Origin of the sequence: Allomesorhizobium aridi, from assembly GCF_043769475.1 — a bacterium.
Classification (GTDB): domain Bacteria; phylum Pseudomonadota; class Alphaproteobacteria; order Rhizobiales; family Rhizobiaceae; genus Allomesorhizobium.
Window position 1 is genome coordinate 5893006 of sequence record NZ_CP171729.1, and the last position, 115343, is coordinate 6008348.

General features: G+C 60.9%; 92 protein-coding genes, 15 pseudogenes and 1 riboswitch (2 of these 108 only partly in view). Of the genes and pseudogenes, 57 read left to right on the top strand and 50 right to left on the bottom strand.

Annotation, left to right across the window (positions count from 1 at the left end; all coding sequences use genetic code 11):
* Positions 1 to 214: pseudogene (locus ACG873_RS31100) on the bottom strand (IS5 family transposase) (it extends 208 nt beyond the left edge of the window).
* 40 nt (positions 215 to 254) lie between these two features.
* On the opposite strand from ACG873_RS31100, the gene ACG873_RS31105 reads away from it, so the two are divergent.
* The 20 genes and pseudogenes from ACG873_RS31105 to ACG873_RS31200 all read left to right on the top strand — a co-directional run bounded on the left by ACG873_RS31105 (position 255) and on the right by ACG873_RS31200 (position 17094).
* A complete protein-coding gene (locus tag ACG873_RS31105) occupies positions 255 to 704 on the top strand; it encodes a hydrogenase accessory protein (RefSeq protein WP_394889773.1) in 450 nt (149 codons plus the stop codon).
* Positions 701 to 1549, top strand: coding sequence for a hydrogenase expression/formation protein (locus ACG873_RS31110; protein WP_394889774.1), 849 nt, complete (start codon positions 701 to 703; stop codon positions 1547 to 1549). The genes ACG873_RS31105 and ACG873_RS31110 overlap by 4 nt, the downstream gene beginning before the upstream one ends.
* Positions 1546 to 1761, top strand: a complete 216-nt coding sequence (locus ACG873_RS31115) for a rubredoxin (RefSeq protein ID WP_095494259.1) — start codon at positions 1546 to 1548, stop codon at positions 1759 to 1761. Before ACG873_RS31110 ends, ACG873_RS31115 begins: the two co-directional genes overlap by 4 nt.
* Positions 1751 to 2275 carry a [NiFe]-hydrogenase assembly chaperone HybE gene (hybE, locus tag ACG873_RS31120; RefSeq protein WP_394889775.1) on the top strand — a complete coding sequence of 175 codons (525 nt, stop codon included), beginning with the start codon at positions 1751 to 1753 and terminating at the stop codon, positions 2273 to 2275. Before ACG873_RS31115 ends, hybE begins: the two co-directional genes overlap by 11 nt.
* On the top strand, positions 2272 to 3381 hold the full coding sequence (locus ACG873_RS31125) for a nickel-dependent hydrogenase large subunit (RefSeq protein WP_394889776.1): 1110 nt from the start codon (positions 2272 to 2274) through the stop codon (positions 3379 to 3381). The genes hybE and ACG873_RS31125 overlap by 4 nt, the downstream gene beginning before the upstream one ends.
* Positions 3374 to 3715, top strand: coding sequence for a hydrogenase maturation nickel metallochaperone HypA (gene hypA, locus ACG873_RS31130; RefSeq protein ID WP_394889778.1), 342 nt, complete (start codon positions 3374 to 3376; stop codon positions 3713 to 3715). The genes ACG873_RS31125 and hypA overlap by 8 nt, the downstream gene beginning before the upstream one ends.
* The gene (gene hypB / locus ACG873_RS31135; RefSeq protein ID WP_394889780.1) at positions 3715 to 4575 is read left to right on the top strand and encodes a hydrogenase nickel incorporation protein HypB; all 861 of its coding nucleotides are present in this window, start codon (positions 3715 to 3717) and stop codon (positions 4573 to 4575) included. The genes hypA and hypB overlap by 1 nt, the downstream gene beginning before the upstream one ends.
* An 18-nt stretch (positions 4576 to 4593) precedes the next feature.
* Positions 4594 to 6870 (top strand): carbamoyltransferase HypF, encoded by a 2277-nt coding sequence (gene hypF / locus ACG873_RS31140; protein ID WP_394889781.1) that lies wholly within the window; start codon positions 4594 to 4596, stop codon positions 6868 to 6870.
* On the top strand, positions 6861 to 7091 hold the full coding sequence (locus ACG873_RS31145; protein WP_394889782.1) for a HypC/HybG/HupF family hydrogenase formation chaperone: 231 nt from the start codon (positions 6861 to 6863) through the stop codon (positions 7089 to 7091). Before hypF ends, ACG873_RS31145 begins: the two co-directional genes overlap by 10 nt.
* Complete coding sequence (gene hypD, locus ACG873_RS31150) at positions 7088 to 8245, top strand: hydrogenase formation protein HypD (protein ID WP_394889783.1); 1158 nt, start codon at positions 7088 to 7090, stop codon at positions 8243 to 8245. The genes ACG873_RS31145 and hypD overlap by 4 nt, the downstream gene beginning before the upstream one ends.
* Positions 8242 to 9294 (top strand): hydrogenase expression/formation protein HypE, encoded by a 1053-nt coding sequence (hypE, locus tag ACG873_RS31155; protein WP_394889785.1) that lies wholly within the window; start codon positions 8242 to 8244, stop codon positions 9292 to 9294. Before hypD ends, hypE begins: the two co-directional genes overlap by 4 nt.
* A 9-nt stretch (positions 9295 to 9303) precedes the next feature.
* A complete protein-coding gene (locus ACG873_RS31160; protein WP_394889787.1) occupies positions 9304 to 10989 on the top strand; it encodes an enoyl-CoA hydratase-related protein in 1686 nt (561 codons plus the stop codon).
* Between the two features lie 155 nt (positions 10990 to 11144).
* Positions 11145 to 11561, top strand: a pseudogene (locus tag ACG873_RS31165) (ATP-binding cassette domain-containing protein); the annotation flags it as partial.
* 240 nt (positions 11562 to 11801) lie between these two features.
* Positions 11802 to 11994, top strand: a riboswitch (cobalamin riboswitch).
* A gap of 152 nt (positions 11995 to 12146) precedes the next feature.
* Positions 12147 to 13163, top strand: coding sequence for an ABC transporter substrate-binding protein (locus ACG873_RS31170; protein ID WP_394889788.1), 1017 nt, complete (start codon positions 12147 to 12149; stop codon positions 13161 to 13163).
* Positions 13160 to 14212, top strand: coding sequence for a FecCD family ABC transporter permease (locus tag ACG873_RS31175; protein WP_394889790.1), 1053 nt, complete (start codon positions 13160 to 13162; stop codon positions 14210 to 14212). The genes ACG873_RS31170 and ACG873_RS31175 overlap by 4 nt, the downstream gene beginning before the upstream one ends.
* Complete coding sequence (locus ACG873_RS31180) at positions 14209 to 14973, top strand: ABC transporter ATP-binding protein (protein ID WP_394889791.1); 765 nt, start codon at positions 14209 to 14211, stop codon at positions 14971 to 14973. Before ACG873_RS31175 ends, ACG873_RS31180 begins: the two co-directional genes overlap by 4 nt.
* A 10-nt stretch (positions 14974 to 14983) precedes the next feature.
* Positions 14984 to 15418, top strand: coding sequence for a pseudoazurin (locus tag ACG873_RS31185; protein WP_394889792.1), 435 nt, complete (start codon positions 14984 to 14986; stop codon positions 15416 to 15418).
* A complete protein-coding gene (locus ACG873_RS31190; protein ID WP_394889793.1) occupies positions 15415 to 16212 on the top strand; it encodes a class I SAM-dependent methyltransferase in 798 nt (265 codons plus the stop codon). Before ACG873_RS31185 ends, ACG873_RS31190 begins: the two co-directional genes overlap by 4 nt.
* Before the next feature lie 20 nt (positions 16213 to 16232).
* Positions 16233 to 16460, top strand: coding sequence for a hypothetical protein (locus tag ACG873_RS31195; RefSeq protein WP_394889794.1), 228 nt, complete (start codon positions 16233 to 16235; stop codon positions 16458 to 16460).
* Between the two features lie 358 nt (positions 16461 to 16818).
* Positions 16819 to 17094, top strand: a complete 276-nt coding sequence (locus tag ACG873_RS31200; RefSeq protein ID WP_394889796.1) for a hypothetical protein — start codon at positions 16819 to 16821, stop codon at positions 17092 to 17094.
* Between the two features lie 90 nt (positions 17095 to 17184).
* On the opposite strand, the gene ACG873_RS31205 is transcribed toward ACG873_RS31200, so the two are convergent.
* Together ACG873_RS31205 and ACG873_RS31210 are read right to left on the bottom strand one after the other, a co-directional pair.
* Positions 17185 to 17649 carry a hypothetical protein gene (locus ACG873_RS31205; protein WP_394889798.1) on the bottom strand — a complete coding sequence of 155 codons (465 nt, stop codon included), beginning with the start codon at positions 17647 to 17649 and terminating at the stop codon, positions 17185 to 17187.
* 1685 nt (positions 17650 to 19334) lie between these two features.
* Positions 19335 to 21647 carry a Tex family protein gene (locus ACG873_RS31210; protein WP_394889800.1) on the bottom strand — a complete coding sequence of 771 codons (2313 nt, stop codon included), beginning with the start codon at positions 21645 to 21647 and terminating at the stop codon, positions 19335 to 19337.
* 356 nt (positions 21648 to 22003) lie between these two features.
* Here ACG873_RS31210 and ACG873_RS31215 point away from each other — a divergent pair.
* The 3 genes and pseudogenes from ACG873_RS31215 to ACG873_RS31225 form a co-directional block, all read left to right on the top strand.
* A pseudogene (locus ACG873_RS31215) lies at positions 22004 to 22216 on the top strand (hypothetical protein); the annotation flags it as partial.
* Positions 22216 to 22868: pseudogene (locus ACG873_RS31220) on the top strand (RcgA family putative transporter); the annotation flags it as partial. The pseudogenes ACG873_RS31215 and ACG873_RS31220, both read left to right, overlap by 1 nt.
* Positions 22858 to 23865: an RcgR family putative quorum lactone hydrolase gene (locus ACG873_RS31225; protein ID WP_394889802.1), complete on the top strand. Its 1008-nt coding sequence runs from the start codon at positions 22858 to 22860 to the stop codon at positions 23863 to 23865. The pseudogene ACG873_RS31220 and the gene ACG873_RS31225, both read left to right, overlap by 11 nt.
* Positions 23866 to 24042: 177 nt before the next feature.
* On the opposite strand, the pseudogene ACG873_RS31230 reads toward ACG873_RS31225, so the two are convergent.
* The 3 pseudogenes from ACG873_RS31230 to ACG873_RS31240 form a co-directional block, all read right to left on the bottom strand.
* Positions 24043 to 24186: pseudogene (locus ACG873_RS31230) on the bottom strand (IS256 family transposase); the annotation flags it as partial.
* Between the two features lie 41 nt (positions 24187 to 24227).
* Positions 24228 to 24500: pseudogene (locus ACG873_RS31235) on the bottom strand (DDE-type integrase/transposase/recombinase); the annotation flags it as partial.
* A gap of 340 nt (positions 24501 to 24840) precedes the next feature.
* Positions 24841 to 25535: pseudogene (locus ACG873_RS31240) on the bottom strand (IS6 family transposase).
* On the opposite strand from ACG873_RS31240, the gene ACG873_RS31245 reads away from it, so the two are divergent.
* Both ACG873_RS31245 and ACG873_RS31250 read left to right on the top strand, forming a co-directional pair.
* Positions 25482 to 25664, top strand: coding sequence for a hypothetical protein (locus ACG873_RS31245; RefSeq protein ID WP_394893835.1), 183 nt, complete (start codon positions 25482 to 25484; stop codon positions 25662 to 25664). The pseudogene ACG873_RS31240 and the gene ACG873_RS31245 sit on opposite strands and share 54 nt — an antisense overlap.
* An 81-nt stretch (positions 25665 to 25745) precedes the next feature.
* A pseudogene (locus ACG873_RS31250) lies at positions 25746 to 25968 on the top strand (IS66 family transposase); the annotation flags it as partial.
* Positions 25969 to 25999: 31 nt separating this feature from the next.
* Here ACG873_RS31250 and ACG873_RS31255 read toward each other — a convergent pair.
* The 3 genes and pseudogenes from ACG873_RS31255 to ACG873_RS31265 form a co-directional block, all read right to left on the bottom strand.
* Positions 26000 to 29524 carry an indolepyruvate ferredoxin oxidoreductase family protein gene (locus ACG873_RS31255; RefSeq protein ID WP_394889804.1) on the bottom strand — a complete coding sequence of 1175 codons (3525 nt, stop codon included), beginning with the start codon at positions 29522 to 29524 and terminating at the stop codon, positions 26000 to 26002.
* Positions 29525 to 30903: 1379 nt separating this feature from the next.
* Positions 30904 to 31161 (bottom strand): hypothetical protein, encoded by a 258-nt coding sequence (locus ACG873_RS31260; RefSeq protein ID WP_394893836.1) that lies wholly within the window; start codon positions 31159 to 31161, stop codon positions 30904 to 30906.
* 364 nt (positions 31162 to 31525) lie between these two features.
* Positions 31526 to 31894, bottom strand: a pseudogene (locus tag ACG873_RS31265) (transposase); the annotation flags it as partial.
* 10 nt (positions 31895 to 31904) lie between these two features.
* Here ACG873_RS31265 and ACG873_RS31270 point away from each other — a divergent pair.
* Positions 31905 to 32393, top strand: a pseudogene (locus ACG873_RS31270) (IS5 family transposase); the annotation flags it as partial.
* A 99-nt stretch (positions 32394 to 32492) separates the two neighbouring features.
* Here ACG873_RS31270 and ACG873_RS31275 read toward each other — a convergent pair.
* Positions 32493 to 35834, bottom strand: a complete 3342-nt coding sequence (locus tag ACG873_RS31275; protein ID WP_394889806.1) for a Ulp1 family isopeptidase — start codon at positions 35832 to 35834, stop codon at positions 32493 to 32495.
* Complete coding sequence (locus ACG873_RS31280; protein ID WP_394889808.1) at positions 35834 to 37447, bottom strand: hypothetical protein; 1614 nt, start codon at positions 37445 to 37447, stop codon at positions 35834 to 35836. The genes ACG873_RS31275 and ACG873_RS31280 overlap by 1 nt, the downstream gene beginning before the upstream one ends.
* Positions 37448 to 37816: 369 nt before the next feature.
* Here ACG873_RS31280 and ACG873_RS31285 point away from each other — a divergent pair, with 369 nt between their 5' ends.
* Positions 37817 to 39652, top strand: coding sequence for a potassium transporter Kup (locus ACG873_RS31285; protein WP_394893786.1), 1836 nt, complete (start codon positions 37817 to 37819; stop codon positions 39650 to 39652).
* Positions 39653 to 40500: 848 nt separating this feature from the next.
* Here ACG873_RS31285 and ACG873_RS31290 read toward each other — a convergent pair.
* The 3 genes from ACG873_RS31290 to ACG873_RS31300 all read right to left on the bottom strand — a co-directional run bounded on the left by ACG873_RS31290 (position 40501) and on the right by ACG873_RS31300 (position 42397).
* Positions 40501 to 40980 carry a transposase gene (locus tag ACG873_RS31290; protein WP_394889810.1) on the bottom strand — a complete coding sequence of 160 codons (480 nt, stop codon included), beginning with the start codon at positions 40978 to 40980 and terminating at the stop codon, positions 40501 to 40503.
* A 397-nt stretch (positions 40981 to 41377) separates the two neighbouring features.
* Complete coding sequence (locus tag ACG873_RS31295; protein ID WP_394889812.1) at positions 41378 to 41515, bottom strand: hypothetical protein; 138 nt, start codon at positions 41513 to 41515, stop codon at positions 41378 to 41380.
* Between the two features lie 582 nt (positions 41516 to 42097).
* On the bottom strand, positions 42098 to 42397 hold the full coding sequence (locus tag ACG873_RS31300) for a DUF982 domain-containing protein (RefSeq protein WP_394889814.1): 300 nt from the start codon (positions 42395 to 42397) through the stop codon (positions 42098 to 42100).
* A gap of 419 nt (positions 42398 to 42816) precedes the next feature.
* Here ACG873_RS31300 and ACG873_RS31305 point away from each other — a divergent pair, with 419 nt between their 5' ends.
* Positions 42817 to 43680, top strand: a complete 864-nt coding sequence (locus ACG873_RS31305; RefSeq protein ID WP_394889816.1) for a hypothetical protein — start codon at positions 42817 to 42819, stop codon at positions 43678 to 43680.
* Between the two features lie 280 nt (positions 43681 to 43960).
* Here ACG873_RS31305 and ACG873_RS31310 read toward each other — a convergent pair whose 3' ends face one another.
* A complete protein-coding gene (locus ACG873_RS31310; RefSeq protein WP_394889817.1) occupies positions 43961 to 44677 on the bottom strand; it encodes a helix-turn-helix domain-containing protein in 717 nt (238 codons plus the stop codon).
* Between ACG873_RS31310 and ACG873_RS31315 the strand changes: the two genes are divergently transcribed.
* From ACG873_RS31315 to ACG873_RS31325, 3 genes are all read left to right on the top strand, one after another.
* Positions 44661 to 45923 (top strand): trans-sulfuration enzyme family protein, encoded by a 1263-nt coding sequence (locus tag ACG873_RS31315; protein WP_394889819.1) that lies wholly within the window; start codon positions 44661 to 44663, stop codon positions 45921 to 45923. The two genes, ACG873_RS31310 and ACG873_RS31315, sit on opposite strands and share 17 nt — an antisense overlap.
* Positions 45924 to 46092: 169 nt before the next feature.
* Entirely contained in the window at positions 46093 to 46662 is a 570-nt protein-coding gene (locus ACG873_RS31320; protein ID WP_394889821.1) for a histidine phosphatase family protein, read from the top strand.
* Positions 46663 to 46810: 148 nt separating this feature from the next.
* Positions 46811 to 47566 carry a carbonic anhydrase gene (locus ACG873_RS31325; protein ID WP_394889823.1) on the top strand — a complete coding sequence of 252 codons (756 nt, stop codon included), beginning with the start codon at positions 46811 to 46813 and terminating at the stop codon, positions 47564 to 47566.
* A gap of 1478 nt (positions 47567 to 49044) precedes the next feature.
* Here the strand turns inward: ACG873_RS31325 and ACG873_RS31330 are convergent.
* Complete coding sequence (locus ACG873_RS31330) at positions 49045 to 49212, bottom strand: hypothetical protein (protein WP_394889825.1); 168 nt, start codon at positions 49210 to 49212, stop codon at positions 49045 to 49047.
* A 59-nt stretch (positions 49213 to 49271) separates the two neighbouring features.
* On the opposite strand from ACG873_RS31330, the gene ACG873_RS31335 reads away from it, so the two are divergent.
* Entirely contained in the window at positions 49272 to 49466 is a 195-nt protein-coding gene (locus ACG873_RS31335; protein WP_394889827.1) for a hypothetical protein, read from the top strand.
* A 402-nt stretch (positions 49467 to 49868) separates the two neighbouring features.
* On the opposite strand, the gene ACG873_RS31340 is transcribed toward ACG873_RS31335, so the two are convergent.
* The 6 genes and pseudogenes from ACG873_RS31340 to ACG873_RS31365 form a co-directional block, all read right to left on the bottom strand.
* Positions 49869 to 50438, bottom strand: a complete 570-nt coding sequence (locus ACG873_RS31340) for a sugar O-acetyltransferase (RefSeq protein WP_394889829.1) — start codon at positions 50436 to 50438, stop codon at positions 49869 to 49871.
* 785 nt (positions 50439 to 51223) lie between these two features.
* Positions 51224 to 52787, bottom strand: a pseudogene (gene nifA / locus ACG873_RS31345) (nif-specific transcriptional activator NifA).
* Positions 52788 to 53021: 234 nt separating this feature from the next.
* The gene (locus ACG873_RS31350) at positions 53022 to 53174 is read right to left on the bottom strand and encodes a hypothetical protein (protein ID WP_394889831.1); all 153 of its coding nucleotides are present in this window, start codon (positions 53172 to 53174) and stop codon (positions 53022 to 53024) included.
* Between the two features lie 427 nt (positions 53175 to 53601).
* Positions 53602 to 54633, bottom strand: coding sequence for a LacI family DNA-binding transcriptional regulator (locus ACG873_RS31355; RefSeq protein WP_394893787.1), 1032 nt, complete (start codon positions 54631 to 54633; stop codon positions 53602 to 53604).
* 367 nt (positions 54634 to 55000) lie between these two features.
* The gene (locus ACG873_RS31360; RefSeq protein ID WP_394889833.1) at positions 55001 to 55159 is read right to left on the bottom strand and encodes a hypothetical protein; all 159 of its coding nucleotides are present in this window, start codon (positions 55157 to 55159) and stop codon (positions 55001 to 55003) included.
* A 248-nt stretch (positions 55160 to 55407) separates the two neighbouring features.
* On the bottom strand, positions 55408 to 56841 hold the full coding sequence (locus ACG873_RS31365; protein WP_394889835.1) for a dicarboxylate/amino acid:cation symporter: 1434 nt from the start codon (positions 56839 to 56841) through the stop codon (positions 55408 to 55410).
* Positions 56842 to 57092: 251 nt separating this feature from the next.
* Here ACG873_RS31365 and ACG873_RS31370 point away from each other — a divergent pair, with 251 nt between their 5' ends.
* Together ACG873_RS31370 and ACG873_RS31375 are read left to right on the top strand one after the other, a co-directional pair.
* The gene (locus tag ACG873_RS31370; RefSeq protein ID WP_394893788.1) at positions 57093 to 58964 is read left to right on the top strand and encodes a sensor histidine kinase; all 1872 of its coding nucleotides are present in this window, start codon (positions 57093 to 57095) and stop codon (positions 58962 to 58964) included.
* Positions 58961 to 60340 carry a sigma-54-dependent transcriptional regulator gene (locus ACG873_RS31375; RefSeq protein WP_394889837.1) on the top strand — a complete coding sequence of 460 codons (1380 nt, stop codon included), beginning with the start codon at positions 58961 to 58963 and terminating at the stop codon, positions 60338 to 60340. The genes ACG873_RS31370 and ACG873_RS31375 overlap by 4 nt, the downstream gene beginning before the upstream one ends.
* 110 nt (positions 60341 to 60450) lie before the next feature.
* On the opposite strand, the gene ACG873_RS31380 is transcribed toward ACG873_RS31375, so the two are convergent.
* Positions 60451 to 60687, bottom strand: coding sequence for a hypothetical protein (locus ACG873_RS31380; protein ID WP_394893837.1), 237 nt, complete (start codon positions 60685 to 60687; stop codon positions 60451 to 60453).
* Between the two features lie 74 nt (positions 60688 to 60761).
* Between ACG873_RS31380 and ACG873_RS31385 the strand changes: the two genes are divergently transcribed.
* On the top strand, positions 60762 to 61568 hold the full coding sequence (locus tag ACG873_RS31385) for a TIM barrel protein (RefSeq protein ID WP_394889838.1): 807 nt from the start codon (positions 60762 to 60764) through the stop codon (positions 61566 to 61568).
* Here ACG873_RS31385 and ACG873_RS31390 read toward each other — a convergent pair.
* The gene (locus tag ACG873_RS31390; protein WP_394889840.1) at positions 61531 to 62526 is read right to left on the bottom strand and encodes a LysR family transcriptional regulator; all 996 of its coding nucleotides are present in this window, start codon (positions 62524 to 62526) and stop codon (positions 61531 to 61533) included. The genes ACG873_RS31385 and ACG873_RS31390 overlap by 38 nt on opposite strands.
* A 247-nt stretch (positions 62527 to 62773) precedes the next feature.
* On the opposite strand from ACG873_RS31390, the pseudogene ACG873_RS31395 reads away from it, so the two are divergent.
* Together ACG873_RS31395 and ACG873_RS31400 are read left to right on the top strand one after the other, a co-directional pair.
* Positions 62774 to 62907 (top strand): annotated as a pseudogene (locus tag ACG873_RS31395) (beta-ketoacyl synthase N-terminal-like domain-containing protein); the annotation flags it as partial.
* A 158-nt stretch (positions 62908 to 63065) separates the two neighbouring features.
* On the top strand, positions 63066 to 65390 hold the full coding sequence (locus ACG873_RS31400; RefSeq protein WP_394893790.1) for an NADP-dependent malic enzyme: 2325 nt from the start codon (positions 63066 to 63068) through the stop codon (positions 65388 to 65390).
* A 372-nt stretch (positions 65391 to 65762) separates the two neighbouring features.
* Here ACG873_RS31400 and ACG873_RS31405 read toward each other — a convergent pair whose 3' ends face one another.
* Positions 65763 to 66731 carry a LysR family transcriptional regulator gene (locus tag ACG873_RS31405; protein WP_394889842.1) on the bottom strand — a complete coding sequence of 323 codons (969 nt, stop codon included), beginning with the start codon at positions 66729 to 66731 and terminating at the stop codon, positions 65763 to 65765.
* Between the two features lie 324 nt (positions 66732 to 67055).
* Between ACG873_RS31405 and ACG873_RS31410 the strand changes: the two genes are divergently transcribed.
* From ACG873_RS31410 to ACG873_RS31465, 12 genes and pseudogenes are all read left to right on the top strand, one after another.
* Positions 67056 to 67643: a NodA family N-acyltransferase gene (locus tag ACG873_RS31410; protein WP_394889844.1), complete on the top strand. Its 588-nt coding sequence runs from the start codon at positions 67056 to 67058 to the stop codon at positions 67641 to 67643.
* Positions 67640 to 68299 carry a chitooligosaccharide deacetylase NodB gene (gene nodB, locus ACG873_RS31415; RefSeq protein WP_394889845.1) on the top strand — a complete coding sequence of 220 codons (660 nt, stop codon included), beginning with the start codon at positions 67640 to 67642 and terminating at the stop codon, positions 68297 to 68299. The genes ACG873_RS31410 and nodB overlap by 4 nt, the downstream gene beginning before the upstream one ends.
* A gap of 14 nt (positions 68300 to 68313) precedes the next feature.
* Positions 68314 to 69639 carry a chitooligosaccharide synthase NodC gene (nodC, locus tag ACG873_RS31420; RefSeq protein WP_394889846.1) on the top strand — a complete coding sequence of 442 codons (1326 nt, stop codon included), beginning with the start codon at positions 68314 to 68316 and terminating at the stop codon, positions 69637 to 69639.
* A 255-nt stretch (positions 69640 to 69894) separates the two neighbouring features.
* Complete coding sequence (gene nodI / locus ACG873_RS31425) at positions 69895 to 70809, top strand: nodulation factor ABC transporter ATP-binding protein NodI (protein ID WP_394889847.1); 915 nt, start codon at positions 69895 to 69897, stop codon at positions 70807 to 70809.
* A 3-nt stretch (positions 70810 to 70812) separates the two neighbouring features.
* Complete coding sequence (locus ACG873_RS31430) at positions 70813 to 71601, top strand: ABC transporter permease (protein WP_394889849.1); 789 nt, start codon at positions 70813 to 70815, stop codon at positions 71599 to 71601.
* A gap of 290 nt (positions 71602 to 71891) precedes the next feature.
* Entirely contained in the window at positions 71892 to 72638 is a 747-nt protein-coding gene (locus ACG873_RS31435) for a sulfotransferase (RefSeq protein WP_394889851.1), read from the top strand.
* Positions 72639 to 72914: 276 nt separating this feature from the next.
* Complete coding sequence (locus ACG873_RS31440) at positions 72915 to 73148, top strand: DUF2061 domain-containing protein (protein ID WP_394889853.1); 234 nt, start codon at positions 72915 to 72917, stop codon at positions 73146 to 73148.
* Positions 73149 to 73352: 204 nt separating this feature from the next.
* Positions 73353 to 74259 (top strand): annotated as a pseudogene (cysD, locus tag ACG873_RS31445) (sulfate adenylyltransferase subunit CysD).
* A gap of 2 nt (positions 74260 to 74261) precedes the next feature.
* The gene (cysN, locus tag ACG873_RS31450; RefSeq protein ID WP_394889854.1) at positions 74262 to 76199 is read left to right on the top strand and encodes a sulfate adenylyltransferase subunit CysN; all 1938 of its coding nucleotides are present in this window, start codon (positions 74262 to 74264) and stop codon (positions 76197 to 76199) included.
* Positions 76147 to 77019 carry a 3'(2'),5'-bisphosphate nucleotidase CysQ gene (gene cysQ, locus ACG873_RS31455; protein WP_394889855.1) on the top strand — a complete coding sequence of 291 codons (873 nt, stop codon included), beginning with the start codon at positions 76147 to 76149 and terminating at the stop codon, positions 77017 to 77019. Before cysN ends, cysQ begins: the two co-directional genes overlap by 53 nt.
* A 235-nt stretch (positions 77020 to 77254) precedes the next feature.
* Positions 77255 to 78139 carry an aldose 1-epimerase family protein gene (locus tag ACG873_RS31460; protein ID WP_394889857.1) on the top strand — a complete coding sequence of 295 codons (885 nt, stop codon included), beginning with the start codon at positions 77255 to 77257 and terminating at the stop codon, positions 78137 to 78139.
* A 39-nt stretch (positions 78140 to 78178) separates the two neighbouring features.
* Positions 78179 to 78418: a hypothetical protein gene (locus ACG873_RS31465; RefSeq protein WP_394889858.1), complete on the top strand. Its 240-nt coding sequence runs from the start codon at positions 78179 to 78181 to the stop codon at positions 78416 to 78418.
* A gap of 857 nt (positions 78419 to 79275) precedes the next feature.
* Here ACG873_RS31465 and xopAD read toward each other — a convergent pair.
* Together xopAD and ACG873_RS31475 are read right to left on the bottom strand one after the other, a co-directional pair.
* On the bottom strand, positions 79276 to 86337 hold the full coding sequence (gene xopAD, locus ACG873_RS31470) for a XopAD/skwp family type III secretion system effector (RefSeq protein WP_394889859.1): 7062 nt from the start codon (positions 86335 to 86337) through the stop codon (positions 79276 to 79278).
* Positions 86338 to 88296: 1959 nt separating this feature from the next.
* Complete coding sequence (locus ACG873_RS31475; protein WP_394889860.1) at positions 88297 to 88995, bottom strand: OmpW/AlkL family protein; 699 nt, start codon at positions 88993 to 88995, stop codon at positions 88297 to 88299.
* A gap of 309 nt (positions 88996 to 89304) precedes the next feature.
* Here ACG873_RS31475 and ACG873_RS31480 point away from each other — a divergent pair, with 309 nt between their 5' ends.
* A complete protein-coding gene (locus tag ACG873_RS31480; protein ID WP_394889862.1) occupies positions 89305 to 89559 on the top strand; it encodes an XRE family transcriptional regulator in 255 nt (84 codons plus the stop codon).
* A complete protein-coding gene (locus ACG873_RS31485) occupies positions 89559 to 89768 on the top strand; it encodes a hypothetical protein (protein ID WP_394889864.1) in 210 nt (69 codons plus the stop codon). The genes ACG873_RS31480 and ACG873_RS31485 overlap by 1 nt, the downstream gene beginning before the upstream one ends.
* A 282-nt stretch (positions 89769 to 90050) precedes the next feature.
* On the opposite strand, the gene ACG873_RS31490 is transcribed toward ACG873_RS31485, so the two are convergent.
* The 20 genes and pseudogenes from ACG873_RS31490 to ACG873_RS31585 all read right to left on the bottom strand — a co-directional run bounded on the left by ACG873_RS31490 (position 90051) and on the right by ACG873_RS31585 (position 105634).
* On the bottom strand, positions 90051 to 91964 hold the full coding sequence (locus ACG873_RS31490) for an ABC transporter ATP-binding protein (RefSeq protein ID WP_394889866.1): 1914 nt from the start codon (positions 91962 to 91964) through the stop codon (positions 90051 to 90053).
* The gene (locus ACG873_RS31495; RefSeq protein WP_394893792.1) at positions 91964 to 93832 is read right to left on the bottom strand and encodes an ABC transporter ATP-binding protein; all 1869 of its coding nucleotides are present in this window, start codon (positions 93830 to 93832) and stop codon (positions 91964 to 91966) included. Before ACG873_RS31495 ends, ACG873_RS31490 begins: the two co-directional genes overlap by 1 nt.
* Before the next feature lie 77 nt (positions 93833 to 93909).
* Positions 93910 to 94815, bottom strand: a complete 906-nt coding sequence (locus ACG873_RS31500) for an SIR2 family NAD-dependent protein deacylase (protein WP_394889868.1) — start codon at positions 94813 to 94815, stop codon at positions 93910 to 93912.
* A gap of 40 nt (positions 94816 to 94855) precedes the next feature.
* Positions 94856 to 95068 carry a putative nitrogen fixation protein NifT gene (gene nifT, locus ACG873_RS31505; protein ID WP_394889870.1) on the bottom strand — a complete coding sequence of 71 codons (213 nt, stop codon included), beginning with the start codon at positions 95066 to 95068 and terminating at the stop codon, positions 94856 to 94858.
* Positions 95065 to 95385, bottom strand: coding sequence for a nitrogen fixation protein NifZ (locus ACG873_RS31510; RefSeq protein WP_394889872.1), 321 nt, complete (start codon positions 95383 to 95385; stop codon positions 95065 to 95067). The genes nifT and ACG873_RS31510 overlap by 4 nt, the downstream gene beginning before the upstream one ends.
* 84 nt (positions 95386 to 95469) lie before the next feature.
* The gene (locus tag ACG873_RS31515; protein ID WP_394889873.1) at positions 95470 to 95664 is read right to left on the bottom strand and encodes a 4Fe-4S dicluster domain-containing protein; all 195 of its coding nucleotides are present in this window, start codon (positions 95662 to 95664) and stop codon (positions 95470 to 95472) included.
* Between the two features lie 34 nt (positions 95665 to 95698).
* Entirely contained in the window at positions 95699 to 97174 is a 1476-nt protein-coding gene (nifB, locus tag ACG873_RS31520) for a nitrogenase cofactor biosynthesis protein NifB (RefSeq protein ID WP_394889874.1), read from the bottom strand.
* A 241-nt stretch (positions 97175 to 97415) separates the two neighbouring features.
* The gene (locus ACG873_RS31525; protein ID WP_394893793.1) at positions 97416 to 97526 is read right to left on the bottom strand and encodes a helix-turn-helix domain-containing protein; all 111 of its coding nucleotides are present in this window, start codon (positions 97524 to 97526) and stop codon (positions 97416 to 97418) included.
* A 492-nt stretch (positions 97527 to 98018) separates the two neighbouring features.
* Positions 98019 to 98291, bottom strand: a complete 273-nt coding sequence (locus ACG873_RS31530) for a GAF domain-containing protein (protein WP_394893795.1) — start codon at positions 98289 to 98291, stop codon at positions 98019 to 98021.
* Between the two features lie 330 nt (positions 98292 to 98621).
* Positions 98622 to 98921 (bottom strand): ferredoxin family protein, encoded by a 300-nt coding sequence (locus ACG873_RS31535; protein WP_394889876.1) that lies wholly within the window; start codon positions 98919 to 98921, stop codon positions 98622 to 98624.
* Between the two features lie 10 nt (positions 98922 to 98931).
* The gene (locus ACG873_RS31540) at positions 98932 to 100239 is read right to left on the bottom strand and encodes an FAD-binding protein (protein WP_394889878.1); all 1308 of its coding nucleotides are present in this window, start codon (positions 100237 to 100239) and stop codon (positions 98932 to 98934) included.
* A gap of 11 nt (positions 100240 to 100250) precedes the next feature.
* Positions 100251 to 101360, bottom strand: coding sequence for an electron transfer flavoprotein subunit alpha/FixB family protein (locus tag ACG873_RS31545; RefSeq protein WP_394889880.1), 1110 nt, complete (start codon positions 101358 to 101360; stop codon positions 100251 to 100253).
* A 15-nt stretch (positions 101361 to 101375) separates the two neighbouring features.
* Positions 101376 to 102227: an electron transfer flavoprotein subunit beta/FixA family protein gene (locus ACG873_RS31550; protein WP_394889881.1), complete on the bottom strand. Its 852-nt coding sequence runs from the start codon at positions 102225 to 102227 to the stop codon at positions 101376 to 101378.
* Between the two features lie 185 nt (positions 102228 to 102412).
* The gene (gene nifW / locus ACG873_RS31555) at positions 102413 to 102793 is read right to left on the bottom strand and encodes a nitrogenase stabilizing/protective protein NifW (RefSeq protein ID WP_394889883.1); all 381 of its coding nucleotides are present in this window, start codon (positions 102791 to 102793) and stop codon (positions 102413 to 102415) included.
* Between the two features lie 236 nt (positions 102794 to 103029).
* Positions 103030 to 104202, bottom strand: a complete 1173-nt coding sequence (gene nifS / locus ACG873_RS31560; RefSeq protein ID WP_394889885.1) for a cysteine desulfurase NifS — start codon at positions 104200 to 104202, stop codon at positions 103030 to 103032.
* A gap of 11 nt (positions 104203 to 104213) precedes the next feature.
* Positions 104214 to 104435 carry a NifU family protein gene (locus tag ACG873_RS31565; RefSeq protein ID WP_394893796.1) on the bottom strand — a complete coding sequence of 74 codons (222 nt, stop codon included), beginning with the start codon at positions 104433 to 104435 and terminating at the stop codon, positions 104214 to 104216.
* Between the two features lie 226 nt (positions 104436 to 104661).
* Entirely contained in the window at positions 104662 to 104877 is a 216-nt protein-coding gene (locus ACG873_RS31570) for a (2Fe-2S)-binding protein (RefSeq protein WP_394893797.1), read from the bottom strand.
* A gap of 98 nt (positions 104878 to 104975) precedes the next feature.
* Positions 104976 to 105149, bottom strand: a pseudogene (locus ACG873_RS31575) (iron-sulfur cluster assembly scaffold protein); the annotation flags it as partial.
* Positions 105146 to 105289 carry a hypothetical protein gene (locus ACG873_RS31580; RefSeq protein WP_394889887.1) on the bottom strand — a complete coding sequence of 48 codons (144 nt, stop codon included), beginning with the start codon at positions 105287 to 105289 and terminating at the stop codon, positions 105146 to 105148. The gene ACG873_RS31580 and the pseudogene ACG873_RS31575, both read right to left, overlap by 4 nt.
* Positions 105290 to 105313: 24 nt before the next feature.
* A complete protein-coding gene (locus ACG873_RS31585) occupies positions 105314 to 105634 on the bottom strand; it encodes a HesB/IscA family protein (RefSeq protein ID WP_394889889.1) in 321 nt (106 codons plus the stop codon).
* 509 nt (positions 105635 to 106143) lie between these two features.
* Here ACG873_RS31585 and hemP point away from each other — a divergent pair.
* From hemP to ACG873_RS31610, 5 genes are all read left to right on the top strand, one after another.
* Entirely contained in the window at positions 106144 to 106317 is a 174-nt protein-coding gene (gene hemP, locus ACG873_RS31590; RefSeq protein ID WP_394889891.1) for a hemin uptake protein HemP, read from the top strand.
* Positions 106318 to 106349: 32 nt separating this feature from the next.
* Positions 106350 to 107426: a hemin-degrading factor gene (locus tag ACG873_RS31595; protein WP_394889893.1), complete on the top strand. Its 1077-nt coding sequence runs from the start codon at positions 106350 to 106352 to the stop codon at positions 107424 to 107426.
* On the top strand, positions 107423 to 108028 hold the full coding sequence (locus ACG873_RS31600; RefSeq protein ID WP_394889894.1) for an ABC transporter substrate-binding protein: 606 nt from the start codon (positions 107423 to 107425) through the stop codon (positions 108026 to 108028). Before ACG873_RS31595 ends, ACG873_RS31600 begins: the two co-directional genes overlap by 4 nt.
* A 441-nt stretch (positions 108029 to 108469) precedes the next feature.
* Positions 108470 to 108784, top strand: a complete 315-nt coding sequence (fdxB, locus tag ACG873_RS31605) for a ferredoxin III, nif-specific (protein ID WP_394889895.1) — start codon at positions 108470 to 108472, stop codon at positions 108782 to 108784.
* 77 nt (positions 108785 to 108861) lie between these two features.
* The gene (locus ACG873_RS31610; protein ID WP_394889896.1) at positions 108862 to 109434 is read left to right on the top strand and encodes a nitrogen fixation protein NifQ; all 573 of its coding nucleotides are present in this window, start codon (positions 108862 to 108864) and stop codon (positions 109432 to 109434) included.
* 214 nt (positions 109435 to 109648) lie between these two features.
* On the opposite strand, the gene ACG873_RS31615 is transcribed toward ACG873_RS31610, so the two are convergent.
* The 3 genes and pseudogenes from ACG873_RS31615 to ACG873_RS31625 form a co-directional block, all read right to left on the bottom strand.
* Positions 109649 to 110863 carry an MFS transporter gene (locus ACG873_RS31615; protein WP_394889898.1) on the bottom strand — a complete coding sequence of 405 codons (1215 nt, stop codon included), beginning with the start codon at positions 110861 to 110863 and terminating at the stop codon, positions 109649 to 109651.
* A 47-nt stretch (positions 110864 to 110910) separates the two neighbouring features.
* A pseudogene (rpoN, locus tag ACG873_RS31620) lies at positions 110911 to 112357 on the bottom strand (RNA polymerase factor sigma-54).
* Positions 112358 to 112484: 127 nt separating this feature from the next.
* Entirely contained in the window at positions 112485 to 113018 is a 534-nt protein-coding gene (locus ACG873_RS31625) for a peroxiredoxin (RefSeq protein WP_394889900.1), read from the bottom strand.
* Between the two features lie 1280 nt (positions 113019 to 114298).
* On the opposite strand from ACG873_RS31625, the gene ACG873_RS31630 reads away from it, so the two are divergent.
* Positions 114299 to 115343, top strand: the 5' portion of a protein-coding gene (locus ACG873_RS31630) for a cytochrome P450 (RefSeq protein ID WP_394889902.1). 173 nt of this gene lie beyond the right edge of the window; only the first 1045 of its 1218 coding nucleotides appear in the window; the start codon lies at positions 114299 to 114301; the stop codon falls past the right edge of the window.

A 115343-nucleotide genomic window follows, 5' to 3' on the forward strand; every position in this document is an offset into this window, starting at 1 on the left:
TCAGCGATCTTTTTTCGTGCAGGTGGTCGGCGTCATAGCCCTTGTCGGCGATCGTGGCACCAGCCTCGAAGCCATCGACGAGATCATGGGCAAAGGCGATATCGTTGCGCTGTCCGGGGCTGGCGATCAGGCGAACCGGTAGCCCGAGCGCATCGCCGGCTGCGTGAATCTTGGTGCTCACTTTCCCAAGTCTGGCACGCCGCTTGCTTATCATTTCCTTTGAATGTTTTGCATCGTGATTTGTGGAGGAGACTATGCCATCTGTTCTGGTCCGCGCCCTGAGCGAGCGGGCGCACCTGCCCCTCATCGACGAGACGAACATCGATGCCTTCCTCGCTCCGGCGGCGGGTGAACCCGACAATGCCGTGCTGTTCTTCACCGGCGATCCGTCGCAGCGGCCGGAAGCCGATGACGTCGCCGTCGTCCTCCCGCATATCCTCCAGGCCTTCCAAGGCCGCCTGCGCGGCGCCGTGGTCCTCCGCACGGCCGCAGATAAGCTAAAGACCCGCTTTAACGTCGTTGTGATGCCGAGCCTCGCCGTGACTCGTCGAGACCAACCGGTCGGCGTGCTGGGCAAGATCCGCGACTGGTCCGAATATGTCGAGAAGATCAGCGCCTGGCTTGCGCCCGACGCGCCGGTCATGGTGCCCTCGGGCGGACCGAAGGTCGAGATCACCCATGCCGGCAAGGAGATCGTGCGATGAAGGTCGGATTCTGGGTCGCCCCCGTGGGCGAGGATGCGGCGATGACGGTGATGCCGATCGGCGCCGAGCCGCCGCTGCGTGCCCGCAAGCTCAATTTCCTCGCCACCAGCAGCGCCGAGGAAATGATCCGCCGATGTCGGCGGACGGCGATGCTCCTGCCGGAACTCGCTGACGCGCTCGCCGTTCAGAAGGCCGACCGGCCGGGCCGGCTATTCGACATCACCGATTTCCCCGACGACGACAAGGAACTGATCGCCCAGACTCTCGGCGAGGGCGAGGTCGCCGGCGTCGCGGCATTGGCGAACGGCATCACGGCCCAGATGCAGGAGGCGGTGATGGCTGGCGTCTGGCGCGTCCGTTTCACCGATGGTGAGGGCCGGCTCATTGCCGACTATGTCGAGGTCGCGAGCATTCCCGCCGCTGTCAAACAGGCGTGCTCGGCGCTGCCGGAGTCGATCAGCCACGGGCCGGCGCCGACCGGCGCCATGAACGTCATGCCCGTGCTGACCGAGATCGGTGATCGCATCGCCCGTTACAGCGACGGTGATCCGGGCCATATCATCACCTTTTCGCTCTTCCCGATGAGCCCGGAAGACATGGCCTTCCTGCAGGAAACGCTGGGTGCCGGGCCGGTGCAGCTCACCTCGCGCGGCTATGGCACCTGCCGCATCGTGGTGACCGGCGCGCGCAATGTCTGGTCGGTTCAGTTCTACAACGCCATGGACACGATCATCCTCGATACGTTGGAGATCTGCGACATTCCCTCGGTCGCGATCGCCGCCGAGGATGATTTCCGCGACTCCGAGGCGAGGCTGCGTGAGATCGAGGATGCCTATTTCAAATGAGCGCCTTCGAGAATTTCGGCAAGCGCGAGACCGTGTCGGACGACGACCAGATGGAATGCGGTATCTGCTGGCATGTCTATGATCCCGCTGAGGGTGACCCGGTCTGGCAGATTGCTCCGGGGACGTCGTTTGCAGACCTGCCGGAAGACTGGCGCTGCCCAAATTGCGATGCGCTGCAATCGAAGTTCATGAGGCTAGGTGATGGACGCTGACGTCGCAGAGAGGGCCGAGATCGATCCCGCGCAGGCGCTCGGCCGGCGGCTCGAGGCCTGCTACCGGCACATTTACGCGACCGCCATGGCCGATGTGCCGATCTGCAATCCCGCGCTTGGCATTGCCTCGACCGGTTTTCGGACTTACGGCGGTCGTGCGTTCGGCATCGTGACTACACCATGGTTCATGAATCTCGTGGCAGCGGATCTGCCGCAGGGCCCTTCCTCCGCCCCAGCTGCCACCGGTACGACCCTCCGTGTCGGCCTGCCGGCGGGTGAGGTCGGGTTCATTGCCGGTGAACTCGATGCGATTGACCGTGTCGATTCCTGCTCGCTGTTTTCGCCGGTCTTCGAGTTCGCGACGATGGAGGCTGCCCTCGAAACAGCGGACGAAGCGGCCCGGGCCTTCTTTGATCCTGCCACGCTCGAACCGCCGCCCGCCCCGCCCGCGGCGGTCAACCGGCGTGACCTGTTGGGCGGGCATTTCCGCAGGCGCGAGGAGGCGTCGGAATGACATTCCTTCTCGGGGCAGGCACGATAAGGATCGACGTAACCGTGTCGCGCGCGCTTGCCTGTTCCGTCGCGGTGAAGGCGAACCGCCCACAGGGGCTGACGCGCATGTTCGTCGGCCGCAGGCCCGAAGAGGCGTCCCCTCTTGCCGGTCAAGTCTTTTCGCTCTGCGGTTTTGCGCAATCCGTAGCGGCGCGGCTCGCCGTCCTGAATGCAGCGGATATGGCGATGAAGGTGGACGAACGGATCTGCTCCGGCGCCGGATTGCTCGCCGAGCGGATTTTCGAAACCTTGCGGGCGCTCATCCTCCATTGGCCATGCCCCCTGCCGGCGTCGCTCGGCGCAACCGCCGGTAGACATCTCCGCGAAGCGCTGGCAGCTTCGCAAGCAATCATCGCCGCGGCCAAGGCCGAGCAAATCGACAGGGCGCATTTGGCGGCCGCCGCTGCGCGGCTGTCTGCGGCGGCAAGCAAGCTCGGCATCCCGAGCCAGGGCGACACACCTTTGCCGGAATCAGCCTGCGCCGCGATGTTGCAGGATATAGGCGACGATCGGGTCTTCAATGGCCGGCGGCCCGATCCACTTACCATTAATGACGATCCGGAAGTCATCGCCCGGCTTTGCGCTGACCCTGGCTATGCAAGCCTGCCGCATCTCCAAGGCCGCGTCGCGGAGACGGGCGCTTATGCCCGGCTCGCCGCCGATGACGTGGAGGCTTCCCATCTGGTCCAACGACTGCTAGCCCGCATCAACGACGTGCGCCTCTGCCTCAAACAACTGACGGCTCTCGCAGCAACCGGCAAGCACGACGGAGCATCACTCGCCTGCGGCGGGACCACGCCCGGCGCCGGGGGCTACGGTGCTGTGGAATGCGCGCGCGGCCGGCTCTATCATCAGGCCGAGATCGGCGGCGACGGCAGGCTTTCGTCCTATCGCATCCTCGCCCCGACCGAATGGAATTTTCATCCCGCCGGCCCCTTCGTCGAGACACTGCTGTCGTCACCCGTCGGGACCGATGAGGCCGCCGTGAGATCGGTGTCGCGGCTCGCGGTCCTGTTCGATCCCTGCGTGGCCTTTGAGGTTAATGTTCGCGAGGCCGCACATGCATGAAATGTCGCTGATGGAGAGTGTGATCGAGATCGTCTGCGACACGGCGCGGCAGAACGGCGCGACACGCGTCAAGTCGGTCCGGCTCGACGTCGGCGTGCTCAGCCACGTCGAGCCGGCCGCGCTGATGTTCTGTTATGAGGCCGTGCGACACGGCACGATTGCGGACGAGGCGACGCTCGAGATCAACCGCATTGCCGGCGAGGGCTGGTGCATCGACTGCGGCAAGACGCTCGCCTTGGAGGAGCGGTTCGGCGCCTGCCCGGACTGCGGACGGCATCGGGTCCAGATGACGGCAGGCGACGAATTGAAGATCAGGGATATGGAGGTGAGCTGATGTGCACGGTATGCGGTTGCGGGACTTCTTCCGTCGAGGGTCACAAGCACGAGGAGGGCGGGCACCGTCACAGCCATGACCATCATCACGACCACGACCACCACCATGGCGATGGCGGGCATGATCATCACCATGCCGCGGACTGCAGCGTCCATTATGGCAAGGGGATCGCCGGCGTCAATGTGCCAGGCATGAGCCAGGAGCGGATCATCCAGGTGGAGAGAGACATCCTCTCCAAGAACGACGCCTATGCGGAAGAGAACCGGCGATATTTTGAGCGCCAGGGCATCTTTGCGCTCAACTTCGTCTCCAGCCCCGGCTCGGGCAAGACCAGCCTGCTGGTCCGCACGATAGATGGCCTAAAGGACCGCCTCACGATCTCGGTTATCGAAGGTGACCAGCAGACCTCGAACGACGCGGCCCGGATCCGCGAGACCGGCGCCCGCGCCATCCAGATCAACACGGGCAAGGGCTGCCACCTCGACGCCCACATGGTGGGCCATGCGGCTGAAGATCTCGCGCTCGAACCAGGCTCTGCGCTCTTCATAGAGAATGTCGGCAACCTCGTCTGTCCCGCCGCCTTCGATCTCGGCGAGGCCCACAAGGTTGTGGTGCTGTCAGTCACCGAAGGCGAGGACAAGCCGCTCAAATATCCCAACATGTTCGCCGCCGCCGAACTGATGATCCTCAACAAGGCCGACCTGCTGCCGCATCTCGATTTCAATGTCGGCCTCTGCATCGCCAACGCTCTGCGCGTCAATCCGCGCCTTCAGACGCTGACGGTCTCCGCCCGCACGGGAGAGGGCATGGAAGCCTTCTATGCCTGGCTCGAGGCATCCGCCGCCCACCGGGCCGCGTGACCGAAGGTGGGATGAACCATGGCGAGGGCGCTCGCACGACCGATCGAAAACCCGATCCGGCGGCTCAGGCTCCGGGTGCGCGGCGCCGTGCAGGGCGTCGGGTTCCGGCCCTTCGCCTACAGGCTCGCGCGGACTATGCGGCTTTCTGGCTTCGTGCTGAACGACAGTGCCGGCGTGCTGATAGAGATCGAGGGTCCGGATGCGGGCCGCTTTCCCGACGCGATCCGGACCCAGGCGCCGCCGCTCGCCCGCATCGACTCGATCCACGTGCTCGAACTCTCGCCAGCCGGTGGCGAGCGGTTCGAGATACTCGAGAGCCTTGGCGGCAAGAGCGCGACCCGGATCGGCGCGGATGCCGCGACCTGCGCCGAATGCCGGTGTGAGCTGACCGATCCCGCGAGCCGCTTCTTCGGTTATCCCTTCGTCAACTGCACCCATTGCGGCCCGCGCTTCACCATCACTCGCGCGCTGCCCTATGACCGGACGCAGACCTCGATGGCATCGTTTCCGATGTGCCGTGCCTGTGCCTCGGACTATATCGATCCGGAGAACCGGCGCTTCCATGCCGAGCCGGTCGCCTGCCCCGATTGCGGCCCGAGTCTCAGCCATTCGATCGCGGAGATTGCGGCGCGGCTCGAAGGCGGCGCCATCGTCGCGCTCAAGGGCATCGGCGGTTTCCACCTGCTCTGCGACGCCCGCAACGATGCAGCGATCGATCTCCTCCGGCTGCGCAAGGCTCGTGACCAAAAGCCGTTTGCCGTCATGGTCGCCGCCATCGAGGCGGCGCGGCAGTTCGCACGACTGAGCGAAGCCGAAGAAGCCTTGCTGGCCTCGCCCGCGAGCCCGATCGTGTTGGTCGAGGCACATGCCGGTGCGCTCTCCAACCTCATCGCGCCCGGCCTCGCGCGGATTGGGCTGATGCTCGCCTATGCTCCACTGCATCATATGCTGCTCGACGAACTCGCCTGCCATTCGCCGCACCGACCTGCAGCGCTGGTCGCGACCAGCGCCAATCCCGGTGGTGAGCCCCTTGTGGCCGACAACGCCGACGCCGAGCGCCGCCTTGCCGCGATTGCGGATCTGATCGTCACCCATGATCGCGACATCACCGTCCGCGCCGACGACTCCGTCATGCAGGTCATCGATGGCGCCCCCGCGTTCATCCGTCGCGCCCGCGGCTTCGTGCCCGAGCCCGTCGATCTCGGCGAGGATGGACCTGCAGTGATCGCCACCGGCGCCGACCTCAAGAACACTATCTGCGTCACACGTGGGCGCGAGGCCTTTCTCTCGCAGCATATAGGCGGCCTCAACAATGCCGAGGTGATCCGTTTCCAGCGCGAGGCGATCACCCATCTCTGTTCGATCCTGGACGTGAAGCCGGAATTCGCGGCCTCGGACCTGCATCCGGATTTCCGTTCGGTGCGGATGGCAGAGAGCCTGGGCCTGCCGGTCGTGGCAGTCCAGCATCATGTCGCCCATGTCGCGGCCGTGGTGGCGGAGCATCGGCTTTCCGGCCCGGTTCTCGGGCTTGCGCTCGATGGCCACGGTTTCGGCGCCGATGGCACGAGTTGGGGGGGCGAAATGCTCATCGCCGATGGGGGTCATTGGCGCCGAGCGGGCTCGCTTACATCGCTGCCGCTGCCCGGTGGCGACCGCGCGGCGCGTGAGCCTTGGCGCATGGGGGTGGCAGCCCTGCAGGAGGCCGGATGCCTTGATTTCGCGTCGCAGCTCTGGCCAGATCATCCGGGTGTTGCGCAGCTCACGGCGATGTTCGAACGCGGTATGCAGCCGTCCCGGACAACCAGCCTCGGCAGGCTCTTCGATGCCGCCGCGGCGATAGCAGCCATTCGTCTCGTCCAGAGCTACGAAGGGCAGGCGGCGATGGAGCTCGAGGCCCTAGTCCGGGCGCCGCGCTGTCTCTCCGACGGCTATGCAATTCGGGACGGGGTGCTCGATTTCCGGCCGCTCATCCTGCATCTTGCGCGGGAAGGACTGAGCGGCGCTGACGCGGCCGATCTCTTTCACGGTACGCTGATCGCGGGACTTGCGGAATGGGCCGCGAGGGAAGCGGCACCCCTCGGCATCCCGGAGGTCGCGCTCGGCGGCGGATGCTTGATGAATCGGGTCCTTGCGGCCGGACTTGCGCAAGCGCTTCGGGACCGCGGTCTCAGAGCTTATTTGCCACGTCTCGCGCCGGCCAATGACGGCGGCATCGCGCTCGGCCAGGCCGCCCATACGCGGCAGGTCATCATGAACGAGAATGCATCAGCGGAGGAGAGCCGGACATGTGCCTAGCGATACCGGTCCAGGTCAAGGAAGTACTGCACGACAACATGGCGAAGGTCACCCTCGACGGCGTATCGAAGATCGTTTCGACCGCGCTGATCGACGATGTCCGGCCGGGCGACTATCTCGTCCTTCATGTCGGCTATGCGCTCGCGAAGATCGATCCGGAGGAGGCGGAAAGGACGCTCGCCCTCATGCGCGAAGCTGCTGCCATGGGAGATGCGGCATGAAATATATAGACGAATATCGCGACGGCAGGCTCGCCAAGGATATCGCCCGGCAGATCGCCGCTCTCGCCGATCCGGGGCGTTCCTATCACTTCATGGAGTTCTGCGGCGGCCATACGCATGCTATTTCCCGCTATGGTCTCGAGGACCTGCTGCCGGCCAATGTGCGGATGATCCACGGACCGGGCTGTCCCGTCTGCGTGCTGCCGATCGGCCGTATCGATGCGGCGATCGCGCTCGCCATGCGGCCGGAGATCACGCTCTGCACCTATGGCGACCTGATGCGCGTGCCGGGCTCGAACGGATCGAGCCTCTTGAAGGCCAAGGCGGCCGGCGCCGATATCCGCATGGTTTATTCGACGCTCGATGCGCTCAGGATCGCCGAGGCCGAGCTCGAACGCGAAGTGGTGTTCTTTGCCATCGGCTTCGAGACCACGACGCCACCGACCGCGCTCGCGCTCAAGGCGGCGATAGCCAAGGGGCTCGGCAATTTCTCGATCTTCTGCAATCACGTGCTGACGCCGGCGGCGATCCAGAACATCCTGGAAAGCCCTGACGTTCGCAAGCTCGGCACGATCAAGATCGACGGTTTCGTCGGTCCTGCGCACGTCTCGACCGTCATCGGCACCGAACCTTACGAATTCTTCGCCGGGGAATTCCAGAAGCCGGTGGTGGTGGCGGGCTTCGAGCCGCTCGACGTCATCCAGGCGATCCTGATGCTGGTGCGCCAGGTCAATGACGGCAGGCACGAGGTCGAGAACCAGTATATCCGCGCGGTGACCGCGCTCGGCAACGAAAAGGCCCAGGCCGAGGTGGCGAATTTCTTCGAGCTGCGCGAGAGCTTCGAATGGCGTGGTCTCGGCGAAGTGCCCTATGGCGCGCTGCGGCTTCGGCCGCAATATGTGGCCTACGACGCCGAGAAGCGCTTTTCGATGGTGACGCCCGCCGCGAAGGACAACCCGGCCTGCGCATGCGGCGCGATCCTGCGCGGCGTCAAGAGGCCGGCCGATTGCAAGCTGTTCGGCACGGTCTGCACGCCCGATACGCCGATGGGCTCCTGCATGGTGTCGTCGGAGGGCGCCTGCGCCGCGCACTGGACCTATGGCCGCTTCCGCGAGAAGGCGCGGCAGGTGGATGTCGGGAGGGCGGTCGCATGAACATGATGATCAAGGCCTACAGGCGCAAGCTCGATGTCGCGAACGGCCGTGTCGACCTTTCGCACGGGGCCGGCGGGCGCGCCATGGGCCAGTTGATCGAGGGCATTTTCCACAAGGCTTTCGACAATGACTGGCTGAGGGCCGGCAACGACCAGTCGGCCTTTTCGGTGCCTGGCGGGCGGATGGTGATGACCACGGACGGCTACGTCGTTTCGCCGCTTTTCTTCCCCGGCGGCAATATCGGCACCCTCGCCGTGCACGGCACGATCAACGACATCGCCATGGCGGGCGCGGTACCGCTCTATCTGTCGGCAAGCTTCATCATCGAGGAGGGTTTTCCGTTCGCCGATCTCGAGCGCATCGCCCAGAGCATGGGCGCCGCCTCGCGCGAGGCCGGCGTGCCGATCATCACCGGCGACACCAAGGTCGTCGAGCGCGGCAAGGCCGACGGTGTCTTCATCTCGACCGCCGGCGTCGGCATGGTTCCGGACGGGCTCGATCTCCGGTCGGACGCCGCCTGGCCCGGTGATGCCGTGATCATTTCCGGCTCGATCGGAGACCATGGCGTCGCCGTGATGTCGAAACAAGAGAACCTGGAATTCGACACCGACATCGCATCCGACAGCGCGGCCTTGCACGGGCTGGTAGCAGACATGGTCGCGGCTGGCGGGGCGCATATCCGGCTAATGCGCGATCCGACGCGTGGCGGCATCGCCGCGACGCTGAACGAGATCGCCAGCCAGTCGCGGGTCGGCTTCCGCATCGACGAAGACAAGATCCCGCTCAAACCGGAAGTGGCTGCAGCCTGCGAGTTCCTCGGCCTCGATCCGCTCAATGTCGCCAATGAAGGGAAACTGGTAGCAGTCGTGGCGCCGGAGGGCGCTAACGCCGTGCTCGCGACGATGCGCGCGCATCCGCTTGGCAGCGAGGCGGCGCTGGTCGGCCACGTCGTGGCCGACGACAACTGCTTTGTCCAGATGACGACCTCGTTTGGCGGCGGCCGGATTGTCGACTGGCTGTCGGGCGAACAACTGCCCCGGATCTGCTAAGAGAGGGTGATGCGCATCCTGCTTCTCTGCCACAATTTCAACTCGCTCTCCCAGCGCCTGCATGTCGACCTGAGACGGGCTGGTCACGAAGTGACGGTCGAGCTCGACATCCATGACGACTTCACTCGCGAGGCGGTCGTTCTCTTTTCGCCGGACCTCGTGATCGCGCCCTTCCTCAAGCGGCCGATCCCGGCCGATGTCTGGCGCGGAACGCTCTGCCTGATCGTCCATCCGGGCATCCGTGGCGATCGCGGCCCGAGCGCCCTCGACTGGGCGATCCTCGACGGCGAAGTGACCTGGGGCGTCACACTGATCGAGGCTCGGAAGGAGATGGATGCGGGGCCCGTCTGGGCTTGGGCGGAATTTCCGATGCGCCCCGCTCGGAAGTCGAGCCTCTACCGACATGAAGTGACCCAGGCTGCCGTAGCCTGCGTCTTCGAAGCGATCGGCCGCATCGAGCGCAGGGAAGGGGCGGCGCTGCCGGCGAACTGGGGCAGAGGGTGCGAGCGACCCGCCTGCCGGAGGTCCGACCGTATCCTCGACCCGACCCGACACTCGGCCGAGGAAGCGCTACGCATCATCCGGGCGTCGGACGGAGATCCCGGGGCTACGATGACGATCGCCGGACAGACTTTCCTGGTGTTTGACGCCGAGCGTGCGGAAGGAGTTCCGGGGCCTGCCGGCGCGCTCATCGGCCGTTCGCGGCACGCTCTCGCCATGGCCTTCCGTGAGGGGGCGCTGTGGATCGGCCATCTCCGGCGACCGGATTCCCGCTCGCTGAAACTGCCGGCGCTCCGGCTGCTCGGTGCCGAAGCAAGCGATCTGCCCATCATCGAAGGACCCGAACCCTGCCGTTACCGGGAGGAGAACGGCGTCGGACTTCTGGAATTCCGCTTCCACAACGGCGCGATGTCGTCGGAAGATTGCGATACCTTGCGCAAGGCGATCACGAGGGCCAAGGCACGCTCGCTTCCGGTTCTTGTGCTGCGGGGCGACGCGGATCGCTGGTCGAACGGCATCCATCTCGGCATCATCGAGGGCGCCGACAGCGCCGCCGACGAATCCTGGCGCAATATAAACGCGATGAACGACTTGGTGCGCGAGATCATCGAGACCGATGACCGACTGGTTATTTCCGCGGTGCTCGGCAATGCCGGGGCTGGCGGCGTCTTCCTGTCGCTTGCCGCCGACGAAGTCTGGATGCGCGAGGGCGTCATCCTCAATCCGCACTACAAGGACATGGGCAATCTCTACGGCTCGGAATACTGGACCTATCTGCTGCCGGCTCGGGTCGGCGAGGACCGAGCCCGCCGCGTGACCCAGGCAAGGCTGCCGATGGGGGTCGACGAGGCGCTTGAACTGGGGCTCGCCACCCGGCGCCTGCCGGGAAATGTAGAATCCGCCGATTGGGAACTGCTCCGCGCTGCCACCGAATTCGCGGCCTCTCCCGATCTTGCCCGGCGGATTGCTGCCAAACGGGCGCGCCGCGCTGGCGACGAGGCCGAGAAACCGCTTGCCGCCTATCGGGAAGAGGAACTGCGGCGGATGCGGCGCAATTTCTACGGCTTGGACCCGAGCTATCACGTGGCGCGCTACAATTTTATCCACAAGACGCCCAAGTCCCGTACGCCCGTCACGCTCGCTGTCCACCGCGCGAACGCCGACCACTCGGACCGTAGGAGCACCATGCGATGACGAACCCGCTCGCAACCGTTCTTGTGGTGGGCAACGAGGTGTGCTCAATCGAGGCTATCCAGCGGGTTCTATCCGAGAGGCGAAGCGTTCATACCGTCGCTCTATCCTCCAAAAAGCTGACCGCTAGTTAACGTGACATCGCCGTTGGCCGGTGGAACATACGCTACCACAAGACCGATGCCAGCTGGGAAGAGGTGGTCCGCGCGGCACAGGACGTTGGCGCGCATGACTTCATCGAACACTTGCCTGATGGCTACGACACCGAACTCGAGCAGCGCGGCGGCAATCTCTCGCTCGGCCAGCAGCGCCAGCTGATCAGCTTCGCGCGGGCACTGGTCGCCGACGCCAAGATCCTTGTGCTCGACGAAGCCACGGCCAGCATCGATTCCTGCACCGAGATGCTGATCCAGAAGGCGCTGATAAAACTGCTGGAAGGCCGGACCGGGCTCGTCATCGCCCACCGACTGGCCACGATCCGCGGCGCCGACCGCATCATCGTCCTGCAGAATGGCGAGATTGTCGAAAGCGGCAACCACGAACAACTGATGGAAAGAAAGGGCCTCTACGCCCGCCGTCACGGTCGGTGCGGCGTGGTCGGAAACGTACAGACGCCATGCCTCTTTCTCGTCGGCGGAGGCTTCGCTGATTCCCGCGAGCAGCGCGAGCGTCGCTGCGGTGTTCGTCCATAGTGGTTGCATTTGCTGCTGTCCTTGGTTAAGCAGCTCTGATCTGTTACATAATAACATAACAGCCTCGAAGAGGCACAAATATATGGGGCTCGGAAAGGCACCGCTTGATGCGAGCCAGAGGATTGGTTAGGAACGGGTGTCGGTTTCCGTAAGGAAATAACAGGGAATTCGCCGCGGCTTGCCGCGAAACGAAACTGCCCCCGCAACTGTAGGCGGTAAGTTCATCTCGATCATGCCACTGGGATTAGCCCCCGGGAAGGCCGAGAGGGACGATGACCCGTCAGTCAGGAGACCTACCGACACCCGTAACTTAACGCGCCGGGCGGGGTGTCCGGGGAGGTTGTCGATGACGCTAGCCACACGTGAAGTGCAGCCGCATCTCGTCCGTTGCGACGCGATGACGATCATTGCCGTCCTGACCCGAGATCCTTCGATCCCTGCCAGCAACCGATCGGAGATGTTCGCGTCATGACTGTTTCACGCCTTGCGCTTGCCGCTGCTAGCTTCGCCTTCCTCACGGCGGCCGCAGCGGCCGAGCCGACCAAGTATCCGCTGACCCTCGAGAATTGCGGGGAGACGCTGACCTTCCAGAAGGCGCCTGCGTCGACCGTTACGGTCGGCCAGGCGGCGACCGAAGTGCTTTACTCACTCGGCCTAGGCGACAAGGTGACCGGCACCTCGGTCTGGTTCAACGAGGTGCTGCCTGAGTTCAAAGAGGTCAATGACAAGGTCGAACGCCTGGCCGACAACGATCCGAGCTTCGAAAGCGTGGTCGCGAAGAGGCCGGAACTGGTGACCGCTCAGTTCATCTGGCATGTCGGTCCTGACGGAATCGTCGCGACCCGCACCCAGTTCCATGACGTCGACATACCGACCTATGTGCTGCCGGCCGACTGCGTCGCCAAGGACAATACGGTCGGCGTCGATGGCACGCGCAGCGAGCTCTTTTCCACCGCCACTATCCATCAGGGCATCCGCGAACTGGCGCAGATCTTCGACATCCAGGGCAAGGGTGCGGAACTCGTCGCCAGCCTGGCGGAGCGCGAGAATGCCGCCGTCGAACGCGCCAAGGCGCTCGACCTCAAGGACGTCTCGGCGGTCTTCTGGTTCTCCAGCGCCGAGATGGACATCGACCCCTATGTCACGGGCCGCAAGGGCGCACCGGCCTACATGATGGACAAGCTCGGCATCAAGAACATCATCGAGTCCGACGAGGAGTGGCCAGTTGTCGGTTGGGAGACCATCGCCAAGGCCAACCCGAAGCTGATCGTCATCGCCAGGATGGACCGCCGCCGTTTCCCCGCTGACGACTACGAGAAGAAGCTGGAGTTCCTAGAATCCGATCCAGTCGCGAGCCAGATGGACGCGGTCAAGAACAACCGCATCGTCGTCATGGACGCACATGCGATGGATGCGACCATCCGCACGATTGCCGGCATCGAGGTGCTGTCGAAATCGCTCAAGGATTTCGGACTGGCACAGTGAGTCGGACCGCCTCGCAAGAGATCTACCTCTCCCGGCTCGGCCGGGGGACGCTCGGTTTCGCCGCGCTCGTTGTGGCGGTGCTCGCCGGAACCTGCATCGGCGAGACGCCGATCCCTGTCTCGATCGTCCTGCAGACTCTGGCCAACAAGATCTTTGGTTCGGCCTACGTGCTCGACCCGATCGACATTGGAATCATCTGGAACTACCGCCTGCCGCGTGCGATCATTGCGGCCTGTTGCGGATCGGGCCTGGCAATCTCCGGCATGGTGCTGCAGTCGCTGCTGCGAAACGCGCTGGCGGACCCGTATCTTCTCGGCATTTCCGCCGGTGCCTCGACCGGCGCGGTGGCGGTGACGGTCGCCGGCTTTGGCGCCGGCGCGATTTCGATGTCGCTTGGAGCCTTCGTCGGCGCCGTCGCAGCCTTTGCCCTGGTGGCGATACTGGCGCGCGCGGCTGGCGGTGGCGTTACGTCGCGCGGCGCCGGACAGATCGTGCTCGCAGGCATAGCCGGGTCGCAGCTCTTCAACGCGCTGACCTCCTTCATCATCACCAAGTCGGCCAATGCCGAGCAAGCGCGCGGTATCATGTTCTGGCTGCTGGGCAATTTAAGCGGCGCACGGTGGCCCGACGTATGGCTGGCGGTCCCGATAGCCCTGGTCGGGTTAGCCGCGTGCGTCTGGTATGCGCGCGCTCTCGACGCTTTCGCCTTCGGCGCCGAGTCGGCGTCGTCGCTGGGAGTGCCAGTTCGCAGAGTGCAGGTGGTTCTCATCGGCTTCACGGCGCTGGTGACGGCGGTGATGGTGAGCATCGTCGGTTCGATCGGCTTCGTCGGGCTTGTTATCCCGCATGCGGCGCGGTTTCTCGTCGGGGTGCGCCACGGGAGGCTAGGACCGGCGACGGCGCTTATCGGCGCGGTGTTCCTGATCACCGCGGATGTGCTCTCACGCACCATTATTCCCGGACAGGTCCTGCCGATCGGCGTCATTACGGCACTCGTTGGAGCGCCGGCCTTCGCGGTGATCCTGATCCGCGGGCGGGGCGCGCCATGATCCTGGAAGCACACAATCTCAGCTGGTCAGTGCGAGGGAAACCGATCGTCACTGGGGTCGATCTCGTGGTGAACGAGGATGAAACGCTCGGTCTCGTCGGGCCGAACGGCTCCGGCAAGTCGACACTGATGAAACTGCTGGCAGGCATCCGACAACCGACGTCAGGCGACGTTCGCGTCAAGGGTGAGGCGCTTCGCGCGATGCCGCGCCGCGCCGTCGCCCAACTGATCGCCTTTCTCGAACAACAGGCAGAGACCACTGAGGCCATCACCGTGAAAGATGCGGTCGACCTTGGCCGCACGCCGTGGCTGACGCCGCTGCAGCCATGGTCGCCGGAAGACGACCTCATCGTGGCGCAAGCGCTTGCCGACACCGACATGGAAGGGTTCGAGCGCCGTTCCTGGGCAACCCTATCCGGTGGGGAGCGCCAGCGGATCCACCTGGCGAGGGCGCTCGCGCAGCAGCCTCAGATACTGCTTCTCGACGAGCCCACGAACCACCTCGATGTCCAGCACCAGCTCTCGATCCTCGACCTGGTCGCGAAATTGCCAGTCACATCGGTTGTCGCGCTGCACGATCTGAACCAGGCGCTCTCCTGCGATCGCGTCGGCGTGCTGTCCGGCGGCCGGCTCGTCGCACTAGGCCCTCCGCACGAGGTGCTGACTGTCGAGCGGATCGGCGCGGTGTTCGGCGTTCGCGCAAGCATTCTCACCGACCCGGCAGACGGCACGCACATGTTCCGCTTCCATCCAGCTTCCTGAAAGGAAACCCATGCGCTTGCAAATTCTGACCTTGTTCCTGTCGCAGGCAATGTCGTCCGCCTGTGCCGAGACGCACGACATCAAGATGCTCAACCGCAACGAGACGGGCCCGATGGTCTACGAGCCTGATTTCGCCCAGATCGCGCCGGGCGACACCGTAAAGTTCATCGCGGCCGCTAGCGGCCACAATGCCGCAACGATCGACGGCATGGTCCCGGACGGTCACCCCGGCTTCAAAGGTAAGATCAACGAGGAGATCGAGGTCACACTCGGCCAGGAAGGCTTTTATGGCATCAAATGCTCGCCGCATCTCGGCATGGGCATGGTGATGGTTATCCGCGTCGGCGACGCCGCGCTGGAAGCTTCGTTCTTGAACGTCGACGTGCCGCCGCGGGCGCACAAACGCTTCGATGAAATCCTCGCGCGAAACGGTTTCGGCAAATGAACTCTGACGAGCAGGCAGTGACCGGAGCGAACTTCGACCTCAGGGACGAGATCCATGAGTACTGGTCGCGCCGCGCAGAAACTTTCGATCTGGCTTTTGGCCACTATATAGCGCCTGGGCACGAGGCCGAAGCCTGGGCTGCTCCAATCCGCGACCAGCTCGGCTCGTCGCCCCGCAAGGTCCTGGAGCTTGCCTGCGGCACCGGTGAGGTGACTCGCCTGCTGCATGACCTCGGTCATGAGGTCACCGCGCTGGATTTTTCCGATGCCATGCTTGCGAAAGCGCGAGCGAAACATGTCGGAAAACCCCGCCTGCGGTTCCTCCATGCCGATGCCGGCCACACCATGGAGCCTGATGAATCCTATGACGCAATCGTCTGCCGGCATCTGGTCTGGACGCTGACAGAGCCGGCCAGGGCCTTCGCGGATTGGCTGCGCATCCTTCACCCGGGCGGGCGGCTGCTGATCTATGACGGCGATTGGACGAAACCCAAGCCCTCCGTGCTGTGGGCGGCAAGATTGCTCTCGCTCTTGGAGCAGGTTTCGCCGGATCCCTACTACGACGGAGCTATGAGCGAGAAACACGGCGAGATCATGCGGCGGCTTCCTTTCAGCGAAGGGCTCACCTTCGACAGTCTGGCGCCCCAATTGGCAGCGGCGGGCTTTGTCTCCATCCGCGAGCTACCGCACGAGCCTATCGCCCGAGCACAACGCAGAGGCCATGGGTTGCGCAATCGTCTGCGCACCCTTGTCTATCGCCGCTTCATCCTGATCGCCGAAAAGCCCGGCGGCTAAATCCCCATCCAAGGAGTCTCATGAACATTCGGCCCACGCTTGCCGGTCTTGCTCTGTCCATTCTGATGCTCCCGGCTGCAATCGCGCAGCCGACCAACTATCCGCTGACTGTGGAGAATTGCGGACGGATACTCACGTTCGAAGCGGCGCCACAAAAGGTGGTGTCGCTCGGGCAGGCCATACATGAGATCTACGCTCTCAACCTCGGACCGCGCATAACCGGGACTGCCGTTTGTCTGTCCTTGTGAACGGCGACGCAACGCAGATTTCGATGCAGCCACGTAAAGCCGCTTCATAAAGCTGGCGCGAATTGAAGCGTGAGAATTAGACAAGGGCTCGTCGAAGAGGAAGATGCCCGGAGACTGCACCATGGCGCGGCCCATCGCAACGCGTTAGTGCACGAGCATCCTGACGCCAGAAGCCTATAGCGCGCGCGGCCTTTCATTCGGCCGCAATCCGTTTCGGAGTCACGGCATCTGACCGGGCGGCTCCACGAGTTGACGCTTCTTCGTCATGCCCTCCCGAATCTCTTCGTGATTTCGCTGCGTCAAACAGCCGACACGTGCCGGTGATACGTATCGCTCGAGTTTTCACGGAGGTCCGAAGATGTTGTTGCACGTCGACCCTAAAATGCCGGCGACGGTTCTCACACTTTCCCCTGATCACGGCAACAAAACTGTGACGACGCGCGTCCGCGGCACGAGCCTCAAGAATGCCGTCCGGTTCGTCATGGAACGCCTGCCAAACGTGGAAAGATCACAGTCTCTTATTCGGACAGCGACGCATTCACTCTATTTTGCTGAGATCGAAGCGCTCAACAGGCGACCGGAATTTCTCGATGAAGACACCGACCCGACATCGGCGACGATGGGATCGAATTGACCGGTACTCCGGTGAGGGTTCAACTCGGTCGCATTGCTCGGGATCGCATAGTTGTGAACAACCCAAGTTTATGAGGATGTCTCTCGGCACCTAAATTTCTACGATCTGTCCTGCGCTGACATTTAGAACCTCGCTTAGCGGCATAGATTTCGCGACCTCTTCCGGTCGTGCGACATGCAATTCAGCGAGATACCAACCGGTCTCCTCCGCGCCGGTGGCATCGATCCCCAGCCGGCGGAGATTGTCGAGCACATGCTGCCGTTCCTCGGCGGAAGCAAAGCGCCGCTGCCGGAATAGTCCCTCCAGCTTTTCAGTGACGTAGCCGTGCCGGCCCAACATCTCTTTCGGCCCCCCGAAATCGAACATGCGCAGCACGAAATGCGCCAGCCACGGACGACTGTCGAGGCTCGTTTCCAGGAGCCGTTCCAGCGAAGTCTCAGTAACGTAGCCGACGCAGCCGGTCGAAATGAAGAGGTCGGCATTTTCGATCGCCGCCGTGTCTTCCGGCGTTGGATCGCTTTTCTCGAGATCGGTCGCAACGCCTGCGTCGAGCATGCCCGCATCGACCGCATAGGATATCGCGCGATCTGCCGGGTCGACCCCGACAATTTCGAGCGCGGCATCCCCCGGTTCGGCATAGAGATCACGGTCCCGCTGAAGAAGCGCCTCGAGATCGTCGGCCTCCGCTCCGTAGAGTCGGTAGAGTTAATCCACCGAACGTCCATATTTGAGAAGGGCACCGTTGACCCCATAGGAGCAACCAAGATCGATCACCTTGGCCGGTTCGGATTCGGTGGCGCTATGCCGTGCATCGATCAGTCGTTCAAATTTAGGCTTTGCCTCCTGAGGAATCCGATAGTCGAGGCGAGATACAGTTCAAAAGTAAGCTGTCGGCTCGGATTGTTATAAATAATATCTAAGTTTATCTTGCCAGTCATGTCGGGTCTAATATTTTCCAATATATCAACTCCGTTTTTAATATCAAAAAAATCTACATCTCCGCACGAATGTGCGCGAGGGCGTTATTTTCCTGATGAGATAGACTATTTTAACCCATACCCTTCGAGAATTGAACCCCGTACGCGAGAAAAATTCCCCGTCGCCGCATGAAAGTAGTGGCATTGCTGGCAAGCGGCGCAGCTGCAGCATCGGATGATCCCTACCCATAAGCTCAGCAGCGGGCGATTGACGTTCCGGTTTTGGAGCATTTCGAACCGGAAAATTGTGAAATGGCTGAATCCGTGAATTCCCAGCTAGGCCGGCTCAAACTGCTGCACACCGAAACCGGTCACCTGATCAGCAGGGTTCAAGACGAGATGGAACGGCTCGGTTCGGGCCGCTGACCTTTCGGCGGCACGCCTCTACCTTCAGGCAATATTGTCGATCAGACGTCATGCGAGCCGATCTGGTCATCATCGAAACCGCGCCTTATCGCGGCCGCACCCGACACTCCTGGTGCGGCAAGAAGGTCGTGCCGGACAGGATCAGGAGCCGCCCGGTCGGGCAGCGATTCCAGCGGTCAGAAACAACCGCATCGTCCAGATGAAGTCGCCGCTTATCCTGCAGTCAGGCTGGCTACTTTTGCGGACTGTCTCGACGCGATTGCCGCGGCTCTTCGGCCTCTTGGTCCGGCGGCATCGTCTCGACCCGTACGCAATTCCACGATGCCGGCATCCCGACCTATTTGCTCGTCGACTGCACCCATCCATCAAGGCGTGCGTGACCTGGCGCAGATCTTCGACATCCAGGACAAAGGCGAGGAACTCGTCGCAGCCTGACCGTATGCGAGGACAAGGCCATGGCGGAAGCGAAGGCGCTCAACCTCGAGGACGTCTCGGCTGTGTTCTGGTTCTCCAGCGCCAGTGCTAATGATGCTCCTCGATGCCGAGAGCGACGAGTGCACGATTGTAGGCAGACAGTACAGTTAGCTGATCGAGCAAACCGACCTGGATCTCCCGAGCCTCTGGGCTGACGACGGCGATTCGGCTGACGTCGTTCGCCAGAGCTCGTGAATTCGCAAGGCTAGAGCACGACAACTCTCCGTGGATGCCTGACTCCGGTATCGGTAGCGAGCCCCAACAACCGCTTGGGTCTGACGACCGGCCAAAGCGCAGACGGCAGCTTTGGAGAAGCGCCGGGAAGGTCAGTTCCCGGCGCGATCCCATCATACATGAACGGGCGAGATTGACGCGATTACGACGGTGCAGACACCCGGACATGAGCCGTGGCTTTGGCCGCACCTATCTACGCTTGAATGCTTCCGCGAGCGCCGCGCCGAATGCGCCTTGAGGCGGCTCCTTCCCCCGTCCAGACCGTTTCGGAAGTTCGGAAGCGGCCACGCGCGGCGGCGTTCCGTCTGCCCGTTGTTCCGGCCTGCTGGTGCGATCATCGTGTTTGCGCATGGTTAGGCCGATGCGCTTGCGCTTGATGTCGACGTCGACGACTCGCACCCTGACCACATCTCCGGCCTTCACCACCTCATGCGCATCCTTTACGAAACGGTCAGCCAGCTGCGAAAGGTGGACGAGGCCATCCTGATGCACGCCGATATCGACGAATGCACCGAAGGCAGCGACATTGGTGACGGTTCCTTCAAGCAGCATTCCGGGCTTCAGGTCCTTGATATCGTCGACCCCGTCGGCGAAGGTTGCGGTCCTGAATTCCGGCCTCGGATCACGGCCTGGCTTTTCCAGCTCCGCAATGATGTCGCGGACGGTCGGCAGGCCGAAACGCTCGTCGACGAAGGCGCGGGGATCGAGCGCCTTGAGAGCGGCGCTGTCGGTCATCAATGAGCGCAGATCACGGCCGCAGGACGCGACGATTTTCTTGGCGACGCCGTAGGCTTCCGGGTGGACGGCGGAAGCATCAAGTGGCTCGGCGCCGTTGGGAATGCGCAGGAAACCGGCGCATTGCTCGAAGGTGCGCTGGCCAAGCCGGCTCACCTTCATTAAATCCTTGCGGCTCGCGAAAGGCCCTGTCGCGTCTCGATGCGCGATGATCGCCTCGGCCAACGATGGACCTAGGCCCGAGACGCGTGCCAGCAAAGCCGCCGAGGCGGTGTTGAGGTCTACGCCCACCGCGTTCACGGCGTCCTCGACCACTGCCTCCAGCGAACGGCCAAGCCGATACTGGTCGACATCGTGCTGATACTGCCCGACGCCGATTGATTTCGGCTCGATCTTCACCAGTTCGGCCAATGGGTCCTGAAGACGGCGCGCGATCGAGACCGCGCCGCGCAGCGACACGTCGAGATCGGGGAACTCCGCCGCCGCCATTTCGGAAGCGGAATAGACCGACGCGCCGGCCTCGCTGACGATCACCTTCAGCGGCTTCGGTGACGGCATGTCCGACAGCATGTCGGCAACCAAACGCTCGGTTTCACGACTGCCCGTGCCGTTGCCGATCGCAACCAGCTCGACCTTGTATTTGACAATCAGCCTCGCCAGTTCCGCCTGCGTGCCGCGTACGTCGTTGCGTGGCGGGAATGGATAGACGGTGGTTGTGTCGAGGACCCTTCCGGTCTGATCGATGATGGCGACCTTCACGCCGGTGCGGATACCGGGATCGAGCCCCATTGTCGCACGGGAGCCGGCAGGCGCTGCAAGCAGCAGATCCTTCAGGTTGCGCGCGAAAACCCGGATCGCCTCCTCCTCGGACTTCTCGCGAAGCTCGCGCATAAGATCGAGCGAAAGTGAAAGCGTGAGCTTCACCCGCCATGTCCATCCGACCACCTCCATCAGCCACAGATCGGCCGCACCTTGCCGGCCAATGCCATAGGCCTCCGCTATCATCCGCTCGACCGGCTTGAAGGGAGAGGCGTCGTCGGAATCGACGTCTATGTCGAGCGACAGAACATCCTCGTTGCGTGCGCGCAGCATGGCGAGCGCACGGTGGCTCGGGACATTGGCCCAGCGCTCGACATGGCTGAAATAATCCGAATATTTTGCGCCGGCCTCCTGCTTACCATCGACGACTTTCGCGCGCAGGAATGCCTTTTCTTTCATGTAGCTCCGTAGACGACCGACCAACTCTGCATTTTCGGCAAACGTTTCGGAAAGTATATCGCGGGCGCCTTCAAGCGCCGATTTCACGTCTAGCACGTCGTCGCTCAGATAAGATTGCGCCAGTTCAGCGGGAACGGCGGAACGATTGGCCAGAATGGCATCCGCCAGCGGACCGAGACCACGCTCGCGGGCGATTTCGGCGCGTGTGCGCCGCCTGGGCTTGTAGGGCAGGTAGATGTCTTCCAGTTCCGCCTTCGTGGTGATTGCGGCAATCTTGGCCGCGAGGTCTTCGGTCAGCTTGTCCTGGCTGCGTATTGATTCAACGATCGTAGCGCGGCGCGCATCGAGTTCTCGGACGTAAATCAGCCGTTCGGCCAAAAGGCGAAGCTGAGTGTCGTCGAGCCCGCCGGTTGCCTCCTTGCGATAGCGGGCAATGAAAGGCACGGTCGAGCCTTCGTCCAGAAGCCCAATCGCTGCGGCGGCTTGTTCCGGTTTCGCGCCGATTTCGGCGGCGATGATTGCGGCAATGCGTTTGATGTCTGCGGCCATGTTATTCTCACAGTCGGCGATCGGGCGGCGACCATAGGTCCAATTGTTCAAAGATGCCAAGCGTCGGGATCCGCCGACTGTCTGTTCCACAGCAAAGGCAGTGCTGTCTCCTCAGAATCTCTGTGGCCAGTGCTTCTCACCCTTTCCGGCGCATTGGGAGCCTTCGGGTTTGCGCTTTTGGCGGGATCGCTGAGTGGTATTTTGCAGGCGATTGTCCCGCAGGCGCAGCGCATGGGATTCGCCCTCGGCTCTCCCTCTTTAATCAGGCTCGGCCTTCGGTTGCAGTCTCAAATCTTTCCACCTTCATAATCTGGCCTCTCGAGGCGATACTTACGGCAATGGAAAACGATCCTGTAGAGAGCCGCGATATCGGCAGCTTCACCGTAGAGATAGCGCCTGCGGCGGTTTCGTCAGACGAGGCGATGCATGAGCTGGTCAGGGATAGTTTGACGAGCGCGTTCGGCGATCGACGCGCTGTCACGCACCAGGCCGACGGCGGGCTGTCTGTTCAAGGAGCGGTCGTTCTCAGAAGCGGGCAGGGCGAGCGGCTGACTGGCGATGACAAGGCCCTGAGGTCATATCGGTGCCAGAAGCGGTCGTATTCATGGGGCTCGCTTACCTATACATGTGCCTGTGCTTTTATCTGTTCTTCGTAGGTCTCATTTGCTCTATACGGTGATCCATGATCTTTGGAGGATTGGAGAAGCAGCGAATAATCGGCCGGAAGTGGATTATCAACACGAGCACAACGAAGCCAGCCTCAGAGTGATGCGTAGAATTTTTCGGTGTACTGTTTTGGGGGTTCTGATCGTCATAGTCATGAAGGTCCAGAGTGCTTACCTGACATCGCGTGGAGAGAATATTGTGGCTTGGTTGGTCGGCGATATGTCTTCCGCCTTCCATGGGCGCAATGATGTGAGCGCCGGGATCAGCTATCGTAGGCCGACCCATTACAGTAGCCTTCTTATCGCTATTTCGACCTGTGTTGTTTTTCTCTATGGTTCCATCCGATTAGGTGTCGGAGGTCGATTTCATGCGCCTTTATGGAAGATGTCGGCGGTCGTGGCGTTACTCGTGGCTCGCTACTTGCTGATCGATGCATTTGCTGGCTTTTCGATCCTTCTGGGCATTGGAGTGCTGCTCGCGATATACAGCCTGCTTGATCCAGGGTTTGGTCGATGGCGAGCAAGTGAGTTAGGAAACGATCAGAGTGTATCATAGTTGGCTTGATCGTTGGGATGAGCGACGGGCGCGACGCGGTGAGGAAGGGAAGAAACCAACGGATTTCGTCCTTGCCGCGGAACGCGCCTTTCCAGGTGCGAAGAAGATAACAAGTATCAAGGAATTCTGTGGCCTTGCGGACCAGGCTGTGGCTGATCCAGCCTTTTTCGATGAGCCGAGCGGGGGCGATCAGGGTTTTGAAAGGCAAGACGGATGGCTCAAATTTCCATCGGACATTTCTACTGATATCGAACAGAACAATGTCGTCTTGGCGAAAATCACAGAAAGCGGGTCGTTCGATCAGGCGATGGTGATTTTTCACCATTGGAATGCAAGCGCCTGGAATCGTCAGATTGCCAACTTTTTCTCGCAGCGTGGTATCACGGTTGTCGAGATTGCTATGCCGTATCACTTCGAACGCAGCCGTCCCGGCTCCGTGCACGCCGACTATATGCTTAGCCCTAATCTCGGTCGAACGATCCAATCTGTAAGGCAGGCAGTGTTGGATGGGCGAAAACTCATACGTTGGTTGAAAAGCGAAGGCTATCGAGAGATTTCGGTTCTCGGAATGAGCTTAGGTTCCTGGGTTGCGGCCATAGTCGCGGCACACGACTTGGCTGTGTCAAAAGCCTCGTTGTTTCTGACGGCGGGGAGTCTAGCGGATATGGTTTGGACGGGCCGGGCGACACGATCGATACGCGATAGCCTTGAGCCTGAGATTGAGCTGACCGATCTCAGAAGGGCCTGGGGTCCACTTAACTTGGAGAATTACGCGCATAGTTTGGCACGGCCGGATCTCGATCTACACGTCGTGCTGGCTAAGAGAGACAAAGTGGTGTTGCCAGAGCTATCGGAGAGGTTCATGCGGAGGCTGAAGGACGCCGGGGCTAGGCCAAATATTTTGGAATTAAACTGTGGTCACTATTCGCTCGCCATGCCGCCTTACATTTTGTTGGCCGGTTTGAGCTTGAAGCGGTTACTAAGGCGCGGCCGTTGAGCGGTTTCTGTCGTATGCTGACAAGTCGGCCCGGCGAGCATGAGTTTGGCGTTGGCCGGTCAGTTCACCAGCAAATTCTCTGGTAGGCGTCACGAGACGAAAGTGATGATTCTGGGGTCGCCCCCTAACCGCTTGTGCACGGGACTGTCAGGAATGTTGTGCGCGAGGCCGGTTTCGTCACTGGCTGACGAACCTTTCGCCGAAGACGACGGCGAACTGGATCTTGGCCCCGAACCACTCGCGCGGCGGTCGCTTCCACTCCTCGGCCGCATGGTTCAGGACCAGATATAACAGCTTCATAGCGGCATCGTCATTGGGAAAGGATTTCGCCATAGGCTGGGTCCATGAAACGATCGCCTTCCCTGGCCACAGTCGATGACGAGGCGATCCGGTCGGCCCTGAAGAAGCGTTTGGCCGGCGGCAGGTCGCGCTGCTGGCTGAAATAGAATTCGACTGTGTCTCCGACGCTGTCGATGGCGCGATAGATTACCTCCAGCGATGGACGGTCGTGTGATCGACCGTAATACCCCGCTCGACCATCATCTCCTCAAGATCACGCAGGCTCAAATTGTAGGCCTGGTACCAGCGCGCGCAAAGCAGGATCACAGATGGCTCGAACTGCGGCCTTTGAACATCACAATCCTCTGAAATGGTTGAAGCATCCGCCTTGCCTCTCGCGAGTAACGAAAACGTTGCAACACATCCCGATCAGCAGCTCACGCCAGCTCGGCACACTCTCCGCACGCCAATGGAAACCGATCAGTTCCTTCTTGCCTGTCGTGCCGACAGTACCAGCACGCGTGCTGCGCCTTCTCGCGAGGGAAGTCCTCGCCGGCGATGGCGGGATCATCATCCGCCACGGCATCTCCTCCCACCCACCCGTCCGGGTGGTAAGGCGCTCGGCGCCACCGATAGTTCGTGACGGCGATGTCACGTTGTCTGGCTATGAACGCGCTGAGAGCTGCGGCGCTGTTGTCAGCTGACCACGGTTACGGCTTTCCAATCCGCCATGGCCTGCAGGCGGTGAATATGTGTGGCGAGAGCGGAGCGTTTTGAGCGAGGTGGAACGAAGAGGTTGCGCAGAGCCGAGAAGATCGAGACGAAACGCTGCAGGCCTCCTGGCGACCGGAAGCCCTGCATCACCCGCTCTCGTTTTCGCAGCGGCACATGGGAATTCTCGGCGCGGTTGTTCAATCCTTTGGGTGACCGGTGCTCGACGTCCGGCATCACCTGACGCTTGGCCGCTCCATACGAGCGCAGCTTGTCAGTGATCATGCGCTGCGGTGCGACGCCCCGTTTCTTCAATAGGCGCGTCAGCAATCGCTTGGCCGCCTTGGTGTTGCGGCGGTTCTGGACGATCTCGTCGAGGACATAGCCGTCCTGATCGACGGCGCGCCATAGCCAGTGTTTTCGGCCAGCAATGGTGATGACGACTTCGTCCAGGTGCCAGATGTCATCGCGGCTCGGCTGCTTGCGGCGCAAGCGGCGAGCATAATCGGGCCCGAACTTCTTGCCCCAGCGGCGGATCGTTTCGTGGGAGACCACGATGGCGCGCTCCAGCAGCATTTCCTCGACCAGACGCAGGCTCAAGGGGAACCGGTAGTAGAGCCAGACGCATGGGCGATGATCTGCGGCGGGAAACGATGGCGCTTGTAGCTGATGGCAGGCATTGTCATGCCGCCGTCCCTATGCCGCAAATGCTGACGCAGGTTTACGTGACAACACCAAAACAAGTGCTCAAGAGAAAACCCGCCGCGCTGGCGGCGCGACGGATTGATCGGGCGTTGCAGTCGTCATGAAACGCTGGGCCCACCCCTTTGCCGACCGATGTTCCAGGAGATACCCTCGCGCTGAACCACGCCAGAAACCTTATGTCCGCGTTCGGCGGTGTCGATCCGCCCGCCGGGCTGTTTCATCATTCGCGACCGGCGTGGCGAACATCCACGGGCGCATCTTGGCACCTGGTCCGGGATCCTGCAGGCCGACGCCTATGGCGGCTATGGCGAACGCTACGATCGCCGGGGCCGGTACTCGAAGCAGGTTCCGCATGCGCGCCGCAAATTGTTCGAGCTCGCCGGGAGCCAAGCTTTGCCACAATCGCCTAAAAGAGGATCATGCGCGTACCGGGGCAATCTTACGTTAAGGTCGGATTGTAGAGGGTTATACTTGCCACAGAAAGCGGCTTGTTCCGCCTTTCCGGCTCCGGTTTCGCCTCTGCGCTTTCAAGGCGCGCCAGAAGCCGGGCCCGCTCGCCCGCAGCCTTTTCCACGCTGGCCTGCTTGACGTGGCCGTAGCCGCGAATGAGAGCCGGGACTGACGCCAAGGCAGCCGCTGCCCCGATCTTCGCCGGCGTCAGGATGCGGGCGATGCGATCGACATCGGCCTCGTAGCGCGCCAGCAGATCGCGCTCCATCCGCCGCTCGGCGGAATAGCCGAACACATCGAGCGCCGATCCGCGCAGACCCTTCAGCGATGCGAGCAGGCGGAACGCCTTCATCATCCACGGCCCGAAACTTGATTTCTTCGGCTTTCCATCCGCGCCGCGCCGGCCCATGATCGGCGGCGCGAGGTGGAATTCCAGCCGGTCGTATTCCTGGAATTGCGCGGCCAGCTGGCGTTGGAACGAGCCGTCGGTGTAGAGGCGGGCGACTTCGTACTCGTCCTTGATCGCCATCAGCTTGAAAAGGTTTCTCGCCACGGCTTCGGTAACCGCGGTGGAGCCGGGTACTGCGGCCCGTTCGGCCCTGCGAACCGCGTCGATCTGATCGGCGTAACGCCTGGCATAGGCGGCGTTCTGATAGGCGGTGAGGAACTCCACGCGCCGCGCGACGATGTCGTCCAGCGATGGCGCGATGGCGACAGCGCCCTGTTCCGATTGGCCGAGCATTCCTTTGACAAAGTCAGGCTGATGCGCCGCCCGCCGTCCCCAGCGAAACGCCGCGAGGTTCATGGCGACCGCCTCGCCGTTGAGTTCGATGGCGCGCTCGATTGCCTCGGCCGACAGCGGCAGCCCGCCATGCTGGTAGGCAAAGCCCAGCATGAACATGTTGGCGCCGAGCGAACTGCCGAACAGGGCCGAGGCGGTGCGCGTGGCATCGAAGAAATGCGCCTTGGCGTCACCGGCGGCCTCGCGGATGGCCTTCTTCAGCCGCTCGACGGGCAGCGAAAAATCGGCCAAGCGTGCGAAATCGCCCGGCATGATCTCGGCGGTGTTGGCGACGAAGATCGTGTGGCCTTCGCGCACGGCGGCAAGCACCTTCTTGTTTCCCGACACGACGAGATCGCAGCCGAGCACCAGGTCGGCCTTGCCCGCCGAGACGCGGATGGCGTGGATATCCTCCGGGGTCCTTGCAATGCGGACATGCGAAAACACTGCCCCGCCCTTCTGCGCGAGGCCCGCCATGTCGATCATGCCGCAGCCCTTGCCTTCCAGATGCGCGGCCATGCCGAGAATGGCGCCGATCGTGACCACGCCAGTGCCGCCGACGCCGTCGATGATGGACGACCAGCCGTCACGGTCGAGCGCAAACTGTTGCGGTTCAGGCACGCCTTCCAGCGGATCGGATTTTCCGGCCATGCCTTCGGCCTTGCGGACTTTTGCGCCGTGCACGGTGACGAACGACGGACAGAAGCCGTTGACACAGGAAAAATCCTTGTTGCAGCTCGACTGGTCGATGCGGCGCTTGCGACCGAACTCGGTTTCCACCGGCTGGATCGACACGCAGTTCGACTGCACGCCGCAGTCGCCGCAGCCTTCGCAGACGAGTTCGTTGATGATGACGCGCTTGTCGGGATCCGGAAAGGTTCCGCGCTTGCGCCGGCGGCGCTTTTCGGCCGCGCAGGTCTGGTCGTAGAGCAGCACGGAGACGCCCTTCACCTCGCGCAACTGCCGCTGCACCAGGTCGAGATCGTCGCGGTGGTGAATGGTGGCGCCGGCCGGGAAAATTACACCGGCAGCGGCATACTTTCCCGGCTCGTCGGTTACGATGGCGATGCGCTCGACGCCCTCGGCGCGCACCTGGCTCGCGATCATGCCGACGGTCAGATTGCCTTCGTGCGGCTGTCCGCCGGTCATGGCGACGGCATCGTTGTAGAGGATCTTGTAGGTGATGTTCGCGCCCGAGGCGAGGGCGAAGCGAAGCGCCAGCGAGCCCGAATGGTTATAGGTGCCGTCGCCGAGATTCTGGAAAATGTGCTCGCGCGTCGAGAACGGCGCCTGGCCGATCCATTGTGCGCCCTCCCCGCCCATGGCGGTGAATCCCACCGTAGAGCGGTCCATCCACAGCGCCATGAAATGGCAGCCGATGCCGGCGGCGGCTATCGAGCCTTCCGGCACCTTGGTCGAGGAATTGTGCGGGCAGCCCGAGCAGAAGAACGGCGTACGTGCGCCGATATCTTTGGTGTCGGCGAGCATCGCCTGGAACTGCCTTAGCCGTGCGACCCGGGCCGAAATCTCCTCCGACGGGCCGATCGTCTTGACGATGCGCTCGCCGAGCGCGATCGCGATGTCATTCGGGTCGAGCGAGCCCTTGGCCGGAAACAGCCAGTCGCCGCGTTCATCCTTCTTGCCAATCACCACCGGCTGCATGGCGGTGTTGTAGAGGCTTTCGCGCAGCTGCACTTCGATCAGCGAGCGCTTCTCCTCGACGACGATCACCATCTCCAGGCCGCGCACAAAATCCGCAATGTGCTCGAAATCGAGCGGCCACGGGCAGCCGACCTTGAACAGCCGCACTCCGAGCTGCTTCGCGCGGGCTTCGTCGACGCCGATATCGTCGAGTGCCTGGCGTACATCGAGATAGCTCTTGCCGATCGTGATGATGCCGATCTTCGGATTGCGGCCGCCCGAATAGACGATCCGGTTCAAATCGTTGGCCTTGATGAAGGCCGCCGCCGCGGCGCGCTTGTGTTCGTGCAGTCGCGCTTCCTGGCCGAGCTGGTCGAGCTCGTGGCGGATGTTCAAGCCGCCGGGCGGCATGTCGAACTCCGGGATGACGATATTCAGCCGGTCGAGCGAGGCATCCACCGAAGCCGTCGATTCGATGTTGTCCTTGACGCATTTGATCGCCGCCCACGTGCCGGCGAAGCGCGACATGGCGTAGCCGTAGAGGCCGTATTCGATCAGTTCCTGCACGCCCGCCGGATTGAGGATAGGGATCATCGTATCGACGAACAGGAACTCGGTGGCGTGCGCGTTGCTGGACGATTCTGCCATGTGGTCGTCGCCCATCAGGGCGAGCACGCCGCCATGCTTCGATGACCCGGCGAGATTGGCGTGGCGGAAGACGTCGCCGGAGCGGTCGACGCCCGGCCCTTTGCCGTACCAGACCGAAAACACGCCGTCATATTTGCCTTCGCCCAGCAGTTCGGTCTGCTGCGTGCCCCAGCAGGCGGTGGCTGCAAGTTCCTCGTTCAGCCCCGGCTGGAAAACGATATTGGCGTTGGCAAGCTGCCGCTTGGCCTTCCAGAGCTGGAGGTCGAGACCGCCGAGCGGCGAGCCGCGATAGCCCGAGACGAAGCCGGCGGTGTTCAGCCCCGCGCGCCGGTCGCGCTCGCGCTGCATGAGAAGCATGCGCACGACCGCCTGCGCGCCCGACAGGAAGATGCGCTCCTTGGAAAGGTCGAACTTGTCGTCAAGCGCAACGTCGTGAAGCGTCATCTGCAATTCCTTCGACGCGACAGCTCAAATCGGGCGTCCGCGCCAGGCAAGTTTTGGCCGGAGTGTTGCGCGCACCAGCGCCGCTCGCCCTCTTCACGTGGCGCAGCAGTCAGGGTTCGATGTGCGCCAACGGAGTGGCCGGAAAGACCCGTCGCCCAAGGCATCGTCGGCACCGCGCGCTATGCGGGCGGAGGACGTCTCTCTATCTTGAGCCCCAGAGCGGATCCGCTCGACAACGGATCCGAACGATTGACTGCCTTCCCCCAGGAGCAACACTGGATTGCGAGCACGAACTGCTCGCTTCCCACGTGCTGTCGGCTCCTGCATCCCCATGCGCGATCTGCCGGGTCGACCAATGCCAGTCATATTCCATCTCCGATATAGGCAAGAATGCGCCCATTGTGTTGGGGCTGATGTCGCTCAGCCGTAGTGGATCAGGGCCCTGACCTGCGGGAGCTTGGTCCGCCTGTGTCACTGCTCTCTGTCCTGAGCAGAGACAGAGTGGAGGCTTGTTTGCTGCCTTTCACCGACACGGTTGTTCGCCCACTTACGCCGAAGATGAGCTGCCGCTGGAGCCTGCTCCGGCTAATGCATTAGGCAAACATGTCCGCAAACCTTTGGCTTCTGCGTCTGATCGCAGGGCGGTTACCAAGGTCAGCTTAGTCAATGCGGGGTAGTGCACATCGGACGAGCCACCAATTGACCATACATGACGATACGCACTCCTATGTTTCGCATTGAGTTCAGGCTGGCTTGGCGTGGCAGGTCTAGACCGCCTGGCTGACGATTAGCTGACGAAGGGCTTCTCGGGACGCAAAAATCCGACCTGGCTCAAGCGTTAGCGATTGGGCTATCTGAGTTGGACGTGAAGGGAGCGCAGACGGAAATGTCAGGCGAGGGCTCGGGTCATAACTTTTCATTCCGCGATAGCGTGGACGCGATGGAGCGCTTTGAGCCGACTGGCGAACAGATTACGAAAGGTTGAGAGATCGAAGAAGCGCTGCAGGTTTTCCAGCGATGCTCGTGCGCTTTCGCAGCGGCTCGTGAGAATTCTCGGCCCGCTGTTAGGGCCTCTGTGCGCGCGCTCGACATCTGGGATGACCTGCCGTTTCGCCGCTGTGTAGGAGCGCAGCTGTCGGTACTGATGCGCCTTGGTGCCAGACCTGTTTCTTCAGCAGACTGGTGAGCAGGCGCCTAGCGGCCTCGGTACTGCGGCGATCCTGGACGTTCCCGTCGAGAACGTATCAGTCCTGCTCGACAGCCCGCCACAACCAATGTTTCTTACGCCAAACATCATTGGAGCTTGGCCGCTCTCTGCGGCCGAACGTACTCGGTGCCGTACTTTCTGCCCCAACGACGGGTCCTCTAGATGCCGTTGTCTAATCGCGCGTGCTCATCAAGTCCTTTTTGACATTGTTCAATCGACGGCCGGTGATCGTTCGACCGGACGACGCATTGAGACACAGGATATTGTGCGAAGCGCGCTGTTTCGTGTTGCGCCGCTGATTGACGTTTGCCGAGAGCACGGTTGTCTGCGCGGTCGATACTTGATCGCCGCATGATGGGTTTTCGCGGGAGGGATCTTCCTGTGTAATGGACGCAGTGTTGACGTGGCACACGTTCACCTGCAACAGCATCAGCGGAATGATCCGATCTACGTCCCGACATATGTGGACGGCTCCCTCCTTGCAAGATGTCGAGCGTTATTTTGATCGTATCGCTTGCGTGCATATGTCCGGCCTCACATGATGATTCTTCCGTCAACGGTTTTCTTATTTGTGATCCGAGGTGAGCTCTCTTCCTGCAGGGCCTGCCTGCTAACCTCACATCCGGCGGGATGATACCCAACCACTGTCCCGCATTCGGGACGGGAGAGCTCCAAAGGAACGGCACCACTCTGTGAAGACGGCACTGGAGCACCACGCCGGACAACGGCGACGTTCCCTCGGTCACCGGGCGGCTTTGCAGTCGCAGAGCTGCCCTATCTCGGAATTTATATACGGCGGGCTTCATGGTCGCTCCCTCGGGTACGACTCCATCGACGGCAAAGCGCCACAGAGCGATCAGCAACTTGCGAGCGAGGGCGACCACCATGACCTTGCGGACGCGGCGGCCAGTAGAGCCGGTGCGTTCCCGGAACCAGGCGGCCTGAGCAGCACCAGGCTGGTAGCGTTGCCAGAGCCAGGCCAGCTCCACCATCACCGTTCGAAGCCGCCGGTTCCCGGCCTTTCCGATCCCTTGCTCGCGTTCCACCCCACCACTGTTGTAAGGCGTCGCAGTAAGACCTGCATAAGATCCGAGCGCTTTGGCATTAGCGAAGCGACGGACGAAGGCCTCGCGGACCAATATTGTGGCACTTTGCACCCCCAATACCGCGCAGACTGCAGGCGTCATCGACAGCCAGTCAGTCAAGACCACGGAAAGCGGCGGAATTCGTGGGTTTGACGCCGGTAAGAAAGTGATGGGCCGCAAGCGCCATATCGTTGTCGACACACTCGGCCTGCTGGTGGGCCTCGTCATCCATGCCGCCGATATCCAGGACCGGGACGGCGCGCCGGTCGTCCTGAAATCGATCCTCAAACGCTGGCCGTGGCTGCGCCATATTTTCGCCGATGGCGGCTATGCCGGACCGAAGCTGAAAGGGGCATTGCAGAAGGTCGGCAAGTTCACGCTCGAAATCATCAAGCGCACGGACGCCATCAAGGGCTTCGAGGTGCTACCCCGCAGATGGGTGGTGGAGAGAACATTCGCTTGGCTCGGCAGATGCCGCAGACTGGCCAAGGACTTCGAACGAACCATCGCGTCCGCCGAAGTTTGGGTCTTCATCGCCCACATCCGCCTGCTCACGCGTCGCCTCGCAAGACCTTGAAATTGCACCAGTCGTTTTGATTCAGACACTCACCCGGTCTTCCGGGTGCAAAGGCGCCGACGCAACCGATAGTTGCGTCACTGCTCCTCCACCGCAAAGTCAACTTTTGCGTTCAGGGAGCCACGGCGCCTGGATTGGCTGATGGACACGGTCCGTTCGCGCATGCGGGGTCGAAATACCTCTTGGCGAAGAGGAGGCAGGCTCGTCATCCAGCAGTCGCCGGAGTTCCTCTGGGTCGAAGGCCATCATTGGTGGGGAGGCGGGTTCAGCATCCAACAGCTGCCGGGGCTCTTGCTCGTGCGGCAAGCGCCCTCTCAGCCGGTCTTGCAGCGCCGGCCGGTCGGCGACGAGCTTGTCGAGGGGCAGCGGCCCGTGGTCCGGCCGCTCCCCGTCGACCAATCGTCCAACCAGCGCCCACGTGCCGTCCACCACAAAGACGCCGCAATCATAATGGTTCGGCTGTCGGGCCATGCGGGCTGGCGCCAAGGTGGCGTTCAGCAGTCCTGCGAGCTGTCTTGCAGGCGCGTCGTTGTATCCCTCTCGCTGCAGGGAGTCGTAGTGATAGGCGAACCGCCTTTCCGGGTCGCGGCGATCAACGAGCAGCAGCGACCAATGGGTGCCGGGGCTGGTAGGAGTGCCATTGTTCACTGGCAAGAACAGGAAGTCGGCTGGGGCGTTGCTTTGATTATAGATGGACTGCAATGTGCCGCGCGCGTCTTGCGGCGCCATGTGACGCAGTAGATGGGATACCGACGGATCCACCAGCCGTGTCCGGGCGGCGAGCGTCGGATCGATCCCCTGCAGTTGCCCCTCCAGCAACTGGTAATCCCTCTGGATATGGGCGTCGCTCAGCCACTCGGTGGCGCCGAGCACCGACCCGTTGGCGACCTTGGACGCGGCTGTCGGATCGAACGCCCCGATCTGAGCATCGGAGGAACTGGTCGTTAGCGTCGTCACATCAACCACTGGAAGGCCGCGGTAGGTGTCTGGCAGCCCGGCGGTTGCTGGCGAGGCGGGTTGGCGAGCCCTTGCCGGTGGCGCTGGCGCAGCTTCACTCATCGGCGAAAGTCGACCGCGATGGATGAGCCGAACGTCATCGGGCCCTCCCGCCCCCGGGACGGCGGCGGACCCTGTCGCTTGCATCATCGGCTGCCACTCCGTCTCGCCGAGCATCTGCCGCTGCTCCAACTCCTCGCTCAACCACGCCATCGGTTCATCGTCCGAGGAGGTTGGCAGCGGAGAAAGCGCCAGCGGCGAGCCGGGCTGTCGAACGCCCTGGTGATAACCCGGTACTGGCCCGGGCGGATTGGAATTAACCGCTGCCTCAAAATCGCCGTAGGTTTCTGAGCGAGCCCTGACATAGTGCGCTGGCGCTGCTTCCGACGTTGGCCACATACTCCAATCAAAGTTGAGCGGCGTCTGCAGCGACCAGGTTGACGTGGACCTGGCAGGTGCCTGCCGTCCAGCTTGGACCATGTCCTGCGCCTGCTCAGGGGGAGACCCGGACCACGGTGGGCCGTCTACAACCATCAGTTCCTGATCGTAACCTTCCGGGCGGACCAATGGCCAAGTAACAGGTCCCGGCTGCGCAGCGGCGTCCCCGACGGAGGTCGCGACCGCATGCGGCGCCGCGGCGTCTTCGTACCCGCTCCCCTGCATCATTCGCTGCGCCTCCCATGGCGATGCACCCAGTTGATGGGTGGGGGCCGGCGTCAGCAGGCGACCACCTGAATTAGCGATCTCGCTCAGCTGCCGCTCGGCGGCAAGGCCTTGCGGATCGTCTAGGGTCCTCTGCCTTTTCGCTGGCCTCAACTCAGCTGTGTCATGCTCATCGTCGATGAAGGCCTCCTCGCTTGGCAGGCGGTTGCTCCAGGCAGGTGCACCCATCAGCTCGTCCGGGGACCGCTGGTGATTGGACTCTCCAGGATCCGGTGCCTCGTCATGGCGAGCGGCGGGCTCGAGAAATGACGACGGGCCGAGTGCGTCCATCAGCCCCGAACGGACATCCTGATCGTGCGCTTTCGCAGGCAGCTCCTTTGCCCAACTGCCAGCTTCCAGCGACGCGCTGTGCTGCGCAGCGGCGTCGCCGACCCGCCTCGACTCCATCGGTGCCGCATCTTCGGAATTGATGAGCGCCACGTTCTGGGTGGGACGATTCAGCTTAGCGCGGCCTGCGACGCCCGTCGACCGCAAGGTCCGGAGATGACCTATTGCCGTAACGAGTTTTCTGGGATCACCCTTTCCGATGAACTCGAGCACCTCACCGCCATCGGACAGCGACTTGCTGTTGAGCCGAGCAACAATGCTCGCTTTGTTATTTTCGAAAAGCCAGCGGCCAAAATTGCGAAGAATACGTACATTATTCTTGACGGTGAATTCGGCGGCATTATTCTTGATGAGAGCCTTCTCAAGCCCCAAAATGAGGGAAGCGTCCTGGGGATAGAGAGGCTGCTGCTTCCGAGGCCGCTGCTTCCTGCGAAGCCGAGTTGACTGAGCCGGTCGCAGCGCTGAGGACGACGGGCCGGCTTCGTCCATCAGCTCCAAACGCACATCCTGATCGTGGGCGGCCGCAGCAAGCTCCTTTGGCCAACTGCCAGCTTCGGGCGACGCGCTGTGCGGCGCAATCGCCTCGCCGACCCGCCTCGGCTCCATCAGTGCCGCATCTTCGGGATCAGGAACGGGGGGAATATGGCGCTCGCGCTCCATCGCTTTAGCGCCGGCCTGCGATTTTCGGAGATGAGCCAGTGCGGAACCGATGCTCCGATCATCGGCGCTCTCCTTATAGCCCTTCACATCTCCATCCAACGCCTTGCCGGAAAGCCGACCAGCAATGCCCTTCTTGTTGTTTTGACGCAGGTAGTCACTGAAGCTCCTAAGAGCAGTTGCATTCCTCCTGCCGCTATGTGTCGGGGCTTCGTTTTTATACTCTTCGATGAGAGCCGCGTCCTCCGGATGCGGCGTCAACTCAGCGCGGCCTGCGATCGGCACGACGCCCCCCGTCGACTGCGAGGTCCGGAGATGATCTATTGCCGTAAGGAGTGTCTTGGGATTACGCTTTCCGATGAACTCGCGCGCATCCTCGGTCAGGGACCCGTGGTCGAGCCGATCCTTAATGGGATCTTTGTTGTTTGCGAAGAGCCAGTGGCCAAAGCTGAGAAGAGAACCTACATAGGCCTGGACGGTGCGCTTGGAGGCGTTGCCCTTGATGAGGGCATCCTTAAGCCCTGAAATCAGCGGAGCATCCTCGGGATAAAGAGGCTGGTTCCTTGGCCGAGTTGACTGGGCCGGCTGCGGCGCCGAAGATGACGGGCCGGGTTCGTCCATCAGCTCCAAACGCACATCCTGTTCGTGGGCTGCCGCAGGAAGCTCATTTGGCCAACTGCCAGCTTCGGGCGACGCGCTGTGCGGCGCGATCGCCTCGCCGACCGGCCTCGGCTCCATCAGCGCCGCGTCGTCGGGATCAGGAACGGGGGAACACGGCGCTCGAGCTCCATCGCTTTAGCGCCGGCGTGCGAGTTTCGGAGATGAGCCAGTTCGGCACCGATGCTCTCATAACCAGCGGCGTCCTCCTTATAGCCCTTCACATCTCCATCCAACGCCTTGCCGGAAAGCCGACCAGCAATGCCCTTCTTGTTGTTTTGACGCAGGTAGTCACTGAAGCTCCTAAGAGCAGTTGCATTCCTCCTGCCGCTATGTGTCGGGGCTTCGTTTTTGTACTCTTCGATGAGAGCCGCGTCCTCCGGATGCGGCGTCAACTCAGCGCGGCCTGCGATCGGCACGATTCCGCCCGTCGACTGCGAGGTCCGGAGATGATCTATTGCCGTAAGGAGTGTCTTGGGATTACGTTTTCCGATGAACTCGCGCGCATCCTCAGTCAGGGACCCGTGGTCGAGCCGATCCTTAATGGGATCTTTGTTGTTGTTGTTTGCGAAGAGCCAGCGGCCAAAGCTGAGAAGAGAACCTACATAGGCCTTGACGGTGAGCTCGGAGGCGTTGCCCTTAATGAGGGCATCCTTAAGCCCTGAAATCAGCGGAGCATCCTCGGGATAAAGAGGCTGGTTCCTTGGCCGAGTTGACTGGGCCGGCTGCGGCGCCGAAGATGACGGGCCGGGTTCGTCCATCAGCTCCAAACGCACATCCTGTTCGTGGGCTGCCGCAGGAAGCTCATTTGGCCAAATGCCAGCTTCGGGCGACGCGCTGTGCGGCGCAATCGCCTCGCCGACCCGCCTCGGCTCCATCAGCGCCGCGTCGTCGGGATCAGGAACGGAGGGAATATGGCGCTCGAGCTCCATCGCTTTAGCGCCGGCGTACGAGTTTCGGAGATGGGCCAGTGCGGCAACGATGCTCCGATCATCGGCGCTCTCCTTATAGCCCTTGACATCTCCATCCAACGCCTTGCCGGAAAGCCGACCAGCAATGCCCTTCTTGTTGTTTTTACGCAGGTAATCACTGAAGCTCCTAAGAGCAGTTGCATTCCTCCTGCCGCTATGTGTCGGGGCTTCGTTTTTATACTCTTCGATGAGAGCCGCGTCCTCCGGATGCGGCGTCAACTCAGCGCGGCCTGCGATCGGCACGACGCCCCCCGTCGACTGCGAGGTCCGGAGATGATCTATTGCCGTAAGGAGTTTCGCCGAATCGCCCTTTCCGATGAACTCGCGCGCATCCTCCGTCAGGGACCCGTGGTCGAGCCGATCCTTAATGGGATCTTTGTTGTGTGCGAAGAGCCAGTGGCCAAAGCTGAGAAGAGAACCTACATAGGCCTGGACGGTGCGCTTGGAGGCATTGCCCTTGCTGAGGGCGTCCTCAAGCCCCGAAATAAGCGGACCATCCTCGGGATGAAGAGGGCGCTTCTTGAGCGTTTTAAATTGAGTTGACCGAGCCGGCTGCGGCGCCGAGCCGGCCGGCATTGCTCCACCACCTCCACCTGAATTGGCGATCTCGCTCAGTTGCCGCTCAAACGCCGCCGCACCTGCGGGCGGAGCCGCACGTGAGCTCTCTTGCAGGCCGGTCCTGTTCAATTGTCCGCGCACCCGCTTGGTTGAGGTGAAATCCATCCGTTCTCACTTTCAGCAATATAAGCCCGTTTGAAGCTGGGCTTGGATCTGACATAGGGAAGCTGTCGAGAACCTGACGACAACGTGCCCCGCCAAGACAGCATGGTGCACGCGCCTAATTGCCGTAATGGCCGGCCTTCGCGAGCATAACAGTTGGGTGGCTGTCCCTCAGAATGGGCGCACGACGCGAGGGCACCCGCCAGAGGCTGCGTCAACAAAACCATTGCTATTGCGTCCCAGCAGGACTATCGGAGCCCGCCAGTCGGCATGGAGTAATCTTCTTTGGCCAATTACGACGCTGGCAGGCACGCCGCGCCCTCGCAGCTTGCAGCCAAGGAATCGCCGGGCCAGCCCAATCTCAAAATCTTGATGCTTGGTGCACTAGGCGTCGTGTACGGGGATATCGGCACCAGTCCCATCTACGCCCTTCGCGAGGCCCTGCATGCATCGACCGGCGGAAATCAGGCAGGACGAGAGGAGGTCCTTGGCGTCCTGTCGCTGATCGTCTGGGCGCTAACAATTATTGTCACCATTAAATATATCGTTTTCGTGCTTCGAGCCGACAACAGGCGAGAGGGCGGCACGCTATCGCTGATGGCCCTTGCGCGACGTGGTCTTTCGAAACGCTCGTCGTTGGTGATCCTGCTGGTTGGGATGTGCGGGGCGGCGCTGTTCCTTGGCGACGCCGTCATCACACCGGCAATCTCGGTGCTTTCGGCAGTCGAAGGTCTTGAAGTGATAACACCGGCCTTCAAGCCCTACGTCGTGCCGACCACGCTGATTATTCTGGCCCCGCTGTTTGCGGTACAGCGTTTCGGAACCGGCGGCGTTGCATCAATCTTCGGGCCGGTCACCGCGCTGTGGTTTCTCGCGATCGGGTCTTCCGGACTGATGCACATCGCGGACGATCCGAGCGTTCTAGCGGCGATTAACCCGCTCCATATCGCATATTTTCTCAGCCACTCGCCCGGCACTGCCTTTATGACGATAGGTGCCGTTTTTCTTGCGGTAACGGGGGCTGAAGCGCTCTACGCCGATCTCGGTCATTTTGGCCGCAGGCCTATTGTGCTGGCTTGGCTGGTGATCGTATTTCCATGCCTGCTGCTTAACTATTTCGGGCAAGGCGCGTTCGTTCTTTCCCGAGGTGGCACGATCGGACATCCATTCTTCGAGATGAACCACGGCTGGGCGTTGCTTCCGATGGTGGCGCTGGCCACGGCAGCAACGATTATAGCTAGCCAAGCCGTGATTTCCGGCGCTTATTCACTGGTGCGACAGGCCGTCCAGCTCAACATGCTTCCACGCTTCGAAATCCGGCACACCTCCGAAACGCAATCGGGGCAGATCTACCTGCCGCGCGTGAACCTGCTGCTCGCGTTGTCGGTGATGCTGCTGGTCGTCGGCTTCGGTGAGTCCAGCGCCCTCGCGTCAGCTTACGGCATATCGGTCACGGGCGAAATGGTTGTGACGACAATCCTGCTCTACGTCGTGATGAGGCGTATTTGGCGGTGGACGCTCCTCCCGGCGCTTGGCCTTACGCTCGTCTTCGGGGTCGTCGATGTCGGCTTCTTCTCGGCGAATATCATGAAAGTGCTCGACGGCGGCTGGGTCTCAATCCTTGTCGCCGGCGTGGTTCTCGTGGTTATGATGACCTGGGCGCGCGGAACCCGCCTCCTCTTCGAGAAGGCCCGCAAGAGCGAAGTCCCGCTCGATTTCATTGCCGAGCAGATGACTGCCACGCCGCCGCAGCTTGTACCCGGCACCGCCGTGTTCCTGACCAGCGATCGGACAAGCGCTCCGGCGGCGCTGATGCACAGCTTGAAACACTACAAGGTGCTGCACGAGCAAAACGTCATCCTGTCGGTGGTGACGGCGCAGGACCCGACCGTTCCGGACAGTGAGCGGATCAAGATAACGCCAATCAACGACCTCTTTATGCGTGTGACGATGAGGTTTGGCTATATGGAGCAGCCGAACATCCCGAAGGCGATGGCGATCTGCCGCAAGCAGGGCTGGAAATTCGACATCATGTCGACCTCCTTCTTCTTGTCGCGGCGCTCGATCAAAGCGTCGGCCAATTCCGGTATGCCGCTGTGGCAAGACCAGCTGTTCATTGGGCTTGCCGGTACGGCTGCTGACGCCACCCAGTATTTTCAGATTCCAACCGGACGGGTCGTCGAGGTTGGTACCCAAGTCACGGTCTGAACTGCCACTCCAGTGCCCCAGCCTGTTGGGAAGGGCGGAGCAGGACCAAAGCTTCCGAAGGGGAACAGGTACCGTTAGGAATGCCTGCCGGCAGGTCTGTAACGCGGCGAGCAGACCTGGTACCGCATTGCGGCTGCACGCCCGCTGCGTGATCGCAAGGCGCACGTTACCATGGTTCTAAGGGACTCCACTTCTTGTGGATCGTAGTCTTCCTGACATTGACCGGCACCCTCAAATCACAGCCAACTCAAATCCCGGCTGTCGGAACGACAGCCGGGATTGGTGACCTACTTCTGCACGATTCCTTCACATGGGAACTGCCTTCGACGCAATCAGCCGCCTGCCAACCTTCCAATTGCTCGACCACGAGTTCCTCGTCCCCCGACGGCACGCACCAGAGCACCGCGCCCTCGATTTCCATCCCCGGCTGCCAATCGCACGGCGACGGGGTGCTCTCGTCGGCGATTATGGGTCGAAAGGTTCGGCTGTTAGAAAACAGAGCAGCCGAACCACGCTGAGTTTACTGATAAGGATCGCTCACAACTCCGCGACGATCTCGATGCTATCCAGTTAGCCGCTGCATCATCTCAGTCTTCCGCCAGCCGGATTGCGAAGACGTCATTGGGAATAGCGGAACAAGCGTTGCCAAACTGCCTGTCGGAATAAATTAGCGCTGCGGCTTTGCCTGTATGAAGACCGCAGACAGCTTCCACCGCAATCGTGATCGCGGCCTCGCGAGCTGTAGCTGACCACTCGGCGCGAGACGCTGTTAGAGCGCGGCTCCAAAACACAGACAGCACAAGAGCATTCGACCCGATGCGAACGGCTGAGCTTTGGATCTGGCTGACTCAAGTAAGCCCTAGCTTTTTCCTGAGGTCAGCGTTTTCCTTCCGAAGCCGGTCGGCTAGGAGCTTTTTCAGACGGGCATTCTCTTCTTCAAGCTTCACCAGATCCCTGAGCTCATCGCTCGGTTTCGTCTGCCCGGCAGCCTTCTTCCATTGATAGTAGGTCTGTTCCGATATTCCGGCTTTCTGGACCGCCGCCTTGATGCTCTCTCCCCGTCCGATCTGCTTTTCGATCTCGCCGAGCTTTTGGGCCCTCTCTTTGTCAGAGTATGTTTTGCGCGCTGTGCGGGCTGCCGGGGACGCGACTGCTTTGGATGAAGACGCCTGTTGGCCTGACTTGGCGGCGCTGGGTCGTACAGCGCCTTCCTGCTTCCGGGTTGGCTTCCTCGGCTTAGCCGTCTTGTCCTTGATCTTAGGTGTCTGTTCCTTCACGGGCACCTCGGCTGGCGCCTGGTTTGACTCGGTTTCCTTAAGGTCGGCCATGAGACACTCCTAACGGTGTGAACATCTGTTCTCCCGTGCAGCATCAAGAACTTGTTGACTTTGTCAACACCGCCGAAAACCCTGCCGTTCATTGTGATTAACGAAGGCCTCAAGACCAGAGTTGGTCATGGTGTTGCATTCGACGCCATGACCCCTTCCGTTGAGATACCCGCGGCTTTCGAAGTCCGTCAGTTCGCGCGCGCTTCGGCGGCTTCGAACGCTGTGCGCCCCACGGGGTTGAACCCGGATTTCTGGAAGCGACCGCGAGGGTGTGCGGGCTTACCCCGATCGTTTTTGCGAACGCCCTGGGCATTGTTGACATCTCCGAACCCGCTCGAGATTGCTATCCGTTGCAAAGGGCGGTGTATCCTCAAGCTGGCGGGCGTTCGCGCCATAGTTACGAACTCGGCCGGCGTGGCACCGAGAATACGCGAGCGAAGGTGCGCGTGCTCATGGCGATCTTGTGTGCCAGATGATCAACAGTGAGCGGTGCGGTGAGATCGATGAGGACATATTCCTGCGCCTTCTGCATCATCGTCGCTTCGGACATCCGGCCGACAAGATGGGCGCTAAACTGTGACCGGCCCCGAGCAGATAGTGAATCATGATTCCTGAGAATGATATTTGCGAGAACTGCTTTCTACTTTCTACTCTAGGCACTTGTTTCCGGGGTTGCCGGAATTCAACACTATTGGCGAAGAGATGAGCACCGCGCTGCGCGAACGTCTGATTCATCGCTGCGAGATACGGAGTGCGGCAATGGCACTTCAAGAACCGCGCGTGATCATTCTCTGTGACAGCTGAGCCGCGCTCGCCAGGGCTTCGCAACCCCGACCAGTTCAGCCCGGTCAACGCTCACTTCCGGGAGCGCCGACAACAGGACGTCATTGAGGCATTTGCAGCAAACATCCGCCGTCTTGGCGCAGGCCTCCTGCTCCTTCAGCATCACAATGAAGTCTCCGTAAACCACGATGGTTGCATCGGTCCGTCTCGCGTTCGACGGACTCTACCCAAGTCTAGAAGAAGTTCTGGCTCTCAGGTCAATGTCCCTGCCCAGGCGCCGAGTGGCCTGGCATACGCGGACTCTTGGCGGCAAGACGCGGACCGGCGGCTGAGTCTACACCTGCACCTGTCCACCGCCTGTCGAACCAGCGATCCAGGGCATTGCCGCTTCGGGGTCTTCCAGGATTCCGGCTCGCTTGGCGAAGCCGACAAAGGCATCGCGGGCCACGCTCATCGGCTTACGGCCATCGTGTGCTTGGTAGCACGCGCGGAGGGCTGTTTCGTGGATCAGACTGCGGCGGGCCTCCGGCCATTCCTCCAGAAAGTCGATCGCGCCAGCGAGATCGACAATCTCCTGCACCAGGTACGATCCCTGCTTGATGAAGACGGGGCTTCTGAATGCCGTGACGTTCATTCGTTCCTCCAAATTGTCGAACGGCTCGGGTGTCTGAAAGGAGCCGCCGTTGGTATTGTCGGCGACCATTGCAGAATGTGTTGTCAGCCTGATGACGATTCAAGATTCACATGGCTTGAGATGACCCGGGAATTCGGGATAGCCCCCGGGCGCACTACACACTGCCGAGGCGCTGATCGCCGAGGTTACATCGGTTTGTGCATTCGCGGCCCAAGGGGTCGAAACAGCCACTTGGCTTGGGTGCACTCGACGGCGGGTTAATCGGGCCTGGCCAAACGCCATACCGATCATCCACTAGCCGATTGCACGACTGTGCATCTGATAGGGGCAGCCGGGCTAGAAAGTCACCGACTAATACCCAGTCGAGGCGTTCCGGCCGACGTTCGGCTTGTGTCTCCGTCGCCATCGATGGAGACGGAATGAAGACGGAGCTGCTTGAGGGCATGGCGGCGCGGCTGGCCTATGTCAGTCGCGTCAGTTTCCGCTCGGCGGCGCCATCTCCAAGACGCTCTGGCCAATGCTGCGTAGTGGCTACCTCGTCTACGGCCGGATTGCAGGACGCGTTTGCAGCGGCCAAGCAGCTTCTGGACAGGCGTTCTCCGGTGGCGGAGCAGGAGACACTGGCCTTACCCATCGAGAGCGGCGAACGGCGTGTGCACCGCGTGCCGCCGGCTGGATGGCGAGCGCCGAGCGACTCTGCTGAAAACGTTCTTCAACACGCATTGGCAATCCGCATCGTCATTGAAGGCGCCGACGCCGGGCTGCATGTCGTCGTCTGGTCCAAAGACCTCTGTCGGTCACTGGAGGACGTGCTGGTTGAAGACGCGCGACGGTCGGGCGTGGGCATCCATTTCATATCGCCACTGTACGGCCGCGAAAAGGATGAAGGCTGTGCGCCAGATCGAGAACGGTGTCGACTCCTGACGGAAGCGGGAAGCAACTTCCCGGACACTTCGGCTGCGTTCGTCGACGAACTCGCGTTGATCGGACGTTCCGTTTTCGATTCCATGCAGCGGAGCGGACCGATCCGGACGAAACGACTTTGGCAACGGCGAGACCGGCGGACGGTCTATCTGCGCCTGTCCACCCGGCCGCTGGAGCAGCCCACGCGATTTCGCGCGGAGCTGGCCCGCAACATCGTCAACGGTGCCTTGGCTCCGTCGGCTGGGGGGCGAATGCCAGTGGATCGTCGCCTGTCAGGGCGTCGCCTGAAGCGATCGCGCGACGGGCCTTCTCGCCGACCATCGCCGCGACGTCGGCGTACAGGCGATCACTTTGGCTGACTGTCTCAACGCACACTGGCAGGCTGCGTAAGTGCGCGCCAACGCCGAGCAACCGAAGGGACGCTGGGTCCGCTGTCGCCCGATTGCGAACTCGTCACCGTGATGGACGGTCACTCCGCGACACTTGCCCGGATCGGCGGGGTGAACGGCCACCGCGTCAACCCGGGTCGTCCAGCTTTTCGAGCGCGATGTGAACACCATCGTGTTCGCCGCCCAAGCAGTCTAATCCCGGACGCAGCAGTGCTATCTGAGGTCGCTTCCGTCAGCCGCCGTGGGAGGGCTAGTGCGATCGTACATGCGGTTGCGCAAGAGCCGGTGGAGACGCTGTCGAACGAGACGGACGGTTCATGTCTCCTCGTTCGAGCACAGCCATCGCAAACGAAACAGCCTCATCGTCGCAAGCCGCATAGGAATGCGGTTGGTCAGTGACCAATCGCGCGGCTTCGCCGGCATGCAGAACGATGGTCTCGGAGCCGACGGTGACCTTGAGACTTCCGCGTTGGACAGATACGAGTTCGCGCGTGCCGCGGCTGTGGGCCTCCGACCGATGGACGTCGCCTGGCGCGATCGTCCAGGTCCACATTTCGAACATTGTCCGTCCCGAGGTTGATGCTTCCAGTTTCGCAGCGCTGCCCTGAGGGGTTCTCCAAAGCGTTGCAGGCTTGGTCCTTTCGATCGGATTGTCCGTGATCTCTTGCGAAGTCTCTCCCAGCAGGTCGGTAACGGACAGTGAGAAGGCGACGGCCAAGCGGCACAAGACGCCGATGCTCGGGTTGGCCTTACCCTGCTCAATGGCCACGACGGTGCCCTTGGACAGGCCTGCGCGCGTTGCGAGCGCGTCAAGGCTCATGTTCCGCACCCGCCGCAGATGCTGAACCTTGGCCGAGAGCGCGGCTGCCAACTCTTCCTCCGTTGCCAACCCCGCTGCCTCGTCGGTCATTTTATTGACTTTTTTCGCTGCATCTTTTACGGTCACTATAATGACCGACGCAGACATTGCAACCACGCGTTCCACAACCGCAGGGATTGACGAGGATGCGTCACACGGCATCGGACTGCTCCTGGCGTCCTTCCGTCGTCATTCTCAACTCCAGCTACGCAGGTGCTCAATGCAATTCGAAACTAAGGCGGTACATGCGGGTCGGGGCGTCGATTCCGCCACCGGCGCCGTCGCGTTCCCGCTCCATCCTAGTACGACTTTCGAGCGCAGCGCCGACGGCAATTATCCGTCGGGATATCAGTACATCCGGGATGCCAACCCCACACGCAATGCCTTCGAGACGGCGATGGCCGCGCTGGAGGGTGGCCATGCCGCCGTCGCGTTCGCGTCCGGCATGGCCGCGATCACCGCTGTGTTCGAGGCGCATCCCAGCAAGGGCGGCCGCATCGTCGTCCCGGAGGACATGTACTTCGGCATTCGCTCACTGATCGAGGAAACTGACATCGGCCGCCGCTTCGAATTCGTCGCGATCGACATGCGAGACCTGGATGCCCTGCGCACCGCGGTCAACGCCGCGCCTACGGGCCTCGTCTGGATCGAAACCCCCTCGAACCCGCTCATCCGCATCGTCGATATCCGGGCGGCATCCGACATCGCACACGCGGCCGGTGCCTTTGCGGTGGTGGACAACACCTGGACGACGCCGGTCCTTCAGCGCCCGTTCCAACTGGGGGCGGATGCCGTCGTGTATTCCGCGACGAAATATATCGGCGGCCATTCCGATCTCATGGCAGGCATCGTTGTCCTCCCGGATGCTTCTTCGCTTGAACGCCCCTTGCGCATGATCCAGCGCCATAAGGGCAGCGTCGCCGCTCCCTTCGACTGCTGGCTCGCGCTTCGCGGGTTGCAGACCCTACCGGTCCGCATGCGAGCGCATTGTGATGGCGCGCTGAAGGTGGCGGAAGCGCTGAGCGAACACCCGGCAGTCGAGAACGTTCTGTTTCCGGGTTTGCGCGACGATCCGGGCCATGCTTTGGCCCGACGGCAAATGTCCGGATACGGTGGCATGCTTTCCTTTATCGTCCGAGGCGGCGCGGAGGCAGCTATCGCGGTTGCCGGGCGGCTCCAACTCGTGGTGCGGGCCACCAGTCTTGGTGGCACGCATTCGCTGATCGAACATCGGGCGTCTGTCGAAGGGCCAAAGTCGATTGCTCCGGCGGGGCTGCTGCGGATCTCGGTCGGGCTGGAGCATCCACAGGACATCATCGACGACCTCTGCCAAGCCTTGGTCCTGGCCGAGTGACGCGAGACACGGCGCAAACTATCCAACGCTTGCAAGCTCGAATTGATAGTGGCTCTCTTCAACTTGCGGACGGCAGCAGGCGGTGGAGCAAGGGATCCGGCACTGGTGGGCGAGACCCCCGATCTCCAGCCCGGCGAATAGGCCGGAACTGCTTCGAGGGTCAGAGCGAATGCCAATTGGACGCCGACAATTTCTCGCCCTATCGCTCGTGGCGACCGGTTTCGGGAAAGCGCGGGCCGCAGAGCCGTTCTGGGCGGAGGTGCAATCGGGAAAAGCCATCGTCCTGCTGCGCCATGCCGAGGCTCCGGGCTCCGGCGATCCACCCAACTTCAGCCTTGGCGATTGCAGCACCCAGCGCAATCTGTCGGAAGAAGGGCGGGCTCAGTCCCGCGCGATCGGCGATCTGTTCCGCGCGAACGGCATCGCCTCGGCGGCCGTCTATTCGAGCCAGTGGTGCCGCTGCCTCGATACCGCCCGCCTGCTCGGCCTGGGCGAAGTTGTGCCGCTCGACCTGCTCAATTCGTTCTTCGGCGACAGCTCGGCCGAACCGGCACGCTCGGCCGCTCTCCTGGACTGGCTCCGCGAGCAGCGCTTCGAGGGACCTGCCATCTTCGTCACGCATCAGGTCAACATCAGCGGCCTGACCGGTGAAGTGCCCGATCGCGGTGAGATGATCGTTGCGCGGGTTCACGCCGATCGTCCCGTCGAAGTCATCGGCCGGGTGCCGGCGCCATTCTGAATGATGCGTCAATTAGCCAGATTTCCGGCCCGACTGACACCGGCCATGTTCCCGCTCGGGCCCCCTTCCGGCGGGCGACACGCGCGGCGAAGACATTCAACTCATCCTCTGCGGACGCAGAGGCTATTAAAAGGAACGAAAGAACGACATGCAACGGCGCAATTTTATCAAGGGCTTCATAGCATTGGGCGCATGCGCGATCTGCGCGCGTGCAGCTTTTGCCGACGAAGGCGTCCATTGGGCTTATGAAGGGCAAGACGGTCCGGAGCACTGGGGCGCGCTCGACGGCGCGAATGCCGCGTGCTCGGCCGGCTCGCAGCAGTCACCACTGAACCTGACGGGCGCCATCAAGGCGGACATCCCGCAAATCGGCATCGACTGGAAGGTAGGCGGCGGCACGGTCATCAACAACGGCCACACGATCCAGATCAACCTGCCGGAAGGCAGCACGCTCACCAGGGGCGGCAAGACTTACGATTTGCTGCAATTTCATTTCCACTCGCCGAGCGAACATCTGGTGGAAGGCAAGACCTTCCCCTTGGAGGTGCATTTCGTCCATAAGAATCGCGAAAGCGGAGCGCTTGGCGTGCTGGGCGTCTTCCTGACACCGGGTGCGAAGAATGAGACGTTTGCTAGTCTGGCCGCGGTTTTCCCGGCACAGACGGGCGGCAAGGCTTCGGTCAAGGACGTTGAGCCCAACGGCCTGCTGCCGGCCTCGCTGAGCTATTGGAGCTACGAGGGCTCTTTGACCACGCCACCATGCTCGGAGATCGTCGACTGGATGGTGGTGCGTGAGCCGCTGCAGGTCGATGCATCTGACATCGACAAGTTCACCGCGCTTTACCCGATGAATGCGCGGCCGGTGCTGGCGCCGAACCGCCGTTTCATCCTGACCGCGAGTTGACACTACCTGGTGGATAGTCAGGGCCGGGTACGGATCGCGATGCAGCAACAGCTGTTCCGCGGCATCGCGATCCGCATACATGTCACAGACCAGCATTGCCGCATTTTTCATACCCGTTTCCGTAGGGCAAAGCGCACTTTCACATCTCTCATGCGAACGTGATGACCAGTTGGGCGCGGGCTGCCAGCCGGCGCGCGGCTTGGTTCATTCAACGGGTGAAGGCCCCACAGATGTAGAAGGCGTCGGTCGTCGTGATCGGTCCGAATATTCACGAGTTGGACAGAGAAAATGATGGCAACGGATATGAGTAGCCAAGGCACAAACGGCCGGCGCGACCAGTAGTCCTAATGCCGCCCGCGCCGGCCGGTGCGGGCTCCCTGCCGGTCAGCCGCAAGGCCCAATATACATCAAAAGCTTTCCCGTCGAAAAGCCCGTGGCGTGGTGCTCGGCACCAGCTTCTTCAGCCGAAAGCGGCCAGGACGATGGCAGCCGCATCTGCGCGTCGTGGAAAGGTCGGACCAATTTTATCCCTCTTTGGTCGGGCCGAGCTTTGGCTGAGAACCTCTCTGGCATCTTTGCCGAGCCCGCAAAGGCATTGCCCGTTGTGCCGTTCTACCGTTCCGGATGTGATCGGCGACGAAACGTGGCCGGCACGACGCAGGACGGTAGCCGCTAGGCACTTCACCGTCGGCGCTGTTCGCCGGTGGTCGTCTAGCATACGCATCGCCGGCTTCAGCATCTTGACCATGGCATTGCCGCAATCTTTGTATTTGAGCGTAGCCTGACAACAAAATACCGCGGGCAAAGATGGCCATCCCTGAATATGCGCGAAACGTGCCGCCTCAACGACGGGTGGGAATTCTCTGCCGCGGCGTCTGTGAGGTGCCACGGCACGCCGAGGCTAGTAAGGACAACTGGTTTAGGACGGAGGACGCCGTTTCGACCGGGTTGTACGCGACATGCCTCAAGTGTGGGTATCAGGCGCGGGATAACTACAACTGGGACTGGCTTGTAGGTTGAGGACTTCTCTGCCGCCCCGCCTTGTCTGTCCCTTGAAAAATGCTGGAACAACTCGTCGATTGCCCGGTTTCTCAAGTCAAGTGGGTCCCATCGCTGGTAACCCAAGAGCCCGCCGCTCGTTCGGCTCGCTCCAGCGGCGGGTTCTTCGCGTCTGGCGTTATGTCTGCGCGAGGATTGCCCTAGCTGAAGAATTCGGTAATTCGGCCGGCGGTCCATGCTGATAGATTTCTAGTACTCGAAAACGCCCGCGTCTCTCCGGAGGCGCGGGCAATTTTGGGTTCAGGTTTGGGGAGAAGTAGAAACGCCACGGAGCCAAAACCGGCGACGCTTGGAATGGTTCCAGTGGACTCGCCAAAACCGAATCCTGGCCGATAATTGCGCCGTTAGGTGAAAATCAGTGCAAATCCAAGTTTCATTCCTCGCCCCATAAATGGCCAATGTCGGAGCGTGGTTTGGGATTATAGCCGAGGTCGAATGAAAGCGATGCGGTCGGCGAGCGCCGGCGCGGGATCTTCGAGCGTATGGACCGCCGGCGAGAACGGCTCGAAGGAGAGCGGGCCGGCATAGCCCAGGCTCCGCAATGCGCGGATCTGGCCGACATTGTCCTCGCGGTCTTTCTCGTCCACGAGCACGCGATGCAGCGCATGTCGTCGAGCTGGACATCCTTGTCGGCGACGCCCGAAGTATGAACAATGCCGGTCATCTCCGCGAACAATCCGGGCTCGCCGGCGAGATGATGATGAAACGTGTCGTGCACCGGCTTGAAGGCTCCGATGGCTGCAGCTGGTTGTGTGCTGCTGCAGTCGCAGCGACGATCTTTCTTTTGTCGCGTGGTGAAGCCTCGGTCGTACCGCTCAACATCATCCTGCTCGCTCTTTGAGCATTCATTCTGTGGGGCCGGTAAGAAGGGGCCATCCCGCCGAGCGCATGAGAGACAGAGGAGGTGAAACCGCAAACGACTGGTGGTAGCTCCCGACTGAGGCCGTTGGTGAGGCAAGGGACGTCAACAATTCCTCGCACATCGAGCGACCGCGAACCCTCAAGAACTCACGGGCCTGCCGCTATGCCGGTGAACGTCTGCCCGGTGATGTAGCCTTTCCTGGCGAGATTAACCGCTGCGGACGCGACCTCGTCAGGCTGGCCGAAACGAGCCGATGGGCGTTTGGGCTGGCTTGATCGCATTGTTCGCGGCAGGTACAAACGGCAAATTGCTTCACAACAATTTCGGCATGGTTCGGCAGGCGGCACAAACCGCCAAGCTCAACGACGGCGGACCGCTTGCTTATGTCCTCTCCAAGGTCGTCAGGGCCGCCCGAGCCGGACTTCCCAAGACCTTTACCCCTGCGGGAACATCTCGCGTGACCACGCTGCCAGCGCCCACGATGGCATCATCGCCAATCGTGACGCCCGGAAGAATGATTGCTCCACCGCCGATCCAGACACGGCTGCCAATTCGGACAGGACGCCCGAACAGCAGCCCAGCTCTCCGTTGCTCGGGATCATGTGGATGAACGACCGTGTAAATCTGCACGGCAGGCCCGATTGCCGTTCCCTCGCCAATTATCACCTCTGCCACGTCAAGGAAGACGCAGTTGAAGTTGACGTAGACGCCCGTTCCGATTCGGATGTTGAAGCCGTAGTCGCAGTAAAAGGGTGGACGGATGACCGCTCCGGGCCCAACCTCTGCTAGCCGCTCGGACAAGAGCGCATGCGACCGCTCGGCGGTTTGGCCCAATGTATCGTTGTACCGCTTTAGCCAAGCCCCGGTGGCCATAAGGTCAGCTTGGATCTCCGGATCCGCCCCACTAAACGACTCGCCTGCGAGCATCTTCTCTTTTTGACTGCGCATCATAGTTCCTCGTCAGATCGTGTCCCGTGGGTAAGTGTAGGAATGCATAGCGGAGACGTTTGTGGCTTGGGATTGCCGCGCCCCGGCTCAAGAACGGGGCGGTAGCGTCGTCGCGACCAGCTCCTGCTAAGTCTTCAAGCGCTCGAGCGTCGCTCATGAACCGGACGCAGGTGCCATCCATCAGTCGGCAAATATCCAGCGGTCGAGGTTTATTCCTGCCGCACTCAGATTTGCGCTTGATGATACAGCGGTAAGTGATCGATGTACATGGATTCCAGCGCCTGGGCGGTCGCCTTGCCCGTGTTCCCTCCGCCCATTTTCGAGTCTGGCACTATGCGTACGGTCGTCCCGCAGATTGCACCGGGAACGTCACGAAGCGCTGCGACACGATCTTGATCTCCAAAGTTCGGACAAGGAATGGTCAGCAAACTCGGCCATGATTTCGGCTCGTCGTTCCAGTGTGTCGGGAGGAGTCTAACGCTAATGTCTCGCCCCTTGCGAAAGAGACAAAGGATAGTTGGCAGTTTTGCGTCGGACCACGTTTTCTTCCGTTTCAGGGTATCCGGCATGAGCTGACGGTCGGAGAGCAACATGGCCTATCAACTGGCATGAAAGCGCTGCCGTCACACCATCTTTGTAGGACGCTGACCGCCGTAAGGTTGGGCGGGCTGTCCTCGATCAGGATCGAATTGGCGCCGACAAGGATCCGCGTCCACTCCTCATCGGGCCAAAGGTCTGCCAACCCCCTACGCTTGACTTTGTCCTAGCCATCGTCCTCAGCTGATATTTCAGAGATGCTTTATCTCGATGCCGTTTTTCTTCAGCGCGTAGCCCATCTGGCGCGGCGTCAGTCCAAGCAGGCGAGCCGCCTTTGCCTGCACCCAGCCACATCTTTCCATGGCCGCGATGAGACGCTCTCGATCGACCTTCGCACCATTCAACGGGCCTGCGCCGGCAGGCGCTAGGGGTGCCTGATCGCTGCCCACAGGCGGGACCGCAACGCCGGCCTCAGCCGGTGGCCTGGCCGTCTGCACTGGCCCCCGTACGGTCGACGCCTGTTGCAGCACTATGCTATCTGATCCGCTCTTCCACAGCCGCGCGGAAAAGCACTGGCCGTAGCAGCAGGCAAAGTCGCTTCTGCAGATTGATGGTCCCTGTGCCAGAACCGCTGTCCGGTGGACGCAGCTTTGGAGCTCGCGGATGTTGCCGGGAAAAGGGCAGTCCATCAGAACCTTTATCGCATCCGCATCGAAGACTAACGTCCGGCCGTTCTCGTCGTTGAATTTCCTGAGGAACTCAGTGGCGAGGAGGGGAATATCACCGCGCCTTTCACGTAACGGGGGCACAAATAAAGGAATCACCGTGAGGCGATAATAGAGGTCTTCGCGGAATTCCTTCCGTGCAACCGCCTCTTCCAGGTTCTTGTTAGTGGCGGCAATCACGCGAACATTGACCTTAATGGTCTGGTTGCTGCCCACGCGCTCAAACTCCTGCTCCTGCAGCACACGCAGTAGCTTTGCCTGGAACGAGGGCGAAATCTCGCCGATCTCGTCCAGAAACAATGTCCCCTTGTCGGCGAGTTCAAAACGCCCCTTGCGCGAATTGATCGCACTGGTAAAGGCACCCTTCTCATGACCGAACAACTCAGATTCTAGGACCGTCTCGGGGAGCGCCGCGCAATTGAGCGTGACTAAAGGCCGGTTGGCGCGTGGCGACAGCGCGTGAATGGCCTTGGCGAATAGCTCCTTCCCGGTACCGGATCTCGCCCCGAAACAGAACCGTGCTGTTGGACTTGGCTACGAGCGCGATCTGCTCGAGCAGATCGTTCAGCGCCGGGCTGTCGCCAACGATCCCATTCACCTGAACCTTCTTACCCACCCGCGCGGGGGGCTTGAGTTCGGAGAACTGCTGTTGCAGCTGGTCCTTATCCGGCATCGCTCGCTCGCGGTCGCATGCAAGCGAGCGATGCAGCTTCACTGTCTGCCCCACCAAGTTGGCGATTATGGTAAGCAGCTGGACGTCGAAGTCGCCCTGGGACGTTGACCTGTCGTCAAGGATGCGGTCGATTGTCAGCGTGCCCACCACGTTCGCATCGACGCGAATGGGAACGCCGATGAACGACACCTGTATACTGTCGGAGGCCCCGAGCATGCCTAAGTCAGTGGGACTGAAAGCCGGATGCACCGCTATGTTCTCGGCGACGAGCGGCCTGTCCGTCGCCACAATCTGGTCCATTACCCTCTGCGCCAACCCCAGCAGGTAGCGCTCATCGCTGCCTTCGTTCCGGCCGGCGCCTTCGGCAATGTCCAGTTTGCTATCACCGTCGGAGAGAAAGATGATGCTGTGCCGCATCTGCACAAACGATCGCAGGAGATGGACCACGTTGGCCAACGTGACTTCGAGCCGGGAGGGAGCTGGACCGGTGAGAAGTTTCGATATTTCGGTGATACCGGCAAGCGCGCCTTCGAGCGACAGCACGATAGGGGCCGCGCAATTTGTCTCGGATTTTGCTACATGCAGCACGACGGCACCTCCTTGGCACTTTGTCCGGATTTGCGGGTATTGTGTCGCATGTGATCCTCGATCTCAAACCACAGAATCGATGCGCGCGGCATTTGCGCCCGCGACGTCGTTGGCCCCTAGACTTCCTCGACCAATGGCATTCGCGCCGGCGCCGTCGTTGACAGGCACCAGCACGAGCGTCTTCGCCCCGCAGACTGCCACACGATCGGTGAGCATGCTCGCTCGGTCAAGCGTGCGGGCGTTCGCTCATAGAAGCGCTGCAAAGGCACTGACGGAGATAATGGTGACTCTCGCTTTGGCGGCGGCAGACCGCGACCTCCGCAGCCGGCATGCCGTGCAACAAGATTGCTGCCGAGATTGTTGCCGATGTCGAGTTCTGTCAGGCCCAGGCCCTGGTTGCGGGCAAGCGCAAACGCCTTCGTGTCAAGTCTGGGCGCGCCAATGTGTTCGAGTGCCACGCGGGGCGATGCTTGGTGCATAGCTTCCTTCCATGAACCGGACCGTCGTTCTCGGCCGACCGGCTTCTGCCAGCTGCAACCGCACGTCGACCAAATGAAAACGAGGGAGGAAAGTCAATCGCGCTATCGCGCCATCTTTCATTTGCGAAAGAAAACTCGGCGCTGATGATAGACCTTTCATTGCTTCAAATGGTTTCCGGCAGATGGATGTCGAACGGCAGAAATGTCTGCCCTGGCGTCTCCGTGGTCCCAGTGCTGATGGACTGGGCCATCAGCGTCACTAGCTCCTGGCAAAGCCGGGGCAATGGCGTGGAGACCGCCATCGTTATAATGTCATCTGCGAGCGCCGCCCTCGACTCCGGCGTGATTTCATTCACGATCACGACGAGACCCTGAGCTTTGCCGCCCTCGCGGAGCGCCGAGATGGCGCCCTCCATGCCTCCACCGGCGACATAGAAGCCGACGAGCTCAGGTTGTCGCTGCATGAGACCCAGCGTGGTTTCGTAGGTGATTTGCCGTTGCTCAAGGTTCACGACCGTATCGAGGACTTCGAAACCTGGAGCGTTCTCACGGAAATAGGAGCGGAAAGCTACATCGCGGAGCTCTTGCCCCTGGAACCGATGGCTACCGACGAAGACCGCCACCTTGCCGGGCCGTTTTGCGACCTTGGAAAACAACCAAGCAGCCGACCGTCCGACCTTTCGGTTGTCGAGGCCGATATAGCCCTCACGCACGCCGGAGGCGAAGTCGGAAAGCAGCGAGAAAACCGGAATGCCTTTCGCCTTGAGCTCCTCGACCGCTGCCGTGATTTTCGGGTGGTCCGGCGCGACCATGGCGATCGCGTGGCAGCGTCCGCCAAGGTCCTTGAGAAGAGCGGTCACATCCCCCGGCGCATTCGAGGATGCAAATTCGATGAGTGGAATGCCGTGGAAAGACTGGTCCAAACTAACCGCTGCTTTGATCTCGCGCGCGAGATCTTGATAGAAATGCTGGGCGGGTTTTCTCAAGATGAAGCCCAGTCGATATTGCGGCAAATCTCGCTGCAAGCGCTGTTTGATGAGGCCGGCAGCATGATACCCGATAGCGTGGGCGGCCTCGGAGACGCGTCGCTTAGTCTCCTCGCGCACCGGATGTCTGGCGTTCAAAACCCGATCGACGGTAGCCACGCTGACTCCGGCTTCTCGGGCAACATCGGCAATTGTAGGACGCTTTGCCATGGTCCAATTCTCATAAACGGTCATTGAGGGAATGCAGAATTCTGCACTGGGTTGATGCGCCTGCGGGTGTTTCTTCTCCCGGATCCGGCGGCGAAGCCGTGAAGGTGAAGTGCTCGCCGGCAACTTAAAGCGGGTGACATGGGCACTCGGCCGACGATACGCCTTCCGGGTTGCCGGTGACGTCGTGGCCGTCTCATCGGCGAGCGAAGCCATGGTGAGGCTGGTTTGTCTCCAGTCAGCCAATTACCCCTAAGAGGAAGCTCGTTAAAAGGCGATCGACAGCGCAAGCAGCGCGGCGTCAAAGACAGTTCTCAAGTCCACCGGGCGGCAAGCGGTTGAGCGACGCGCTTTACTCACGAACGCAGTTTCATTCTGCGCGATATTCGCTTCGCCTGAGCCGGCATAAACCTTCGCGACTCGCAAGCTGACCCGGCCGGCGGGATGAACAGCTTGCATCAAGCGTCAGCGTGCCGATGTTGCCGAAGAAGCCGTCCTGATTGCGGATGGATGTTCCGATCTGCGGCATTTCTGCTGCTCCTCTCGATGGTTGATGGATGAAGCTTGTCTCGAAGGCTCCCTGCCTCCTGGTTAGGCGAGCAACTGGGTGGGCAGTCGAGCCGGTGCTGCCGCCAGCGCTAACTCGTTCGTGCCTCCAATGATACCCGGTGCATTCGACGAACAGCACTCCAGGCGTTCACGGCGGCGCCTCGGTGTGCGTTCGTTTTTGTTAGACCGCCCTTACTTTTGCACCCCCCGAATTTAGCGCTTCTGATTTCATCGGCCCGCGAAGCCCTGTTTCGAGCCCTTCGGGTGATTGTTTAGTGCTTGTGAGAAGCCCGGCGACTTATCAGGCGCGATGCTGCGACTTGATTCGGCGCGGAGCGCCATCGGTGGTTGGTCGGCTAATATCTCGGCAGATTTGTGACCGCCGAAGGCGGCTTCCAATTGCGCTTGGTCCAATTCACCTTCCCAGCGGGCGATGACGAGCGATGCCACCGCGTTGCCGACGAAATTCGTCAGCGCCCTGCATTCCGACATAAAGCGGTCAATCCCAAGGATCAGAGCCATGCCGGCAACCGGAACAGTCGGCACTACGGAGAGCGTAGCGGCCAGCGTGATGAAGCCGGCACCGGTGACGCCTGCTGCACCCTTCGAGGAAAGCATTGCGACGAGCAGCAGGAGGACCTGGTCGCTGATTGACAGATCTGTATTCGTCGCCTGCGCGATGAAGAGGGCCGCGAGCGTCATGTAGATATTGGTGCCGTCCAGATTGAAGGAATATCCCGTCGGAATGACGAGACCCACGACCGAGCGCTTGGCGCCGGCCTTCTCCATTTTCTCCATGAGAGAGGGCAGCGCCGCCTCCGACGAAGACGTTCCGAGGACCAGCAGCAGCTCTTCCTTGATGTATCGAAGGAGAGAAAATATCGAGAAGCCGTTGTAGCGACATACCGCGCCGAGAATCCCGAACACGAAGAGAAAGGCTGTGAGATAGAACGTCCCGACCAGCAGGGCGAGGTTGACCACCGAACCGATGCCGTATTTGCCAATCGTGAAGGCCATTGCTCCGAAAGCGCCGATCGGTGCGGCCTTCATCAGGATGCCGACGAGCTTGAAAATGGGGGCGGTAAGCGCCTGGAGAAAGCATGTGACCGGCTTGCCCGTCTCTCCGACCATCGCCAAGGCGATGCCGAACAGAACCGAGAAGAACAGGACCTGCAGGATGTCGCCTTCCGCGAAGGCGCCGACGATCGTTGATGGGATAACGTTCATCAAGAAGCCGGTCACGGACTGCTCGTGGGCCTTGGCAGCATAGGTATTCACCGCCTGGATGTCGAGCGAGGCCGGATCGATGTTGAGGCCGGCGCCGGGCTGGACGATATTGGCGACGATGAGGCCGACGATAAGGGCGAGGGTCGAGAAGGTGACGAAATAGACCATCGCCTTGCCAGCAACCCGGCCGACCTTCTGGAGATCGTTCATGCCGGCAATGCCGGTAGCCACAGTGAGAAAAATGACAGGCGCGATGATCATCTTGACAAGCTTGATAAAACCATCGCCGAGTGGCTTCAGGCTCTCGCCGATCTCTGGATAGAAATGGCCGAGTGCGATGCCGAGCGTGATTGCGGCAAGCACCTGCACGTAAAGCTGGGCATAAAGGGGTTTGCGGGGCGCAATGCTTGCGCTGTCGGCTTGTGGCGTTAACATGTATTTCTCTCCCTGACCGGATTGGGGCGGGCTCTTCACCCCTTCCCATCGCTTCTCCCGTCGCTGCGCTGGTCGAACGCTGCTGCGATGTGGTCGCAAGCGCCGTGCCAAACCAAAATCGACGGTATCCCCCGGTCTCAGGTAGTTTTTTCGAAGCGTGCGCAGCAAGTTTGTGTGGTTTTCCGCACTGTTCGCCTTCCCTTCTGGCGGAACTCCGCACTATGGTCGTCAAGGTCGGTCTGAAGAATGCGATGGCAGAAAACGATATTGGCGAGGGCGCCTTCCAGCGCGCCCCATTGGTCTTCTCTGGCAGGTCGGCGGTCGGTCGATCTCTCTGGCTTGTGGTTTTGCTTGCGCTGGTTGGTGCAGCTCTCAGTTTTGTCGTCCTTGCAACGGGCCGCATCGCCGGCGCCAGAGCCGAAGATGTCTTACGCGACCGTGCTCTTGCCGCGCTTCCGCTTGCAGCCGACAGTTTGAAAGGTGACGTTGAGAAGCAGAGAGTGATTCCGCTGGTCCTGGCACGCGACGGTGCGGTTCAGGAGATGCTTCGCAGTCCGAGCACTGCCACCGAAGCCGCGCTCGATGACAAGCTTCGCGCCATCGGGCGCGACGCCGGCTCCTCCATGATCTACGTCATTGATCCTGAGGGCATAGCGGTTGCCGCGAGCAACGCCGGCGAGCCGACCAGTTTCGTCGGCAGCGATTTCCGCTTTCGTCACTACTTCACCGAGGCGATGGCGAATGGTAGGGCTATGCAATATGCGCTCGGCACGGTTAGCGCGCGGCCGGGGCTCTATCTGTCGAGCCGGGTTGATGGGCCGGAGGGGCCGCTCGGTGTTGTCGTGGTGAAGGTGGAGCTCGACCGGGTCGAGTCGAGCTGGCTGCAGAGCGGCTTCGTGGTCTTCACGACCGATGAGCGCGGCGTTGTCCTTGCGACGAGCGTACCCCATTGGCGTTTTGGCGCTCTGTCACCGCTTTCTGAAGAAGAGACGGTAACCGCCCGCGATCGTCTCCAGGTCCCGGCCGCGACTTTCGAGCCGGTGCCGCTTTCCCGCGGTGGCGGCAATCTGGTCACCGCAAGTCCTGCGAATCGAACAGCCAGTTTCGTTGAGGTTTCGCAGGATCTCGGCGAAGCACTTCCGGGCTGGCGCCTGTCGTTGCTCATTCCCGCTGACACCGAGATCTCCTCGGCGGCCATGACAGCACGCGTGACGACGCTGCTTGCCCTCCTTCTCATTGGATTCGGTACTTTCGTTGTTGTTCGACGGCGGCGATCCATGCGGCAGCGGCAAGACGCGCTTGTGTTCATGAATGCGGAACTGGAACATCGCGTCAAGCTGCGAACGGCTGAGCTCCAGCGCTCGAACGAAGCGCTCGCCGGTGAGATCGTCGAGCGCGAGAATGCTGAGGCAAGAGTGCGCCGCTTGCGCGATGAACTCGCCCAGGCAAACCGCTTGTCAATACTGGGACAGATCGCGGCCGGGGTCGCCCACGAGATCAACCAGCCTGTGGCCGCGATTCGCACCTATGCCGAAAATGCCGCGCATTTCGTTCAGAGCGGCCGGTCGCACGAAACCGCCGGGAACCTGAGCTCGATCGTCGCCATGACCGCCAGGATCGGGACGATCACCGAAACGCTAAGGTCCTTCTCCCGCCGCGCGACCGGATCGGTGGAACCGGTCCCAGCAGAAGACGCGGTCGATGGCGCCCTGTCGCTTCTTTCAGGCCGAATTCGCGATTCGGGGGTTACGATCGAACGAAAGCGGATCGACCCATCTCCGATGGTCATTGCAAGCCGCATACGACTGGAGCAGGTCCTCGTCAACCTTCTCCAGAACGCGCTAGACGCCCTGAAGGACCAATCGGAGCCCCGGGTCGAGATCGCGCTCGCCGAGAACAGGGAAATGGTCGCAATTTCCGTTCGGGACAACGGACCCGGCCTTGCCCCCGACATTCGCAGGAGCCTCTTCATGCCGTTCATCACCAATAAGGAAAAGGGCCTCGGTCTTGGTCTGGTCATTTCGGAAGAGATTGCACGTGAGCTCGGCGGCTCGTTGCGGCTCGATGATGCCGGATCCGGGAAAGGGGCTTCCTTCACAGTCGAGCTGAGGCGCGCGCCATGAGTGCTGAAAAAGGGCCGGTCATTTTTGTTGACGATGACGAGGATCTGCTGCGCGCAGCCACGCAAATGCTGAAGCTCGCTTCCTTCTCCCCAAGCGTTTTCGGTTCGGCCGAGGCCGCGCTCGCCAGAATCGACGAGAACTTCGATGGCCCCGTTGTAAGCGACATCCGCATGCCCGGGATGAACGGCCTTCAGCTGTTCGAGCGAGTGAAGGCTATTGACCCGGACATTCCGGTCGTCCTGATCACCGGGCATGGCGACGTCGAGCTGGCCGTTGCCGCCATCAAGGACGGCGCCTACGATTTTATCTCGAAACCGTATGCGACCGACCGGCTTTTGGCGACGCTGCATCGGGCTTGGGAGAAACGGCAACTGGTCCTGGAAAACAGACGTCTTAGGGATGCGGTCGTTCAGTCCGCGGGCGATATGCCGCTCATCGGGGAGGGACCGACCATGAGCCGGCTGCGCGCAACGCTCCGCCAGATCGCCGATACCGATGTCGACGTCCTGGTGGAAGGCGAGACGGGCACGGGCAAGGAGGTGGTTGCGGAACTGCTTCACCGCTGGAGCAGGCGACGTACGAAGCCCTTCGTTGCGCTGAATTGCGGAGCGCTGCCCGAAAGCGTCATCGAAAGCGAACTATTCGGGCACGAGGCGGGCGCCTTTACGGGCGCGCAAAAGCGCAGGATCGGTCGCATCGAGCATTCGAACGGCGGGACTCTTTTTCTCGACGAAATCGAGTCGATGCCACCTGCACTCCAGGTGAAGCTCTTGAGGGTGCTTGAGACCCGGCAGATTACGCCGCTCGGCACCAATGAAAACCGCAGCATCGACCTTCGTGTCGTGTCGGCTACAAAGGCCGACCTCGGTGATCCGGCCGCCCGCGGAGATTTCCGGGAAGACCTCTATTTCCGGCTCAATGTCGTGACGCTTCGTATCCCGCCGCTTCGCGAACGGCGCGAAGACATCCCAATCCTCTTTGGGCATTTCCTGGAACGCGCATCCAAACGCTTCGGCAGACCAGTTCCGGACATGAGCGCTGCCGTGCGCGATCGCCTCAAGAGCCATCACTGGCCCGGCAATGTCCGTGAACTCGTGCATTTCGCCGATCGCGTTTCATTAGGACTTGAAGAGGTGAGCGCGCCCGTTGCACCCGGTCGAAAGGAAGAAGGGGTATCAAACCTCCCCTTGCCCGAAAAGGTCAGCCTTTATGAAGCGACCGCCATCCGCGACGCTTTGCAGGAATGTGGCGGCGACGTCAGGCGGACGATCGAATTCCTGGGAGTTCCCCGCAAGACCTTCTACGACAAGCTGAACCGCTACGAGATAGACTCCGCCGATTATCGAAAGAATCGCGAGTCTTCGAAGCCTTCTTGACCTCGCAGATCCCGAAAGGCTGCGATGACATGCGGCTGGCGGGCGCATGGCCGGCTCCATCTCGGCGCTCTGCGTGCAGGTAAGGTGATCTCGTCGCGACGTGAATGAAATCACGCAGAGTAGCGGCGCGCGCAGACGACGTTCGTCACCATGGCGGTCGCCACGCCACTGCGCCGGCCTTGCCAGGAGTTGATGACGCTGATGGCCTGGGCCATCGAGACCCCCACCGCAGGGAGCCCCGGGGCAAACATTTCTGCCGTTCGACATCTATCTACCGGAAAATGACGGAACTGATGAAAGTCTATCATAAGCGCCGAGTTTCCTTTCGCAAATGAAAGAAAGCGCAATTGACTCTCCTCCCTCATTCCGTGGCAGTAGCCGTCGGCCGAGAACGACGGTCCCGCTTCATGGAAGGAAAACTATGCGCCAAGCAACGCCCCGCATTGCACTCGACCGCGTGGCGGCGCCCCGAGTTGACGTGAGGGAATTTTTCGCGCTTGCCCGCGACCAGGGCATGACAGAAGTCGACATCCGCGATCTGGGCATTAATGCTATTGAACGCGGCGTGCCGGCGGCGAATGTCCGGTCTGCCGCCGCCGAAGCGGGCGTCAGGATCATCTCCGTCAACGCTTTGCAGCGCTTCAATGAGTGGACTCCCGCGCGCGAGGCGGAGGCGAGCAACCTCGCCGATTATGCGGCGGCCTGCGGAGCCAAGGCGTTAGTGCTAGTGCCGGTCAATGATGGTTCGTGGCCCGCCTATGGCGAGCGCCAGGGCAATCTCCGCGTCGCCTTGAAGGCGCTCAAGCCGATCCTCCAGTCGCGCGGTCTGATCGGTCTCATCGAACCACTCGGATTCCACACCTGCTCGCTTCGGTCGAAGAAGGCAGCGGCTAAGGCCGTTGCCGCGGTTGATGGTCAGTCCGTCTTCCGCCTTGTGCACGACACGTTCCACCACACGCTCGCCGGGGAGGCGTTCTTCTCCTGCGAGCTGACCGGTCTCGTGCACATTTCAGGCGTGAACGATCCGACCTTCTGGATTTACCCGGATCGCGTGCTGGGAGGTTCTGACAACGGCAGTCAGATCCGGGCGCTGCTTGACGGCGGCTATGCGGGTCCCTTCTCGTTCGAGCTAGTCGAGGAAACTCACACGTTGGACGACCTCGCACGCGCATTTGCCGCCAGCGTCGATCTCATCGAACACGGGCTGTTGACGCGAGAGTCGGTGTGAGGCGCTGAGTATCTAGGAGCGCCTGGGAACCTTCCGTGGTTTCACTCACAGCAGTCATGCGGGAAGCCTCCTGCAACATTATCTCCCGCATCCAGATGCTTGCCGGATCATTGTTGTGAAGTGCCGGCCACTGGACGGCCTCGGTGAATGCGGGAAGTGGCAACGGAAGTTCGATGATCTGCAGGGGGAACGTTTTTTCGAAGTGCTTGACCAGCCGAAAGGGCATGGTCGCTATGCGAGGCGTGCCCGATACCATAGGCGGGATCATGCTAAAGGCCTGAACGACGACCTCGACACGTCTCTTAAGACCATGCTCAAGCAAAAACCATTCCTCGATTGAGGGCTTCAGCAAACGCCCGAACTTGGCCACGACGTGCCTCATCGACATGTATCTCTCGAATGAAAGCTGCCGTGGCAGCTGCGCGTTCTTAGGGCAACCCACGCACACGAGCTTCTCGTCGAACAGCGCCACTCTTGGATGCGCGCTCGACATGATCAATTCCGGAAGAATTAGAAAATCGACCTCACCGCGCCGGAGGAGCTCATCGGGGTCGTCGTCGAGAGGCATCAATTCGAAGCTGACGGCGGGTGCTTCGCGTGCAACACGCTCCACGACCTTTTCAAAAAACACCAATGTGACGAAATCGGAAAGAATGATCCTGAAGCGGCGGTCGGATTGAGCCGGGTTAAACGGATCCCAAGTCATAATCGAGCACTGGATGCGCAGGAGCGCGTCGCGAACTGCCGGGGCGAGTGATTCTGCACGCGGCGTTAGAACACGTTCTCGGCCGCTCATCGCAAATAGTTCATCGCGGAAAAAATCGCGCAGCCGGGTGACCGCCGCACTCATAGCCGGCTGACTGAGGTTGATGCTGCGCGCCGCCTCCGTGAGATTGCGCTCTGTCAGCAGCGCGTCCAGCACAACCAGGAGATTTAGATCAAGCCCTTTGAACCGCATGTCTTCAGCTATCCATAGTGTGGATTCCTTTCACGAACGATTCTATCATTTTTCCAGAATCTTGCATGGACAAAGCACCTGACGCGCACCGATCACCCATTGCCTCTATCGCGTGACGAGTGCGTCAAAAAAGAGCCCGAAAAGAGAATCTTTCCTGACGTGACATGCTGGGAAATGAGTTGCAATTGGGAAGCGATCGAAGAAATCTACCGCACCCTCCTACAGCGTGCCCAGGCGATGCCGAGCGCTGCGCGGGCCGGTCTTCGGCGTCACCTCTGCCAGCGTTTCGGCCAACGATGCGATCGCTTCGGCGGTGGATCAGATCAGGCTCGGTCGTGCTGACGTGATGTTGCCGGCGGCAGTGATGCGCCGGTGTTATGGACATGCTGAGAGCCCGGAACAACGTGCAGGACCTATTTCGAACCTCGAAAGCGAACCAGCGCGACGGTGCTGGTCGCGTAAACGTCAATTGGACACATCGAAAATTCCATCGCACGTGTTTAAGGAGGCGAAAGACGAACAAAGCGAGGGAGCGCCCAATGGAAGCCACCGAGACCGAAGCCGGACGCTCCGACCTGGAAGATGCCGCACTTTTTTTCCACAAACACCCGACGCCGGGCAAGCTGGAAATCCAGGCTACCAAGCCGCTGGGAAACCAGCGCGACCTGGCGCTCGCCTACTCGCCGGGCGTCGCCGCCCCCTGCCTCGCGATAAGAGACGATCCGGCGACCGCCGCCGACTACACGGCGCGCGCCAATCTGGTGGCGGTGATCTCCAACGGGTCGGCCGTGCTCGGTCTCGGCAATATCGGTCCGCTCGCTTCCAAGCCGGTGATGGAGGGCAAGGCCGTCCTGTTCAAGAAATTCGCCGGCATCGACGTCTTCGACATCGAGATCGACGCGCCGGAGATCGAGCGCATGGTCGAGACAGTGGCTGCTCTGGAGCCGACTTTCGGCGGCATCAATCTGGAGGACATCAAGGCGCCGGAATGCTTCGAGGTTGAGGAGCAGCTCAAGGCGCGGATGAAGATCCCGGTTTTCCACGACGACCAGCACGGCACGGCGATAATCGTCGCGGCCGCGGTGCTCAACGGCCTGGAATTCGCCGGCAAGAAGATCGAGGACATCAAGATCGTCACTTCGGGCGCGGGCGCGGCAGCGCTTGCCTGCCTCAATCTGCTCGTATCGCTCGGCGCGAAGGTCGAAAACATCTGGGTCACCGACCGTTTCGGCGTCGCCTACAAGGACCGGCTGGACGAGATGGACCGCTGGAAAGACCCATATGTGAAGGACACCGAGGCGCGCACGCTGGCCGACGTGATTACCGGCGCCGACGTGTTCCTCGGCCTGTCGGCCGCCGGGGTGCTGAAGCCCGAACTGTTGAAGCACATGGCGGAAAAGCCGCTGATCCTGGCGCTCGCCAATCCGAACCCCGAGATCATGCCGGAGGAGGCTCGCGCGGCAAGGCCGGACGCGATGATCTGCACCGGGCGTTCGGATTTTCCCAACCAGGTCAACAACGTACTCTGCTTTCCTTATATCTTCCGCGGAGCGCTGGATTGCGGCGCGAGCGCCATCAACGAGGCGATGAAAATGGCGGCGGTGAAGGCCATCGCAGCCTTGGCGCGGGAGGAACCGTCCGACGTCGCGGCCCGCGCCTATTCCGGCGAGACGCCGACCTTCGGCCCGGATTTTCTCATCCCCTCGCCTTTCGATCCCCGGCTGATCCTGAGGATCGCGCCGGCGGTTGCGAAAGCCGCCTGCGAGACCGGCGTCGCAACCCGGCCTATCACCGATTTCCCCGCCTATGTCGACCGGCTGAACCGCTTCGTCTTCCGCTCCGGCCTAGTCATGAAGCCGGTGTTCTCGACGGCCAAGACGGCGGCATCGAAGCGGGTCATCTATGCCGACGGCGAGGACGAGCGGGTCCTTCGCGCCGCGCAGGTGGTGATCGAGGAAGGCATCGCCGAGCCTATCCTGATCGGCCGGCCGCATGTCGTTGACGTGCGGCTGAAGCGCTACGGGCTGCGCATCAGGTCGGGAACGGATTTCGAACTGGTCAACCCAGAGGATGACCCCCGCTACCGCCATTATGTCGACCTCCTTATCGAATTGGGCGGCCGCCGCGGGGTGACGCAGGAAGCCGCTCGCACCTTGGTGCGCACGAATACCACCGTGATTGCAGCGCTCGCGCTCAAGCGGGGCGACGCGCATGCGATGATCTGCGGGCTGGAAGGCCGGTTCGAGCGCCATCTGCGCAACGTCACGCTGATCATCGGACCCCGCGAAGGCGTCCGCGACCGCGACCTCTCCGCGCTCTCGATGCTTATCTCGACGCGCGGCGCCACCTTCTTCACCGATACCTATGTGAGCGTGGATCCGACGGCGGAAGAGATCGCCGAAATGACGGTGCTGGCGGCTGAGGAGATCAGCCGCTTCGGGATCGAGCCGAAGGCGGCGCTGCTGTCGCACTCGAATTTCGGCTCACGCGATTCGCCGAGCGCGCTGAAGATGCGGGAGGCTGCGGAGATCCTGAAGAAGATCGCCCCGGATCTGCAGAGCGATGGCGAAATGCATGCCGATTCGGCGTTGTCGGAATTGCTGCGCCAGCGTGTTTTTCCGCATTCGGCGCTGAAGGGCGAAGCCAACCTGCTGGTATTTCCGAATTTGGATTCGGCCAACATTGCGCTCACCGCGGTCAAGCAGATGATGGACGCGCTGCATGTCGGGCCGATCCTGCTCGGCACCGACAAACCGGCGCACATCCTGACGCCGTCGGTGACCTCGCGCGGCATCGTCAACATGACTGCCCTGGCGGTCGTCGAAGCCTCGCAGAAGGCTGTCGCGACGCTGAGGACGGGCTGAACGCCAGGCCCAACGGTTGGCTAGACGCCAAAGAAACAGCTAACCTTCCGCATTGGGATTCTGCGTGAATGGCGGACCGGCAATGCGGGAGGGATCGGCACGGATGGCGGCGGGCGGACGAACGCTGAGACGAGCCATTGCGCTGGCAGCGGTCGCCCTCACCGTTGCGACCCGCACCGGCCCTGGCGGACGCCCGCCTTTGCCGCCAGCTTGAGGCCCAACTAGCCGCGACCGGCAACCCCGACGGATCGGCGGCACTCTACAAATCTAACCCGCAATGTTTCTCGGTCTGGCCGTTCAGCGACGAGGCTGCGCAACGAACGGTCAAGGTCAATGCCAGGCCAGTTTTGCTGAAGTTCACAACGCCCGCTCCTAGACCAAGGGCAGCTCCGGGCTAAAGACACAAGGAGCGCGTGTGACCTCCGGGGTCTTGCGTGGAGTAGCCATGCGGGACGCCTCCTGCAACATTATCTCCCTCATCCAGACGCTTGCCGGATCGCTGTCGTGAAGGGCAGGCCATTGGACGGCCTCGGTGAATTCGGGAAGTGGCAACGGAAGTTCGATGATCTGCAGCGGGAACGTTTGTTCGAAATGCTTTACCAGCCGGAAGGGCATGGTCGCTATACGATCGGTGCCTGATACCATGGGCGGTATCATGCTGAAGGCCTGCACGGTGACCTCGACACGTGCCTTAACGCCATGTTCACGCACAAACCATTCCTGAGGTTTCCGCATACGCCCGAACTTAACAGAAACGTGTTTCATTGATATATATTTCTCGAACGAAAGCTGCCGTGGCAGCTGCCTATTCCTGGCGCAGCCCACGCACACGAGCCTCTCGTCGAACAGCGCCACTCTTGGATGCGCGCTTGACATGAACAATTCCGGAACGATGAGAAAATCGATGTCACCGCGCCGCAGGAGCTCGTCGGGGTCGTCGTCGAGAGGCAACATTTCGAAGCTGACGGCGGGTGCTTCGCGTGCAACACGCTCCACGACCTTTTCAAAAAACACCAGTGTGACGAAATCGGAAAGAACGATCCTGAAGCGGCGGTCGGATTGAGCCGGGTTAAACGGATCGCTAGAAATGATCGAGCCCTGGATGCGTAGGAGCGCATCGCGAACTGCCGGGGCGAGTGCTTCTGCACGTGGCGTTAGAATACGTTCGCGGCCGCTCATCGCAAATAGCTCGTCGCGGAAAAAATCGCGCAGCCGGGCGACGGCCGCACTCATAGCCGGCTGACTGAGGTTAATGCGCCGCGCTGCCTCTGTGAGATTGCGCTCTGTCAGCAGTGCGTCCAGCACAACCAGGAGATTTAGATCAAGCCCTTTGAACCGCATGTCTTCAGTTATCCATAGTGTGGATGCGTCTAATCGAAACAAACGATTTTACCGGTTTTGCAGAACGTCGCATAGGGACAAGTCAAATAAGCCCTCAAAGGAAGTTGTCGATGTTTGCGTTAGCTCCGAGGAGCATTTTCGCCTCCGCGGAGCATTTTCTGGTGCACGCCTTCCGGTATACGCCGAACGTCAACCAAGCCGCATGTCCATTGCGGCTGGGTTCTTCGGTGGTCCGCGCAAGCTATGTCGCGTCGGCTCGATGCGACAAGCTCTTCCTGCGTAGGCGCTTACCTCAAGAAACGGCAATAAAGACGAGGTCTTTCCATGCGCTCTGACATACGGTGGCGGTTGTGCTGGGAACATGAGTTGCAACTGGCCGACCATGCCGAACTCTCCGACTTCTTCCGCAAGAGCTATGGACGGATTGGGGCCTTCAACGCAAAGCCATTCGAAGGCGGCCGCAGTTGGGCCGGTGCGAGACCGGAATTCCGCGCAATCGGCTACGACGCGCACGGCGTGGCCGCTCATATGGGCATACTGCGCCGCTTCATCAAAGTTGGCGGGGTCGATCTATTGGTGGCCGAACTGGGCTTGTACGGGGTCCGTGCGGCTGTTGGACTGGGAATCAGCTTTTCACTGCGCGCTGTGTTTCCAGTGCTGCAGCAGCTTGGGGTTCCATTCGCTTTCGGCACGGTTCGGCACGCGATGCGGAACCATGTTGAGAGGTTCTGCCGAGGCGGTCTGGCGACCGTTATGTCGGGCGTTCGCATACGGTCGACCCTCGCAGATATGCGTCTCGACCTGCCGCCCACCCGCGTCCAGGACCTGCTCGTCTTCGTTATGCCGATTGGACGCCCGATCGGCGAGTGGCCGTCCGGCGCCCTCATTGATCGAAACGGTCCGGAGCTATGAAACATCCGGACGACATGCGCGAAGTGCGGAGTGACTACGCTGATGGCACCGAAGATCACAGCATCTATTTGACGTTTGACGACGGTCCCAATCCGCTTTGGACACCGGATATCCTCGATTTGCTGGCGCGACATCGGGTGCCGGCGACGTTCTTCGTCATCGGTGCCGAGGCCGAAGACCAGCCGGAACTCATCCGGCGAATCTTTGCGGAAGGGCACGAGGTAGCCAACCACACGATGACTCATCCGGACCTGTCCAGATGCGAACCCGCCGAAGTCGAACGTGAAATTCTTGAGGCGAACAGGGTCATCAGGATGGCCTGCCCCCAGGCCACGGTGCGGCGCATGCGCGCGCCGTATGGGATCTGGACCGAAGAAGTGCTCACCACCTTAGCGAGCGCTGGACTGGCGGCCGTCCATTGGTCGGTAGACCCGCGAGACTGGTCTCGCCCTGGCGTCGACGCGATTGTCGATGCAGTGCTCGCCCGTGTCGAGCCGGGCGCAATTGTGCTCTTGCATGACGGGTGCGCCCCCAACGAATTCGAACCGGACAGTCAAGCCAGTCTACGTGACCAGACGGTTACGGCGCTGTCGCACCTGATTCCAGCATTGCATGACCGCGGATTTGTAATCCGCTCGCTTCCTCAACATCACTGAAAAATCGAGATGCTATGAACCTGTTCGCTATAGTCAGTATTGTCGCCGTGTCGTGCTATGCGCTGCTCTCGACTCTTTATAAGAGTATGCAGGCGATTTATGCCCGGCCGGCAGAACCTGAACCGGCGTCGGACGAGCTAGTCGGCTCCGGCCTCTGGCCGAGCGTGGACGTTATCGTGCCCTGCTACAATGAGGATCCGCACACTCTTTCGGCGTGCCTTGCTTCGCTTGCACACCAAGAATACTACGGAAAACTGCGGGTCTATGTAGTTGATGACGGTTCTGGAAATCGCGACGCCGTCGCGCCGGTACACCACACCTATGCGGACGACGCGCGATTCGAGTTCATTCTGCTCCCCGAGAATGTTGGCAAGCGCAAAGCGCAGATCGCCGCGATACGCCGCTCATCTGGAGATTTGGTGCTCAACGTCGACTCGGACACGACACTTGCGTCCGACGTCATCAGGAAACTTGCACTGAAGATGCAGGATTCAGCGGTCGGCGCGGCTATGGGCCAGTTGACGGCAAGCAATCGGAGCGACACTTGGCTGACCCGGTTGATCGATATGGAGTACTGGCTGGCTTGCAACGAGGAGCGTGCGGCACAGGCTCGCTTCGGTGCCGTCATGTGCTGTTGCGGCCCATGTGCTATGTACCGTCGGTCTTCGCTCCTTTCACTGTTAGATCAATACGAGACGCAGATGTTTCGGGGGAAGCCAAGCGACTTCGGTGAGGACCGCCATCTTACGATCCTCATGCTGGAAGCAGGCTTTCGAACCGAGTACGTACCGGACGCCATCGCGGCAACAGTCGTTCCCGATACGCTAGGGCCGTATCTGCGCCAGCAACTCCGCTGGGCACGAAGCACTTTCCGGGACACGCTGCTTTTGCTGCGCCTACTGCCCGGCCTCGATCGCTATCTTACGTTGGACGTAATCGGCCAGAATCTCGGCCCGCTACTTCTCACAGTGACGGTTCTAGCGGGACTCGCGCAGCTTGCACTCACAGGCACAGTGCCTTGGTCGGCATGCCTGATGATTGCAGCCATGACCATCATTCGGTGCACCGTGGTAGCTTTTCGTGCTCGCCAACTTCGGTTTCTCGGGTTTTCTCTGCACACATTCATCAACATCTTTCTGTTGCTGCCCTTGAAAGCCTACGCGTTGTGTACACTGAGCAATAGCGATTGGCTGTCGCGCAAGAGTGCCAGCGTACCCGAAGGGGGAATAAACCGGTCATCACCGGAAACACGATCACCGGACCAAACGCTACAGGGAGCTCGGGAATTGCTGACTCCGTTCGTAGGACGAATCTTCCGCGCGATCCTTCAAGGTTGGTGACGTCCGACAGCGCTCCCAGCGGCGAGTAATCGAGCACGTTCGGTAGGCGGACAGATCGTGAGTCCAGAGCGGGACGTAGCCGAAGGCGATCCGTAGCGGTAGACGCCAGTCCGTTCAAGCGGGAGCGACACACGCAATGCTTCGGCTGTCGCTTTCGACAAGGCCCATCGCAAATGTGATTGCCTGCTCTGGACCAGAACCCAGTAAATGAACTGCCGGCCCGTCGATCGGCTTCTTTCAGCTTGAGATAGAACCATGTCCAAAGTAGCAATCGACCTTAGCGGCGTGAAAAAGTCATTTGGCAACAAGCTCGTTGTGAACGGGCTGTCGTTCACCGTTGCGTCGGGAGAGTGCTTCGGCCTGCTGGGGCCGAACGGTGCTGGCAAGAGCACAATTGCGCGCATGCTCCTCGGCATGACACAGCCTGACGCGGGTAAGATCACCGTTCTCGGAGTGCCCGTGCCGGCACAGAGTCGCTTGGCACGCAAGGGCATAGGCGTGGTCCCGCAATTCGACAACCTTGACCAGGAATTCACGGTACGCGAGAACCTGTTGGTGTTCGGGCGCTACTTCGGCATGAGCACTCGCAAGATCGAAGCGGTCATCCCTTCGCTCCTCGAGTTCGCCCGGCTTGAGAGCAAGGCGAATGCACGTGTCGCCGAACTATCCGGCGGCATGAAGCGGCGTCTAACGCTGGCACGTGCGCTGATCAACGACCCGCAGCTACTCGTAATGGACGAGCCGACCACCGGCCTCGACCCGCACGCGCGCCACCTGATTTGGGAGCGTCTGCGTTTCCTGCTGGCGCGCGGCAAGACGATCATCTTGACGACCCACTTTATGGAAGAGGCTGAGCGGTTGTGCGATCGGCTGTGCGTTCTCGAGCATGGATGCAAAATCGCTGAAGGCAGCCCTCAAGCCCTGATTGACGAACATATCGGGTGCCATGTGATCGAGATCTTCGGCGGCAATCCACAGGAGCTGAGTTCGCTGATCAGGCCATACGTTCAGCGCATCGAGGTGAGCGGCGAGACGCTCTTTTGCTATGCGTCTGATCCGGAGCAGGTGCGGGTGCAGCTGCGTGGGCACGCGGGTCTGCGTCTTCTGGAGCGTCCCCCAAGTTTGGAGGACGTTTTCTTGCGGCTGACCGGACACGAGATGGAGAAGTGAACAATGGGTGAAGGCTTTGCGGCGGCTCTACCCGCCAACGCGTGGAACTGGATTGCGGTGTGGCGCCGCAACTATATGGCATGGAGGAAGGTCGCGCTTGCGTCACTTATCGGCAACCTCGCCGATCCTATGATCTATCTTTTCAGCCTCGGCACTGGCCTCGGATTAATGATAGGTCGCGTTGACGGTGCCTCGTACATTGCTTTTTTGGCAGCCGGCATGGTCGCGACAAGCGCGATGACCGCATCGACCTTCGAAACCATCTATGCGGTTTTCGCTCGCATGCACGATCAGCGCACCTGGGAAGCAATCCTGCACACACAACTTACCCTCGGCGACCTGGTTCTCGGTGAATTGGCGTGGGCAGCCACGAAGGCCTTTCTGGCCGGTACGGCAATAACGATTGTTGCCGCCGCGGTTGGTTATTCAGCATGGTCGTCCGTCATCTATGTGCTACCAGCCATCGCTCTCACTGGGTTCGCGTTTGCAAGCCTGGCGTTAATCGTCACCGCGCTGGCGCCCAGCTACCAATATTTCATATTCTACCAGACCCTCGTCATCACACCCATGCTGTTCCTGTCCGGCGCGGTTTTCCCGGTCTCCCAATTGCCAAGCGCCTTTCAGGAGGTAGCGGGCTTCTTGCCGCTGGCGCATTCTATCGACCTTATTCGTCCGGTGATGCTTGGCCAGCCAGTCGGCAATGTCGGGCTGCATATCGGCGCACTTTGCATGTACGCAATATTGCCGTTTTTCATATCGGCTGCACTATTTCGTCGGCGCCTGATGCGTTGATGCTACTTACGAATACAAGAACGAGACTCGCGATGCAGTATCGCGAACTGGCCACAGCTGCGAGCGTGCTTGGCCTGGCGACTGTGAGTTGGCGACTGCAGAACACGGAAGCTGCGGCGCACATGCGACTAGATGCAGCCTTTGATGCAGGCACACGCGCGGTCCGCGCAACCAGAAGCTCACGGTGCGGATCCGATTGCATGAGCGCGGGTTAAAACACGTCCCGTCTCAAGAGATCACAGCTGGGCGCGCCCTGAACATCGAAACCACTATCAGTTGGAACACATGCAATGACCTACACCACACCGAGGCCTGAGCCCTTTGCAATCCTTGCTTTGCCAAGGACTGGGACACACTATTTGGAAGTGTTGCTAAACGAGCATCCGAACGTATTGAGCAACGGTGAGTTGCTCAACGAGTACGACACCAACTGGCCCGATAAGGATCGCCTGCTACGCGGCGATCGCGAGCTCCTAGAGCTTGCCTATGTGCGCTATCCCACGCGGAGCGACAAGCAGGTGACGCATGTTGGCTGCAAGGTCAACGAACCGCAGTTTCACGATCATCCGGGCTTTTTTGCGGAACTGGTGCGTTGGCCAGGACTCAAGGTGATCCTCCTGGTTCGGAGAAACATATTGGAATCGCTACGGTCGCTGGTGCAGGCAAGGCAAAGCGGTCAGTGGCTGAAGTTCAGTTCGGACAAGGATGCGGCTCCGCCGCCACAGGTCAGATTGCCTATCGCCGACTGCGAGGCATACTTCAAAACCGCCGACGATTTCCACGCTCGAGTTGCGCACTCCTTCGCGCCGGCCAACCTGCTTGCAATCGAATACGAGAGCCTTCTTCAAGAACCCGCGGCATGTTTGGGAACGGTTTGGGATTTCCTGGGAGTTCCCACGCTTCAGCTTTCCGGTCGCGCGATCCTTCAGCGCCAGGAAGCGCGACCGCTCGACCAAACGGTAGAGAATTTTGATGAATTGCGGCTTCACTTCGCAGACGGACCTTATTCGAGATTCTTTGAAGTCGCTGCCGTCTGAAGGTCCTCGCAGCCAGTTATGCGCTGCTCCCAGCGCCACATTCCACGCTTTTTCAGCGAATGCCAATATCGGCCTCAGACTGACACACCCGACGAGGCTGCCACCTGGCCGAGATTGGCGATTAATTGAGGGCGTTCTTGTCAAGACTTGAAGAAGGGCGTGACCGCCAACGCACTTCCTCCACACTGATCTATTTGGAGGATCAAGAAGGTTCCCGCCATCAAACCACCCTGACCCCCATTTGGTCATTTTATGCGTCCCCTGGAGCGATTGCGCATGTTCATTCCTGTTCCCGAGACTCACGGCAGATCGATAGCCAAGGCCGTCAGTTGGCGCATCACAGGCAGTCTCGATACATTCGCGCTGAGCTGGCTTATAACCGGAAACGTCGTTTCCGCGGGATCCATCGCCACCGGTGAAATCGTCACAAAGATCGTGCTGTACTATCTCCACGAGCGGGCATGGTCCTTCATTCCATTTGGCCGGCGCATGATATTGCCAGCCGAATGAACAGCACAACGACCATTGGCCCCCTTCTCAGACGTCTCAGATCGGCGCGATGACAGAAGCCATGACCATACGGTTTTATGAAGCAGTGAACATAGCCATTCGGCGCGAATTGGAGCTTGCAAGGGCCCGCTTCCGCGATGACTGGCAGTTCTCCCGGGGCGGTCCTTTACGCCCCGTCAAAAGGCTGGGTTAGAAAGTGCCGACATGAATGTTCCTTTGACGCACCTGCAACGTCTGGAGGCCGAGGCCATCCACATTTTCCGTGAGGTGGCGGCGACGTTTTCGAAGCCGGTCATGCTCTATTCGGTGGGCAAGGATCTCGTCCGTCCTGCTGCACCTGGCCATCAAGGCGTTCTATCCCGCCAAGCCGCCGTTTCCGTTTCTCCATGTCGATACGACCTGGAAATTCCGCGAGATGATCGAGTTTCGCGATTCGATGGCCGAGAGACTGGGCTTCGACCTCCTCGTCCACGTCAACGAGGACGGTGTGCGCGACGGCATCAATCCCTTCGACCACGGTTCCAATACGCACACCCACGTCATGAAGACGGTGGGGCTGCGCCAGGCGCTCGACAAGTATGGTTTCGACGCAGCCTTTGGCGGGGCGCGCCGCGACGAGGAAAAGTCTCGCGCCAAGGAGCGCATCTTCTCGTTCCGCAACGCTCAGCATGTCTGGGACCCCAAGAACCAGCGTCCGGAAATGTGGAAGATCTACAACACCCGGATTTCCGCCGGCGAATCGATCCGCGTGTTTCCCCTGTCGAACTGGACCGAACTCGACATCTGGCAATACATCCTGCGGGAAGAGATCCCGATCGTGCCGCTGTATTTCGCCAAGAAGCGGCCGGTGGTCGAGCGCGACGGCATGTTGATCATGCGCGACGACGACCGCATGAAGCTCAAGCCAGGCGAGGTCATCGAAAACCGCATGGTCCGCTTCAGGACGCTTGGCTGCTATCCGCTGACCGGAGCGATCGATTCCGATGCCGACGATCTGGAAGGCATCGTGAACGAAATGCTGATCGCCCGCACCTCGGAACGTCAGGGCCGGCTGATCGATCGTGACGAGGCCGGTTCGATGGAAAAGAAGAAGCGCGAAGGGTATTTCTGAGAATGCGCCACGTAACGGCAGAAAATCTCGTCGCGACCGAAACCGCTCGCGAGTTCATCGCCGAACAGGAACAGAAATCGCTGCTGCGCTTCCTGACCTGCGGTTCGGTCGACGACGGCAAGTCGACGCTGATCGGCCGCCTGCTGTCCGACACCAAGCAGATTTTCGAAGACCAGCTCGCCACGCTAGAGCGCGATTCTAGGAAGTACGGCACGACCGGCGACGATGTCGATTTCGCACTGCTCGTGGATGGGCTGGAAGCCGAGCGTGAGCAGGGCATCACAATTGACGTCGCGTACCGTTTCTTTGCCACGCCCAAGCGAAAATTCATCGTGGCCGACACGCCCGGCCACGAACAATATACGCGCAACATGGCGACAGGCGCTTCGACGGCGGATTTGGCCATAGTGCTCGTCGACGCCAGGCAGGGCGTGCTGCGCCAGACGCGCCGCCATTCGATCATCGCTTCGCTGCTCGGCATCCGTCACGTGGTGCTCGCAGTCAACAAGATCGACCTGGTCGGCTTCGACCGCGACGTATTTGCCAGGATCGTTGCCGACTACACGGAGTTCGCGAAGGATCTCGGCTTCTCGTCCATCGTGCCGATCCCGATGTCGGCGCGCTTCGGCGACAACGTGTCCCGGCGCTCCACGCAAACCGGCTGGTATGCTGGTCCGACCCTCATCGACCACCTCGAAACGGTGTCGGTCGATGCCGCGGCCGAACAGCCGTTCCGGTTTCCCGTGCAGTATGTGAACCGGCCGAATCTCGACTTTCGCGGTTTCGCGGGAACGGTCGCTTCTGGCTCCGTCGGGGCGGGCGACGAGATTGTCGTCGCCAAATCCGGCAAGAAGTCGCGGGTCAAGCGCATCGTCGCGCAGGGCGGCGACCTAGAACGGGCCGTCGAAGGGCAGGCGGTTACCATTGTCCTGGAAGACGAGGTCGAAGTCGCGCGCGGCAATCTGCTGGTTGCGCCCGAAGCGCGGCCGCAGGTCGCCGATCAGTTTACGGCCAATCTGGTCTGGTTCGACGAGCAGGCGCTCCTGCCCGGTCGCTCGTACATATTGCGCACCGAAACCGACCAGGCGAGCGCGACCGTTTCGGAACTGAAATACCGCGTCAATGTCAACGATTTTGCCCAGGAAGCGGCGAAATCGCTGGCGATGAACGAGGTGGGCGTCGTCAACATCTCGGCGCAGTCGCCGATCGCCTTCGACAGCTTTGCCGAAAACCGGACCACCGGCGCATTCATCCTCATCGACCGCATCACCAATGCGACGGTGGGCGCCGGCATGATCCTGCACACGCTGCGCCGCGCCGACAACATCCATTGGCAGTCGCTGGAGGTGACGAAGCGCGCCCGCGCCGCGGCCAAGCACCAGAAGCCGACGCTGCTCTGGTTCACCGGGCTCTCGAGTTCCGGCAAGTCGACAATCGCAAACCTGCTCGAGAAGAAGCTGCATGCGAGCGGCCGCCATACCTACATTCTCGACGGCGACAACATCCGCCACGGCCTGAACCGAGACCTCGGCTTCACCGACGAGGACCGTGTCGAAAACATCCGCCGCGTCGCCGAAGTAGCGCGGCTGATGGTGGACGCCGGCCTGATGGTGATCGTCTCCTTCATCTCGCCGTTTCGCGCCGAGCGCCGCATGGCGCGTGAGATGATGGGCGAGGGCGAGTTCATAGAAGTATTCGTCGACACGCCGTTCGAGGAATGCGCCGCGCGCGATCCGAAAGGGCTCTATGCGAAGGCGCTCGGGGGCGAGATCAAGAATTTCACCGGCCTGGATTCGCCTTATGAGCGACCGGAAAGACCAGAAGTACATCTTCAGACGCTCGGCAAATCGCCTGAAGAGATGGTAGAGATACTCGAAAGATGGCTCCATGAACGCAATATTGCCCAACGACATCCTGCCGACGAAGGTGGATCCATCTGACGACGAGGCCGTCCTCGCCTTGTTCGAAAGCCTGGCGCTTTCGGCGGGTCGCGCCATCATGGATATCTTCGAGGCCGGATTTGCCCATGAGACGAAGGCGGATGCCTCGCCGGTGACCGAGGCCGACCGGGCGGCTGAGCGCGTAATCCTCGAAGGTCTTCGCATCGCGCTGGCGGGCGTAACGTGCGTGGCGGAAGAGGAAATCGCCGCCGGCGTGATGCCGGTGCTGAAGGGTGATGCGATCCTGCTGATCGATCCGCTCGACGGCACCAAGGAATTCATCAATCGCCAAAAGGACTTCACCGTCAACATCGCGCTGGTGCGCAAGGGGACTCCTGAAATAGGCGTCGTCTATGCTCCGGCCAGGGGCCTTTTATATTCCGGGCGTCCCGGCGAAGCGACCGAGGTTTCAATCACACCGGACTTCATGCCGGCGGCCCGCCGCAAGATATCGGTACGAAGCGTGGCTGAGCCGCTCACTATCGTTGCAAGCCGGTCCCACCGCACGCTGGAAACCGACAAGTTCATCGCCAGATTCGAGGGCGCGGATATCGTCTCGGTGGGGTCTTCCTTGAAATTCTGCCTTCTGGCGAGTGGAGAGGCCGATCTTTATCCGCGCTTCGGCCGCACCATGGAATGGGATACCGCGGCCGGCGATGCTGTGCTGCGGGGGGCTGGCGGACGAACCATGCTTATCGAAGGCGGCCCGCTTCGCTATGGCAAACGCGGGCAACATGACGAGGCGGATTTCTCCAATCCCTGGTTCATAGCGGACACGTCGCCGGCGGCGGTGGATCAAAATTCGCACTCTGGAGAATAACTCATCGGATTGGGCGGAGTGGGAACACACGCTCGTCACTTCATCAACATCTTCCAGCTGCTGCTGAATTTCACTGGCGAGCGCGAGTAGCGACTGTCCGTTGTGGGCGAGGGCGAGGTAGCGGAGGAGATCCTCCGGCCACAATTCGTTCTCGCAACACCCGGCCACACCTTGAGTCCCCAAGAGCTTTTGCTAGTCTGCCACAGCACCCTTCGACAGCGGCCCGCGAGGACATGTGGCACAAGACAGTCAAGCCCTACACGGCGACGGCATCTCGGCTGTTATAGTCGGGCAGGGTGCCGAACTGGTGTCGCTGCAGGATGCTCAAGGATTTGAGTTCCTGTGGCAGGCCGGGCCGGCCTGGCGGCGCCATTCTCCGGTGCTGTTTCCGATTGTCGGCCGGCTAAAGGGCGATCAACTGCGTCACCGCGGCCAGACCTATACCATGACGCAGCACGGCTTCGCGCGCGACAAGCCTTTTGTGTGGGCGGACAGGGGGCCTCGATCCTGCACGCTGGTTCTTACCGACGACGCCGACACCCGCGCGCACTACCCCTTCGCTTTTCGCCTGGCCGTGACTTACACGCTGGAATGCCAGCAACTCGGCGTGACTTTCGAGGTCACCAACATAGGCGACGAGCTGTTGCCGGCCTCCATAGGCGCGCACCCGGCGTTCAATTGGCCGTTGCTGTCGGAGCTACCTAAGGAGGCCTACCGCCTGACCTTTGCCGATGATGAGCCGGCGCCGGTTCCTCGCCTTAGGGATGGCCTCCTGCTCTCAGCACCGCGGCCGACGCCCATCGAAGGCAGGACGCTTGCACTATCCGAACGGCTGTTCGATGACGACGCCGTCATCCTGGATCGGCCCGCAAGCACCAGCGTGCGCTACGAGGCCGAGCGTGGTCCGGCGATCGAAGTATCATGGCAGGGATTTTCAGAACTGGGCATCTGGTCAAAGCCGGGCGGCGCGCCGTTCCTGTGCATCGAACCCTGGCACGGCATAGCAAGCCCTGTGGACTTCGCTGGCAACTTCACCGATAAGCCGCGCCTGATGCTGGTCGCACCGGGGGCGAAGCGGTCGCTTAATTACCGGATCAGGCTGGAGCAGGGGCCGCGGTGATCCCGGACCGTCTAGGGAACCAACGCCGTGCGGTACCCAATGAAACTTGGCTTCGCCGGCACCGGCGCGCTTACTTCAGCCATTGTTATCGGGCTGAAATCCCTCAAGTGCGATCCGGTATCGATCGTGTTGTCGCCCCGCAACGAAGAGATCGCGGCAAACCTCGCTTCCCGATATCCGAATGTGCGGGTTGCGTCAGCTGACGGGACCGCGGGGGCGCCGGTGCCGGCGGCAAGCGGCTGGGAAGAGGAGGCGTTTGGCGCCGGAGCTGGACCCTGATTAGCCGAGGCGGACGAGCCGGATCTGTTGGCGGCAGTTCGCGGCGATCGACGCCGTGCTCCAACGGCCAGCCAAGGGTGCGGAACGGTGGGACGGTGCCAGCCCGCAAGAAGACGAATTGCAACCTGATCGGCCGGCGCTGGTCCACGATCTCCACTGCGACGAGGATGCGCGCCTGAAGGTTGCGCCCCGCGATCAGCTCCAGGAGAAAGTCCCCAGCGTGTATCCGAGAAGCCCACATCGAGCACAATGGGATAAGTACTTCCATTCAGGCGTTAGTCGAAGCCGCTATGACCAGGAATACTCTTCCTGGTCGTGGAACCGGGGCGGCCGCCCTCCCGTCAACGGGTTCTTCGAGCCCTCGCCCTACAATCGGCGGCTATGTGTTGGACGGTTATCGAGAAAGTTGATCCGAACGTTCCTCCGATTTCTCCTCGCCCAGAGGCAACAAGGCCGCCTCCTCGAATGACCGGGTCGGTTCGCGTGTGCAGGGGCCGACGGCAAAGAAGGGCGCACGAGGCGCCCTTCGTTTCAGATCGGCGGTCAGCAAGCCGCTTGGCCTTTGGTTGTCAGAAGCGGTAGGTGAAACCTGCGCCAATCAGCCAGGGATTAAGCTCGGCCTTGCCCGTCATTGTCGCGCCGCTCACCGCGACGTGAAGACGTACGGGCACGCCGCCTATCCACTCCTCCGTAGCCGACTGCTGGCAGCCGCTTGACCCAACCGAACAGAGGAGCCACCCAAAATAATAGTCCCTGCACAAATGTGCGGAAGAACCCAATCAAGGTGAGACGCCGTTTCATCCTGATCCTCGCGCTATATCGGTGCGAGCATCCGACGCTTTGGGCGGGGACACTCGTCAATGGTGAGCATCATCATGCAGCGCATGCGATGTGGACGGCAAATCAACCAGAGCCCCAACACTGGCGTGGATGTCTGAGGATGGAGCCCTCGCAGATGATGATGAGGCGGGGGCCCGCATCTCATTCACGAGCGTACCCGAAGCTCCCGCCCCCTGAGAGCTTGGCGCAACAGGAAGCTCCTGAAACGAGCCGGCCTGCCGAGCATCCGGCCCTGCGCCGCCGCTGAGATAGGCGTGCAGAGCCGCCACGCATGCTTCGGCGTTCCTGTTGTTGTTCCGTCTATGGGGCGGAACGACTGTGAGATTGGCCTGGCGATAATGCGGCGTGCGCTCCTGCACGATTTCCTCGAAACGCTCCTTCTTGATGGCCGTCTTGTCGGAGCTCTGCAGCCCGCTGGTCTCCTCTGTCTCGCCGATCCGCAGCAACGGGCGGCTGGTGTCATTCGCAAGGCGCTTCCAGATCTCGCCTCGGTCAGTGTCGAGCCAGATCGAGACCGCGTTGTCCAGGATTAGGCGCCGGGTTTCCTCACGCTCGAAGGCGCCGCCGCCAGTTGCGAGGACCACGTTCCCTTTCTCGAAACACTGCGCGATCAAGCTCGCCTCGCGGTCCCTAAACCACTGCTTGCCTTTGTCTTCGGCATCGAAAATGTCCGTGATCGACATGCCGGTCTCCCTTTCGATTTTTTTGTCGGAGTCGACGAAGTCGAGCCCGAGTCGCCGCGCGAGAGCTGGGCCGATGGAGGACTTGCCGGCGCCAGGCAGCCCGACGAGCACAATCGGCCGCGAGCGCAGCGACGAGACGACCTCTTTGGCCATCTGCGATTTCTCGGGCAACCGTGGCCGTTCGGCTACTCGCGCGCCAAAGGTCGCACCGGCAAATGGTCGAGCGTCCAGTTCGATTCCCCAGTGAGGAAGCTCCCTGGCGCCTTCTGGAATCGCCACGTCCTTACAGGCCTCTCGTGCACTCTGGGCAAGTTCTTGCGTAGCTTGCACCAGAGCATCTCCGCTCAGCTCTAGCCGCAGCTTGTCCCGCTTCTTGTAGGTATCGTGGTTGGTAAGCTTAGCCTGATAGCTCTGTGGCGTATGGAACTCTAGCGCAAAGCGATATCCGTCCGGCGTGGTGAGCACACTGGTGACGCCGATGAAGGTTGGATCTCGCATCCTGAACCAGTTGGTCGTGCTGACCTCAGCGTAGCCCCGCTCGTCAAATGCCAAAATGGCTTTTTTGAAACCACGTGCAAAATCCTTGTCAGGGATTTGGAAGACATGCCGCACGGCGTTGCTGATCAGCTGGGCGTCGCTATCAGACTTAGCGCTCCTTCCCATCAGTTGGGCTGCCAGTGAGCCTACCGATCTCAAGGGGCGATCCAAACGGGGCATGCTGACGTCGATATCCGCTCCCGTCAGGACCTCGGCAACTCTAAGTACCGCTGTGGTAATCTCCTTCTCTTCCGTTGCGGCTTTAGCACGCTCGATCTCTGCGCCATCCGCGGCTTCCTTGGGGGTCATCATCATAGCGGTATCTTCGGCCGTCAGCTGTCGACCGATGGGTTCCGGCAGGATATGCTTGTCTGCGGCGAGCTTGATAGCGGCTTCCATGACTGAAGCCGTTAGCGTTGGATTGTCCCGCAGATCCTCCAATGACGCATCGACATCGAACCTGCCCTGCTTGAGCGTGGCTGCTACGCCTTTGACGTAGGGCACGGACCTTAGGCCCGGCGTCTGTTGCAGGAGGCGCTGCAGCGCTTGGCTTTTTTTCATGAAGAGTTGGGCACTTGTGTCGGATTTATAGGCGTCGGTCCCGACCTTGTTGCCGAGGCTTAGGAGATTGCTTGCGCTTTGTATGACGTCGTCTGGCTCGTAGCCATCCGGTCGAGGATCGATGCGCGCAGGGTAGTGGTCGAGTAAGACCTGAACGCGGTCTCGGGGGTGAGCGGAGGCCTGATAGGCTTCGGCCAGGTGCGGAAGCAACTCCGAAACCGCCTGGCTCACGCCATCGTTGACGGTGCCGCGTTCGATTGTCTCGGGCGGGACGTCCCCATTCGCACCAGCGGCCCACGCCTCCAAGTCGGCCACGAGCAATTCGCTGATCTCACGAGCGACCGGATGCACTGCGAGCTCAATCTCGCGCATCATTCTTTCGAGCTGGGGTTGGATATCCTGGCCGCTCACCTCTTCCTGGTTCAACAAGTCACGTATGGCACTTCTGAGCTCATGGTGAATACCTTCGTAGGTTCCAAAGATCGCCCGCTCGGCAAACCAGCACCGGGCCTGATCGGATTGAGCCAGAAAATTCCGCTGCAAAGTGCTATAGATTTCCAAAGTGCTCTGCGTGGCAGCGAGGATCTGGCTGGCACGACTGAAATTGTACCTGCCGTCCTCGATCGCGGCAGTATGCGATTTTGGCGGCTTGAGCGAGCGGACTCCGCGAGCTTGCTCCGCCTCATCGAACCGGCGAACATGCTCATAGAGTTGCGGCCGGTCGCCGATAATAATGACCGTATCCCCATCGAAGTCGCCATCGAGTTTCTTTTGTTGATCGGGCGGCACGGCGACCAAGGACCCCGGAGCGAATACCTCTGTCGCCTGGAGGATGCCGACACAATCAAGGGAGGTGTTCGCCGTAACCCGCTCCTTGCGGCTGGTCCAGCCCGAATGGGACTTAACGTCCTCCGCCGACAATACCACCCCACGATCGAGGTAGTCGGCCGGCCACATCGCGTCAGGCACCACGATGAGAATGCCTTTGGCGAAAAAGGTGGGATCGTCGCCCGCCAGTTGCTCTCCCGACTTCTCGGCGACATTGAAGCTGTATTGCATGGCCACGCACTTATCGAGGAATGCCGCCGTTGCGTCGCCATCGGCTGACGACATGACTTGTTCAGCCCTTAATGGGCGCAAGTTTGGCTTATCGTATGGGGAGCGGCCGATCAGCACGCCAGCCGCACCCGTCAGCCCCTCGCTCTTAAGCTTAGGCACATGCAGACGGCCATCACTGGATGGTACGGCAACCGCGCCGGGACCTTCGATGTGTCCGGCCGTTACGGTGCGAAACAACTCTTCGGACGTCAGCGCTTCTCCTTTTTTAGCCTCAAGCCAGCTGTTGGCCTTCTCGCGCGCCTCTTCCGCCACCCGCTCGCTTCTCGAATAATATTGCAGCGCCGTGGCGGGGAGCGACGATTTCCTTCCCTCCGCGAACGCAGGCACCCGATCAGGCCCATCCTGCCGCCCAGCGCGGCGAACAGCTATCATACGCTCCGCCAGTGAGGCTCTGATAAAGCCGCAACCGTCATGCGGCCGCAAAGCTATCGAGCCCTCCGGTCCAGTCAGCTTAAAGGGGTGCTCCTCGCCGGCAGGGCGGTCCGGCAGCAGCGACAACTTGAAATTGCCCTCAAGCGCGTAGTCATGAGGGCCCAGATCTTTGATGGCAGGAGGTGCAGCAAAGCCCCTGCGCTGCGTGTAGTAATAGGCCTCTTTGAAAGGCGCCCAGGCGCGCGATAGCTGCTCGAACGCCGTACCCGGTGCGGTCTCGGCATACGGGATCGCCAGCAGCTTCCCCCCGAAAGCCTCGGGTCCTCGCTCGCCCGGAGCGACGGCGGCAATCTGCGAGAGGGTTGGCTTACGCGCCTTTAATTTGCTTCCGCCGAACAGGTCCATGCGGTGAGGTACATCAGCGACACAGAACACGCGCCTTAACATGTAGGGGCTCGGCTTTCCCGGCAGTTGGACCGCTACCAACGGGACGGCTCCCGAGGTCAGGCGATGAAAGATCGAGTATCGCGGCGGCTCAGCCTCCGTGGCCAGCCGGCGCCCCTGCAGGTCAACGACTGGCAACTGCATCAGTCCCGCCTCACCCTCGGGCGGTCGGGGCTCGTGATCCATGGTCCGTAATACTTGATGCATATCAAAGACGGACGGCGGATGTTGACTCCGGATCGCCCCCTCATCCAGCGTCATGAACGAGTCGAGCGCATCAAGCGCATCGTCCCCTTCGATCTGCGCAATCAGATTCCAGCTCATGTTGGACAGATCGCCTTCCATGAGGTTCCGCGTCTCGGCCAGGATCTTCTTGGTCTCGCGTTCCAGCTGTTGCCGCCGCATAGCCAAGTCGGACTTGTTACCCTCGACATACGGTCGTCGGTACAAACTCGCCAGGACCTCGCGCGCCTTGAGCACTTGAAAAATCGAGAGCGCGGGACGGCGGCTCGATAAAGGGCCACAGCTCCGCCGCTCGGCATTGGTTGCTTCTAGATATGCCGCGATCTTCTGCTCCAAACCTGGTTGGAGATCGTTCAGCAGGTTTAGCGCTTGCCGCCGGTGCCAGAGCATCGATTTCTCCGGGCTTCTGGCGAGCGGGAGCAGAGCGATACAAATGTTACCCATGGATTCGAGGTTGTTCTCGGCGGTAAACCCAGGGGCATGAACCAATTCTCCGAGCCGACCCAAACCTTTTGGTGCCAACAAAGCGAGGTCGTCAAACAGCCGAGCCTTTCCCAGCGGCTTGAAGATGTTGATAATGCTCAAAACATCGGCCTGCTCGAGCCGATCATCTGCATAGTGCAAGTAATGCACCAGCTGCTGCATCCGGTCTTTCAGCATAGTGGCGTCAGCAATATCTCCAGCTTCCTCCGCTCTCATGAAACTTAGCCCCACGGCGTTAGCTATGCTGCTGAGCTGAGGCGTTGTGAAAGGACCGAATCGTTGGCCTCCTCGACCCAGGTCGCGCGCGAGATGCACGATTGCCTCGCTGCACGTCGCCTCTCCCCGCCATTTGACGAGGCTGTTCATCAGGTTGGCCTGTTGCTGCGGAGTAAAATCGGACAAGCGGCGGCAGAGGATCTCCCGAGCGATAGCGACTGAGGCTTCGGAACAGTCTTCGTCTGAAGGCCACTTGCTGAAGCCGTTCGCCAGGTTTGTCAGCTCCAGGCTATTAAAATCGGAGAGCCTGTGGCGGGCGCGAAGATCACGGGCGATTGCGGTTGTTGCTTGGAGGCAGCTCTCCTCTCTCGGCCATTTGCTGAAGCCATTCACCAGGTTCGAGGACTCCCGTCGACCAAAAAACAAGAGCCGATCGGGGCGGCTGAGGATCTCATTTGCGATGGCGGTTGAGGCTTGAAGAGCCGGCGTGCGGTCAGCCCATTTGCTGAACGCATTCACCAGGTTCGCAAGCGACCTCTCGGTAAAACCAGAGAGCCGGCCGTGGCGGCCAGCACGGTCAAGGATCTCGCTGGCGACAGCGACTGTGGCTTCCCCGCAAGCCAGCTCCTTAGGCCACTTGCTGAAACCGTTTACCAAGGTGGCCAGATCCTGCTGGCTGCAACGAGGGAGCCGGTCGGGGAAGCCGATGATCTCCTCGGCGACCGCGACGACCGCCTTGCGACAGACCGTCTCTTGCGGCCACTTGCAGAAGCCGTTCACTAGGTTCGCCAGGCCCAGCTCGTGGAAATCAGAAAGGCCGTCGGGTCCGCCGGCGAGCTCAAGAATTTCAGGAGCGATGGCTAGCGCGCCTGCGTGACATCTCGAGTCATCCGGCCACTTGCTGAAGCCGTTCACCAGGACCGCCAAGGCCGGCCGAGTGATACCGCGCAGCCCGGTGCGGAGGATCTCCCCAGCAATTGCCTCTGTGCCCGCTCTACAGTCCGCTTCTTCGGTCCACTTGCTGAAACCGTTCACCAGGTTGACCAAAGCCTGTGGCGTGAAATCACCCAATCTCCGCCGCTGGATTTCCCCAGCGATTGCCGCGGTGGCCTCTCGACAGTCCTCTTTTTTCGGCCATTTGCTGAAACCGTTCACAAGGAGGGCCAGGTTCTGCGGATTGAAGTCAGAGAGCTGGCGACGACAGACTTCGGCGGCAATTGCGACCCCCGCTCGGCGAGCAGGCCGCTGCTCCGGCCACTTGCCGAAACCGTTCACCAAGTTTGCTAGGCCCTGTGGGTCAAAGTCAGCTAGCGGGCGTTGTGTCACCTCGGCGGCGATTTGGAGTGTCGCGCGCTCAATCCTTGCCTCTTCCGGCCATTTGCTGAAACCGTTCACTAGGTTCGTAAGTGCCTGAGAATTGTATTCCGAAAATTGCGCGCGACGAGAGACCTCATCGGCAATCGCGGCAGTCGCCTTGCGACAGATCGCCTCCTTCGGCCACTTACAGAGAGCGTTCACCAAACCGGGCAGTCGCATCTGAGTGATGTCGGAAAGCCCCTTGTTTTTGGCGCGCCGACGGAGCTCGCCTGCAATCGCGACTGTGCCATCGCGACACTCCGTCCTTTCGGGCCACTTGCTGAACCCATTGGCCAGCGATGAAAGACTCAGATCATTCAGATGCTGAAGCGCCAGGTTCTCCTCGCAAAAGAACTTCGCGATCCTAATTGTTCCATTACGGCATGTCGTCGATTGTGGATGCCGCCCGAATGAAACCGCAAATAGGGAAAGCGCCTTCAGGTCAACTTTCCTCATGAGTGCGTCATTAAGCTGCGAGACGTGAGTTGCCATCGCCTTGCACGCATCTATGCCCGCCTGACCTCCGGCTTCGCGGCTCACCGCATTGCAGGTGAGGGCGTAGCCCCAGCTTTGGTTACCGCGTACATTGTCTTCCCATCGCGGTATAAAATCACTTTCGAACAGAGCCGCAGCCCTCTGCAGGAAAGTTGCAAGGCTTGGCATCTTCAGCTGTTTGGCATAATCCACTACGGCAGTTGAGAATGCATAGAAGTCATCAGCGCGGCAAGCGCGGTCAAGAGTCTCCATCCGCTCACGAAGCCTCGAGCGCTCGAGGTCCGCGCGTCCATGCGCTTCCTTTCCATGCGCCCTTTGCGGCACCACCTCGTTGATGCGCCGCTTGACCGGCCAGCCCCGCAGGTCGGGCCCGGACCGCTCAGGTTCTTGGAGAGTGTCTCTTTGCAAGCTCCCAGACGTTCGATTGCGTTGCAACGCTTCGCCGCCAAGACGAGCGAAGCTCGCGTCGCGATTTAGCTCGGCAGGATCTGGTTCAAACCGGCGGTCGTCGCTTCCAGTGGCGACGTCGCCGATACGACGCCTCTTTGGTTCAGACCCTACGTCGGGCATGACTCGTTTGTGACGCGCTATCGCCTCTGTTTGCGAATTCTCAGTTTCCTGATCGGGACGCCAGCGTTCGTCTCCAAAACGCGACGATTCTGGCTCCGGAGCGAGGGCATCACGGTAGGATCGATAAATGCGCTTCTGAGCTTTGTGCCCGGACAGCTCGTCTAAACGTCGCCTTCCCGACTGAGTTCGCACGGCAGGCACGGATGCTTCCTCCGCACCGAGAACGCTATCGTGCAAACCCAGACACGCTCGATCAACCCGATGGTGTTCGTCGTCAGAGCGCTCCGAGGTTTCTTCTCGACGAGGTGCGCTGGACTGCTCGGGCTTGGAGCGTATATTCTCCAACACAGAGCCGAATGATTGGTCTCGAGCAACTCCGGGTAGTTCATTGCGCTCACTATCGGCTCGCAGGCTAGCGTCGGCTGCAGAGTCCGACATGTCCGATCGCCGACGGCGGTGAATGCGCGTCAAGATTCATCTCCTATGCAGTTGGGGATGTGTAAGTACGAACTTGGTGAGATCGATCGCCTACGAGCAGCTTCTCGGATGTGGTGTCCACTGATGCTGCAGCTGGGGCGCCACAACCGTCGAGGCATACGCATTGCCCACCGCAACAACGACAAGCTCGAATTCAAGGAAGTGAGCTTGGGCGGCAACCCAGCGACCTAGCTTGCCTAAAACCAAGATTCGATAGGCAGCGATCAGCACAGCCGTCCTCACCTGGTGTCAAACACTTGCCTCACGTTTGTCCGTACGACGCCTAGTGTCCGCAACTCTCAACGATGGCGCGATGCTTTAGCTGTACGAGCTGACAACAAGCTGACGAAGTGCGCTGGTGGCGCCACTTATAGCGCGACGATCAGGATGAGACGCCGTATTGCCTCACGGTTGAATGCTCTACACGGACATTTCCGTTGCCTCAGCATAAGTTCCCCATGACTGGGTGCGGTTCAATTCGCCATTGGCTCGCTTGACAGCCCGAACCGCATCGCGCCGAACACATCGCGTGAGCTTTTTCCTTCCCCCATATCTTCAGGCTGCAGCGTGCGCAGAAGGTGATCGGGATAAAGCCGCGGATGCTCCGCCTGCAGACCTCCAGCAATTCACGGCTGGTCCGCCACGGCTCTTCATCGACCGATGCTTCCAGTTCGTTGGTGACGCGGGCGAAGGGGTCGGGACGCCGACGGCCTCGTTGTTGCTTCGGCTCGGCTTTCGCGGTCCGGCGGATTTCGCCCTCCTTTCAGGCCGTCCGCAGTCCCGACAGGAACCGCTCGAGCGTCAGATCGGCCGCCGCGAGCGATGGCAGGGAGGCTTTGTCCGCGATGTCGACGAGGCGCTGCTGCGCCATCCGCATCTCGCGCAACAACCTGACGGGGTCCAGCCGTGCATACGTTGGCACAAGTGCGGCGCGAACCGGTTCGGTCGTCCGCGGGTCTGCCCATAGTCGTTGGCAGGGTGTGGACGGAGGATGACAACGCTTGCCCACGCGGGCTCGGTCCCGCTCCTTTCCGGCCAGCTTGAGGAGGGCTGGAAGAAGTTCACGAACAGCCGCACCGTCGCGTAGAGTTGTGCCAGAGCCGCAGCGGCTTCTAGCCCCTCCAGCCGGCGATAGCCGACGATTCGGCGCACCACAGCCCCGTTCTTCTGCTCGACAAACGCCGGGTCATTCTTGCAGGGCCGGCAGCGCGTGAATGCGCTCCGGTCTCCTGGCAGTAATCGCGCACCGTCTCGTTCAGGAACAAGCTGTCATTGTCGGTGTCGAAGCCGTTGGATTGTCATGGATAGAGTTGATCTGAACGTTCCTCCGATTTCGGACACTTCCTCGCCCAGAGGCAAAAAGGTCGCCTCGTCGAATGACCGGGTCAGTTCGCCTGTGCAGGGGAGCCGACGGTAAAGAAGGGCGCACGAGGCGCCCTTCGTTTCACAGCGGAGGTCAGCAAGCCGCTTTGCCTTTCGTTGTCAGAAGCGGTAGGTGAAACCTGTGCCAATCAGCCAGGGATTAAGCTCGGCCTTGCCCGTCAGGTTCGCGCCGCCCACCGCGACGTCGAACTCTGGCTCCAGGAAAAGCTTCTTCACGTCGAAGTTGAGGCCCCAGTGCTGGTCCAGCATGTAGTCGAATCCGACCTGCAGCGCGGCCCCGAACGTGTCCTTGACGTCGATTGCATCGGCGCTGCCGGCATCCTGGTTGTAGAACATCGTGTAGTTCACGCCGGCGCCGACATAGGGCTTGAAGGGGGCGCCGAAATCGGTGAAATGATATTGCAATGTCAGAGTGGGCGGCAGCAGCCAAACCTTGCCGATCTCGCCCAGCCCGCCGATCGTTCCTTGGCCGACGATGTTGGCGTAAGTGGTGCCGAGTATGAGTTCGGCGGCGATGTTGTCCGTGAAGAAATAGGAGATATCGAGTTCCGGCGTCACGGTATTCGAATAGGAAAGATCGGAGCCGGGCACCGCATTGACGTAGCCCGAATCCTCAGTGATGACCCCCAACCCACGCAGGCGGATCTGCCAAGGGCTTGGCGCTTCCGTCACCGGAGCTCCTGCCTGCGCGACGCTAGCGGCTTGCGCAGGTTCAGCCGCGACGGCCTGCTGTCCCACCACCATGAGGACGACGGCCGCTGTTACGCCCAGGGTCACGCCCATTAGCTTTCTCGCCATGAAATTCTCTCCTTGGTGTTCAAAAACGATGCACCGCACCATGGCGCGCAGTGGAGAGATGCCGGTTGATTTGAATCAATCGCTGAACGTTTTCGCAGGGCGGGGCTCGCCAGGACCGGCGATTGGGCAACTCGGACTTGATCGGAATCGGGTGAACCTCCATATTGGACCGGCCGCCAGTTTTCAGTCGTGGCCCTTCCATGGATGGGCCCGATCAGGCCGCCTGATCCATTTTACATTTTGCTGGGTTCGCCAGGTCGAGAGGAACCCTCGACCCTCAGGCGCTACCCTGGTTTACGGAGTTGCCATATGAACGATTCGCGCATTCCCGAGACGGTTTTGAAGGCGATTTCAGAGGGGACGCATGTCGTCCGGGCATACCGCGAGCACCTGGGCTACTCGATTGAGGAACTGGCAATAGCCTGCGGACTTTCCGGTGAGGAGATCGAAAACATCGAGTCCGGCCTGAGGTACAATAAGGGCTATCGTGACCGGATCGCCAGGTCACTGTCCTTGCCTGCCGGAACATTCGACGAGTTGTCGGACGTCTCGGATGCAGCGTGATGGGCCACCTAAAATTGCAGCCATGTGGCGATGCCGTCCTGCTGATGCTCAGCATTTCGCTAGGACCGCTGAATCCTGAAGAGCGCAAGACAATAGCTTATGCGGCGTTGGCTTGCTGGAGCAACTTCGACCGCAGGATTTCTCCCGTCTCGCCATCGGAAAAGGAATGGTTTTCTCGTGATTGGACCACAGGGGCGCAGGATGATTGACAGCAGCGGTCAATTCGAAGGCGCATGCTCTCTGGAGAGTTAACGGACTAACCTCAAATCCGTGTCGATCAGTTCGGCAACTGCGGAGCGCACCCATGGGCAGCGACAAATTGGTTGAGCTCTACATGCGGATGAAGGAGGGAATCGCGCATGGCCGTGTTGATGATCTCCTATGAGTTCCCCTTCTGAACGCTGCCTGCCTCGTCATCGACGGCGGCAGCGTCCGTCAGCTCGCCTGAAAAGCATCATCACGGTAGCTTCCATAGATATGCCGGCCAAACGTCACGTCCGAGAGCCGGCTTGTGAGGAGGCGTCAATTTCCTCCTCGGGGGTATGGTCGAACGAGGCGTAGTTGAGGTTGTAGAGCTTGGAGTAAAGTCCGCTCGTGGCCATTAGCTGGTTGTGATTGCCGGTCTCGATCACCTGGCCATTCTGAAGAACGATGATTCGGTCAGCGCCTCGGATGGTAGCGAGACGGTGGGCGATGACAAGCCCGGTGCGGCCCTCGAGGAGTTTGATCAGAGCCTTCTGGATCAGCATTTCCGTGTAGCTGTCGATGTTGGCGGTGGCCTCATCGAGGACGAGGATCTTGGCGTCGGCGACGAGAGCACGGGCGAAACTGATGAGCTGGCGCTGACCGAGAGAAAGGTTGCCGCCGCGTTCGCCGAGTTGGGTTTCGTACCCGTCGGCAAGGCTCATGATGAAGTCGTGGGCGCCGACCGCCTTGGCGGCCTCGATCACCTTGTCGCGCGTGGCTTCCGTCTTGTTGTAACGAATGTTCTCGAACACCGTTCCGGTGAACAGGAACGGCTCCTGCAGCACCATGGCGACCTGGCGGCCGAGCGATTCCTGGGTGACATCGCGCACATCATGTCCGCCGACCAACACTTGGCCATGCTGAACATCATAGAAACGGTGGACGAGGGCCATCGCGCTCGATTTACCAGAGCCGGTCGGCCCGACCAACGCAACCGTCTCGCCGGGATCGATCCTGAAGGAGACATCTTTCAGCACCGGATGGTTGGGATTGTAGCCGAAGGTGACGTTCCTGAACGCGACCGAGCCGTCCATTTCGGCCGAAAGTACCCTGGCATCCGGTTTGTCCTGGACATCGATCTTGACGTCAAGCACATCGGTTAGCCGCTTGCCGGAGACCATGGCGCGCTGCATGATTGAATATTGGAGAGTGAGCGAGCGGATCGGATCAAAGAAGCGCTGGATGTAGAAAACGTAGGCGACCAATGTGCCCACATCGATGCGGTCATTCATGACCATTGAGCCGCCGACTACAACAATGGAGGCCATTGCGAGGCCGGTTAGGCCATCGACGATCGGCACCATGACCTGTGCATATTTGGCAGCAATCAGGTGGGTCCTGAGATTGGCATGGGCCTTGTCGTCGTAGAGAGTGAAATTCACCTGCTGGCGGTCCATGGACTGGATGGCCCGCACGCCGTGAATGGCTTCGGCCAGCGCGCCGTTGGCGATCGAATTGGTCTCCTGAGCAGCCATGAAGGCGTCGCGGGCACGCGGGAGCCAGACGATACGGACGACGAACAGGATCGCTAGGACCGGGAGCGTCACGAGGCCGAGGCCGAAGTCGAGCCACAGCATCACAAAAAAGATGCCGAAGAGAAGCGCAGTATCCCCTACGGAATATAATGAGCTTTCAAGGAATTCGTGCATGGAATTGACGTCGCCCTGCAGGCGGGATATCAGGCGTCCGACCTCGGTCTTGTCCATGAAGGACAGCGAAACCTTCTGCAGATGGCAGAACATGGCGCGGCGAATGTCGAAGAGGACATTCTCGGCCATTTTCCCCACCACGGTTTCCTGTGTGTAGCCGGCAGCGAAATTGGTCAAAATCGCGAGAAGGAACGCGCCGGCGGCCGCAAGCAGCGCGGTTCGATCGATGCCTCCCGGAGTCACCCCTTGATCGATCGCGTAGCGGATGATCAGCGGGATGAGAAGCTGCGTGGCGGTATAGATCAGCAATGCGGCAACCGAGATCACTACCTCGGCCCGGTAGGGATGCACGAACGCCCAAATGCGCCGGATGATGTTCTTGTCGAAAGCACGGCCGAACAGCTCCTCCTCTATTCGGTGCGAGCCGACGACCGCGCGCGGAGGGGGTCTGCCGTCGTCGCAAACGTCATTGCGTTCGCTTTCGGGTTCGCCGGCATTCCCTTGGGCCATCAGCGCGCGCCCCCAAACGCGGGCACGATGTACTCACCCGGGCTGATTTGGAGATCGTGAAGGGCCTTGTAGCGTCCCCGCTTCGCCAGAAGCTCGTCATGGGTGCCGCGTTCGATGATCTCGCCGTTGTCGACGAAGAGGATCTGGTCGGCGTGCATGAGCGAACTTAGTCGGTGTGCGATGATGATGGTCACCCGATTCTTGGCGAAACGCCGCACCGCCGCGCCAATGCGCTGCTCGGTGGCGACATCGATCGCGGCGGTGGAGTCGTCGAAAACGACGACCGACGGGAGCAGCATCATGGTGCGAGCAATCGTCAGACGCTGGCGCTGGCCGCCCGAAAGAGAGACGCCGCGCTCGCCCACGACCGTCCCGTAGCCTGCTGGGAGGCCGAGAATGTAGTTGTGCAGCTGGGCGGATTCGCTGGCGCGCTCGATCCGCTGTTCCTTCGCCCACGGATCGCCATAAGCTATGTTGTTCTCGATCGTGGTGGTGAACAGGAATGCATCCTGCTGTGCGACCGCGACCGCTTTGCGAAGCGTCGCCAGGGTGACTTTGCGGATGTCCTGTCCATCAAGCGTGATGGCGCCCCCGGTCACGTCATAAAAGCGGGGGATCAGGTGAGCCATTGTCGATTTGCCCGAACCCGGCGGACCGACGATCGCGATCGTCTCGCCCCTACGCGCCTCAAAGTTGATGTTTTTCAAAATCACGCGGTTTTCAGTGCCGGGATATTCAAACGAGACATTGTCGAAGCGCAAAGTGCCTTCGCTGATCTCGAGGGGTCTGGCATCGGGAGCATCCCTGATCGTGATATCCTGGTCGAGGAAACCGAAGAGACGCGAACCGCAAGTGGAAGCGCGGGCGAAGGCATTGACCATCAGGCCGATCTGACGGACGGGCATTTGCAGGATCGTCATGAAAGTCAGGAAGGTCGCGAGCGTCCCAACGCTGATCTCGCCGGCGATGATTTTGTTGCCACCAATCCAGAGGACTGATCCCATGGCGAAGAAGTAGGACAAGGTCATCGCCGACGTGTTGGGCACGTAGATGTCAACTTGGTCGTGGGCGAGGGCGAGCGCACTCTTCGAGGCGCGGTCGAACTTCCCCATCTCATAAGCCTGGGCCGCAAAAGCGCGGACGACGCGGGTGCCTGCGAGATTTTCCTCCACCACGCGGCCTAGGACTGAAAGCCGCTCCTGCAGGTTGAGCCAGGTGACACGTAGCCTAAGCTGTGTGATCGATGAGCGCCAGGCGACGAAAGGCACAAAGCTCAGAGCGACGAGGCCGAGCACCGGGTCGGTGGAGATCATCATATAGGCGCCGATCCCGATCAGCATGGTGAGCAGGAGCGCGCGAACCAGGGCGGTGGAAAAATACGTCCGCACGCCTTCGAGATCGAGCATGCCGATGGTGATCAGATCGCCTGAATGCACCTGGTCATGAAAGGAAAAACTGAGACGCTGGATCTTCTCGTAAAATGCGAGCCGCAATTCATACGCGACGTGGTGCCCAACCGCTTCGGCAAAATGGTTTTGCACCATCGTGAAGACGCCGCGCAGCGCGCTTGCGGCGAACAGGAGGAGAGCCGAGATCCAGATCCCTTGTTCTGCCGCCGCCCCCGTGATGCCGCCCGCTATGGCTGCCTGGCTCTGGTCGAGGGCCTGGCCGAGAAGCTGGGGAATGAGCAACTGGAAAACGATTGCCAGGAGTGTCGACCCGATGGCGAGGGCGACCTGCCACGGGTGTCGCAAATTCATGCGCGTAATGCGCAGCAGCGTGCTCAAACCCCGGCCCCAGCCGGCCGCTTCCACATGCGCGAGCGAATTTCGAGGCTCCGTCGCGCTGGCAATAGAATCGTTGCTCACTGGGTGTGTTCCAGACTGAATTTGCGCCTTCAGAGCCAAGCCGAACGGCCCCCACCGTCAAAGGCTCCCCCACATGCCTAATCCTGGCCACCATCTGCAGCAGTGCCTGCTCCGACAAGCCGATCAGCGGCTTCACAAAGCGGCACATTGATGACCGTGATTGCGCTCGCTGCAAGGAAACGGGCTTCGTTCTTGGTCAGTGTCGCTGCGTCGATTACCGCAAAATGTGGACCTTTGGAGCGCTTCATGATCTGCCAGGCGTAAGTGCGCAGCATCTGATCATTGAAGCGGCAGCCGACGAAGAAAAGGCCTCGGTTTATACGCCGGTTCTTCACCACGTCAGGGATCGGCGTTTGGATATCGATTTCGGTAAGGACTTCCACATAGTCGGAATCAGCGACGAGGAAATTTGCGGCCGGCCTAATGCTGCCATGAGGCGAATAGAGAACCGTCTTTGCCGCTGATCCGGGTTGGAGTTCGCTCCCGGACAAGTCGTAGGTTTTCGTCCAGATGTCACCGATTTCGTTCGCCCGCGTGACGCCTTGTATTTCGACGACGTCCGTTCGGCCAGCCTTTGCGAGGGCCGCGCGCATGGCGCCGTCGTACCAGCTGTCGACGATGAGGGAGAGCGGCAGCGTTGCGAGCCAGGCGTGGAGGAGCGTCGGCGCTGCCGGTGGTGCGAATATCTCGGCCATCCAGGCTTGAAGTGTGCGGCGATGCCGGCGCTGTTCGATGAACTGCGCGACCGACCACATATTGGTGCAGATCTTGGAAGGGGCTGGGGCCCTCGCGTTGAGCGCCGCGGCGACGGCTTCCGGGGTGCACGGTACAGACAGTTCCGCGGAGCCGAGCCGGAGGAGACCCGGACCGAGAAACGGGATCACCTTGTCAGCCTCAAGCGCTGCGTTCAGCAGCTCAAGGAGCTCCTTGGCAAAACTGCCCCGGATGACGACGAGGTGGCGCGAAGCCAGGATCGTGTTCATGTGGGTTTCCTCTCGTCGCGCTCTCTATGAACCCGCAGCATCAGTCCTCGTTGGAAATCTTTCTTGCCTCGACAGTGATCGGCAAACGCGTATCTCGCGGAAGGTCGGGTAGGACGAGTCGCCAGCCGTTCCGGAGCGTTACGGCCCCGCCCCACAGGTCTTCCTTCTCGATTTCGACGATCGGCTCTTCGAGATCTTTCTTGGGGACATACGCTGACAATCCAGCACTGGTCCTGCGGATCATTACTCTCATCTGGCTATTCCTTCATCCGCAGTTCTTTCGGCACCGCAAGGAGCCTCGGCTTTGTCGAGGCTCTTCAATTCGCGCGCTCTCATGCCGACGACCGTGCCACGGTCGACCCATTCGACCGCATAGATGAAGAACTGCTGGAGAAAGGTGCCAACGTCGCGGACATAACCCTCGTCGCCCTTCCGCACGAGGTTTTCGCCGATCTCCCTGCCAGGATAAGTGCCGTCGTTCTTTATGTGGCGTGTGGCACGGACCCGCTCACCGGGCAAAAATCTCGGAGGCCTGCAGATTTCGACCTCCTGTTCGCGTCCGAGCAACATGGCCGTTCCTTCTTTTCTTGAGGCAGCAGGTTGTTGGTAGGAGGTTCCAGGCTGCCCGGACTGCGTCCGTAGCCAAATTGCACGTCAGGCAGGAACGCAGGTCTTCGGCACCGGACATACCGAGGCGCATTGCTGCGTATCGAAACCCCCCTCGCATTCGGTGCACTTGTCCCGCTCGATCACGTAGCCCTCGCCTTTGAACTTGATCGCTCCAGAGGGACATTCGAACTCGCAGGCGCCGCATTGGGTGCATTGCGATGCGATGATCTTGAAAGCCATTTTAACTCCTGGTTCGGTGGGGAAATGAGACGGCTCAGGCCGTCGCCGCCAGCGGTTGGACCCCAAACTCGGCGGCGTACAGCGCGCTGATTGCGGTCTCGATGTAGTCGTGGCCATAAGCGTCGGTCGCTCCGATTCCAGCCTCCGCGAGCTGTTCCTTGGGGCAATCTCCGATCTTGGCGCACAGCACGACATCTATGCCTTCAAGCGCCGCGACGATGCCGTCGAGAGTGGCGTTTTCGCCCCAGCCGCCGAGGCAATACTGCTCGACGTTGCGATGCCCGACGAAGCTGATCCCCTTCGGCGAGGCCTCATAAACCTGGAACTCCTTTGCATGGCCGAAGTGCTCGTTGACACGGCCGCCGCCCTTGGTCGCCACCGCGACGAGAAGAGACTTGCCGGAGCCCGCTGTCTCGAGCATTCCGATCGCCTCTCTCCTGGCGGCCACGTGATCGCGGCGCTCGTGCGCGACCACCTCCCGATAGGCCTCGCGCTTGGTGGCGTCGTAGGTGACATCGCCGGGAATCCGGTCGAGTGTGAATTCCTGGCCACCGTCCTCGCCGAGCAGGCCGACGGCGTCGGCCCGGCACTGCCGGCAGTGGCGCATCAACTTAGCGCCGCCTTCGAGACGATCCTGAAGAGTCTTCAGCTCCGTTGCATTTGGGCCGCGCTGCCCGGCCAGGCCGTAGTGCGTACCGTGCGCCGGGTCGGAAATCAGGGGCATGACGTTGTGTAGGAACGCCCCGCGCTCCTTGACCCATCTATTCACCTCGAGCAGATGCTCGTCGTTCACTCCTGGGATCATCACCGAATTGATTTTGGTGAGGATGCCGCGCGCGGTCAGCATCTCCAGGCCCAACATCTGCCGCTCGTGCAGGATCCGGGCGGCTTCGATGCCAGCGTAGCGACGCTGGTCGTAAAAGATCCAGGGATAGATCTTTGCGCCGACTTCCGGATCGACCATGTTGATTGTGATCGTCACGTGGTCGACATTCATTTCGGCAAGCTCGGCGACATGGTCCGGCAGCGCGAGCCCATTGGTGGAGAGGCACAGCTTGATGTCGGGTATTTCTCTGGCGACTCGCTCGAACGTTGCCTTTGTCTTTTCCCAGTCGTAGCAGGCATCACCCGGTCCGGCGATGCCGAGCACGGAAAGCTGCGGCACTTCGTTGGCGACCGTGATCACCTTGCGTAGCGCCTGGTCGGGGGTCAACTTTTCCGAGACGACCCCAGGCCGGCTTTCGTTGGCGCAGTCATATTTGCGATTGCAGTAGTTGCACTGGATGTTGCAAGCCGGCGCGACTGCGACGTGCATGCGCGCAAAATAGTGGTGCGCTTCTTCTGAAAAGCAGGGATGGTTCTTGATCTTCTCCCAGATAGCCGGATCGATGCCGTCCTGCTTTCCCGACGCGCCGCAGGATGAAGATGCGCAGCCACCCGATTGCGCGGTCGCCAGCAATTGGTCGGAGGTGCTGGTCAGGCTCTGAAGCGAAACTATCGGTGCGGGCATCGAACGGCTCTGCTGCTGGGGGAACGTCGCAGTTCAAAGCGCAAGAGCTATGCCAACTCAAACAGCGGTTTTAGCTCACAAATTGGCCTTTCGTGTCGGATTCTGTCGGTTTGCGCCGACACAATTTTGTCGGGCTTCCGACAGTGGAAAGCGAACCGGGTCGCCAAGGGCACATTGCGTTTGGGCACGCAGAGTGTGAGGAACACTATTCCGACCTGACGTTTGACGTCTTCAGGACGCACTAGAATTTCTTCACTACGATGCCATGCGGGCGCGCGGCGTAGCCGATTTGCCGCTGCGTAATGCCGAGGATACGAGCCACTTTGGCCAGGACCCAACCGGCCTTCTCCATCGCGTCCACCAGCCGGTCGCGTTCGGTCAGACGCGGGCCCGTTGCGGGCCAAGCTGGATGGTTCAGATCCCCGACCTCGAGGGGTGATACCTTGCCTTGCGAGGCGCCGATGCACCTAGTCGGCGACCGCGATCCAACCGGCACTATCTTGCCCCGACGTGAGAGCTTATGGATGGCTCGCGCAAAGAATTCTTTGCCTGTGCCGCTTTCGTCCCGCAAGCACGGTGGGATTTGTCATTGCTACGACCGACACGGTTGGAGTACCCGGTTGAGTGCGGGACCTTCCCGATGACCCTGTCGATCTTGACCTGCGGTTCTGGGGGAGTCCTCTCCTCGTCCAGCGATACCTCCGGGCTCCGCTGACGATCTGTACCCAGCATGCGGTGGTCGGATGGTCCGGCCGACAGGGTTGGCGATCATGGTCAGGAAGCGCTTGTCCTCGTCGTAACAGGAACCGCTGGCGCTGTTGTCAACACGGTCGATCGATAATGTTCAAAGCATCTTACGCTCGGCCTTTACGGGGACGCCGATAAACGCGATTGGGTTGCTGCCGCGGCTTGAGGACGTTTGAAGATCGGCCTGAAACAGTTGGGACTTGCTGACATCCGCTACGACGAGCGGCTCACCCGTAGCGACGATTTGGTCTATTGCGGCCTGCGGTATTGCGCGGCGAGTGCCTGGTTGAGGCGGGTGGGTGCTGCCGGCAATTGCGGTAATCTCCGGCTCTCCCTCAGCGTCCAGGACAACGATTGCTCCGCGACGCATTTGCAGAAACGAGGGGAGGATGTTCACGACATTGGCGAGCGTAATCTCCAGCTGCGAGGGCGCCGTTAGGCTTTCGATATCTCGTAGGTTTCCCTAAGCAAAATATCTGCTCGGGACATGCTTTTGATGCGTGGTTCAGGTCGGTTGTCCCGAGGTCCGACTCATCGAACCGATCCCGCGATATGCAGGCCATGGAAACACACCTCAAGGGTTCTCCAGGGTGCTCCTCCCAAGCGCCCTGTTTGATAACTCTAGCAAGGTTGATGCGACACATGTTGAAGCTACTTCGAGTGTACAACGGTTCACGCTCTTCAACGGTGCGGGCGCCAGTCATCCGAACTTGAAGAGGACACCGAAGCCGCCGCGCGGATAGTTCCACTCGATCTCGCCGCTGGGCTCGCACAAGATCCGGCAGGTGCCGCACTCCATGCAGCCGTCGGCTGTGATGTCCACTTGGCCCTTGTCGTTCACCTCATAGCATTTCGCCGGGCAGACGTGGGTCAGGGCGAGTAGGTTGGCGCTTGGCCTCTCGTGCGGCCGCACTTTGATATGCGGGCGGCCTGGATCGACCAGGTAGCGGTTCTGGTAAAGCTTGTCCTCGACGCGTAACTTCGTCACTGCGACCGTCATCCCTCTCTCCTCAGCGCCACGCGAATGCTAGGCGGACTGCGTCGCTGACCAGCCCCCAGCGCGAACGCGCCTTGATAAAGGCGGCTGTGGTCGCCTTTTCCTTTTCAATCTTCGGCGTGCCGTCGACACGCATGAAGTTCTGCGCAGCCTGCGATATCAAGCGCGGATAGGTCGTGAAGAAATTGCTGGAATTGGTGTGGAGCAAGGCCGGCATGTCTTTGTATTTTCGTAGGTCTTTGACCACGAAGGACTCGTCCAGCATGGTCTTGTAGAGGGTGAGATTCCGTCTGATCATCGGCTGGTTGCGGCGCTTGACCTGGAGGATTGCCTCAGCCGCGATGCGGCCGGAGGTCATGGCCAGGTTCGAACCCTCGCGGTGAACCGCGTTGTTCAATTGCGCGGCATCACCGACCATGACCCAACCATCGCCAAAGAGCTGGGGGATCGCCTTATGGCCGCCCTCGGGAATGAGATGCGCGGCGTATTCTTTGACCTCAGCGCCGGCGATCAGCGGCCGGATCGAAGCGTGATTTTTAAAGGAATCGAGGAGGGCGTAAGGGCTCTCCGTCGCGGCGGTGAAATCGGAGACAAGGCAGCCGATGCCCAATGAGATTGACTCCTTGTTGGTGTAGAGGAAGCCGAGCCCGGCCATGCCGCGGGAGATCGTGCCCACAGCCTCGATGACGCAGCCTTCATCGCCCTTCACGCCGAACCGCTGCTCAATGACCTCTTCGGGCAGAAAATGCATTTCCTTGACGGCGAGCGCCACGGTTTCAGGCTTCGGCATCTCGCGCAGGCCGGCCCGCGTGCCAAGCAGTCCGGAAACACCTTCTGCGAGAACGACCACGTCCGCATAGAGCACTTCGCCGGCCCGATCTGTGCGGACGCCGATCACCTTGCCGATGGCATCACGGACGAGTTCCGTCACGGTCGTTTCGCAAAGAACCGTCGCGCCGGCCTCGCGCACCTTGCGCGAAAACCACTTGTCGAACTGGGCGCGGATGATCGTGTAGCGGTTGGGCTTCGCCTCATTGAAATCGTCCGACCGATAGTGAATCCCCGTGTGGGACGTGTCGTCCATCACCCAAAGCCGCTGTTCAACCAGATGCCGCTCGAGAGGCGCGTCCTCGCGGAAATCCGGTATGATCTTCTCCAGCATGTTCGCGTACATGATGGCACCCTGGACATTCTTGGACCCCGGATATTCACCGCGCTCCAACTGCAACACCTTCAGGCCATGGCTCGCCATGGTGTAAGCAGCTGCGTTCCCAGACATGCCGGCTCCGATGACAATGGCGTCGAATTCTTCCGCGATCATGTCCGTCTTCCTTAGCTCGCAAGCTTGTCGCGACTGTGCGGCGACAGCCGCCGGGTGAAGGCCTCTGTTAGTACGGGCAGGAAGCGGATTGCATCGGTGACGATCCCGATGTGAGCGAACTCGAAAATCGGCGCGTTCGGATCGGTATTGATGGCCACGATGAGATCGGCCCCCTCGACGCCAACCCGGTGCTGGATGGCGCCGGAAATCCCGGCCGCGATGTAAAGCTTGGGCCGGATGGTCTTGCCAGTTTGCCCGATCTGCCGATTAGCCGGCATCCAGCCCTTCTGGACCAGCGGGCGCGAACAGCCATGTTCGGCGCCAATCGCTCGCGCGAGATTCTTCACGAGTTGCAGGTTCTCCGCCGCGCCAAGGCCGATGCCTCCCGCAACCACGACGTCGGCATAGGCGAGATTTGCCTCTGCCGACTGGCTATCCGGCAGGAAGCCGAGGACTTTGGTGACGATTTCGTCCTCGGCTAGAGATACTTTGTGCTGGATGACACGCCCGACCGGCTTATCCGCCCGCTGCGGCATGGGCATGACCCTCGGTCGCACTGTCGCCATCTGCGGCCGGTAGTTGAGCGTATAAATCGTGCATAACAAGGAACCGCCGAAAGTCGGACGGGTCGCGGCGAGCGAAGCGTCCGTATCCACGTCGAGTTCGGTGCAGTCGGCCGTGAGCCCTGTCTGCAAGGTCGTCGCCACGGAGCCGGCAAGATCCCTGCCGAGCGTGGTCGCGCCCAGAAGCAGGACCTCGGGTTTGTGGCTATCGACCAGATCCGTCATCGCCTTGGTGAACGGCTCGTTGCGATAATCGGCGAGCAGCGGTGCCTCGACGATGTAGACAAGGTCGGCGCCATAAGCGAAGGCCTCGGCAACCGCATTCCCGGTGGCCTCTCCTGGCGGTCCGAGCACGACGCCCGCAAGCTGGACGCCGAGCTTGTCGGCCAGCTTGCGGCCCTCGCCGAGCAGTTCGAAGGATACTGGATGGGCCTGGCCGCGTTCGAGCTCGATGAAGACCCAGACGTGCCGGTAGTCCTTGAAACGTTCGGGCAGCTCCTTCCTTATGCCGGCACGGCCGGCGGCAGGGGGAGGGGGTTCTCGGTTCGCGGTCGACATTGTCTGCTCCTGGCGTCACGCGCCGTTGTTGAAGGCGAGCTCATGTTCCAGCGCCGGCTGCCGGGTGAAGATTGCGGCGATGAGCTCGTCAGCGGCATCGCGCAGCGTCTTCTCGGCGGTGTCGATTTGCGCCGCCTTTTCCGCCCGCGGGGTAGGGGCGAAAACGCGCTTGACGACCGTCGGCGAGCCGCGCAGGCCGCATCTGGTGAGGTCCTCAATGCCGGCGTCGGCCGCACTCCACTTCAGCACCTGGCTGCGCGCCGCGCACAGGGCGTCTTGGAGCGAGCCCCTACGGATCTCGTTGGTGCCCTCCAGCATGGTGATGAGACAGGGGAGCCTGCTCTTGAGCGTCTGCGTGCCGCCCTCGGAGCGGCGCTCGACCTTGATCTCGCGCGTAGCGAGGTCGATGGAGGCGATCTTCGCCACATAAGTGAGTTGCAGGAGATCGAGGCGCCTGGCGATACCGGGCCCGACCTGGGCGGTGTCGCCATCGATCGTCTGTTTGCCGGTGAAGACGATGTCTGGCTTGCCGAACGTCTCGCCAATCTTCGCGATTGCCTGGGAAAGAGCGAAGGAGGTTGCCAGCGTGTCGGAGCCCGCAAAATAGCGGTCGGTCAAGAGCACCGCCCGGTCGGCGCCGTAACCCAGCGCCTTGCGCAGCGCGTCCTCCGCCATGGGCGGACCCATGCTGAGCACGGTGACCTCGCCACCATGAGCGTCACGCAGCTTGAGTGCTTCTTCGAGGGCGAACAGGTCGTAAGGGTTGATGATCGTCGGCACACCTTGGCGCATGATCGTGTTCGTCACCGGATGGACGCGTATCTGTGCCGAGTCCGGCACCTGCTTGATGCAGATTACGATGTGCATTGGCGGTTTCTCCAGCCTCCCATCCGGATGCGGGCTTGGCAGTTCATCTCCTTCGTGCATTGTTCGTGCCAACATCGGGCGCTCCGCGATTGCTAGTAATTCGGTTGGTTGCTTCTAAAGGCGCGTTGTCTCAATGACGGGATTTGTCGGCTTCCCGACATTGTCGCGTCACAACCCCGTCGCGCTCATTCTTTCCCGAACCGCTTCAGAACGGACTCGAACGGGACGAAGGTGCGGCTCGGCCTGGCAGGTTTGTGCGGATCATGGTCTTTGAGCACCTTGAGGACCCGGTGCGTGAGCGGCGAGGAAGTCGCGAACTCTTCGTAGGCGCGTTGCAGCGTGGCGCGCACCCGGGCGGCGATCACCGGGTCCGGCAGACCGGAGAAATCTTCCTCGGCAAGGCATTGGCCCACGCGCTTCATGATATGGAGCCGTGAGACATTCAGCACCTTCGGGTCATAGGAGACGCCAAGCACTGCGAAAAACTCCTCCGCAGCCGACAGGCCTTTCAGCCGCGCGAGGATGTCTTTGTTATCAATGGGAAGGCCGTCAGCGGAACAACTCATTTCATTCTCCCTTGTCGGAAACTGGTAGTGTCGGGCTGTTCGTCGCTCGGGGACGTGCAGCCGAGAGATTCACGGTTGGAGGAATGAAACGCGATCAACCACCGAGGCAATCGCGCCGCTGACGCAGACGGCAGCGAGGATCTCGGCGCAGGCACCAATGCGAACGCCGCGCCTGCGAGTCGATGAGCGTTCATGATTGACCGCCTGTTCTTCTGCTGTTCAGGCAACAGACCTGATTAAAGGATTTCGGCACCTCGCTTGAGCGGCCCAGAACTGCGAAAGCCACGCAGCCTCTCTACGATCGCGGGCAGGACCTCGAGCACCCGGTCGACGTCCGCTTCGCCGTTGTAGCGCGAGAAGGAGAAGCGGACTGCCGCGTGTGCCACGTTCATCGCCTTCAGGACATGGCTCGGCTCCAGTGAGCCGGAGGTGCAGGCTGAGCCGGAGGAACAGGCGATGCCCACGCGGCTGAGGAGAAGTGGGATTGCATCGCCTTCGTTACATTCGAAGACGATGTTTGCGGTGTTCGGCAACCGCTCCAGCGGATGGCCAGTGACGAAGGTGTTTGGGATGCGCCTGAGGATCCCCTTCTGCAGGCGATCGCGGAGCGACTTTACCCGTGTGTGCTCGTCGTCCATGTATTTCAAGGCGAGTTCGGCTGCCATGCCGAGCCCGACTATGCCGGGCGTATTCTCGGTGCCCGCACGACGGTCATGCTCTTGGTGACCCCCCTTGATCAGCGAGCGGAAGGGCACGCCATGTTTTACATAAAGTGCGCCGACCCCCTTTGGGCCGTGCAGCTTATGGCCGGAGAGCGACAGCATGTCGATCGCGGTCGATTTCACGTCCATCGGAAGCTTGCCGACGGCCTGCACAGCATCGGTATGGAAAAGGGCGCCGACTTCCTTGGCCAGCTCAGCAAGCTTGGCCACGGGGAAGATCGTACCAGTCTCGTTGTTGGCCCACATGATCGAGACGATCGCCACGTGTGGGGTGAGGGCAGCCCTGTAGGCGTCGAGGTCGAGCCGGCCACGGCGATCGACCGGGATCCTGTGCACCTTGACGCCGCGCGTCTTCTCAAGATGCGCGCAGAGTGTCAGCACGGCCGGATGCTCGACCGCAGACGTCACGATCTCTGTTCGGTCAGGCATCACCTCGAGTGCCGAAAGAATCGCTGCATTGTCGCTTTCCGTCCCGCCCGAAGTGAAGGTGATCTCACTGTCGAGCTCCGCGCCGATCAGTGCTGTCAACTGCAGGCGCGCCTTTCTCACCGCCGCAGCGACGGAGGTGCCAAAGCCATGCAGCGACGAAGGGTTGCCGAATTGATCCGTAAAGAACGGCAACATAGCTTGGACGACCTCAGGGTCGACCCGTGTCGTTGCATTGTTGTCGAGATTTATAAGCCTCATAGGTGCGATCCTCAGTTGACCGGAACGACGCGAAGCGTAAGGCTGGTCGCCTCATTCAGCCTTTGGCGCATGCCGTTAATGGTGACGGACGGGAGCTGGAAACCGGCGCAGGCGCCCGAAAGTTTGACGTAGACTTGGTCGTCCTCCACGTTGACCAGTTCGCAGTCGCAGTCGCAGTCGCAGTCGCAGTCGCACTCGCAGTCGCTGCCGTCAGCCCGCAGGTAAGAACCCATGCACGCGACAGCGTTTTCGATTGGTCGAACTTGCACAGACGCTGTGGCGTGTGGCGGGTGGGCGCTCCCCCTGACGGCGGGGGAGCGTCCATCGCAGCGTCGCAATTTAGCGGCCAGCGGCTTCGGGTCCCGCCAGGATTTGAACTGTTTCAGGCGGCGACGTTCTCCGCATCCTGCCGCAAGCGAATGCCGGTTCCGAAATCGGCTTTCGACCTTGCCTTGTTCTTCAGGGCGTGGACATCTGTTGTGCCGGCCGTATAAGCCTCCGCTGCCGTGATGAAGCCTTCGGCGCCCACCGCACTCGCACAAGCACTTCCTCGATTGCTTCGAAGCATGCGAGGCAGCCGCCATCAGCCTTTGTGTAGCGAGTGACCTGCTCGATGGTGGTAAGCGTGTTGATACGACGGCCCGCTCGATCATCCATTGATCGACACCGAAGCATTCGCAGGCGAGGGCGCGTTGCTCGTGATCACCGCGCCACTGCCGGCCGTGGTGGTTGGCGATCGCAGGCTGCAGCGCTTCATGACCCATTACCCCGCAATGCGTCTTCTTCGGCGGCAGGCCGCTACCGAGACTATCCGCGACCCCCTGATTGGTTATCGGGAACACTTCATCGACGGTTTTGCCGATGATGGGTCCGGTAAGCGCCGACGAGGATGCGATGGCGGAGCCGCAGCCGAGGGTCTCTTTTGCGGCAGTGATCGCTTCCGTCATGGATGGATGCTCATCATAGATTCAAGCGCATCTCGGCAGGCGATCGCGTCGACCTCACCGATTGCATTGGCTGTCTCCCGAACGCCGAGATTTTTCGAGTTGAAGGAGTTTTCCTTGACCGCCTCTCTATAATCCCACATGGCCCTTCTCGTTCTCTCGGGCGATCAGCCGCAGGACTTGCCGCAGGCGCACTTCTCCCGCGCGTTCGGATTGTCGAAGACAAAGCCTGAGGGTTCGGGTCCCGTTACGAAGTCGACGGTCATGCCGGCGGCATGGGGTTGGGAGCCTGCGTCGACGAACACCTTGACCCCATCTTTCTCGATGATGAAATCGCCCTCCCGCGAGATGCTCTCCAAGCCCATCACGTATTTGAAGCCGGCGCAGCCGCCGGCCTGGACCATGATGCGAAAGCCTTCCGCCGGTTCGCTGGCGCGGGCAAGAGCGGACTTGACGGCGGCAACAGCATTATCGGTGAGCGTGATCATGATTCGATTTCTCCGCAGTCCGCGACGTGGCTGCAGATCACCGAGCATGGAACGTGCCAAAGGAAAAAAGCCTTTCTAAACAGCGCTCCCTCTTACACTGCAATAATTTCTTGTGCGCCATTGTTGGGAATTCGTCGGGTAGCCGACACGTACTGTCAGGTTTGTCGAGTCCGCCACACGGGGGTGTTCGGCCTGGTTCCTGCTGCACTCTCACGTAAACCATTGACGGCTATGCTGAAGATTTTTTCTGCGCTTGCTTCCGCGCAATTGGCACGACTTTTGAAGCTCCTTTGGCGAGGCGGCAAGAACGGCCGACAGATTTCATGCCGTGAGTGCAATTGCGATCGAACTACGAGGGAGGGAAGCAACATGTCAGGTCTGGGTCAGATCCGCATTTTTTGGCAAGCAGCAGCACCTGTGGAATCCGAATGCGATCGGCCGATTGGCGTCCATACCCACAATCGCTCACCACGGGTTAATGGCCATCGGCCGACCTGAAACGGGCTCGGGTGCTGTCAGCCTTTTCGCGTCCCGTTCAGGACAGCACGCCGGCGCGTTTCGAAGGGGTGCCGACGGCGATCTGCTCGCCCTCCAGCAACCCTCTGTTGCTGGGCGAGCACGAGATCGGGATCGAGCACCGCGGCGCGCTCTATCGGCTGAAGACCGCCCGGCAGGGAAGTTGACGCTCGACAAGTAGATGGAAGCAGGGGAAGACATGGATCAGCGCGAGAAACCCTCGCCGGACCAGATCCGGCGGGCACGGCAAGTCAATCCGAAAATACGCGAGCGCGATCTCGCCGCCCAATTGGGCATTTCGGAAGCAGAACTGGTTGCGGCCGATTGTGGTCACACCTCGTTGCGCATCGAGCCGCGAGTCAATGATCTGCTGACCGGCCTCCAAGCGGTCGGCGAGGTGATGGCGTTGACCAGCAATCAAAGCGCCGTGCACGAGAAGATCGGCGTCTATGACAAGGTGCTCACCGGTAACCAACATGCCCTGGTGCTCGGCGACGACATCGACCTGCGCATCTTCCCGAAAGCGTGGGCCCATGGCTTTGCCGTCGAGATTCGAGACGGCGGCGACATCCGCCGCAGCCTGCAATTCTTCGATGCCGCCGGCGAGGGGGTGCACAAGGTGCATCTCAGGTCGGCCTCCAACCTGTATGCCTATCAGAAGCTGGTGGCGGAGCTCGAATCCTCTCACCAGGAGCCGATCGTGTCGATTAAGGCGAGCGAAGCGGACCAGGACGCAGAGGTTCCGGACCAAGTCGGTACGGTCGACGACCTACGCGCGCACTGGAGCGGGCTGACCGACGTGCATCAGTTCTTCGACATGCTGAAAACGCTTAAGCTCAGCCGCTGTCAGGCGATGCGCATGGTGGGCCAGGATTTTGCCTGGCGGCTCGACAAAGGTGCCGTTGGCGCCGTGTTCGAACACGCGGTCGAAGCTGAGATGCCGATCATGTGCTTTGTCGGCAATCGTGGCTGCATCCAGATCCATTCCGGTCCGATCAAGTTGCTCAAGCCGGTCGGGCCGTGGATCAATGTGCTCGACGAGACCTTCCACCTGCATCTCAGGACCCACCACATCCGCGAGGTTTGGGCTGTGCGCAAGCCGACCGGTGACGGTCACGTCACGTCAATCGAAGCCTATGGCGCCGACGGCAAGATGATCATCCAGTTCTTCGGCACGCGCAAGGAAGGCGAACGCGAGCGCGGCGACTGGCGGTTCCTGGCCGAGAGCCTGCCGCGTATCCCAACCACGACCGCAGCGGGAGGTAAAAATCCATGAGTGTTGCTTTCCGTTTCCGCTCTTTCCTCGCGCCGATGCTCGTCGTACTGCTGGCCGCCACTTTGCCTGCTGAGGCCAGTAAGGGCGTAGCTGTCTATTCCGGCCCGTCGCGGGCCGCCTCGATCGGCGGCTCCATCACCGAGATCGGCTACGCGCTTGGCGAGGAAAGCGATCTCGTCGCTGGCGATCTGACGAGCCACCCGAAAGCCGCGCTGAAGCTGCCCGAGGTCGGCTACATGCGTCAGCCATCGCCGGAGGGTGCTCTGCCGGTCGATCCATCGAGGGTTCTCCCCCTGCATGGCAGCGGACTCAAGAAAGCCGTCGCCGTGCTGAAGAAATCGAACGGGTCATTCATCGAAGCACCCAAGCATTACAGCCGTGAAGGCATGCGCGGAACAATCCGCGTCGTCGGCAAGGCGCTCGGCGTTGAAGCCGAGGCCGAAAAGTTGGCGGCCGAGATGGATGAAAAGCTGAAGGCAGCCGAAAAGCAGACCTCATCGATCAACGAACGCAAGCGCATCGACTCCGTGCAGTCGAGCGAGGGGGCAAGCCCCCTGCGCTTGGCAGCAGCGGCCCTCGCGGCGGCGTCCTGGAGCTCCTAGACCAGAAGCCGTTCGTTGAAGTTGAACAGCCAGGTCAAACATGGTGCACGCGCCCGCCTGCGACGCCGGTTGACTGAAGCACTGGTCCGGCGCCGCAGCGGAACCAGGATGGCTATGTCTGCTGGAAACGCCCACGCAGCAGGATTGTCGTTCGAGGCTCGGCGCCAGACGTGCCGATCGGCCGCACCCAGCTTAACGGTAGCGCACAGGGACGGAAACTACAGGCGCTTTTAACAGACGGTTGGCCCCTGCATATGCTCGAAATGTGTTGGCAAAGGGGATTAGAAGAATGCATCGCCCATGGCGTCACTTTTCCTTTGATCTGCGGCCGGAACGCAGCGTTCAGCATGCTCGCACAGTGAGGATGCAGCTTCAGGATTGCGTTGGCACAAAGGGGCGCTCAGCACCTGAAGGAGAGCTCGCAGACATGGAGAATTCACGATGAACGCTTTCGTCACCCGGGACGGCTCCAGATGGATGCCGCAATATCTGACTGCTGTCGATGGCGCGACTTGCATTGGCTGCGGCCGCTGTTTCAAGGTATGCTCGCGCGAGGTCATGCACCTTTACGGCATCGATGACGCGGGTGTAGTCCTCGGCGTCTGCGACGGCGAGGACGACGACTTCGATGGCGAGCTCAATCGCATGATCATGGTCGTCGACAATGCCGGCCGCTGCATTGGCTGTGGAGCCTGCGCCCGCGTCTGCCCGAAGAACTGTCAGACCCATGTCGCTGCCGACGAGGTTGCTGCCTGATCTGCCGGACAACCAGCGAGAACGGTACCAAATTCGCCCATCACTATAGCTGTCTCAGCACGGGCGATTGGCCAACTATGGATCTGGAGATGGGATTCGACCAGCATGTGCTTGCTTGTGTCCTCTCGCGTACCCTCGAAGAGGTCGAGGCCGGCCAGGCGACTGCGACTGAGGCAACCGGCCTCTCGCGTGCCGAGCTACAGGATGTTCTGACCCGCAGTTTCCCTGCTATCTCTGCCAACGTTTTCGCCCTGGAAGAGGTGAGCGACCCCGATGCGGAGCTGGAGGAAGAACTTCTACGCGGCCTGCTGCTCGCGCATGCCCGGCCGGGCGAGGACGCGAGCGCCCGCTTCGCCAAGATCATCGCCCGGCGCGCCATGCGCAATAACCATCTCTGGCAGGACCTGGGCCTGTTCAATCGGGGCGAACTCAGCCGCTTGCTTGCCACCCACTTCCCGACACTGGCGGCCGGCAACACCGAAAACATGAAATGGAAGAAGTATTTTTATCGCAAGCTTTGCGAGGCCGACGGTTTTACGCTATGCGCCGCGCCCAATTGCAGTGAATGCAATGAGTTCGAAAGCTGCTTCGGCCCGGAGGAAGGCGAAAGCCGCCTCGCACGGATCGAGAACGGGATCGCGTTGGATTAACAGCCGCTTCCGTCAGTGGGACGGGCCGCCAAGGCTCAAGCCGCGCCATATGTCCCTTGTCGGCGTTTTGAGGTTTCGAAGGCTGCGCCTGCCGGTCCGGTGCCCACCACGCTTGCTTTGCGCTCGCGGTTGGCGGCGGTGCTGAAGCACATGTTCTCGACAGGGTTTGCATCTCTCGCTGCGCTAGGCTGAGGGCCTCTTTCTGCCAGGCGGTCTAGATTTCGCGCTTTGGGCCGAGCAGGAACACTGTCAGGGCGGCGAGAAACGTTGCGACTGCGCTGTAGGCAAAGACAGTGGTAGGGCTGACATGATCCACCAGCAGTCCGCCAAAAATCGCGCCGGCTGCGATGGCCACCTGAAAGGTTGCGACCATCAGCACGCCGGCGCTTTCGGCCTGCTCGGGAGCGGCGTGCAGCACCATCCACGTTTGCAACCCCACCGGCACAGCGCCGCCGGCAAAGCCCCATACGGCAACCGCAATCCTCGCGGCCGAGGCCGATGCTCCCAGCGTCAGCAGCGACACAGCGGCTATTGCTATGAGCAGGGGAGCCAGGGCCGCGGCCGCCTTGAGGCTGTGCCTTGCTACGAAGCTGCCGGCGAAATGGCCGAAAAAGCCGCCGATGCCAAAGGCGAGCAACACTTGCGAGATCTCCTCGGCATCGAGCACGGGAACCTTTTCGAGGAAGGGGCGCATATACGCTAAGCCGGCGAAGTGGCCGGAGGCGGTAAGCAGGATGACCAAAATCGCGACCTTGATCGTCGGATTCTTGGCCACATCCAGCAGACTGCGCAAGCTCGCCACTCCAACCGGAGGCAATCTCGGAATGGTTATCAGTTGCACCAGCAATGTAGCGGCGCCAACCACTGCGGCGACCATGAACGGGGCTTGCCATCCCCACATATTGCCGACGTAGACGCCGAATGGAGCCGCGCAAACGCCAGCGACGGAAACTCCCGAGAGGATTATCAACAGGGCGCGCGCCAGGAGGTGACTTGGAACAAGCCGCCTCCCCACCGAAGCCGAAATCGACCAAAAGCCTCCGAGCGCTATGCCGAGCACGACGCGTCCGGTCAGGAAAACCGGAAACCACGCGACGGCCGACAAAACGTTCGACAGGATCAGCAGCAGCGTCATTTCGCACATGACGGTCTTGCGGTCCAGGCGCTTTGTGATGATGGCCATGGTCGGGGCCGAGATCGCCGCGGCGACCGCGGTCGCTGTCAGCGCCTGTCCAGCCGCGCCGTCGCTGACACCGAGATCATCCGCGATCGGAGTCAGCATACTGGCAGGCAGAACCTCTGCCGTCACCAGCCCGAAGGTGCCCAAGGCAAGCGAAATGACCGCACCCCATGCGGGACCGGAGCGTTGATCGGGCTTGTTCGGGTCGTCCGGAACAGCGTCCATGACGCCTGTCGCGTGTTGGGTCACGAATAGGGACTCCAGTTTGGATGCGCTGCGACATGGGGAGGTTGCGTTTAACCCGCACTACGCCAGCGCCTTTCCCGGCGGCGTTGCACGGAGGAGGGGATGTTCATCGCTTCGCGATATTTTGTGACGGTACGGCGCGCAATGTCGATGCCGGTTTGCTTGAGCTTGACGACGATGTCTTCGTCGGAAAGCACGGCATCGGGCAATTCCGCAGCGATTATCCCCTTGATCCGATGGCGGACAGCTTCGGCGGAGTGCGCGTCGCCGCCCTGGCAGGAGGCGATCGCGGCGGTGAAAAAATACTTCAGTTCGAACACGCCCCGCGGGGTAAGCATGTGCTTGTTCGAGGTCACCCGGCTTACCGTCGACTCGTGCACGTCGACGGCGTCAGCGACGGTCCTGAGGCTGAGAGGCCGCAGGTGGTCGACGCCGTGTTCGAAAAAGGCGTCCTGCTGGCGGACGATTTCAGTTGCTACCTTAAGGATCGTATTGGCTCGATGGTCGAGGCTGCGGACGAGCCAGCTCGCCTTTTCCAAGCATTCGTTGATAAATGTCTGATCTTTCGAATTTTGGGAGGAAAGGCGTGAGACTTCGGCATAATAGGTTCGGTTAATCAACACCTTGGGCAGTGTCTCTGGACTAAGTTCGATCTCCCATCCACCTCCGGGCTTGGGCCGGACCCAGACGTCGGCTGTGATGGATTCCGGCCCTGCGGAATGGAATCGATTTCCAGGCCTGGGATCGAGCGCCCGGATTTCTTGCCACATCTCGAGAAGGTCGTCTTCATCGACGTGGCAATGCTGCTTCAAGCCCTTAAAGTCGCGATGCGCAAGCATCTCAAGATGGGCAACCAATGCTTCCATCGCAGGGTCGAACCGGTCTCGCTGGCGCAACTGTATCGCGAGGCATTCGCTGAGGGTTCGCGCAAAAATTCCCGGTGGATCGAACTGCTGCAAGGTTCCGAGAACCCGTTCCACATCAGCCTCCCGCACGTTCAGGCTGCCGGCCAGCTCCAAAAGGTCTACCTGAAGATACCCAGTGTCTTCCAGAAGCGCGGCAAGCTCGCGAGCCATCAGCCGCTCCTGCGGTGTGAATGCAGTGAGGGCAATTTGCCGAGCGACATGGTCGTGCAATGTATCGGTGGCGGCGGCAAAATCCTCCACGGTATGACCGCCTTCGGACGGGGTGTTGTTTTTGTTGCGCGTTGAATTCCCTTGGCTAAGCCGTTCCGGCGACCTGGCGCGCATGCGCCCATCATCGTCGTTTCCGCGTCCGCCGATCTCGCGGATCGTCCGCCGAAATCGACCAGTTATCGCCAGAAGCCTCGCCATCATTTGGCGCGCGATCCAAAAGCGGATTCTGCATGATTTCCTGGTCCACGAACTGCTGCAATTCGGTGTGCGCCAATGGCAGCAAGCCAACCGACGCGATGAGTTGACGCGATAGAACCATAGATTGCTTCTGGCGCTGAAGCAGGCTTGCTGAGGTTTGCATGATAGCTCGAACTCCTGGCGAGGGGCTCTGGGGACTGTGAGGCGCTTCATGCGAAGCGCCTTAGAGTCTGTTTTTTGCAGGTCATTGCACCAATACTGCCCGACCGTTTTGGGCGACATGACCTAGATCAAGCGCCGGCCCTCAGCGTTTCAAGAATGTTCTGGGGGGACGAGACGCCATAGGGGTCGGTCTCGCAGTTGTCGGAGAAACCTTCCTCCTCGAACCACCGCTCCACCACGCCATTGTTGATCAGAGCGGCGTAACGCCAGGAGCGCATACCGAAGCCGAGATTATCCTTGGCGACCAGCATGCCCATCTTGCGCGTGAACTCGCCTGAGCCGTCGGGAACGAGCTCGACCTTCTGCAGCCCCAAGGCCTTTCCCCACGCATTCATGACGAAGGCATCGTTGACGGAGACGCAGTAGATCGCTTCAATGCCCAGCTTCTCAAACTCGTCATAGAGCTCTTCGAAACTGGGCAGTTGGTAGGTCGAGCAGGTCGGGGTGAACGCGCCCGGCAGCGAGAAGATGATGACGCGCTTGCCGGCAAAGTAGTCGTCGGATGTCTTTTCTTCCCACCGGTATGGATTTGGCCCCTGGACTGAATCATCGCGAACACGCGTGAGAAAGGTGACGAAGGGAACCTTCTTGTTAACGGTCATCAATATTGCTCCTCTAGATGAAACCTGGTGCGTTGCCCCTCGGTTGGCTGACGCAACGCCGGCATGCCGGCACGAGATGAGGCCTTGGCCGCTACCGATTTTCCCGTCTCCTCGGGGGACGTCTTGGCTCCTGGTCTTGTCATCCGAACGAGCGACAGGAGTCGCCTGTTTCAGCAGCTTGGCCAGTCCTTTCACGGCTTCGGTCGGCCCCAGACCAGCCAAGCGCAAGGCAGGCACAGAGCACGGACCTGTGGAGGATGAGACGGTGTCCCGATGTTCAGCTGGGATGACGACGGCTTCCTCTGGCGGTCGTATAGAGCTTCGCCTATAGCCATGGTTCTGGTCGCTTCCTTCGTGCTTTGATGGGCTCTACCCATGGGGCTGCAAGCTCCATGCCATTTCACGTGAAGGCGTCGTCGGACTGCTAATTTCAGAAACCCTTTTTGGCTTGTGCAGGAGCACGTGCCTCCGCCGAGACCGAGCGCGCCGCACACTTGGTCACTCAGAACCGAGCAAAGGTGCTGAATGTCGGGGAAATCAGCGCTTCCGCGTCGGCTCGAGAGACGAAAACCTGTCCAGGCGGGCCGAGCCGAGCATTGGCGCACACCGGCGGGTACTGCAGCGACCGCGTGACGCTTTGCCTCTGGAGTGTTCTTGTGTGCGCAGGCACGGCAATCTGCAAAAACGCCGCTGTCGCAGTACTACCGGTCGCGCGCTGTTGTGACTCCCCTGCCAAGGAAGGTCTTTTGATGCCTTCCAGCTCTTCAGCAAGCGCACGGGCTCCGACAAGTTGAGGATCGAGTTCGGCTCGGGTCATGGCGTTTGCGTGAGTGGAGATTCCTTGATTTGGTCTCCCCGTGCGTGTCTAACCGCAAACGTTCTTGTGTCCGAAGCTGGACAATGATGTCGCAAGCCCGACCAAAAGGTCGCCAAGGCCGGGCCGCCGGTATCGGGCAAGTGGTGCAAAGCAAACCGTGCGCTAATCGGCACGCAACATGCTCTAATGAGTTTGTCAGGGCGGACGTCAGCAATGCTTGTGGAGCTCAGCGGCGGTGACAACCTGAACTAACGCGGCGGTGCTTATGGACCAAGGACGACATCGAAACCCTGCTGCTCGAGTTCGCGACCGATCTCATCTGCGCTTGCGCGCAGGTGGGCTGCATCGTGTAACAGACTCTCACGGCGCCTGAGCCGGGACGTACACATGGCGGTAGTCGACTTAGTAACCAGCGGTGCGATCTCGTCGAGCGCATGAGCCCCGACGTTCAGGAGAAGCCAAAATGGCGACGAACCCGGTTCCAGATCATGTCCCGCCCGAAATGGTGAGGGACTTCAGCCTGTTTACCTCGCCGGGCATGGCACCGACGCCCAATGGGGACCCGCACGCAGCTGTCGCCTGCGCCCATGCCGGGCCGCCGATCTTTTATTCCCCCTTCAACACGCGTGATGGCCGGGGCACCTGGGTCATCACTCGCGCCAGAGATCAGCGCAGGGTGCTGCAGGACGCCGAAACCTTTTCCAGCCATCGCAGCATCTTCGCCTCCGCGCTGGGCGAAAACTGGCCGATGATTCCGCTTGAACTCGATCCACCGGCCCATGGCGTCTTTCGTTCACTGCTCAATCCGCTGCTTTCGCCCAAGAGGGTGGGGGTGTTGGAAGCGGCTATCCGCGCGCGGGCGATCACGCTGACTGAGAGGATCGCCGCAGCGGGCACAAGCTGCGACGTCATGAAGGATTTTGCCTTTCCCTTCGCGGTCAACATCTTCCTTCGCTTTCTGGGATTACCGGATCACCGACTGCATACATTCGTCGGCTGGGCGAACGATCTGCTCCACGGTGACGATGTGAAACGACCGGCTGCGGCCCGTACTATTGTGGCTTTCATCGACGAACTTGCAGGCGCTCGCCGCAAAGAACCGGCCGACGATTTCATGACCTTCGTCGTGCAGGCACAGGTCGAGGGCCGCCGGCTGACCGACGAGGAAGTCCGTGGCATCGGCGTGCTTCTGTTTGTTGCGGGACTCGATACAGTTGCAGCCGCGATAGGCTTTGACTTGGCCTATCTCGCGCGCAACCGAAAAGACCAGGAATGGCTGCGGAGCAAACCGGACCGGATCGTGCCTGCCGCCGAAGAATTGCTGCGCGCCTATCCGACCGTGCAAATGATCCGCGTGGCGAAGAAAGACATCGACTTCGAAGGCGCCCCGATCCGTAAGGGGGATTATGTTTCCTGTGCCACGATGATTGCCAATCGTGACCCAGCGGAGTTCGAATCCCCCAACACGATCGATCTGGCGCGACCGGACAACCGCCACGCCGCCTTCG

Excerpts from the sequence above, each read along its gene's own strand:
- ACG873_RS31255 (WP_394889804.1), bottom strand. The coding sequence starts at position 29,524 with ATGACGCTTCACGACGTTGCGCTTGACGACAAGTTCGACCTTTCCAAG.
- ACG873_RS31405 (WP_394889842.1), bottom strand. The coding sequence starts at position 66,731 with ATGCGGTTCAAAGGGCTTGATCTAAATCTCCTGGTTGTGCTGGACGCA.
- ACG873_RS31545 (WP_394889880.1), bottom strand. The coding sequence starts at position 101,360 with ATGTCGACCGCGAACCGAGAACCCCCTCCCCCTGCCGCCGGCCGTGCC.
- ACG873_RS31195 (WP_394889794.1), top strand. The coding sequence starts at position 16,233 with ATGAACATTCGGCCCACGCTTGCCGGTCTTGCTCTGTCCATTCTGATG.
- nodC (WP_394889846.1), top strand. The coding sequence starts at position 68,314 with ATGAACCTGTTCGCTATAGTCAGTATTGTCGCCGTGTCGTGCTATGCG.
- ACG873_RS31145 (WP_394889782.1), top strand. The coding sequence starts at position 6,861 with ATGTGCCTAGCGATACCGGTCCAGGTCAAGGAAGTACTGCACGACAAC.
- ACG873_RS31260 (WP_394893836.1), bottom strand. The coding sequence starts at position 31,161 with ATGCTGTTGCAGGTGAACGTGTGCCACGTCAACACTGCGTCCATTACA.
- ACG873_RS31290 (WP_394889810.1), bottom strand. The coding sequence starts at position 40,980 with ATGGCCGACCTTAAGGAAACCGAGTCAAACCAGGCGCCAGCCGAGGTG.
- ACG873_RS31600 (WP_394889894.1), top strand. The coding sequence starts at position 107,423 with ATGAGTGTTGCTTTCCGTTTCCGCTCTTTCCTCGCGCCGATGCTCGTC.
- ACG873_RS31340 (WP_394889829.1), bottom strand. The coding sequence starts at position 50,438 with ATGATGCGCAGTCAAAAAGAGAAGATGCTCGCAGGCGAGTCGTTTAGT.
- ACG873_RS31280 (WP_394889808.1), bottom strand. The coding sequence starts at position 37,447 with ATGGATTTCACCTCAACCAAGCGGGTGCGCGGACAATTGAACAGGACC.
- ACG873_RS31610 (WP_394889896.1), top strand. The coding sequence starts at position 108,862 with ATGGATCTGGAGATGGGATTCGACCAGCATGTGCTTGCTTGTGTCCTC.
- hypD (WP_394889783.1), top strand. The coding sequence starts at position 7,088 with ATGAAATATATAGACGAATATCGCGACGGCAGGCTCGCCAAGGATATC.
- ACG873_RS31350 (WP_394889831.1), bottom strand. The coding sequence starts at position 53,174 with ATGCTCACCGATCGTGTGGCAGTCTGCGGGGCGAAGACGCTCGTGCTG.
- ACG873_RS31315 (WP_394889819.1), top strand. The coding sequence starts at position 44,661 with ATGACCGACGCAGACATTGCAACCACGCGTTCCACAACCGCAGGGATT.
- fdxB (WP_394889895.1), top strand. The coding sequence starts at position 108,470 with ATGAACGCTTTCGTCACCCGGGACGGCTCCAGATGGATGCCGCAATAT.
- ACG873_RS31110 (WP_394889774.1), top strand. The coding sequence starts at position 701 with ATGAAGGTCGGATTCTGGGTCGCCCCCGTGGGCGAGGATGCGGCGATG.
- ACG873_RS31320 (WP_394889821.1), top strand. The coding sequence starts at position 46,093 with ATGCCAATTGGACGCCGACAATTTCTCGCCCTATCGCTCGTGGCGACC.
- ACG873_RS31105 (WP_394889773.1), top strand. The coding sequence starts at position 255 with ATGCCATCTGTTCTGGTCCGCGCCCTGAGCGAGCGGGCGCACCTGCCC.
- ACG873_RS31410 (WP_394889844.1), top strand. The coding sequence starts at position 67,056 with ATGCGCTCTGACATACGGTGGCGGTTGTGCTGGGAACATGAGTTGCAA.
- ACG873_RS31530 (WP_394893795.1), bottom strand. The coding sequence starts at position 98,291 with ATGCGTCGCGGAGCAATCGTTGTCCTGGACGCTGAGGGAGAGCCGGAG.
- hybE (WP_394889775.1), top strand. The coding sequence starts at position 1,751 with ATGGACGCTGACGTCGCAGAGAGGGCCGAGATCGATCCCGCGCAGGCG.
- ACG873_RS31295 (WP_394889812.1), bottom strand. The coding sequence starts at position 41,515 with ATGATGCAGAAGGCGCAGGAATATGTCCTCATCGATCTCACCGCACCG.
- ACG873_RS31390 (WP_394889840.1), bottom strand. The coding sequence starts at position 62,526 with ATGCGGTTCAAAGGGCTTGATCTAAATCTCCTGGTTGTGCTGGACGCG.
- ACG873_RS31540 (WP_394889878.1), bottom strand. The coding sequence starts at position 100,239 with ATGATCGCGGAAGAATTCGACGCCATTGTCATCGGAGCCGGCATGTCT.
- ACG873_RS31400 (WP_394893790.1), top strand. The coding sequence starts at position 63,066 with ATGGAAGCCACCGAGACCGAAGCCGGACGCTCCGACCTGGAAGATGCC.
- ACG873_RS31245 (WP_394893835.1), top strand. The coding sequence starts at position 25,482 with ATGGGCGATGATCTGCGGCGGGAAACGATGGCGCTTGTAGCTGATGGC.
- nifW (WP_394889883.1), bottom strand. The coding sequence starts at position 102,793 with ATGAGTTGTTCCGCTGACGGCCTTCCCATTGATAACAAAGACATCCTC.
- ACG873_RS31325 (WP_394889823.1), top strand. The coding sequence starts at position 46,811 with ATGCAACGGCGCAATTTTATCAAGGGCTTCATAGCATTGGGCGCATGC.
- ACG873_RS31480 (WP_394889862.1), top strand. The coding sequence starts at position 89,305 with ATGAACGATTCGCGCATTCCCGAGACGGTTTTGAAGGCGATTTCAGAG.
- hypB (WP_394889780.1), top strand. The coding sequence starts at position 3,715 with ATGTGCACGGTATGCGGTTGCGGGACTTCTTCCGTCGAGGGTCACAAG.
- ACG873_RS31595 (WP_394889893.1), top strand. The coding sequence starts at position 106,350 with ATGGATCAGCGCGAGAAACCCTCGCCGGACCAGATCCGGCGGGCACGG.
- ACG873_RS31160 (WP_394889787.1), top strand. The coding sequence starts at position 9,304 with ATGCGCATCCTGCTTCTCTGCCACAATTTCAACTCGCTCTCCCAGCGC.
- ACG873_RS31210 (WP_394889800.1), bottom strand. The coding sequence starts at position 21,647 with ATGGCCGCAGACATCAAACGCATTGCCGCAATCATCGCCGCCGAAATC.
- ACG873_RS31490 (WP_394889866.1), bottom strand. The coding sequence starts at position 91,964 with ATGGCCCAAGGGAATGCCGGCGAACCCGAAAGCGAACGCAATGACGTT.
- ACG873_RS31385 (WP_394889838.1), top strand. The coding sequence starts at position 60,762 with ATGCGCCAAGCAACGCCCCGCATTGCACTCGACCGCGTGGCGGCGCCC.
- ACG873_RS31185 (WP_394889792.1), top strand. The coding sequence starts at position 14,984 with ATGCGCTTGCAAATTCTGACCTTGTTCCTGTCGCAGGCAATGTCGTCC.
- ACG873_RS31190 (WP_394889793.1), top strand. The coding sequence starts at position 15,415 with ATGAACTCTGACGAGCAGGCAGTGACCGGAGCGAACTTCGACCTCAGG.
- ACG873_RS31625 (WP_394889900.1), bottom strand. The coding sequence starts at position 113,018 with ATGACCGTTAACAAGAAGGTTCCCTTCGTCACCTTTCTCACGCGTGTT.
- ACG873_RS31125 (WP_394889776.1), top strand. The coding sequence starts at position 2,272 with ATGACATTCCTTCTCGGGGCAGGCACGATAAGGATCGACGTAACCGTG.
- ACG873_RS31180 (WP_394889791.1), top strand. The coding sequence starts at position 14,209 with ATGATCCTGGAAGCACACAATCTCAGCTGGTCAGTGCGAGGGAAACCG.
- ACG873_RS31300 (WP_394889814.1), bottom strand. The coding sequence starts at position 42,397 with ATGAACGTCACGGCATTCAGAAGCCCCGTCTTCATCAAGCAGGGATCG.
- ACG873_RS31430 (WP_394889849.1), top strand. The coding sequence starts at position 70,813 with ATGGGTGAAGGCTTTGCGGCGGCTCTACCCGCCAACGCGTGGAACTGG.
- ACG873_RS31475 (WP_394889860.1), bottom strand. The coding sequence starts at position 88,995 with ATGGCGAGAAAGCTAATGGGCGTGACCCTGGGCGTAACAGCGGCCGTC.
- ACG873_RS31370 (WP_394893788.1), top strand. The coding sequence starts at position 57,093 with ATGGCAGAAAACGATATTGGCGAGGGCGCCTTCCAGCGCGCCCCATTG.
- xopAD (WP_394889859.1), bottom strand. The coding sequence starts at position 86,337 with ATGCCCGACGTAGGGTCTGAACCAAAGAGGCGTCGTATCGGCGACGTC.
- ACG873_RS31440 (WP_394889853.1), top strand. The coding sequence starts at position 72,915 with ATGTTCATTCCTGTTCCCGAGACTCACGGCAGATCGATAGCCAAGGCC.
- ACG873_RS31510 (WP_394889872.1), bottom strand. The coding sequence starts at position 95,385 with ATGTTGCTCGGACGCGAACAGGAGGTCGAAATCTGCAGGCCTCCGAGA.
- ACG873_RS31375 (WP_394889837.1), top strand. The coding sequence starts at position 58,961 with ATGAGTGCTGAAAAAGGGCCGGTCATTTTTGTTGACGATGACGAGGAT.
- ACG873_RS31115 (WP_095494259.1), top strand. The coding sequence starts at position 1,546 with ATGAGCGCCTTCGAGAATTTCGGCAAGCGCGAGACCGTGTCGGACGAC.
- ACG873_RS31305 (WP_394889816.1), top strand. The coding sequence starts at position 42,817 with ATGAAGACGGAGCTGCTTGAGGGCATGGCGGCGCGGCTGGCCTATGTC.
- ACG873_RS31285 (WP_394893786.1), top strand. The coding sequence starts at position 37,817 with ATGCTTGGTGCACTAGGCGTCGTGTACGGGGATATCGGCACCAGTCCC.
- ACG873_RS31275 (WP_394889806.1), bottom strand. The coding sequence starts at position 35,834 with ATGGAGCCGAGGCCGGTCGGCGAGGCGATCGCGCCGCACAGCGCGTCG.
- hypE (WP_394889785.1), top strand. The coding sequence starts at position 8,242 with ATGAACATGATGATCAAGGCCTACAGGCGCAAGCTCGATGTCGCGAAC.
- cysN (WP_394889854.1), top strand. The coding sequence starts at position 74,262 with ATGCGCCACGTAACGGCAGAAAATCTCGTCGCGACCGAAACCGCTCGC.
- ACG873_RS31310 (WP_394889817.1), bottom strand. The coding sequence starts at position 44,677 with ATGTCTGCGTCGGTCATTATAGTGACCGTAAAAGATGCAGCGAAAAAA.
- ACG873_RS31335 (WP_394889827.1), top strand. The coding sequence starts at position 49,272 with ATGAACAATGCCGGTCATCTCCGCGAACAATCCGGGCTCGCCGGCGAG.
- cysQ (WP_394889855.1), top strand. The coding sequence starts at position 76,147 with ATGAACGCAATATTGCCCAACGACATCCTGCCGACGAAGGTGGATCCA.
- ACG873_RS31500 (WP_394889868.1), bottom strand. The coding sequence starts at position 94,815 with ATGAACACGATCCTGGCTTCGCGCCACCTCGTCGTCATCCGGGGCAGT.
- ACG873_RS31565 (WP_394893796.1), bottom strand. The coding sequence starts at position 104,435 with ATGGGTTCTTACCTGCGGGCTGACGGCAGCGACTGCGAGTGCGACTGC.
- ACG873_RS31435 (WP_394889851.1), top strand. The coding sequence starts at position 71,892 with ATGACCTACACCACACCGAGGCCTGAGCCCTTTGCAATCCTTGCTTTG.
- ACG873_RS31365 (WP_394889835.1), bottom strand. The coding sequence starts at position 56,841 with ATGTTAACGCCACAAGCCGACAGCGCAAGCATTGCGCCCCGCAAACCC.
- nodI (WP_394889847.1), top strand. The coding sequence starts at position 69,895 with ATGTCCAAAGTAGCAATCGACCTTAGCGGCGTGAAAAAGTCATTTGGC.
- hypA (WP_394889778.1), top strand. The coding sequence starts at position 3,374 with ATGCATGAAATGTCGCTGATGGAGAGTGTGATCGAGATCGTCTGCGAC.
- ACG873_RS31170 (WP_394889788.1), top strand. The coding sequence starts at position 12,147 with ATGACTGTTTCACGCCTTGCGCTTGCCGCTGCTAGCTTCGCCTTCCTC.
- nifB (WP_394889874.1), bottom strand. The coding sequence starts at position 97,174 with ATGCCCGCACCGATAGTTTCGCTTCAGAGCCTGACCAGCACCTCCGAC.
- ACG873_RS31200 (WP_394889796.1), top strand. The coding sequence starts at position 16,819 with ATGTTGTTGCACGTCGACCCTAAAATGCCGGCGACGGTTCTCACACTT.
- ACG873_RS31550 (WP_394889881.1), bottom strand. The coding sequence starts at position 102,227 with ATGCACATCGTAATCTGCATCAAGCAGGTGCCGGACTCGGCACAGATA.
- ACG873_RS31355 (WP_394893787.1), bottom strand. The coding sequence starts at position 54,633 with ATGGCAAAGCGTCCTACAATTGCCGATGTTGCCCGAGAAGCCGGAGTC.
- ACG873_RS31535 (WP_394889876.1), bottom strand. The coding sequence starts at position 98,921 with ATGACGGTCGCAGTGACGAAGTTACGCGTCGAGGACAAGCTTTACCAG.
- hypF (WP_394889781.1), top strand. The coding sequence starts at position 4,594 with ATGGCGAGGGCGCTCGCACGACCGATCGAAAACCCGATCCGGCGGCTC.
- ACG873_RS31205 (WP_394889798.1), bottom strand. The coding sequence starts at position 17,649 with ATGCTCGACGCAGGCGTTGCGACCGATCTCGAGAAAAGCGATCCAACG.
- nodB (WP_394889845.1), top strand. The coding sequence starts at position 67,640 with ATGAAACATCCGGACGACATGCGCGAAGTGCGGAGTGACTACGCTGAT.
- ACG873_RS31525 (WP_394893793.1), bottom strand. The coding sequence starts at position 97,526 with ATGGAGAAGGCCGGTTGGGTCCTGGCCAAAGTGGCTCGTATCCTCGGC.
- ACG873_RS31570 (WP_394893797.1), bottom strand. The coding sequence starts at position 104,877 with ATGCTTCGGTGTCGATCAATGGATGATCGAGCGGGCCGTCGTATCAAC.
- ACG873_RS31360 (WP_394889833.1), bottom strand. The coding sequence starts at position 55,159 with ATGCCGCAGATCGGAACATCCATCCGCAATCAGGACGGCTTCTTCGGC.
- nifT (WP_394889870.1), bottom strand. The coding sequence starts at position 95,068 with ATGAGAGTAATGATCCGCAGGACCAGTGCTGGATTGTCAGCGTATGTC.
- ACG873_RS31580 (WP_394889887.1), bottom strand. The coding sequence starts at position 105,289 with ATGTGGGATTATAGAGAGGCGGTCAAGGAAAACTCCTTCAACTCGAAA.
- ACG873_RS31515 (WP_394889873.1), bottom strand. The coding sequence starts at position 95,664 with ATGGCTTTCAAGATCATCGCATCGCAATGCACCCAATGCGGCGCCTGC.
- ACG873_RS31585 (WP_394889889.1), bottom strand. The coding sequence starts at position 105,634 with ATGATCACGCTCACCGATAATGCTGTTGCCGCCGTCAAGTCCGCTCTT.
- nifS (WP_394889885.1), bottom strand. The coding sequence starts at position 104,202 with ATGAGGCTTATAAATCTCGACAACAATGCAACGACACGGGTCGACCCT.
- ACG873_RS31465 (WP_394889858.1), top strand. The coding sequence starts at position 78,179 with ATGAAACTTGGCTTCGCCGGCACCGGCGCGCTTACTTCAGCCATTGTT.
- ACG873_RS31485 (WP_394889864.1), top strand. The coding sequence starts at position 89,559 with ATGGGCCACCTAAAATTGCAGCCATGTGGCGATGCCGTCCTGCTGATG.